This is a genomic window from Legionella bozemanae, assembly GCF_900450575.1.
Classification (GTDB): Bacteria; Pseudomonadota; Gammaproteobacteria; order Legionellales; family Legionellaceae; genus Legionella; species Legionella bozemanae.
Genome location: NZ_UGGY01000001.1, coordinates 1,501,094 through 1,616,436 on the forward strand (window position 1 = coordinate 1,501,094; position 115,343 = coordinate 1,616,436).

Genomic DNA, 115,343 nt, shown 5'->3' on the forward strand with positions numbered 1-115,343 from the left:
ATAAAATATATTGTCACCTAATACCAAACACACATTATCTTGACCTATAAACTCTTCACCAATAATAAAGGCTTGGACCAAGCCATCTGGACTGGGTTGTAACGCATAGTATAATTTTATACCAAATTGTTCTCCATTTCCTAAGATGCGTTGATATGCTGGGCAATCTTCTGGAGTAGTAATCACAAGAATTTCACGAATACCCGCTAACATGAGGACTGATAAAGGATAATAAATCATGGGCTTATCATAAATAGGAAGTAATTGTTTTGAGATACCTTGGGTTATAGGGTAAAGACGTGTCCCGGAACCTCCAGCGAGCACAATTCCTTTCATATTGCTAATTCCTTTTCAGTGACTCTTAATTGTTTATGTTGTGGCACTTTATTTAGAATATTTTGGCACCAATTTTGATGATTTAAATACCACTCCACTGTTTTCCGTATTCCTGTGTCAAAAGTTTCTTTGGGTTTCCATCCAAATTCCCGTTGAATTTTTGTTGTATCCATGGCATAACGCAGATCATGGCCTGATCGGTCTTTAACATACGTAATTAATTCTTTGTAACAAGAAACATGTGGTGGTTTTTGGGGGACTAATTCTTCTAATAGATCACATACTGTATGAACTACTTCAATATTTTGTTTCTCATTATGCCCGCCAATATTATAGGTAGAACCTATTACCCCATTTTTTAAAACCATATAAAGAGCATGGACGTGATCATTGACATACAACCAATCCCGGACTTGGGCTCCATTGCCATAGATAGGTAAATTTTTTCCGGCAAGGGCATTGAGAATTATAACTGGAATCAATTTTTCAGGATATTGGTAAGGGCCATAATTATTAGAGCAATTCGTTATTATTGTTGGTAATCCATAAGTTCGATGCCATGCCCTAACTAAATGATCCGAACTTGCTTTACTTGCTGAATATGGGGAGCTTGGTGCATAAGGGGTGGTCTCAGTAAAAAATTCGTTTTTATTTTCCAGATCACCAAAAACTTCATCTGTAGAGATATGATGAAAACGAAATGATTGGCGTTGTATTGCAGGCAATGATTGCCAATAATCGCGTGCGGCTTCAAGTAAGTTATAAGTTCCAATAATATTTGTTTGTATAAAATCCGCTGGCCCGTCAATAGATCGATCGACATGGCTTTCTGCTGCTAAATGCATAATTGCATCTGGTTGAAAGGTAGCAAATATATAATTTATTTGATCGCGGGAGCGAATGTCTACTTGTTGGAAAATATGGCGTGGATTGTTGATGAGGTGATTAAGTGAATCTAAACTTCCAGCATAAGTCAGTTTATCAACGTTGATCACGGTATCCGTAGTACTCTCAATAAGGTATCGAACCACTGCAGAACCAATAAAGCCTGCGCCACCAGTAACTAGAATTTTCATTTTACTACCTTGTAAAACGTTCCTTAAAGAGATTTATCTTATTGATTATTGCCATTATTCTAATGCAAGAGGAAACTGTCAAGAATAAAATTATTTATCGCTTTATTGCTCCACTTCTTACGCTGATATTTTATCAAATTTAGATAGAACTATATCTATAGATCTATATCTACAGCATTTCTTAATGAGATCGTTTTGTTCAAAACACTGCAGCTGCTCGTCACTCTCTGTTCCTGATGTTTACACTTTCTGGGATGAATGTTTTTAAAATGCTCCTTTACCTGATTTAAAAAATCGCCTAATCTTAAGCCAAGGAAAACTACCAACGGGTAGTTAAAGTCAAAATTTCAGCGTTTCAGGTTATCTATTTAGGAGAGTCATTCATGCGTAAATTAGTACTCTGGGGACATAGTGTTGATGAGTATCGTGAGATGTTTGATTTGTCTCAAGAGGATATGAATTCCAAGATTTTAGAATATGGATGTGGTCCCAGTGCAGTAAACGCCCAACAGTTTCAGGAAGCGCATCAAGCCGTAAGTTGTGATCCATTGTTTGTTTTGGATAAAGATACATTATCGTCCAAGGCGGTTATGATTTTTGCACAAATGGCAGATGAAGTACGCCGAGAACAAGATCAATTTGATTTCAGTCGCACTGGAGGTTTAGAGCAATTACTGGAAAACCGTCGTAATGGCATGAAAAAATTCTTTGCTGATTATGAACAGGGTAAGGCTGAAGGTCGATATTATGGTGCAGCAGATTACCATTTACCTTATTCTGATTTCTCTTTTGATTTTGCATTAAGTGCAAATTATTTATTTGCTGATTTGGAAGATCAAACGGTCGAATTTCATGTAAATGTAATTCGTGAATTAGCAAGAGTAGCTAAAGAAGTAAGAATTTTTCCCTTAAATGACATGGAAGGTAAGACCTCTGAGTTTTTAGGTCCAGTATTACTGGAATTACAAAAAGAAGGATATGGTGTGGAAATTAGAGAAGTAGATTATCATTTGCATAAGTCTGAAAACGCAATGTTACGTGTTTGGGCTCAGAAATGTGATCTTTAAATTACAACCCTGGGTGAAGCGAGCGTAATCCAGGAATTTTTAGTAAGTCTGAGTAATATGTCGCTTCATCAAGGTTAAAAGGTTTTTTTGTATGTATTCAATGTTACGTCCTTTACTTTTTAGTATGGATCCTGAACGGGCACATACTTTTAGTTTATCTGCTTTACACTATGTACCTAAGTTTTGTTTTAAAAAAGCTAAGCCTAAACCTACCGCAGCCTTGGGGTTACAATTTCCTCATGTTGTTGGTTTGGCAGCAGGCTTGGATAAAAACGGAGAACATTTGGATGCATTGGCCAAATTAGGTTTTTCCTTTATTGAATTAGGAACAGTCACACCAAGACCACAAATCGGCAATCCCAAACCACGATTATTTCGGTTATCGGAAGCTGATGCGATTATTAATCGCATGGGGTTTAATAACCAGGGTGTAGATGCTTTGGTGAACTATGTAAAAAAAGCACGATATAAAGGAATCTTGGGCATTAATATTGGTAAAAATAAAGATACTTCGTTAGAACATGCCGCAGATGATTACATTCATTGTTTAAGAAAAGTATATGAATATGCTTCTTATGTAACTATCAATATTTCTTCACCGAATACTCCCGATCTTCGTCAATTACAACAGAAAGAGTATTTTGCCAATTTATTGTCACAAATTCAGGCGGAACAAATTAAATTATCTGATAAACTCCAGCGCCATGTTCCCTTAGTGGTTAAAATATCACCAGATGAAGATCCAGAAACATTAAAACAAATGACCGAAGTGATTTTGAATTATGGTATTGAAGGTATTATTGCGACAAATACTACTTGCTCTCGAACTGGAGTGATTCAATTACCCTATGCTGAAGAAACCGGAGGACTAAGCGGAAAACCTTTATGGGAATTATCTACTCAATGTTTGCGCTTGCTAAAACAACACGTAGGTAACGATGTCACTTTAATCGGAGTAGGGGGCATCGACAATTGCAGCAGTGCACAGGCAAAGTTGGATGCAGGTGCTTCATTAATCCAAGTGTATACAGGTTTGATTTATCAGGGGCCCAGTTTGGTATATGATGTAGCAAAAGGATTAAAATAAAACAGTAGATAAAAGAATTCTGTGCTCATCTCTTCTACGTATCGCACTTTATGCGCGGTATCCAGGACGATGCGTTGAAGTATTTCTGAGTTCTTTTTTAAAGTAAGATTCTCTGGATACCGCATAAAGCGCGATACGTAGGGCAAAAAAATTCGTGAGGCTCTCTCAGGTTCGATGGAATAATATTTAAGATGAAATGTATTACTAAAGATCTGGCGACACAAATGGAGTCTTGCATCAAGCAAACTCATATCGAAGTAACTCAGCAGTATCTTCAAGGAAAGATATTGGAAATTAATGGGGGTGCTGCCTGTTTTTCAGGATTTGATTCTTACTTGTCACAGGTAGTAGGGTGGGGATTTAATACGAAATTTAAGCATTTTCAGTCTGAAATTGAATGCATAGAACAATTTTATAGGACATTAAATCATAAACGAATAGATATTGAATTATGCCCTTTTGTAGGAAATGAACTCCCCATATTTTTAAGTCAGCGTGGTTATTGTATCAGTGAATTAAATAATGTCTCAATCTTGGATTTAAAAGCATATCAGCTGCTTGATTGCGTTGCAGATTCTTTCACGATTAGAGAAATAAAGTCGAGCGAAACAAGAGAGTGGGCCAAAAGGGTAGCTCTTGGCTTTGATGCTATTGAAGCCGAAGATCAATTTTTTCGTTATGTTCGATCTAACGGAGTCAGCGCCTATGCTGTTTATGATAAAGATGTCATTGTGGCTGGGGCAACACTTGCCATCCATGGGGATTTTTGTGATTTAGGGGTTACCAGTACTTTACCTGCTTATCGAGGAAAAGGGTTACAAAAAAAATTATTAATGGCTCGATTGAATACTGCAAAACAGCAAGGAGTATCTTGGGCAACGGTTACCACAGAACCCGGGAGCGTGTCCGATTGTAATGTGCAAAAAGTAGGATTTCATTGTGCTTATACACGAATCAAAATGACCTTGGAATGAGGTTTATTGCCAATAGATACCTAGGCGTAGTCCAGGGGTAAGCTGTTTTTTTGATGTGAACGAATATTTGAGCCCCTGCTCCTCCGTGCTGTACCTGAATCTTCTACACATCGCTGAAAAACTAGTCCAGACCTATTCCCGCGTCCCGAGGCTTGGCCGCTGGATCTGGGAGATCTGCCCTAAAATACTGGACCCACGGACAAGCCGTGGGGGGTGGACAGAGATATGATCAAGAGACTGGGTGCTGCTGCGGCGTCCAGGGCTACATAGGGCGCGTTAAGGGAATATTAGCACTTCCATGTAATAACAGTTACAATAACCCATGTTTCGATTGAACTACTGAGTCATGAAAAAGAAACTTTCTGTTAAAACCAGCATTTTATACAAACGTTTGTTAGCTTATGTGAAGCCGTTTTGGCCCATACTGGCATTAGGTATTTGTGCCAATATTTTGTATTCTCTGATTGATGCTGGTTTTACCTACATGATGCGGCCTTTTTTTGATAAAAGCTTTATTAATGTTGATATGGATTTTATTAAGAAAATTCCTTATATCGTTTTAATAGGGATTACTTTGAGAGGGCTAGTTAGTTCACTGGGTAGTTATTGCATGACTTGGGTTGCCCGATCAGTAGTTAAAGTTTTAAGGGAAAAAGTTTTTAAGCATATTCTTCATTTGCCTGCTGATTTTTACGATGAAGCAACTTCAGGACAAATGCTTTCTAAAATTCTTTATGATGTGGAACAGGTAGCTCAGGTTAGTGCCGATGCCTTAACAGATATTGTCCAAAATACGTGTTTAATTATAGGTTTTCTCACCGTTATGATGGTAATTTGCTGGCAATTATCACTCATGTTTTTATTAACTATTCCCTTTGTTGGTTTGATTGTAAATTACACTAACAAGCGTGTGCGGCGGATAAGCCATAAAGTACAAAAAACAATGGGTGAGGTGACTGAAATTGCCAGTGAAGCAATTGAAGGTTATCGGGTAGTGCGTATTTTTGGCGGTGCTGCTTATGAATATGGAAAATTCGGTAAGGCTATAGAGCATTCACGCCAGAACGATATGAAAGTTGCTGCGAGTAAGGCACTCAATGTGTCTGGAGTGCAAATTGTTATTGCTATAGGCATTGCAGCAATCATCGCTGCAGCAATTCAATTGTCTACAGTAGTGATTATTTCTGCAGGTTCTTTTTTAGCAATTATTGCAGCAATGATACAGCTGATTAAACCGATGAAAACTCTAACCACCCTGAATGCTGTAATACAAAAAGGCTTGGCTGGCGCAGAAAGTGTATTCAATATGTTGGATCTGCCTATAGAGCAAGAGCAGGGTATCGTTTTGTCGCAAAGAGCACAGGGGGCTCTTGAATTTAAACACGTATCTTATGCTTACAGACAAGGGGAAAGTGTATTACATGATGTAAATTTTACTGTTGAAGCGGGTAAAACGGTTGCATTGGTAGGTCATTCTGGAAGCGGGAAAACAACTATAGCCAGTTTATTACCTCGTTTTTATGAAGTGACTCAAGGTATGATTACTTTGGATAATACCCCCATCAATCAAATAAGTTTGGCCAGTTTGCGTGAGCAAATGGCTTTGGTAAGTCAAAATGTGACCCTTTTTAATGATACTTTGGCTAATAACATAGCATATGGCCGCTCGGATGTAAGCCGACAACAAATTATACGAGCCGCTAAAATGGCTTTTGCCGATGAATTCATTAGTCGATTACCCGAAGGTTATGATACATGTGTTGGTGAGAATGGTGTGTTACTTTCCGGTGGTCAGCGGCAAAGGATAGCGATTGCTCGGGCCATTTTGAAGAATGCGCCTATTTTAATTCTTGATGAAGCAACATCTGCGTTGGATAGTGAGTCAGAACGATACATACAAATTGCTTTAGAGGAAGTTATGAAAAATCGAACGACTATAGTCATTGCGCACCGTTTATCGACGATTAAACATGCAGATAAGATTATTGTGATGCAACATGGACGCATTGTGGAACAAGGCACCCACCAAGAATTACTTGACTTACAAGGGTATTATGCACAGCTTCAGAGCATACAACATTCAGATACAATTCATGAGGATGCACTAGCCTGATGTCTTCCTTCTTAGAGCAGCTATGGTATGGTCATCATCATCCGTTACAATGGATATTGCGTCCATTGTCTTGGGTCTATTCCGCGATTGTTTCGGCCAGACGCTATTTTTTGCAACGGTTTAGTCAAATAAGTTGCCCGGTTCCTGTCATTGTTGTTGGCAATATAACGGTTGGAGGAGTGGGTAAAACCCCTTTGGTTATTGAGTTGGCTAAAAGAATACAACAAAAGGGGTTAAGGGTTGGCATTGTGAGTCGTGGCTATGGTGCAGCAATAAAGCAATTTCCCTATGAAGTTCAAGCCAATGATTCTGCCTTAAAAGTTGGCGATGAACCCTTGCTGTTAGCACAAAAAACCAAATGCCCTGTAGTGATTGCACCCAAACGAACCCAGGCTGTACGCTATCTTTTAGAAAAACATCAAAGCCAAATCATTATTAGCGATGATGGATTACAGCATTACCGCATGGGACGAGCTATTGAAATTGCTGTTATTGACGGGACCCGAGGATTAGGTAACGGTTTTTGTTTACCGGCAGGGCCACTAAGGGAATCTGCTATGCGCTTGGAACAAGTTGATTTTATTGTGGTCAATGAAGGCAAGTGGAACAATGCATATCCCATGAAATTAAAACCTGGAAAAATTAAAAAATTAAGTACGGATGAGGACATTGATGCACATACATTCCCTGGAAAATGGGAAGCGATTGCTGCAATTGGTAACCCTCAACGTTTTTATTCCACTTTGTTGCAATTAGGGATAGAATTCGATAGCTGTTCTTATCCTGATCATTATCAGTTTAAGCCAGATGATTTGAATTATTCCAAATCACCTATTATTATGACGGAAAAAGATGCAGTGAAATGCCGATCATTTAGTTCGGACACCATGCATTATTTGCCTGTAGACGCTGTATTGGATGATGCATTTTGGGACGCATTGTGGTTACATCAACAGTTAAAAGGTTATTGCTGATTATGTTTGCTTGGATTCGCTGTTTTTTATTTTTAATAATATTCCACACAAGTACAGGATTGTTTGCATCTGAAATAGAACCCATGCCGCAACCGGTACAATCCATCGAACCAACCATCGGGAGTTGGACTTTTTCCGGTATGGTGAAAAATGAGAGTGGGGATAAATACGGCTATTTTTTTGAAATGCAGCGTCAAGGCTTCGATTTCCAAACTAAAGCCGCTTTAATTGATGGACAAACAAACCAGTTGGTATTTTTTTACGAAGGCAAAGAAAAGATAGAACAATCAACGCCACTTGATTGGCATGTTGGTTATGCTTTTATTCGTTTCAATCCAATTAATGACAGTTGGATTTTTGGCGTTAAAGCGGCAGACAAAAAAGGTTTTAATTTCAAGGTGGACATGCTAAAGCAAGCAAATAAAGACAATGAAACCTTAGTCTTGCGTCCAGGAGTAAAACTTGCCGTTTTACAGACAAGCCAGCTTAATGGACATTTACAGATTGATGATAAAGAACAATTTGTTACCGGGAATAAAGCCTGGTTTGGCAAATTGGCATTAAACGATGAGCAGAAAAGCGCACATGAAATCAGTACTACTTTTTGTCGCTTAAATGATGATAATGGATTTTACTCTGCAAATCTTAAAGAAAAGGATGCAACCAGCGCGGCTGTTGCAGGTTGGCGTGATCCTTTGGGTAATAAAGTCAAAATGTCTCAATTTGTTTCATTAAAGCCTTTAAAAGATGATCAGTGCATGCTGAGTATCGGATTGCCTAAACTGCATTTAACATTGATTAATACACTGAAAGCCAATGATCCATCATCACATACAGTTGCAGGGTTTTCCAAAGACAGTCATGGAGACTTTTGTTTTGTTACTCAGCAATCATTCTTAAAAAGTACTGAATTAGCTATGGAGCATATCAAGTTAAGTGCTTGATTTATAAAAATATGTAGCCTGGATGCAGCGCAGCGGAATCCGGGTTTTATGAAACATGAATGAATTACTAAAACCCGGATTCCGCTGCGCTGCATCCAGGCTACAAGTTGAATAAATACCTCAAACAAAAGTCAAAGTATCTCTTATTACCTGATCTTGGCCATCCAAAGTTGAACCTACCTTAGCATTATCATCTCGAAGTACTTGAGTTTTTTGCATTCTCTCTAATCTTTTCTCTACTTCAGGGGGCAAAGCAAGCTCAGGAGGAATGGCTTTTTTATGAGGTGCTACCCCTAATGCGCCTACCATCATTTTAGGCGAACTAGGTTTGGATTGTTCTAGATGGGGATCTAATTGTGCTTCTAACTGCTGTGCTAATTTAGGGTTAAAAACCCACATGGCATCGGCTAGAGCAGGAATACACATATTAGGCTCATCATTGACCCACCAACCTAAATCGGTCATCGCGGCACGTACCAAGTCTGCCTGCTTGTTATGTTTATCGAGTGCATAGCGCAATATGGTGATAAGTGCTTTTTCTGGTTCACTATAGTCAATAGGAAGTTCTTTATTCCAACTCAAAAATTTAAACCAAGTATTGTCCAATTTTTCATGATATTTTTGTTGAAATATATCGCACAAATGTTTGGTGCTTTGCTCTTTTGGCGCTGATATTGTGTATTGACCCAGGATTTCTTTACTTTTGTAAAATTCAGACATCAACAAGGCATGCATGGTGGCGGTTGGATGAACATCATCCCAAAACATATGTTTGGAACCTGGAGATGTTCCATCAGGATTCATCTTATAATCTGGTGAATCTTTGTAGGCTTCTTTTAGTTTTGCGGCGTCAAAGAATTGAGCGTATTTTGATTGTTGACCATTCTTCTCGACATCGGTATAAACTTTCGTAAAGACAGCATTAATATCGAAAAGGTCGATAGAACAATTTGGGTAATCTTTTTTGAGCTCTTCGAGTTTCTTTTCTAATTTATCATTATAATCTTTTACTATTTTTTGAGCATTATTTCGTTCTGATTCAGACTTATTCTGGAAACGTGGGGTTAATGACAAGTCAGGCAAATTACATAGAACAATATTTTTATAACCTTTATCCATTAATTTCTTAATATTCTCAAGGTTACTTTTTATAGCCAGATCAGCTGCTTCTCTTGTTGGTTCTGCATTAGCTGTAATTAAATCATTGGCTCCAGAAAATACAGTAACCAAGGTTTTTTCTTTTTCGTCGGAAATTTCTTGTTTTTCAACGTCTTCTAAGAATTGATCCACCTGCTTGGTCAAGTTGGATACCATTAAGCGAGTGAAAAAAAGCTTTATTGAAGTAAACGGAGAAAGAAGAGAAAGAAAAAGACCACTCCAACTGTAATCGTGGGATGTTGCACCACCTTGGGCGTAATTGGCAAAGAAATTTTGCCCGTTATATTGAGCAGTACGGCCGTTATCGAGTGAATAATATTCTTCAATGTCTTTTCTATAACGGGGATCTGTTATTACCTGGTCAGATATATCATCAGAAGATTCTCGCAGAGCAGGAGCTTTTAAAAGTGCCCTTTTTCTCTGAATGACCTCACGTTGAGCATTCGTTTTATGTCGATGCGCGATTGCAACATCAGCTATATCCGTATTATCTACTATATGCCTATGATTTATTGGCTCCTCTGTCGTAAATAGATGTCCTTCTTCTCTAGCCTCTATTCGCTTTTTGCGTCTTACCTCTCTTATTTCTGAGGTAATTTCATCCTCAGTATATCTATCTTTTTTTTGAGGTGGTTGAAAAAGAACATCATCTCCTATATCTGCATTATCCAGGTTATATCTTCCAAAACGACGTGCAGAATCTTTTTTTATTTTATCATCATTAAGGAATTTGCTGATAAGAGTAGCTCTAAGCACATCTGCCCAAGTATAACCATTCGTGAAACGTTCTTTAGGAGACTTATCTAATCCTAATGTTTTTTTCCATAATCCGTTGATCCATGGGCCTAGAAAAGAAAACTTTTCACCCATGTTTTTACCGTCGGAAAGGCTATCACCCAATACGACAAAGTGGGTTATTTCTTTTTTAGGACGATCTCTCTTGGCTTCTGTCATATGAAAATAACTACATTCTGACCAATATTTGCTTATTTTATAGCTAAATTATTAAGGTTTTATTAATCAAAGCAAGCAGAGTGAGATTTTTGAGATAACTTCATCTATTTTTTAAGCATAAATCGCTCTCATGAGGTAATTTGCCCTTAAAAAAGCAAGAAAAGAGAAAAGCAAAACATTATCCATCACGCCTCTTTTTCAGGAAGAAATTGTGATAAAACACTGGCGATAATTAACGCAGCTGGGATGATTAAAAGAGTAGATTGATAATCACCTAAAGTATGGATATTCGTATTGCCTTTGAAATAGTCGAGTAAATAACCTACGAGCGGTTGCAGTAGGGGAGCAGTGGCCATAGCTAAGGTATTAGTGAAACCTGTGCAGGCAGAGAGTGATTCTGGCGGTGCCAGTTCATTCGCAATGGTAAAGGCAAGCATATATGCGCCACAACATAGTCCAATTGCAAACAACATAACTCCAACAAGAAGCATGTGCTGTATTGGTAAATAAAGAACGAGAATGAATAAAATAGCAGTTGATAAACATGAAATATGGATTAGCGGTTTGCGCCGAGATAGTTGAATGGAGAGCCAACCATAAATGGGACAACTTAACCCGGCTCCTAGTAAGATCATTGAGGTAAGAATACTGGCACATTCTAGAGAACACTTTAATTTTAACTGGAGAAAAGGAACGGCCCACATTGCAGCAAAAACAGTAATGACAGAAAACTCTAATCCAACAAATAATCCATTAAACCAAACCAATTTATTTTTTAACATGAGCACTAAATATTTTTTATACTGCTGATAATCATTAATTACGGGCTTGTTACTGGGAATAAAAGCTGCACATAAAACAGCAATTAAAAGACCAATGGCACCGGATCCCGCAAGAAAATAATGCCAGCTAATGCGATTTATCTGTGATCCCATTCCAATCATGCTAAATACAGTAACAGTAAATCCTAGAGTTTCGGTGAGCCCAATCATAAAAGCATATTGTTTGAGAGGGTAATGTTGGCGTAGTATTCGCGTCATACCCACAAATGCAAAAGCGGAGCCTCCACCTATAATGAGACGACCGAGAAATAACACAAATAAGTTATATCCTGTAGAAAATAAAAAACAGCCCAGGGCGCATAAGAGTGCGTTTAAGGACATTAAGGTTCGTGTATTAAATCGATCAAAAGAAGCCCTACAGGAATTTGCATTGTGGTGTAGACATAATAAAAAGCGCTACTTAATAGGCCGGCAGTGAATGCGGTAAGGTGTTTTTCATGCATTATCGCGCCAATAACAATTCCCGAAGATAATTGTAAGAAAAATTGAAATAATAGAAAAAATACGCCGACTAACCATATGGTGGTTCTTTTGGATTTGCATGAATGTGTTGAGGCTAATAAATTCATTAACTCTGTTTCGACAAAAAAGACGAAATATATAGCATCATGGAGAAAGTGTAAATTTATTTTAAAAAACGTGAGCACTTATTGTAGATTGGGTGCGCAGCGGAACCCAAGGTTGGGGGCGTGAACTCTTTGATCCCGAGTTTTGCTGCACTGCACCCAGGCTACAAAGCAGATTACAAATACAACCAGGCATTAATTTTGTCTAAGGGAAATGAGTGGTAGGCACACCAGCGCTCAATAATACTATGATCTAATGTTGATGATATTCCATGTACCCCTGGCGTTAGTTTTTCTTTCAGTAACATTAATGCAACAAGGTTATGGATATAAAATTCCGGATCGATATATTTCATTGGGGTGGGATCATTTAGTACAAAATTAACGGGCATTTTATGATTTAAAACCTCTTCATCACTAAAATGAGGGCCAAACTCATCATAGATGCCTAAATTCGCCAGAATTTTTCCACTAAACCAGAAGTGAGGATAATCACTCATAATTGCTTTTTGTCCGGTTGCGGTCACAACTACATTTGCTTCGATTAATGCACGCTCTAACTCGCTGAAATCCTGAGGATCAATCGCTTTTATACCCAAATTTTGGGCCAAATTTCGTTGTTTTTTATTTGGATCTACAACAACGACAGGAACTTTATTTTGACTGCAAAAATAGGCAAGTCCGCGGCCAATTTTTCCAAAACCAAATATAATCCATGATGTTTCTGCCGTGTTGATTCCTGTCAATTGAGCCAGAGCCATATGACTGCTTTCAGCGCATCCAAAAACTGTTTCGAGTTGTTTTGTCAATGTGCGATCAACACTAATTACAGGAAAGTTAAGCGTTTGTTGTCGATAAAACTGATCACCAGAACCAGTTAATTCGATTGCACCAATTTGGGGTTTTCCCAAAAATTGATAAAGCTGAGCGCCACAATCAAAATAAAGATCAAACGTTTCCCCGACAAGTGAGCGTGGATCTTCTACGTATCGAATTTTTGCTTCGTTTAAAGAGGATACCGCGTGCGGATGAGCATAACAAAAGTCTGTAGGATTAGTGATTGTAACATCAGCGCCTGCTTCAAGTAAGCATGCTATTTTTAATAAAGTATTCGTTACTACAGGAACATGATGGAGCACCCGTAATCCAGTCAGAGGACGTGTGACACTCCATTCAGCGAGTTGTTCATGCATAAAAGGAGCTTCTGCCTGTGGGTATTTTTGAAAAAATTTTTTTAGTGCGTCCTGCATCAGGTTATCACAAAGAGTAAATAATGTCTCATCCTAGCATAATTTATTCATGGAGAATATTTTCTAAAAAAATAAAATTAGACTGAATATGCGTCCGAGAGGCCACGCATAGCCTGCGCAAGGTGGGGGTTTATTTTTATATTGGCAATGTGCTCCATCAGGGATGGATTCCTGTCTTCGCAGGACAACATCTGCTTTTTGCTTCGCTTGACGGTTATAGCGCACAGTGTAATCATAGCTACAATAGTTTCTTTATTTGTTTATTGTCTTAAAGACAATCTATTTTCCTCGGTAATAGAACTGCCAAAACCAAGCCAGTTTGCAATCCACTGCCAAAAACCAGGGTCTGAATCTTGCTTTTTAGCATGAAAAAAAGAATGATTGCTCAAACTACTTTTGGGATTATTTATTTGTTTTAAATAGGTTAATTCATCGTGGAATAGGGTAAGAGTAGCTGTAGTATCATCTTTATTAATTTTTTGATTGATTGAATCAATCAATTCGTCAAGGTGAGGTAACTCTTCCTTAGCATAAGAATGTCGAATAACTCTTTTGAGATTTTCTTTAGCAGCATGTTCATCTTTAAATTTTAGTTGTGACACTAAATCTTTTTTTAATTGAGTTCCATCATCATTAACTAAGATTGCATATTCAATAAGGCATAATTCTTGTTCTGTTTGTGCCAATTGAATTAAGTTTCTGTAATGTTCGGCACGAGTTTGTCCACGATAATAATCAAAAAAATAAGAAAACAAGCTTAAAGTTTGATCACGATGTTGTAGATAATAATCTAATGCTGCAGTGCATCTTTTTTTCAATGTTGCTAGATGGGGTCGTGCAACTGATTTAGAGGGTAAGAGTTCTTTATTCTCTTGTAGTCTTGGTGAACTCACGGATGGAGGTGGTGGGAAATAGCCTTGAATCTCGGGCAAAACAAAATGTTCTGGTAAGTTTGCTTGTGCTAAGGCTTCACGAAGTAACTTGATTGTTGCATTGAATTCTTTTTGAGTTTCTTCACTTTGCCTTGAAAGTGGTTTTTTGAATTGTCTGAGTAAGCAGTAAAGCTTAAATTCCAATTGACAAATGTGTTTAAATCGAGGGTTTTCTATCAATTTTTCCAGAAGTTCTTCATGTTCTTCGCTCAAATAATTTGGAGAAATATCTTGTGCTGCCATAATACTTTTTATTTGCGCCAGATGGCTTACTAGCCCTGCATTTTCAATGGATTGAGCGAGATCAATTTTCTGTTCTTTAATGATTTTTTGGCATTCCTCGAATATTTTACCCAGTTCGTCAAGCGCTTGCTTAAATGGCAAACTGTTAAAAGTATAACGATAAATTTGATTGTTTAAATCGAGTTGCTTTTCTAACATATTAAACTCAATACGTTCCAGAGTTTTTTGAATTACCTCCCGATATGGAACTGCCAATCGAGTAAGAATATATGGGTTTGTGTTCGCTAGAAGTTTAAACAGCTGTGGACGGACGTCGGTTTTATCATAATGAGCTTCGAGATTTTCCAAGTATGTCATGATGATATCCATACCATGCTCTTGAACACCCTGTTGGAGATTCGCATCCAAATCAGCCAGTTCTTTATTCTCAATAAGATTGGCTAACGTCGCCCATTTTTTTTGTTTAAAGGCTTCATCTAATAATTTTTTTAGACCGTATTTTTTTTCAAATAAAGGGAACACTTTTGCAAAAAGAACTGGATCTTTTAAAAAATTTAAAATACTTTCATCGGGTTCACATGGAAGATCACTTTGCCTAAACAAGGTATTAAATATCTCCCCATTTTTTTCTTTAATCGCGCGTTTTAAAGGATTTAAATACAGCGCAGTATTTTGGAATAAAGGATCGTGTTCTCGATTTTTAATGGAGCTTAGTAATGAGGCTCTAGGGTTTTGTACATTCGTCTTTAACATTAATTGATAAAGCCTGCCATAACCTTGTGCATAGATTGTATCAAACAGAGTGGAAGCAGCTTGCTCGCCAAATAATTGTTGAATTGCACTTTGTTTTTCAGTGGGACTCAGAATAAATTCTTTGGTAAGCAGCAGATTGGCTATTTTTGCTTGCTTTTGGGCACAGCTAAAAAGAAACAATTCTTTGAAATCCAATCCGAAATTAAGGCTGGATTCAATAAATGGTTCTAAAACCGAATCATGGCCTCTTTCTATTGCTTGTTTAAGCAATTCTACAAGAGGTCGCTTGAATTGAGTATCAGGTGTTACTCTTCCTAGTTTTAAAAATCGGGCGACTAAGTTTTTATAATTATTGGCTAAAGCTGAAGCAAAAATTTGCTCGGATAATTCTTGTTCGATGGCAATTTGATCTTTAGCCAATAAAAAATCTATAGATTTAAACAAATTATTTTGTGCCAGCATGGGTACAAGTTTTGGTTTTTGCTTCAATGCTGGGAAATTTTGGAGCAAGCATATGATTCCATTTTCATTTTTGTCCAGAATTAACTCTTCAAGAAGTTTATCGAGTTCATCTTCCTCCCAAACGACTTTGTTACATAATGTTTTTGCCAGATTGAGAAGTTTATTTTTAAAACAATCCTTGATTGCTTTTTTTTGTTCCGAGGTATTAAGATTCAATGAAAGCGTATCGGGGGGAAGAGGGTGCGCATTCATTGCTCTATTGAGTTTAGTCAGTTTTCTAAGATTGGTGATTGAATCATTAAGATACGCATTAAAAAGTTGAGGTTCTTTTTGCAAGCAAAGTGTTATTACAGGCCCAATGTTCCAGTTTAAACTGTATTCCAAAAGGAGCTGCTTTATCTTAGGACTCGCTTTTGCAAAACACTTTTCGATGATTGAATAGTCATCATAATCAAAACATAACATGAATAATGCGCGTATATCCTGGGTGTTGTGCAAGACATTGAAATTTAATTGGACGAGTGTGGACAAAATCGATAAGTTTTCTTCTGCTAATCCTTTTTTATAGAGAAATTCCAATGTTTCCAGTTCAAGATGACTTTTTTTAGCTTCCAGTTTCTCCTGAAGAAATAGGCTCATTTCTTTATTGCCGTTCAATATGGCAATAGTAAGCGCCCCCTTGATCACTTCTTCAGGAAGATTATCTTTCCAGGCATTTTTGATGTGCTCATTTTTTCTCAGGAAAGTCAATATATTGAGCAAGTTAGTTGAACCTACGAGAGTGTTTAAATCAATTAACTGGTACTCATGTTTATCAATATTTTCCCAAATTGTAGACTGTTTTGTTTGCTCCGCCCAGGCGCGTGCATAAATTTCGAAAATAGTTTTATCATTACGTTCCATGCATAGCGTGAGTAAATCTGGGGCTTGAATATCTACAGTAAACCCATTTTCGAGAAGTCTTTTCAGGGTAATCACGTTAATTTCTTGGATCACTTCTTTATTAAAAATGGAAGGGAATGACGTGGGATCAATTTTGGAAGTCGTTAATTGATTGATTAACAGATTTAAAACATGATGTTGGTTGGCAATGGCAGCACATTGAATTTGTTTTATTATTTGTTCTGGAGATAACTTACTTAAAAAATGATTTATTGTAACAGTATCTATTTCGTTTTTAACAAAAGTTAGAAGTTGCAAATGGTTATAAGTTGTTTGATTTTTAGGTTCTTGAGAGAGACTTAACTGATCAAATAACTTTAATATTTTACTGTAATCTGCCTCTTTTTTCATTAATAACAAACGTTCTTTTACTGGTTCATTAAGAAGCCTCTGCAGTTCATTTTTTAATTCATCTTGTTCTTCTCTTGTAGAGTATGTTTGAAGATAATGAGCAATTAGCTTTTCTGTTTCTTTAAGATTTCCAAACAAAGTGAGCAGAATTCCTCGCAAGATGGCATTTTTTAAAATGGATGATTTAGGTTGTTGCAATAAAAAATCATTAAATTCGGGACGAAAATATTCCTTTCCTAAGTTGGTGTAGTTGATTTTATTTTGTTGAAATAAGTACTTTAGGGTGTCGATATCTCGCGCCAAAGCTGCAAAAAAACTTGAATTTGCACTTGTCTGGCCCACAAAGGCAATTTGATGTAATTCATCATGAGAAGGGTAGTGTTCAGGAGTTGCATTGGGATGCGCAAATGCACGAATTACCAAACCAAAAGAATCATCGTTATATTCAAAACAGTCTTTAATTTCCTTGATTAATTCATCAACTGTTTCAAATTCTTTTGTTTCTCTATTGTAATTAGGATCGTAAACAGTATAAATATATTTTCCATTTTCGATAGATAAAGCGATTGCATGATTTTTACTGAAAATTAAATAGGATCGATTATTGCGGGCAATTTTTTTGAAAATTTCTTTCCAGTGTTCTTCATCCGTTATAAGTCCTAAATTAAATTCATTTCTTAACGGTTTATTTCCAATGTGCAAGAGTTTTTCAATATCACTTTGCAGGATTTCATAATGACTGAACTCCTCAGTACGGAATGCTTTTTCAACTTGGATTATGAACTGATCAATAGCATTATTGCTACCAAAACTATAAGTACTGGGCAGGGTAGCCAACTTATCAAGCAAATAAAAAAATTGTGAGGTTTTATTTTCTAAAGCATATTTGATATATAAAGCAGCAAGTCCGGCACAAATTCCTTTTTTATTCAATTCAAAATCGATATTATTTTTTTGTTTCAGACAAAGATTTACTGCGCTAATAATTTTGCCTTGGCTTGGCATAGTTTACCCCTCTTTTTTGATTTTGCGATTATAAATGACATGTTAATTTAATTCAATTCACAATGATTTAAAATTGTTCAGCTAAAGGTAAGAGCTTCAGATTAGAAAAATATAAAAATTTATAATTTACGCTGTTAAAATAATTTCATGTGCGGGTGATCGTAAATTGTAATGAGAACTCATACAGTGCCCGTAGGCTCCCGTGTTAGCAATTAAAATGATGTCTCCTTCATATGTAGCAGGTAATAAACGGTCGTATCCCAAAGTATCTCCTGATTCGCAAATCGGACCTACCACATGTGAAAAGCCAGCTTTTTCTTCATGCAATCGACTTAAGTTGACAATTTCATGGTAGGCACCATATAAGGAGGGTCGAATTAGTGAATTCATACCTGTTTCAATGCCCACAAATTTTACTTTACCTTTTTCTTTACATTGAGTGACCTTTGCCAGGATGACACCGCTTTCTGCAACAAAAAAGCGACCGGGTTCCATCCAGAATTTTAAATGAGGGCAATGTAATTTTACTGCCAATAATCGTGCATCGAGTTTTTGAAGATCCAAAGATTTTTGCCCTGGTTTTTCAACAATCCCTAAACCGCCGCCTAAGTTAATGAATTGAGTATTGGGGAATTGCTCAATGAGCGATGTGAGCATTAAAGCAGTTTGTTCCCAAAGTTCAGGGGTAAGAATCCCGCTTCCTGAATGCGAGTGTAAGCCAATGATACGGATATTATTTTCCTGGGTCAGGGTTTTAAGATGTTCTATATCTTTTTGGTCAATGCCAAACTTTGATTCATTTCCCCCTGTTACGACATGTTTGTGATGACCAGCACCTGCACCTGGGTCGATACGGACAATGATATCGCGGTTTTGAAACAGTTCAGTCCAGTTTGTTAAAGGATACAAATTATCTATTGTCACATAACACCCTAAATTCATTGCAAATTCATATTCTGTTTTTGGTGCAAAATTGGGGGTAAATAATATTCTTTTTTTGTCTATATCTGGAAATAGGTCTAAGATTCGCTTTAATTCCTGAATTGAAACGCATTCAAAACCAATATTCTCTTTTTCCAATGTTTTTAAAATCGAAGGATGGGAGTTGGCTTTCATTGCATAAAACAAAGTATCGATTGATTTTAGGTTCAGTAATTGTTTGGCTTGAGTTATTTGTGTTGCGCTATGATATACATAACAAGGTGAATGCGTCTCTGCAATGGTAAGCAAGGATTCTCGCTCAATTTGCCACCATGGGGTAGGGCGACTAACTTTTTTTTCCGGTTTTTGGGGATGAAAAACTTTTTCCAATTGAATGATAAAATTATCTAAAATTGGATTATCTCCAAGTCGATAATTATCAGGTATCTTACATAATTGTTCAAATGCTTCAAAAAATTGATCCGGGTTACTCTCCAAAGCATAGTGTTCATATAAGTCAGCCAATCCAGTATAAGCTGCTGATTTATTTAATTTAAAATCCTTATTGGATTTTTGTTTGAGGCATAAAGTGAGCGCATCAATAATTCGACTTTTTGGAGACATTATGAGCTCATAGGTTGATTCCATTATATGAGAGTATAATGTGCAGGTAGGGTGAATTCAATTCACATTGTATTTGGTTTAATATTGTTCATTATGATGTATTAAATTTATGCTTGCAATTTTATTGATGCTCACATAGTCTGATTATTCAAATTAATTATCACAAGGAATTGATATGGCTCAAGATAAAATCAATATTGATGATGCAGGCAAGACAGGTGCGTTACTGGCGCTTGGAAATACAATTTTAGCCCCATTGTACTGGGTTGATGCAAAATTGGGTTTGACTACAGCAATTGTTGCGACTGGCGCATTTTTATATGGTGCACATGAGATAGGTAAAAAAAGAAGACCTGTTGGAAATGGAATAAATGGTATGAATTCTTTTTTTGGGGGCATAACTGGTGATAAAAGTACAGAGGTGCAAAATACTCTGGCAAATATCGCAGTTGGCGGTGCGGCGATATTTGACGAAATTATGCCTAGTGAAAGTAAGCGTCCATAATACGTATCTTTTTAAATACCTATCAAGGAAATAGTAGCATGCCTAGAGATCAAATAAATCCTGAAAAAGTATTAAAGACTGGTGCATTAATCAGTTTTGGAAATTTATTTATGTCCCCTTTTTATGGAAGATTAGGTCCATTTGCCTCCCTGACTCTTACTGCTGCAGCATTATTTGGACTGCATGAAGTAGGCAGAAGCAAACAATCGGGAAATGGTTTTTGGGGCTTTTTTTCAAACAAGGCTAATTCTAGATCTTCCGATGTAAACACTGCAATGAACCATGTTGTGGAGGGAGGGGCAACAGTATTTGATCAGATTTTTCCTCCAGGGAAAAAATAAACTGATAGGAACTGAGTACGCAGCTGAACTAGGGTCTTCGTGAAAAAAAACTGGGTTCCACGAATACATCTGAATCTTATATACATCTCTGAAAAACTAGTTCGATTTTACTCTGATGTCTCGCGGCTTGTTCCTGAGAGAACCACGCGAATTTAACCTCCCTACACGTACCGTGCTTTATGCGCGGTACGTAGAAAGTTGAGTATATTTCATTTGAAAACATAAAGTTACATTCAAATTTTGCGTAGAGCTCTCAGAGCTTGTTCGCGGGATCCATAAGATCTGCATTAAAACACTGGTCCCCGCGAACAAGTCGTGGGGGCGTAGGCAGAAATGTGATTAAGAGATAGCGGGGCATTTAGGCTACAAACTATTTATCCCAATTTATGAATTTTAACCAACATGCCAATCTGAGCATTATCGAGATAATAAACTACACCATCTTTTAGGCGTTGTTTTTGTGATACAGTAAATGAGGATTGTGGATTGCTAGGCGGCGATACCTGTAATTCTGCATCAAAAGAATAATAATTACTTTGTATCACATTTAATTTACCCTGTATTTGCCAGCCATTATGCTCTACTACAGGCAAAGCGACGCTACTTTGATTATTAGCAGGTTGCCTCCATGAGTAATGCCCTAAAATTTGGTAATGCGATTTTCGAGTGAGTAGGTAATATTCATCGCGTAGACTTGAGGAAGATGGAGATAACAAACGATAAGGTTTTCCCGATTTTTCTGTATCCGCTTTCAAGGATATGGCATTTGCACTTATGGGAATAAAAGGTGCATCAACGGCCATGTCCGGGTTTTGATTGGGATGGGCAAATATAATTAAATCAATTTGATAGGAAGACTTGGCTAAGGCAAGGCAGGAGTATAGGATACTTAGTGTTATTATTATTAATCGTTCCATGGCTCAATTTATTTATTGTTATTATTTTAATGGACTTTACCCTTCATTGCATTGTAGTTGAATAAGGGATGGCCTTACTCGATTATACCTGTCTCCAAAGAATTCACTCAACAACAATTTTGGGGAATTTGTCTGCATAATTAATTGGTTTTTTAGACAATTCAATAGCGCTCTTCATCGCTGTTTTAAGCAAGGTATCTGTTAACTTATCGCGAGCTTGAGTCGCAGTAGGCGAACCTTCATCACAGTTTTGTCTTATGCGTCCATCTAAGGGAAGTTGTCCGAGTAATGTGGTTTGGTGTGCGGCACAAAGCGCTTCTGCTCCACCTGCACCAAAAATTGCTTCTTGATGTCCGCATTGACTGCAAATATGCGTGGACATATTTTCTATAATACCCAGTACATCAATACCTGTTTTAGAAAACATGGTAAGGGCTTTTTGTGCATCAAGGGTTGCCACATTTTGTGGAGTAGTCACTACTATAGCAGCAGTAAGGGGGATTTTTTGTACCAAAGTCAATTGAATATCACCGGTTCCAGGCGGTAAATCGATAAACAAATAATCCAGATCCTTCCAAAGGGTAATATCCAACATTTGGATCAGTGATTTAGCAAGCATAGGACCTCGCCAGATAAGTGCTTGTTCGCCATGTGTTAGGTAGCCAATAGACATAGTTTGTATTCCATGCGCTTTTGCAGGAAGATAATGATCACCACTGATTTGTACCGGTTCAGTTTTGCCAAGCATTAAAGGCATGCTTGGACCGTAGATGTCAGCATCTAAAATACCTACTTGTGCACCCAAGCGGGCTAATGCAGTCGCTAAGTTGACGGTTACAGTAGATTTTCCCACGCCCCCTTTTCCTGAAGCTACAGCAATAGTGTTTTTAACTCCACGCAAGCCTTTGCCAACGAGTTGAGTTCTGTGTGGTTTGATTCGTTGATTGATGTGAATTACTATCTGTTGATTTGGAAATGATGATTCTAATGCAGTAAGTAATAGGGGTTTATAATTTTCTTCAAGTAAGCGACAGGGAAATCCAGTAGTTAGGTTGATGACCAACTGATTATTTGTTATTTCAAGACTACACTGTAAATTCATTTCTTTGCCTGTAAGACCAAGAAATGGATCTTTTAGGGTACTCATCAAGTGGATTACAGTATTTTCAGTGGTCATGGATTGCCCTTAAAACACAAAAGAGGAATGATAGCGCAGAGTAGTATTATTTCATAGAATTTGTTTGTGGTGCTCAAGTTGTCAGTTCAGAATGCTCATATTGCCAACTAACCCAATGATTGCTGGGGAGATAATAAATACCACAATAGATAGGAAGGGAGGTATGCTCTGATAGATAAGAACCGTATTCATGTAATTGTTGTCGGTGTTTCATCAATGAAGCTTCATCTTCTTTCCCAGTTTTGAAATCAATAATCCAGCGTTTACCTTGTTCCTCAAAGGTACGATCAATGATGCGAGTAATGGGTCTATTTTGCTGTTCCACCAATAATTCGTATTCGTTTTGCTCCCGATCATGCTTGCTAATAATCCAAAAACCCGTTTGATCCTCAAACATTCGGGCAATTTGTCCCCGCATGCTCAATAGTGCTTCATGTTGTGTTTTGTCATCGAAACCTAACTTCCTCAATTCATAATGAGCGAGGCCCCAGGGAATTTCCGTTATGGTTTTTGGATGATAATCACAGATCCATTGCAACAATTGATGAGTTACTATACCAATGAGTCGAGGAATACTTGTTGATAAAGGAGAAGGCTCTGTTTTTATATTGAGATGGAACACTTCAGACTCCTTGTTTTTGTAATAATCAAGCGGCAAACTTAAGCGTTTGGGCAGGGACGAGTTTCTTTCTTCAATAAGGAACGTGGGTTCATTTTCAGTAAATTCTAGATGCTTAAGAAGATTTTTAAATGAAGCCTTGGAGGATCGTTCTGAATGATCCATTAAATACAAACGTGACTTTGCTCGAGTCACAGCAACATACAGTAATCGTTGTGCCTCATAATGGCTTTTTACTTCATCTAATTGGCTTAAATAATCATATAAAGCACAATGTTCTTGATGTGCAGCTTGTATAGGCGACATGAGTAATAAATTGCCTTGTTTTTGCGTCGGTAAGTTCAGCCAGCGTAACATTGGATTATCGCCACGATTAGGTTGTGCGCCTAAACCGGGTAAAAATACAGTATCAAATTCAAGTCCTTTGGACTTATGAATGGTCATGACGTGTAAACAAGAAGGATTTGCTTGTTGTGAATAGAGTTTATTGAGTTCAGAGAGAAACTCTTTCATATCCGGTAAACGACCGTCTTGTTCATAGCGGTCAAGCAAGGTCCAGAATTGTTCGAGATCATTGAGTTGATTGGTGTTTAGGATAGAGTCGATGTGTAGTTCTTTTAAAGTTTGAATGACCCAACCTGAGAGTCTGCTTTCATACCTTTGAGCCAGCGCTTTGTGCATGACGTGTATAAAAAAATTAGCGCGAATTCTGCCTTCTTCGCTTAATCCCTGGATTTTGTTTAAATGCAATAAGGCAAAGTAAATCGACTTTTTCTTATTAAAGTGAGCTATGGCATGGATATCATTTAAAGCCAAACCACAGTAAGGACTATGAAGCAACGCGAGCCAAGAGAGACGGTTTGCTGGTGTCAGTAAAGCCTGGGTTAATGACCAAACATCGCGCAAGTGGCTTAGATTGGCTAATAAAGTGATATCCGTACCCTGATAGGGAACTTGATGTTGACGCAAGAGGCGAATGATTTCAGCAAGTTGAGTTCTTGAGCGTACCAGAATAGCCATAGTTTGCTCAGGATGGGTTTGCAATTCGTATTGAATGATTTCTATGAGTTTTTTGGCTTCCTGTTCCCGATTTTTAAATTGAATGGCGTGAATGGCACTATGTTTTTCATCTTGAATGACATCTACACTGGGATGAAATGAAACTGCACCAGATTCTATATCAACTTGCCTGGGGAAGATATTGGTGAATTGATTATTTACCCAATTTACAATCGCTTGTGTTGAACGAAAATTGCAGCACAACTGCAGCGATCGGAGTTTGACGGGGCCTATGCCTTGTTCTTTGGCGCGAAAGAATAATCCTACTTCTGCTTGTCTAAAACGGTAAATGGATTGCATGGGATCACCGACGATAAAAAGAGTTTTCCCATCACCTTCCTGCCATCCACTGACAAGTTTGGTTAACAATTCAAACTGGGTAATCGAGGTATCCTGAAATTCATCAACCAGAATGTGATGAAGCGTATGATCTAAATATAAAGCTAAGTCGGTAGGATTTTCTGCATCACCTAATGCACTTAATGCTTGCTGGGATATTGCAGTGAAATCAACTTCGTTTTGTTCGCTAAACAAAACGTGTAAATGACCTACAAGAAGGGGAAGTAACAAAAAGAGTGCTTGTAGAACTTCCCATTGTTCAGGATCATATTCTGGCTTGGGTAAGTTGCTGACTTGAATTAATGCTTCAAGGAAATCAGGATATTCATTGAGTTCGTTGAGCAATTTTTTGCTGGCATTTTTGAGTCTTTTATATTCATCCGGGGCACAGGAGCTACTGAGCAATCCAACGTGATGATCAAAACTTTTGCGAAAATTCGCATCGCCGGTAAGCAAGAGTTTACTTAAAGCGGTTGCAATCTCTTGATTGGTGTGTTGAAAATCATACCAATCTTTTAGCGGATAACGTGGTGAATGAGGATTATTTTCTATAATTGCCAATTCACGAGCACAGTGAGTTAACTCAAGAGCCAAATGCGAGGGCAGACTTTGTGTGAACCGCTTTAATTCATGCTGCTCTATGAGTCGCAGTGCGCGTTCAAAAGCTGATTTTTCTTGGGTGCGTGCTTGAAAGAGGGGAGCTAGCCATTGATCTCTTTGAGAAAGAAGTGCAGTAAATAATTCAAGTAATCGATCCTGACGATTATCGACATGCAACAAGAGTGTTTTTATCGCTTTTTGATATTCGGGTGTTGCTAGTGCAAACTGAATACAGCGTCGACCAGCATTTAAATAATGACTATTCGCTTTTTCAGTAATCTGTGAATAAGCAATTTGTTTTTCCAAAAGAGGAATTGCCTGATTGATGCTTTGGCATAAAGAGTCAATTGTAATAACTTTTAATCGATTTGGCTGATGGAGTAAATTCCATTGAAAGTGGTTATCGCGCTGAAGAGCTGCACGAGCAAAATCGAGCGTCATTTGTTGATGGGGTGTATTGGCTTTTATATTACTCGCTGCTTGTTGTAATGCGAACACAATACGTTCACGCATTTCACTTGCGGCTTTACGGGTGAACGTTAATGCGACAATTTGCTCGGGGGCAGTTACGGTACCTAACAATCGCAAATAACGCTGCGTAAGAATTTCAGTTTTACCTGATCCTGCTGGAGCTTGTACGATAAATGATATGGAAGGATTTGTGGCTTGGCTTCGTTGATCATTGTCGACTAGCATTGTTTTTATTCCTGTATATTTTTAAACATTTTTTTGCTATTAGGTGGGTGTTGGCAATTTATCTCATACCTACGTGCCGCGGCTTGTTCGCGGCATCCAGACGATCTTCAATGACAGATTTCTTCAGATAGAACACGCTGCCGAGGATTTAGATCTTCAATTAAATTTAACTTTCGCTTCCTACATCGTTTTTAATGATTTTCATAATCAACTAAAATAGGTACATCATACTTAACTCTAAGAATTAAGCTCATTTTTAATTTAATTATTTCCTGGATGCCGCGAACAAGCCGCGGCACGTAGGTGGGTCAACACGTCCTAATAGAAGGGACTAATAAAGATCCCCTCATCCGCCTCCTAGTCTATAACGATTTCTTGAGCAGGCGGACGTAAATTATAATGTGAGCTCATGCAACGACCGTAGGCTCCAGCATTGGCAATTAATAATACATCACCTTCTTCGGTCACAGGTAATAACCGATCATAGCCTAAGGTATCTCCCGATTCACAAATTGGACCTACTATATGAGAAAAGCCAGCTTTTTCTTCATGCAATCGACTTAAATTGACAATTTCATGGTAGGCACCATATAAGGAAGGTCGAATTAATGAATTCATACCTGTTTCAATGCCCACAAATTTTACCTTACCTTTTTCTTTACATTGAGTGACTTTGGCAAGAATAACGCCGCTTTCTGCAACAAAAAAACGACCAGGCTCAAGCCAGATTTCAATGTGTGGATAACGTGATTTTACTGCCATTAATAAAGCATCCATATTTGCAAAATCTAATGGTTGTTGCCCGGGTTTTTCTACGATACCCAAGCCGCCACCCAGATTAATGGATTTGGCATGTGGGAATTGCTCTGTTAGAGAGGCAAGCATTAAGGCCGTCTGCTGCCATAACTCCGGAGTAAGAATGCCGCTACCTGAATGTGCATGTAAACCAACTACCTGGATTTTATGTTTCTTGGTTAGTGCCACAACCTGGTCAATATCATTTTGTGTAATACCAAATTTTGACTCATTTCCCCCAGTTGAAACATGCTTGTGGTGACCCGCACCAGTTCCTGGGTCAATTCGAATAATGACCTCGCGATTTTTAAATAAATTAGGCCAATGCTCCAGGGGGTATATGCTATCTATAGTGACATAACACTCAAGATTTAATGCATATTCGTATTCCGTTTTTGGTGCAAAATTAGGGGTAAACAAAATTCGTTTCCGGTCTATGTCAGGAAAGAGCTCCAACACTCTGTCTAACTCTTGGATAGAAACACATTCAAAACCGATGCCTTCTTTTTCCATAGTTTTTAAAATCGATGAATGAGGATTGGCCTTAATCGCATAAAACAATGTATCGATAGATTTTAAAGCCAACAATTGTTTGGCTCGAGCAGCTTGAGTTGGGCTATGGTAGACATAACAAGGCGAATTCAGTGAAGCAATGGTTAATAAACGATCGCGCTCTTTTTCCCACCATGGAATATCGCGAACAGTAGGTTTACCAAACTCCTCATGCCAGCTTTTTGAATAATAGAAAATTTGGGGATTGTTTTCTATGAGTAAATGATGCAGCTTTTGACATAATTGATTTGCCTGCGATTCATCAACAACAAAAGTGAGGTTCAAGTCATTGGATGCGAGTGACATTAAATAGACTTGTTTGGCTTCAAACACCTCTAAAGCTGGGCCAAGTTGCGGCAATACAGTTCTGATATGATGACCTACGAGGCTTACAGCGCTACAGGGTTCAATAAGCTTGGCACGGCCAAATTGATTCAATTCAGCGAGTAAGGAATTAATTGCTGGCCGGTCATGTATTTTACTATTGATATCCAGAGATAATGTTACGTTAAACTCAGAAGAAGAGAGTAAGTCTACTGAGAAACCATGATGTTTGAAGGCTGTAAATACATCAGATAAAAAACCAACTTGTTGCCACATGTGCAAGGTATCTATAGAAATCAATAAAATACTGTTTTTGATTTGAATCGATTTAATTAATGGTGCAGTTTCATCAATATCTTTAGTAATGAGTGTTCCCGAGTGTTCTGGCATTTGTGTAAATTTGACCGACATTGGAATATTGGCACGTCGAACAGGGGGGATGCAATTGGGATGCAATACTTTAGCTCCCATTGTCGCAATTTCCTGGGCTTCATCATAATTTAATTTTTTTAATAAACGTGCTTGTGGCAATTGATGAGGATTCGCAGTATAAATTCCAGGAACATCAGTCCAGATTTCACAAGATGAGGCTTGGAGCTTACCAGCAAGTAAAGCAGCCGAAGTATCAGAGCCACCACGGCCTAACAAAACAGTTTCGCCTTGAGGATTTGCAGCAAAAAAACCTTGAGTAATAATGGCTTGGGCACCGCTCGAGATAAATTGTTCAACTAACTCAGGATCATGTTCACTCTCACAACGAGCAGACAGATAATTTGCAGACACCCCATCAGGAAATGGTGTACTGGTTAAAAGTTCACGTGCATCATACCATTTACAATGGATTCCTTCTTTTTCGAGAAATGCATGGCCTAGGCGAGTCATCATAAGTTCGCCCATACTTAAAATTTCTGCATGCGTTTTCGCAGGGGCTTGTTTTAATAAGGCAATGCCAGTGAGCCACTGCTCTAATTGCAACAAATCTTTGGCAACTAATTCAGAATCTACTTCCAGCTGTTCAGCAAGATTAACATGCCCATGACGAATGTCAGCAAGGATGCTCTGGTGCTCATTGATTAATGCAGCCTCAATGGCTTTTTCAAGTTTGTTAGAAATTTGCGTTAGCGCGGAGCATACGATAACGGGCTGGACCCCAGCGCTCATATGTTTTTTAGTTATGGAAGCAATATTATTCCAAGTGTTACGAGTTGAAACGCTGGTGCCGCCGAATTTAGTTACTATTTGTCGCATGATTCATTTCCGCACAAAATTAAAACACATTAGCATGGACGGGAGTAGGTGTACAAGTCTAAATGTTTTGAATTAAATATTTATCAGTTATTTTTTTATTAATTAATCATGATGGACTTAATTAGATCATTATGGGCTAATATTCATTACTTGTTGAATATAAATAAGAAAAAAGTATTTTTAAGGTGTTTTTAATGATTTGAAAACAAGGTACACTCGCTATCTAGCGGACGTATTTTATCAATTTTTTGAAGTTTGATACTTGAGGAGTAAGGAGTGAAAAATATGCACAAACCTTTAAGGACACTAGTTAGCGCGGCTGTTATTAGTGTTCTGGCTGCAAGTGGAGTTCATGCAGCAGGATTCTCTTTATACGGAGAGGGCGCTGGATATGCAGTTGGTAACTATGCTGCTGGTTCTGCAGCTGAAGCAGCTGATGCATCAACAGGTTGGTATAACCCTGCCGGTTTAGCCTTACTTCGTGAGCAGCAAGTAGTGTTTGGGGGTATTGGCATATTTCCTACTCTGAAACTGGACGGCACAAGTACTTTTACTACTCGTAGTGGTGCTACTTCCGTTAATTACGTACAAGATTTAGACGGTGTAGATGGAAGTTACAATGCGTTTGTTCCTTCATTTCATTATGCTCTTCCCATAGGTGAGCGTACTACTTTTGGTCTAAGTATTACTGCCCCATATGGTTTGTCTACTGATTGGGCTCCTGATTCTCCTGTACGTTATTCAGCGACATATACCGAAATTTTGACTATGGATGTTTCGCCAGAATTAGGTACTCGACTCACGGAGCATTTTGCATTGGGGGCCGGCCTTGATATTCAATGGTCTCGTGCTAAATTTAATCAAATGATTGGCGCTCCCACTTTATTTCAAATTCTTGGGGAAGATCCTGCGCTTGTTGACACTTTAAGTTACAACAAAGCAAAATCTTATGGAGTTGGTTTCCATGTTGGGGTGATGGGAATATTTAATGATAATCACACCCGCATAGGTCTTAATTATCAATCCAGAATAAGACATGTTTTCTACGGCCATAGCCGCTTGACTGGAATATTGGCGAATAACGATTTTAATCTGATTTTCCCGGTATTACCTCCTTCAACAACCCGTATAAATAATGACTTATTTAGTGATCCACAAGAATTCCCAGATGTACTTACATTAAGTGCTTATCAGGATATCAATGAGAGATTGGCTTTATTAGGATCTGTTGTTTATACAGGTTGGGGTGTTTTTAAAGTAATTCAATTAAATAATGTTGCAGTACCCAGTATTGGCTCCCCACCACTTTTTAATGTGACACAAGCCAATATTAATAGTGCTGTGCCTCAAAACTATCATGATTCCTGGCGTGTTGCCCTTGGGGCCAATTACCATGTAAATTCAAAACTTATGTTGCGTATAGGTGGTGGTTATGATCAGACGCCAACAAATGATACGGATAGAAACGTTCGTTTACCTGATATTGATCGTTGGGCAATTGCTGTTGGCGCCCATTATCAATGGCGTCCCACTGTTGGTATCGATGTAGGATACACTCATTTATTTGCTGGAGGTAAGCCAGATGTGGATTCTGTCCAGGCTCTTTCACAAACCGCTATATACAATGTGAATGCTAACGACGGTCATTTTGCTGCTGATCTTGTGGGCGCTCAATTGACATGGATTATTGATAAAGTTCCTGAAGTACCTACTAAATAATTATTTTAGAAATGATTCTGATGGATAAAAGCCACTTCAAGTGGCTTTTTTATTTGTAGCTGTTCATACCTGTTGCAAATAACTAAGTAGATGAATGGTTACTGATTTTTGTTAATATGGATTAACTTAGACGTTTGATGGAGGCGAAACTCGCCTCCTAACTGATATAAATGAAAATAATTAATTTTTGATAATGGTGGCTTCACCTAGGCCATTTACAAAAAGGGTATATCCGTTCTTTGATAAATATTTTGGATTGATATCACCAGTATCAAGATCCATATGAACTTCCCCAACTTCTATGGGATTAGCTGTATTAGTAGCCATTTTAATTACTGCAGAACACTGTTTACCAGTTGTATGTCCATAGCAGGCCAATTTTACGAGATTCCAATAAACTTTTTGCGTTGAATTGGCGGCAGTTGGGTATGCAGAAGGGACGCCGGCAATATATGCATTTGATTCTACAGAAGTATTGTTATGGGTGATTAAATAAACAGGACTTGCAAAAGCTGTTACAGCACTTAAACCTAAAGTTACTACTGAAAAACCTTTAAATATTAAATTCATTATATCTTTTTCTCCATTTAATTATAAGTGATTCGTTAGAAGTTAATATCTCCACTAAAGTTAGTGAAAAGTAACTGCTCTTAACCAATCGGATTTTTTACATCTTTAAAACGCACCCAAGAGTATATCGCAAAATAACTTAGTGTCTATTACATTAGTCTTAAGCAATATTTTTGGAAAGGAGTCTATTTTCCCTCAGATAATAAAAACAAGCTCAAGACTGGAGATTAACTCAGGCCGTACTTGTTTCTATTTAGAGAATAAGTGTTTTTAGCTAATATGCTTATATGTTTATGATTTCTGACTCAATAAACGTGCGATATCTTTGGCAAAGTAAGAAATAATAAAATCTGCTCCAGCACGTTTTATCGCAACCAAACTCTCTATTATGGCCTGCTCTTCATTGATAAGCTGGTTTTGAGCAGCGATCTTAATCATCGAATATTCACCGCTTACCTGATAAGCACAAAGAGGCACCTCTGGGAAATGTTGTTTTAGTTTCGCTATAATATCCAGGTAAAATCCGGCAGGTTTTACCATGATCATATCGGCACCTTCCTCAATGTCCAGAGCTGTTTCTCTTAGGGCTTCAGCACTATTTGCAGGATCCATTTGATAGGCTTTACGATCACCAAATTTTGGAGCTCCTTGAGCTGCTTCTCTAAAAGGTCCATAAAGGCAGGAGCAGTATTTGGCGCTGTAGCTTAATATAGGGATATGCTGATATCCTTTAGTATCTAGAGCCTCGCGAATCACACTCACCATTCCATCAGTCATTCCACTAGGAGCGACCCAATCTGCACCAGCTTGCGCATGACTTAGAGCTTGTTTTGCAAGAAAAGCTAAGGTCTTGTCGGTATCAATGCATTCTCCTGCGAGCACCCCACAATGACCATGATCCGTGTATTCACAAAAACAAAGATCGGTAATAATTAGGATATCCCTATTTACAGCACGAATTGCTTTTATCGCTTTTTGAATAATTCCTTCATGATTAAATGATTCACTACCATACGCATCTTTATATTTAGGGATCCCAAATAAAAGTACCGCGGGAATGCCCAAGGAAGTGAGTAATTCAATTTCATTCGGAATACAATCGAGACTTAATTGAAATTGACCGGGCATTGCGCTTATTTCTTGGGGTTCATTAAGTAATTCACTGATAAATAAAGGAGCAATGAATTGTTGCGGATGTAAGCGTGTTTCTTTAACTAAAGCACGAGACATGGCACTACTTCTTAAACGAGTTAACCTTAATGGTATGTTGTAATCGGTCATTAAATTAATCCTGTTATGTCATCACACTGTACGGTCAGAAGGGGCGAAGAGCCCAAATCGTATCCGAGATATTTTAACACAAACCCTGTAGTTTGAGTGAATACAGCGCTTTAACTGAGAGATAACTATCCAATACCAGGGCTTTATCTTCACCTTGGCGGCTTTGAACGTTTTCTTTTTTTAATTTTTTTATTTGAGGTATACAAAAAATCAATAGCGCTACTTGTATCACTATTACTTACTTGAATACTAAAAAACTTGTTGAGTAAGTATCTGAGGGTCAACATATTTGTATCCGTTTGTGATAGGCCAATGTTATAACTTAAATAAAGACGTTTTGAAAGTGATTTTCCTACCATAAAAGAAGTAGTATCACTCGTGGTATTGGTTATTTGATTGTAGTTTGTATTCGTTTGTATATTAAAATCTATGCCTGCAGTTTGTTTGAGTTGCTCTAAGAGTTGGAGACTTTTTGTGTCACTTCCTAGATTCATAGAAGATATAGCTGCGAGAAGCAATTGTCCTCCTGCTTTATCTGCTTGGTTTGCCGGACGGCCAAGGACAAGCAGGGAAAGGATATCCGCTTGAGAAAAGGTTGCAGGCTCGGAAAATAATTGAATTTTAGGGCGAGCCAATCGACCGCTGACTTCTACGCCTAAAATCAGTGTTTCTCCGTAATTAATATTTTGTAGATTTGTGCTATTAAAATCCAAAAGTTGACTTGAGGTGGCGAAAGTAGTTGAGGTAGTTCTAATTTTTTTTGCTGCACGTATGTTAATTTCAGGATTACTCATGGATCCGCCAAAGATTAATTGCCCCTGTTGTATTGCTAAGTTCTGTCCATAGGCTTTATAAGTACCATCTCGAACTGATAATTCGCCATATGCATTGATTGTGCTTTGTTGTTGTTTGATATTCAGTGTTCCCTCTAAATGCCCCTGTAATCCTTTTATATTGACTGCAACTTCTTTCCCCATCTCGAGATCAATATCCATATTGTTAATCAAAGTAAATGAAGGAGATGTTTTTTCTTTACGTTTATAAACCACATCATCAGGTAAAGAAATGCTGTTGTTGAATGAGCGAGGTTTAATTTCAGCATAAGGAACCAAAATGGTACCAGAAAGGGATTGCAGGTTTGGTGTTACATGTAGGTTGAGTTTTGGGGAAATGTGAATCTTATATTCACTGGTTTGAACCAACGGAAAATCATTCCCTTCAAGAGTGAAATCTCCTGTAAATTGAGAGCTTAAGCTTCCTTTTCCGGCGAGCGATAAATGATGGCCAGCTGATGCTGCTGAACCTGTTGCTTCCCAAGAGTGTTCATTGCCGCGTACGTTCATTTCGAGGGTATTGATATTAAGACCCAGTTTAGGTAAAGAAAGACTTGCTTTATTAAGTATCAAATGACTTTCTATTTTTCTTTTATTCAAAGTACCATTTACTTTTAATGAAGCAATCAATTGTCCCTTGAGCTTGTCAATTTCAGGGCTAATTTTTTGCAAAAAACTGAGAGAACTTAATTCCAAAGATAATTCACTATTTATTACTTGGTCGTCCTTTAAGCCAGCATCAAGAGTGAATTTAGGCAGGTTAAATTGCAGTTTTAAATTTTTATTTTCATCAATTGCCAAAATGCCGGAGCCTTTAAGCTGTTCTGGTGAAAGGATGATCTTTAAAGACCCGCCCTTGAATTGAACATTTGGAAAAGGGTCATCATTAGGGGGATGATAAAAGCCAGGACTTATGGTCAACAATAAATTGCCTTGATTTTTAGCGGTAATCTCGCCATGGGTGGATAATTTAGTATACAAACGAGCATGCTGAGCAGAAGTATTCTGAGGCTGGATTAGAGTGGCATTAAAAGTCCACTGCCAAGGCAAAGTTCCGCGAATTTTTGCATCCATTAACCACTGATCTTTGGGGAGAGTAGTTATTTGTGAGTGCATGCTGATTTGTATATTTGGTAAAATACCGGTTGCGGTGATTGTTCCTTTTTCACTGTCTATGATTTTTTTATCTTTTGCTGCATTCCATTGCAGACCTCGCCATTGAGCGGTCACTAATTGGCTTTCTCGCAACGAATGAGGTTTCCATTGTACCTCCAATTGTTCTATTTTTATTTTAAGGGATTTATCTTGGTATTCAACTCCATTCAGAGTAAAGTGATTTAATAGGCTACCTTCAAGTTGCTGAATTTTTAGCGTGCCAGGAAGGTATAGACGGCTGAATTGGATAAGAGCATGCAGTCCTGGCTTTGTATCCAGTAAAAATAAGACTATTCCTGCAAGTAAAATAAGGAATAAAGAGCTTATATAAAGTGTTTTAACGAACACGCGCAGAATTTTTATGAGAATTCGCTTCATAAATCGGGCCCCATGCTGATCACCAAACGTGGGTTATTTCCGTCACGTTGCCATCGATTATTAATTGTCTGAGCCAATCCTACTTTGATTGGACCTATAGGTGAAACCCACATTAAACCACCACCTGCATCATAATAAGCTGTTAAAGGGGCTGGATTGTAAACTGCTCCTGCGTCATAAAATGCAATCAGATACCAATTTTTTTTGGTTTCCTTTTGAATTTCAAAACCACCATAACTAAGTATTCTGCCTGGACCTATTGAATTAAAGCCAAATGCTTTTAAATTATCCATTCCTCCCAAAAGCAATGCAAGTGATACGGGTTGTTGATTAATATTATTGATTGCAGTAACACCTTGAATTGCATGCCCGTAAAGGCGTAAACGTAGCGGTTCTATTCGCATCGCAGCTTTTATATCCAAGGAAGCCTGAGCAAAATTAATAGTAGACAGAAGGGCTCTGCTTGCAGCAAGACCATTGACCGTAATGTTATATCCGGAGGGAGAAAAAAGTAAAGCCTGGGTTTTGCTAAACGTTAAACTTGCTTTGGGATAAAGTAGAAATTGCTTTGTATTTTCCTGAAGCGAATAATGAAATCCTTCATAAAGTGTATTTATAGAGAGTACACGTTGATAATTGGTTACCCGATGTTGTTGGGCCAGGGAGACAAGATATGAATTACTGTACCCTGCAGTGTAATTTAAATTCGAAAAATTTCCTGTAAGAGTATATTGATCATTGACAGGATTTTTACCGGGAACAACATATTGGGCTTGTAATGCATTTTGAACAAAAGATCCTTGAGCCATTAGGTTGAATTTATGTCCTTGGCGATTGACTGGTACAACATGCAATGCAGCTCGGCCACGAACTCCCGTATCTGTTCCATATCCGGCACCAAGAGTGTAAGAATATTTGGATGCAGGTTCAGTATAGATTTGCACTGGAACAGTTGGGTTTTCAGTAACTTGTGGTTTAACAAGTACAGAACTAAAATAACCGCTATTTGATAAATCATTATTTAACTGAAGTATTTTATCTCCGGAATAGATTTGTCCTGGATGAAAGGGTACAAAACGATGCAGTAACTTAGGATCAATGTATGTAGGATTAAATTGTATTTGCCCAAAATAATAAAGAGGTCCAGTATCAAGAATCAGTGTAATTTCTGCCGTGTAGTTTTCTTCATCAATTAAAATTTCACTTTTCTTAAATCCAGCACGCATGTAACCTTGACTTTCTGCTGAGTCGAGAAGTTTTAGTTTTGTTCGTTCATATTCTTCTGTGAAGAGAGGAGTACCTTGCATTAATGGTATATTTTTTATTGCATCACGAAGGATAAGGTTGCGTGCTCCTTCACCAATAAGTTCTATTTTAAGTTGCGAAATCATGATTTGAGGGCCAGCATGGATTATGACAGTCAACTGCCGCGCACCAGGCCTGCGTACAGTAGCCTCGGCTTTAAAATAGCCGAAAGGCTGGACTGCCTGAATAACTTGTTCTTGCAATTCCTCCTGACTGAATTGGGCAAGAGGTTTTAATTTTTGTAATTCATTCAAACGTTTTTCAACGTTGGCTTCGACTTTTCCGGAAACTCCATAAATTGTAATGGATACTGGGGCATTATCTTGAGCGAATAACGCAAAACAGGTAATGAGAAGTATCAGATAGATTAGTTTTTTCATGATAGTCTCAGTACTTTTTCCACCAAAAATGTCCCTATCTGCATCAGAAAACATTTTGAGAATATACACTTAATCGAGAGGAAGGGCTAGGTAATATAAAAGTAAATATAATCATCATTATTGTTATTTTCGATTCAATATGTAAAATAAGTTTTCATTTGACGGAGTTGATCCAGCCACTGCCCAAAATAAAATGATTTAGCTGAGAAAATGATATTGGCTCAAGGAATGTATCCTGTTCGAATGAATTATGACATTAATTTTTTACCATACTTTTGAACCGATAAATTAAATCAAGTGCTTCTCGAGCAGTCAGTCTATCCGGATCAAGCTGCGCTAGTTCATGTAAAATAGGTGATTGTTGGGTAGGCACTTGCGCTTCTGGGCGTCTTTGGGAAGCTGGTGTTGTGACTTGTATGTGATTTAAATGAGTATGAGCAATTTTTAAAACCTCCGCGGGTATACCTGCAAGCTCTGCTACTTCCAATCCATAACTTCGATTTGCATGTCCTGGTTCTACCCGATATAAAAAGATGATCCGCCCACTATCCAATGATGCTTGTAAATGGACATTTCGAATACATGGCCATTGTTCCGGAAGATGAGTTAATTCAAAATAGTGCGTAGAAAACAAAGTATACGCCTTAATGGTTGTTGCAAGATAAGTACAGCTTGCATAGGCCAGAGCCATGCCATCATAAGTGCTGGTACCACGTCCGATTTCATCAATTAAAACCAAGCTTTCATGTGTTGCCTGTCTTAGAATTTGTGCTGTTTCAGTCATTTCCACCATAAAGGTTGAACGTCCAGAGGCCAGATCGTCACTCGCACCAATACGAGTAAAAATTCTATCAATAGGTCCTAAAGTTACCGATTGAGCGGGGACAAAGCTGCCAATATGAGCTAGAAGGACAATTAAAGCAGTTTGCCGCATATACGTCGATTTACCGCCCATGTTGGGGCCGGTAATGAGCAATATATTTTGCGACGGGTTGAGCTGTAAGTCATTGGCGATAAAACGCTCCTGCAGCAAATGTTCAATTACTGGATGACGGCCTGCCTCAATGGAAATCTGTGATTCAGATACTAGGTTTGGGCAGCACCAATTGAAACTTTGAGCTCGCTCTGCAAGAGTTGTTAACACATCTAATTTCGCTAATGCTTGGGCTAATTGTGTCAATTCATTTATATTTTGCTGAATTTCTACCAGTAAATTTTCATAGAGCCATTTTTCACGTGCCAAGGCCTTTACTTGGGCTGATAATACTTTCTCTTCAAATTGTTTCAATTCTGGCGTGATATAACGTTCCACATTTTTTAAAGTTTGCTTTCTGTGGTAATGCGGAGGCGCTTTTTCTGCCTGAGTTTTAGAAAGTTCAATATAATAACCTTGTACGTTATTGAAACCGAATTTTAGAGTAGATAATCCAGTTTTTTGTTTTTCTTCTTGTTCTAAGTGGATGAGTTTATCATTGGCTCGCGTACTAAGTAGTCTTAATTCATCAAGCTCTTCATCAAAGCCAGGAGCTATGACGCCACCATCACGAATCAATACAGGGGGATTTTCTATAATTGCCGATGCAAGCAGCTGCTGCAATGCAGGTAGCGGCTTAATGTGTTTTTTTAACTTCACTAGAAGTTCGCTTTTGTTGTGAGTAAGTACGACGTTTAGCTCAGGAAGTAAAGCTAAAGTATGACTTAAAGCAACTAAATCGCGTGGGCGTGCTGATTTTAGAGCAATGCGTGACACAATTCGCTCTACATCACATACCTGTCTCAGCAGTTCATGGATGGATACATCGTGTTGTAGATGGATAATTTCCTTTATGGCCTGTTGACGCGCCATGATTTGAGCATGTTGTTTGAGTGGTCTTCCCAACCACCGTTTCAGTAAACGACTGCCCATGGAACAGGCAGTTTTATCCAGCAGAGATAATAAGCTGTTTTCATGGTTGCCGCTCATATTTTCGAATATTTCCAAGTGCTTCTGTGTTGAGGCATCCAGTTGTAAGTAATCATGGGCATGCTCAAGGGTCATTGTGGTTAAATGAGGAAGAGCTTGTTTTTGTGTCGCCTGTAAGTAGCTCAATAAAGCACCTGCTGCAACTAAAGCAGTAGGATGATCTTGCTCACCAAAAGCAGAAAGATCATTGACTGAAAATTGATCACATAGACGTTTTTTTGCATCGTCAAAACAAAACTCCCAACCAGGTCTCAGCTTGATTGGAAAATTGACGCAATATTCTTCCAAAGAAGATTCTTCTTGTAAGAGTAATTCAGCGGGCTGCAGTCTCATAAGCTCTGCACTAAGCTGATTTACTTCTGTTAATTCCAATAAATGAAAACGTCCGCTGCTCAGTTCAACCCACGCAAGACCAATTTTTTGTTTTTGGTAGTGAATAGCCAGCAATAAATTATCTTTTTTTGCATCCAAAAGTGCTTCATCAGTCACTGTTCCTGGAGTGATAATGCGAGTAACCTGACGCTCTACAGGCCCTTTGCTTGTTGCAGGGTCTCCTATTTGTTCACAAATAGCCACTGACTCGCCTTTTTTGATTAATCGAGCCAGATAATTTTCCACCGCATGATAAGGCACGCCTGCCATGGGAATAGGTTTGTCAGCAGATTGGCCGCGATGGGTCAAAGTAAGATCCAATAATTGGGCTGCACGTTTGGCATCATCAAAGAATAATTCATAAAAATCACCCATACGATAAAGCAGAAGCATATCAGGGTATTCTGATTTAATGCGTAAATACTGTTGCATCATTGGTGTATGAGAAGTGGTCATGATGTATTTTCTTGAGTTGAAATTGCGGCAATTTTAGCAAAATCACTTAAGGTAGAGTAGATAAAATTTATATTCATCAAAAATGATTTAGATGTGATATTCTTAATCGGTTAAAAATTGATGAGTTTAGTTACAATGAAGTTGCTAAAAGAGGGATTATTTATTATTTACCAATACTTGGTAAAACAAACGGAGGATGCAAGTCATCAAATTACGCTGTTTGGCATAGTGATGATGATTAATTACCCGCTCTTTGGAGTATTTTGGAAACTCGAAAGTTTTCAAATGAGTGAGGAATTTTTCTTAAGACTTGTTGCTGCTTTTCTCTGTGCCAGTTTGGCCGCGAATCGGTTTTGGCCACAAGCATTGTTAAAGTTTTTGCCTATTTTCTGGTATGCGGTTTTATTATTTTGTTTACCTTATTTTTTTTGCTATTTAACATTAATTAATCATTGCTCTACTTTATGGTTAATGAATTGTGTTTCCGCTATTTTTTTCCTTTTATTGGTAACTAGTGTTCGGGGCACTTTAGTACTGACTTTTTTGGGATGCGGCCTGGCGGTGTTCTCTTATTTTTCATCGCATCAAATGATTGAATACATTCCTGGAAATATATCCCTGTTTAGTTTATCTGTTACTTTTATTGCTGCAATAATGATTGGCGCTTTGTTTGCTCGGGATAGGGAAATTATCACTGCGGGACGACTTTCGGGAATGCGAATGTTAGCAAGTAGCATCGCCCATGATCTGCGTACACCATTAGCAAGTATTTATTTGCAGGCTGAGTTACAAGAAATTATGCTGAAAAAAATTAAAAACTCTGAGATACGAAAAGATTTACAAGAAAGCTTAAATAAAATTACTCGTGGAATAGAAACAAGTAATCGTCTCATTAGTATGCAGTTGAGCAATATCAAACATAATAAATTCAATACGAGAAACTTTACTATTTATTCCATCAAAAATTTAATTGAACGTTCCCTGGATGATTATCCTTTAAAAGAAACCCAGAAGTCACTGATACAGGTCAGTAATGAAAATAATTTTTCAATTTGGTTAGAGGAATTGGCATTTAAGAATTTACTCTGGAATTTATTAAAAAACAGTCTTGAATATATTGAAGAAATGGGAAAAGGAATCATTTCAATTTGGTTGGAAATTGGTTCCGAGAAAGACAATTTTAATTATCTGCATGTCAGAGATACTGCCAGGGGATTGTATTCCAAAAACTTTGAAAAGGTTTTTGAGAGTTTTTATTCTGAGCGTAAAGACGGTACTGGATTAGGACTGGCTTATTGTAAATTACTCATGCAAGATGCAGGGGGCGATATCTTTTGTAAGGGTAAATTAAATGAGTTTGCTCATTTTATTGTGAAATTTCCTAAAATTGATTAAATCAAGCTTGCAATTGTACTTTGGGATCCGCTGACAAGCGGGATGTAGGCAGGGGGTAGCCTTTTACAGAGCAATTGCATGTCTTGCATAAAGTACGGCAAGTAAGCAAAAAGAGTTGCTTTATATTCATAAATTAGATGTGGTCATGTGCTGTTGGAGCAGTTGCTAAAGTGAATAGTTGCTGGGACAAATTACACCACATCTGAAGTTGATGTGTATAAATGAAGTGAAAGGCTCGAATTATTTTATGTGGAGTTTTTTCCCATATAGGCTGAATTAATTCCAGGGTGGAATCAAAATGGGTTACATACGCATGTACCTTAAAAAAAGTTTTTGCAGGTGATGATAAATTAATTGAGTCCGCCATTTGAAGCAAATAGGGATAATCCAGATTATCAAGACGCTCATAAGCAGCAAAAGCGGCTATTCTTTCTTCTTCATCATGCTCTGACAGCCATTGCAAGTGAGCTTTATTGAAATTTTTTGCAAAAGGAACATAGTGTGTTTCATTAATGATTTCATCATGAATATCTACATCACACTCTTTTGCAAAACGTTCAAAGAGCATTTCATGAGAAAATCGACTTCCTATTCCCAATTCCTCATGAATATTTTCAAGAATTATTTTTTTTGTTAATTCATTACTGGCAAAATTAGCAATGAACCATACAAAATTAATGAAATGACCTCTTAAATGATAAAAAATAGATGCGAAAATCTTTTTTTGTTCACAGGTCCAGACACTTGTCTTTTGTGGATCAAATAAAGGAATGGGAGTAAGAGATTGGCGATAATTCAAATCATTTTTATGAAGAAAATCATGGAGTGATTGGGGAAGATCATCAACAAAGTAGTCTGGCATGATGTAATTTTTATTCTTGGGTAATGCGTCCATATATCATGAAAAAACCTTAGCATATAGAGAAATAGTTATGCAATTAATTTTGAAAGGATTTGTCGCTTCAACTTCAATAAATACCCCTGGATTAAAGAATAGAATCTGGGATATTATCAATGGACTTCTTTCCAAATTTTACTGGGGTGGAGATGTGCTTGTCGATGCGGTGCTCGAATCTGACGGGTACACTGCGGTCTGTGCTTCGTTTCTCCTCGCTCTCTTCTCGTCGCAGCGTGTTTGAAAAGAAATCTTGACTCATAACGAATAGGCAAAGGAAATGCTATGTTAACTCCAAAGGATGTTAAGACTGTTGAGGCAGCAAAGCAAATTATCGAGGAGCGTAATCTGGCCCATATCAAGGTTGGTTTATTTGATATGGATGGGGTGATGCTTGGAAAATATATGAGCCGTAATAAATTTTTCTCGGCTCTGGACAATGGTTTTTCTTTTTGTGATGTGATCTTGGGATGGGACTCCAAAGATAAACTGTATGATAATGGGAAATATACAGGTTGGCATACTGGTTACCCTGATACTTTAGTGCGCGTTCTTCCAGAAACGTGTCGTGATCTTGTTTTTGAAGAAAATCAACTGTTATTTATGGCTGAATTTGCTGGAGAGGCTGAAGCGTTATGTCCCAGGTCATTACTTCGTCGAGTTGTGCAAAAAGCTGATTCAATGGGATTTGATGTTTATGCCGCATTGGAATATGAGTTCTTTATGTTTGACGAGACTCCTGACAGTATACGTTCTAAAGGTTTTCGTGATTTAAAACCCATGACACCTGATTTTTTTGGTTATTCAATGATTCGCAATACAGTTCATGCGGACTTATATCATCAGATCCTCAATATGAGCGAGGTTATGGATTTTCCTATTGAAGGGTTGCATGCAGAAACAGGCCCGGGAGTAATTGAAGCAGCAATCGCTGTAGATAAAGCCATAGAAGCGGGCGATAAGGCCGCGTTATTTAAAACATTCATGAAGATCTTAGCGCAGCGCAACAAGATGATGGCAACATTTATGGCCAAATGGTCGCCGCATTATCCTGGCCAAAGTGGACATATTCATCTCTCCTTACGCTATAAAAATGATATGAGAAGCGCTTTTTATGACTCTTCAATGCAACATAATATGAGTGAAATTCAGCGGCATTTTGTGGCAGGTCAACAGAAACTCATGCCCGAGTTTTTGGCAATGGTCTCACCTACCGTGAACAGTTTCTCTCGCTTGATTCCAGGATTCTGGGCGCCAACTGATGCGACGTGGGGGGTAGAAAATCGTACTACGGCGCTACGTGTTATCCCGGGAAGTGATAAATCGCAGCGCGTTGAGTATCGTTTGGGATCCGCCGATTCGAATCCTTATTTGGCTTTGGCAGCAGCTTTAGGTTCTGGCCTTTATGGAATTGAACATAAACTGGAGCCATACCCGGAAATTAAAGGCAACTCCTACGCACAACCTCATGAAGAAGAGCTTGCATTGCCGCGTACCCTGTGGGAAGCAGCTACTCGCCTTAAGGAGTCAAAGGCTGCTCGTTCTTTATTTGGTGATCCATTTGTTGATCATTTTGCTGCTTCTCGTGAATGGGAAGAGCGAGAATTTCGCCGCCATATTACGGATTGGGAGTTGGATCGTTACTTTGAAATTATTTAACCGGATTTTCCAGATTATGAACGATACATTAAAGACCTATTCGCCTATAGATAATTCGCTTTATGTGGAGCGTGCTTTTGCCAATAACCATGAGACTCAAGGTGCATTGGATAAAGCAGTAGCTGCAAAAAAACAGTGGGCTATGACCACTATAACTGAGCGAGCGAATTATTGTACTGCAGCGGTAGATGTTCTGGTTGCCAATAAGGAGGAGATTGCCAGCGAACTTTGCTGGCAAATGGGAAGACCAATTCGTTATGCCGCCGGAGAAATTAACGGCCTTGAAGAACGGGCTCGTTATATGATTGCTGTCGCAAGTGCTGCACTTGCTCCGATCAGGCTACCTGAAAAACCGGGCTTTATTCGTTACATCAAACGTGAGCCATTAGGACTCACCTTAGTAATTGCTCCCTGGAATTATCCTTATCTCACTGCAGTGAATGCGATTATCCCAGCCCTCATGGCTGGAAATGTAGTATTGCTGAAACATTCAGCGCAAACACCACTTGTCGCGGAACGGTTCGCTCAGGCATTTAGGGAAGCAAACCTTCCACAAGGGGTTTTCCAGTATTTACATCTGACGCATTCTGATACGGAAGAAATCCTGGGTCACTCAGCAATAAATCATGTTGCTTTTACAGGTTCTGTTGCTGGTGGGGAAATGATTGAGCGAGTAACAGCTGGGCGTTTTTTGAATATAGGACTAGAGCTTGGAGGAAAAGATCCTGCTTATGTTCGTTTTGATGCAGATATTGATAACGCGGTTGATACGCTTATGGATGGAGCTTTCTTTAATTCAGGGCAATCCTGTTGCGGAATTGAGCGTATTTACGTACATAAGAATGTTTATAATCATTTTGTCAACAAGGCAGTTGCGTTTGTTAAACGCTATAAACTTGGACGTCCTGATGAACCGGAAACAACTTTAGGACCACTTGTTCGCCCATCTTCTGCTGAGTTTGTTCGTGTACAGATTCAAGAAGCCTTGGCTCAGGGTGCTGTAGCACATATCGACAGTCGAGATTTTGTCATGGATCAACCAGGGTCTGCCTATATGGCTCCCCAGATTTTAACGGAAGTAAACCATAAAATGCGGGTGATGACGGAAGAAACATTTGGGCCAGTGGTTGGTATCATGTCTGTTGACAGCGATGATGAAGCGATTGCATTAATGAATGACAGTAACTATGGATTAACTGCGGCTGTTTTTACCCAAAATATAGATCAAGGAATCGCTATTGGTGAGCAACTTCATACCGGAACATTTTTTATTAATCGTTGTGATTATCTCGATCCTGCCTTGGCTTGGACTGGCATTAAAAACTCTGGGCGTGGCTGTACACTCTCTTCTATAGGGTATGATGCACTGACCAGACCCAAATCTTTTCATGTAAAAATGATCGATTAAAAAGGAATTTACAAATGAGCACATTATCATTAACGGCCAATTGGAACTATCCCACCTCGATAAAGGTAGGGGCAGGGCGTGTTCGTGAACTTGTTGATGCCTGCCATACATTGGGAATGAAATCACCATTGTTAGTCACAGACAGTAACCTTGCAAAATTACCCATGATTGAATCTGCATTGAAGAATTGTTGTGATGCGGGTTTGCTTATTGCTTTATTTGCTGCTGTAAAAGCAAATCCAACGGGTGAAAATGTTATGGCAGGCGTAGATATTTACCGAAAAGGGCAACATGATGGAATCATTGCCATGGGCGGTGGTTCTGCTCTTGATGCAGGTAAGGCTATTGCATTGATGGTTGGACAAAATTGTTCCTTATGGGATTTTGAAGATATAGGAGATAATTGGCGGCGAGTGAATGGTGCTGGTATAGCTCCTGTTATCGCATTACCAAGTACCGCGGGTACTGGTTCAGAGGTGGGGCGCGCTTCGGTTATTACCGATATGCAACAACAGCGTAAAAAGATCATTTTTCACCCCAAAATGTTGCCTGCCATGGTTATTTTAGATCCAGAATTGACCGTTGCTTTACCTCCGAATATTACGGCAGCAACAGGTATGGATGCATTATCTCATTGTTTGGAAGCTTATTCTGCTCCCGGCTATCATCCTTTGGCGGAGGGAATTGCTCTTGAAGGGATACGTTTAATAAAAGAACATTTACCACGAGTAATGCAAAATGGAAATGATATAAACTCCAGAACACAAATGCTTGTCGCTTCTCTAATGGGAGCAACAGCTTTCCAGCGTGGTTTGGGTGCTATGCATGCACTTGCTCATCCCTTGGGAGCGATTTACGATGCCCATCATGGTCGATTAAATGCCATTTTAATGCCCTATGTATTGCAAGCCAATCGAGCTGAGATTGAACGTAAAATAATGCGATTGGCGGCCTATTTGGAGATTGACAACGGATTTGATGGATTTCTCAATTGGATACTCCAATTGCGTCGTGAATTAGGTATTGAACATCGTTTGAATGAAATTGGCATTGATGAGCAATATGTGACACGTATTGCACTAATGGCAACCGAGGATCCTTCAGCACAAAGCAATCCAATCCTTTTCAATCAGCAACAATATGGAAGTATTCTTATAGCTGCAATCCATGGGGATGATTTATATCATTCTAAGTGTGCGGGAATGAGACTGGTGGAAGCACCTTAAGGAACTCCATAGGGACCACCATGAAAATCGGAATATTACAATGTGATCAAGTAATGCCAGAATTAATTACTGTGCATGGCACTTATTCAGAGATGTATATCAAACTACTGCATCAGGTAGACCCCAATTTGATATTTACAGTCTATGATGCGTGTCATGGTGAACTGCCAGCTCATATTGATACCGAAGATGCTTATGTTATTACTGGGAGCCGCTATGGCGTTAATGATGGTTTTTCATGGATTACTGCACTTGAAGAATTGGTCCGATGTCTTCATGCAGGAAGAAAAAAAGTCGTAGGGATTTGTTTTGGTCATCAGCTTATTGCGAAGGCATTAGGAGGAACGGTGATTCAATCTCCCAAGGGTTGGGGGATAGGAATGTCGGTAAATAAAATTACTCAGCATAAATCTTGGATGGCTCCACCCCTTGGAGCGCTTAACCTAATCGTTAGCCATCAGGAGCAAGTTGTTGTTCTACCGCCAGAAGCAGAAGTGCTTGCTGCGAGTGATTTCTGTCCGTTTTATATGTTGCAAATTCGCGATAATCTGTTCACAGTACAAGGTCATCCTGAGTATAGTAAAAATTATGTCCAGGCACTGATTAAGATCCGTAAAAACAAGCTGGGTAAAGAGTTGGCCGATCAGGGATTAAAATCATTACAGCAACATTGTGATGATAGAGTATTTTCTAGCTGGATTGTTAATTTTTTGAGTTTTTAAAGTAAGAAAACATTATATGTTTCAACTTTTTTATTGAAATATCAACAGGTCATGGTTGAATTTAAATTTATTTGCTAGAATCTAAAGGGATTTAAAAAAAATATTAAACTTATAGGGAGAATAAAATGAATCGTTTCGCTTTAGTTGCAGCAACTGGTTTATTAGCATTAGCGTTAACTGCATGTGGTGAGCAAGGTAACAAACAACCAACTGCAGGAACAACGGAAACCACTACTACAACACAACCAGCACCAACTCAACCTGCTGGCGGAAATCAAACTCAAAATCAATAATATCTTTTAACCTGGGTGAAGGCTTAGGCTTGTAACCCAGGATAATCTCTACATATCCATATACTCATGAGCTCTTTTGATAAACTAATCAAAGAAATCTCCGCGATTCTAAAAAAGAAGAATTGGCAATTAGTCACGGCTGAATCATGTACTGGAGGACTCATTGCAAGTTATCTCACTGAAATTGCTGGAAGTTCAGTCTGGTTTGAGCGCGGATTTGTTACATACAGTAATCTAGCCAAAGAAGAGCAGCTCTCAGTGCCTAAACAATTAATTGAGAAATATGGTGCAGTCAGTGAATCTGTTGCACAGGCTATGGCAACTGGTGCTTTACAGCATAGCGCAGGACATGTTGCTGTATCCGTTACTGGTATTGCAGGCCCAGATGGAGGTAGCCTTGAAAAGCCAGTAGGGACTGTGTGTTTTGGTTGGGCGGCTAGAGACAGGGAGCCTAAAATACTAAGGAAACAGTTCACAGGAGACCGACAAGACATACGCTTGGCTGCATGCCAAGAAGCTTTATCAGGCATTCTTTCTTACATTAAAAATTGATGAATATTGTGTGTGATGTATAAAAAATAATTTAACAGTAACACCAAACCTGCGTATTTGAGCTATTTATTTTTGGAAAGATATCGCGTCTAAATCCTCTGCTACCGTTAACGCTCTTCGTTTAAATTCATGTTGCCCGCGATCTGTAAAGCTTATGCTCGATTCCTCTGGTGTAGGAAAAAAGAGATGCTTGGATGCATTAGAAATATTAATTACTACGCGTGCTGCATACAATGAAGTAGATAGTACATCAGAAAATGGTGATAGTTTTTCATTTTTACTTTGCATAAAATTTTCTATTTAAAATAAATTTTCCAATATTTTACCATATAGAATAAATTATAATCAATATCTGGTTGTGAAAGGGTATTTTTAGGGTGCAAAAAAACTCTTTTAAACTGGTGAATCAATTTGCTGCTTGTTCCTATCTGTGTGATAATTTTACCCTTGCATAACTCTAACTACCTGGAAAATATTATGGAAGAAAATAAACAAAAAGCATTATCAGCTGCCCTCTCGCAAATTGAACGTCAATTTGGTAAAGGATCAGTGATGCGTATGGGAGACAGCAATGTATCCCGAGATATAGAAGCCATTTCAACAGGATCTTTAGGATTGGATATCGCATTGGGAATTGGTGGTTTACCTAAAGGACGTATTGTGGAAATTTATGGTCCCGAATCTTCTGGTAAAACTACTTTGACCTTACAAGTCATTGCAGAATGTCAAAAAATGGGAGGTACTGCCGCATTTATTGATGCAGAACATGCTTTAGACCCTAGCTATGCACAAAAACTGGGTGTTAATGTGGACGAATTGTTGGTTTCTCAACCAGATACAGGGGAACAAGCTCTGGAGATTACCGATATGCTGGTTCGTTCAGCCGCTGTAGATGTAATTATTGTGGACTCTGTTGCTGCATTGACTCCTAAAGCAGAAATTGAAGGGGAAATGGGAGATTCCCATGTTGGCTTACAAGCTCGACTCATGTCACAAGCTTTACGTAAATTGACCGCCAATATTAAACGATCCAATACACTAGTCATTTTCATTAACCAAATTCGTATGAAAATTGGTGTGATGTTTGGTAGCCCTGAAACAACCACTGGTGGTAATGCATTGAAATTCTATGCTTCTGTGCGCTTGGATATCCGCCGCATTGGGTCAATTAAAAAGGGCGAAGAAATTTTAGGTAGTGAAACCCGCGTTAAAGTGGTTAAGAATAAAGTTGCTCCACCATTCAAGATGACTGAATTTGACATTCTTTATAATGAAGGTATTTCTCGTGAAAGTGAAATTATCAACTTGGGTGTCCAACTCAATTTGATTGAAAAATCTGGTGCTTGGTACAGTTATAAAGGAGAGAAAATTGGCCAAGGTAAGGATAATGTTCGTTTATACCTTAAGGAGAATCCTCAAGTTGCAACAGTTCTTGAGCAGCAAATTCGTGCTGAGCTCCTAGAGAAAAAACTACCTATGCTTGCATCAGCCAGTGCCGATGAATTCGAGACAATTGATGACTAAAGCATTTGATAGTGCTGTGCGCCTCCTATCCAGGCGCGAGCACAGCAGGGTAGAGCTTTATGATAAATTAAAACAAAAAGGATATAATCCAATAGAAATAAAAAATGCACTGGAGGAATGCCAACGTTTGGATTTACAAAATGATTATCGTTTTGTAGAAATATACAGTCGCTCACGCATTCGCCAGGGTTATGGGCCTTTGAAAATAAGTCAGGAATTGAGTAGTAAAGGAGTTGATAAGGAATTAATTCATCAGTTCTTGCAGCAGGAGGAAGATAATTGGTTGGCTTATGCTTTAGATGTTTGGCAGAAAAAAAGCAAAGGTCAATTTGATTTGTCTTTTGAGGAACTCCAAAAGCAACAGCGGTTTTTGCTGTATCGCGGATTTGGTATGGATACCATTGCCCAAGTAAAAAAAGAATTGGAAAAAATATAAATGCAATCGTAGCCTAGGTGATACGGAGTCGCACTGCCATTGAGTTTAGAAATTTGACTTTACTCCTACGTCCTGCGGCTTGTTCGCAGGATCCAGTGAATGGAGAGGGGGGCTTTGGATCCCGCGGACAAGCCGCAGGACGTAGAGCAAAGCATTCATCCCTTAACTCAATGGCAGTGCGGCTCCGCTTCGCTGCACCCAGGCTATAGTTAAAAATTAACTCAAACTGGTGTTGATTATAAATGAAAAGTTCTGAAATTAGACAAGCATTCTTTGATTATTTCACACAACGTGGTCATCAATTAGTGGAATCCAGCTCCTTAGTTCCTGCGAATGATCCTACTTTATTGTTTACTAATGCAGGTATGGTGCAGTTTAAGGATTTATTTTTAGGGCTTGAAACACGTACTTACCGACGGGCAGTTACTGCACAACGTTGTGTACGTGCAGGTGGTAAACACAATGACTTGGAGAATGTGGGTTATACAGCAAGACACCATACATTTTTTGAAATGTTGGGCAACTTTAGTTTCGGAGATTATTTCAAGCGAGAAGCAATAAAATTTGCTTGGGAATTTTTAACTCAAGTTCTGCATTTACCTGAAGAGCGTTTGTGGGTGACTGTTTATAAAGAAGATCAAGAAGCAGAAGATATCTGGTTAAAAGAAATGAAGGTTTCGGCCGCACGATTCTCGCGTTGTGGGGAAAAAGATAATTTTTGGTCCATGGGGGATACCGGTCCTTGTGGTCCTTGCACTGAAATCTTTTATGATCATGGCCCTGAAATTCCAGGTGGCCCTCCAGGAAGCCCTGATGAAGATGGGGATCGCTATATAGAAATTTGGAACCTGGTATTTATGCAATTTAATCGGGATAAAGATGGGAATTTGCATCCTTTACCTAAACCTTCTGTAGATACAGGGATGGGACTTGAGCGACTCGCTGCAGTAGTGCAGGGCGTGCACAGCAACTATGAAACAGATATTTTCCAGTATTTAATTCAATCTACAGCAAAACTTGGAAATATTGACAATTTAAATCATACTTCTTTAAAAGTAATTGCCGATCATATTCGTTCTTGTGCGTTTTTAATTGCCGATGGAGTGATTCCAGGCAATGAAGGGCGAGGATATGTATTAAGAAGAATTATAAGAAGAGCAGTACGGCATGGTAATAAGTTAGGCTTGCCCACTCCATTTTTTTCGCAATTGGTAGACCCCTTAATCAAAGTAATGGGTGATGCATATCCTGAATTGATACAATTTAAAGCGCATATAGAAAAAATTCTTAATCAAGAAGAAAATCAATTTGCTCGGACTCTTGATCAAGGTTTACGTCTCTTACAAGAACAAATGCATTCTCTTGGAGGCCATGAAATATCAGGAGAAATCGCATTTAAACTGTATGACACTTATGGCTTTCCGGTTGATTTGACTGCTGATATCGCGCGCGAGCAAGGGCTTTATGTAGATATGGATGGTTTTAATCAATTGATGCAACAGCAAAGAGAACAATCTCAAGCTGCCAGCCAGTTCAGTGTGGATTATAGTACGAGTGCTCAATTGGACTACCAATCTGATTTTCATGGCTATGAGAAAAAGGAAACAGAGGCAAAAATTATTGCCTTACTGCACGAAGGAAGTGAGGTGCAAACCTTAAGTCAAGGTACGAAAGGCGCTTTAGTTTTGGATCATACGCCTTTTTACGCAGAAAGTGGCGGTCAAGTAGGGGATAAGGGAATATTAACGAGTAGGGGCTTTCGTTTTCGTGTCGATGATACGCAAAAAAAAGGTCAAGCCATCGTGCATTATGGCGAAGTGGTGGAAGGTACTGCAACTTTAGATCAATTAGTTAAGGCACAAATAGATAATGAACGTCGAGAAGCGATTCGTTTAAATCATACGGCCACTCATTTATTACATGCTGCTTTAAAAAAGGTAGTTGGGCCACAAGTCCAGCAAAAAGGCTCGTTGGTTGATGCAGAACGTGCGCGCTTTGACTTTTCTCATTTTGAACCATTAACCGCAGAACAAATTAATGAAATTGAATCCTTGGTCAATGAGCAAATTCGCGCCAATCATGAAGTTGTAACTCGAGTTATGGATATTGATTCTGCTAAAAAAAGTGGTGCAGTAGCTCTTTTTGGAGAGAAATATACTAATAAAGTACGTGTATTATCCATGGGTGAATTTTCTAAAGAGCTTTGTGGTGGTACGCACGCGCGACGGACAGGTGATATTGGTCTATTTAAAATTATTGCTGAATACGGAATTGCCAGTGGCGTGAGACGTATCGAAATGGTAACAGGGCGTTATGCTTTAGCATGGGTGAATGAGCAACAATTTATGCTGAATGAATTAGCTTCTTTGTTAAAAACCACAACAAATAGTTTATTGGATAAAGTGGGGCAGCTTATTACTGAAAATAAAGGTTTGGAAAAGGAAATTGCCAAATTACAAAGTGAGAAAGCACAAAAATCAGGTGCTGATCTGGCCAATGAAGTGGAAAAAATTAACGGAGTCAGCTTACTTGTAAAACGATTGGAAGGTGTAGACAGCCAAACCATGCGCACTACTTTGGATCAGCTGAAATCCAGACTTGAATCAGCTGTGATTGTTTTATTTACCGTAGATCAAAATAAAATGAATGTAATTGCAGGTGTGAGTAAAAATATTTTAGGGAAAGTACCTACTGCCGCTGCTTTAGTAAGGCATCTCTGTGGAAAAGGTGGTGGTCGTGATGATATGGCCCAAGGGGGAGGCGTTGTCCCACCTGATTTGGAGAACAAGATAGAAGAAATTAGAGAAATGGTGCGTCATTCATAAAAAAGATGCAAGTAGCCTGTTTTCTCAGGCTACTTGAAAAGAACCAAACATAAGGAAATGACATGAGTTTTCTACAAGAGTTTAAGCAATTTGCTATCAAAGGAAATGTGATTGATCTGGCTGTTGCTGTAGTTATAGGCGCTGCATTTGGCAAAATTATCAGCTCCTTAGTCAGCGGCATTATCATGCCTTTAATTGGCTTGTTATTAGGTGGAATTAATATTGCCAATAGAGCGCTCACTGTAGGTGATGCGGTGGTAAAGTGGGGAGAGTTTCTCCAGGCAGTGATCGATTTTACGATTATTTCGTTTTCAATTTTTGTAGCAATTAAAGTGATTTCTTTTGTAAGAAAAGAAGAGGAAAAGAAAGAAACCCCAACAAGGGAAGAAACTTTATTAACTGAAATTCGGGATTTATTGAAGGAAAAAAAAGAGGCACAAAGCAAATAAAGTCTAAGATTTTTATACTTTCTAATTTGATGTAAAGTGGATACTCGTAGCTTAGGTGCTATGAAGCTCTGAGGCACACACTTAAAAGGTAGTTTATTGTTAAATAACGATTTTTATAACCCCCTCCTACGTACTGCGCTTTATGCGCGATACTTTGGGTACCCATGAAGTTTCTTTTTAAAGCAGATCTATGGATGGCGCCCATAAAGTGCAGTATGTAAGTCGTTGCAGCTTCACCCCGTGAAAATTTTCATCGTTTTCTGATCCAGCATCCGCAAACCCTAAGTATTTGTAAATCTGCTATAATTTTAAATAGGAACCCTCATTAATAAGGATAATTAATTATGGCTGGGCTACTGAATTTAATCGCTGTAATTGTTATTTTCGGGGTGGTGTTGTGGTTAATCGATACTTTTATTCCTATGCCACCATCAATTAAAAGTCTGTTAAATGTGCTAGTACTCATCATTCTAGTGATCTATATTTTACAATTTTTTGGTTTGATAAAAACGATTTTACCAATGATTAAGATATTAAAATAAAATCAATCAAATACTTGTGTGTATTTATGAAGTAATCAATAGGAGCTCAAATTTTGCCCATTTTTTTATAAAGAAAGAATGGCAATCGAGTAATTATTGCCATAATCATTTTCCAGAAAGAGGGAAAATAGAACATTCTTTTTCTATGTCTTAGTGCATTCCAGCAGGCTTTTGCACAGGTATCTGGGGGGGCTGCATAAAAAATACCAGGCAACCCATAAGTTTGCCTGGTGTCAATAAAACCCAAGCGGGCAATGGTAATGTGTTGATTAGAGCTGGCAACCTGTTGTAGACCCTGTAGGTAAATTTCAATGCTTGCTTTGCTGGCTCCATAAAGACTGTTTTTGGAGCGTCCTCGGCATGCAGCAACCGAACTTAGGAACAGTAAATTATATTCTTTTTGTTGGCGATTTAAGTAAGCGTGGATCAATAAAGTAGTTGTCAAAATATTCAGTTTGATAAGATGAGAGATTGTGTCATCATTCAAATGATCGTTATCGGTAAAGTCACTGTGTGCCATAAACAAATCAAGTTCGCCATCTTTTGTTTTAAGCGTTGAAACTAAAGTATCAACTTGCTCAATGAGATCCAAAACAAGTACATCACAACGGGTTTGATACCTCAGTTTGATATCATTTGCGATTAGATTGAGTTGCGTTTGCTGGCGCCCTACTAAAAGCAATTGATGTCCTGATTGGGCAGCAATATGTGCAAATTTTTCTGCGATGATGGAGGTGGCGCCGATTATGACCCATGTTCTTTGTGTCATTTTTTTAGCCCTAAGCGTTGTGCCAGATCAGAATGCATGGTGCATCCATGTTGCTTGAGAGTTTGAGAAAATTGTTCATGCTTTTCATACATCTGGTGAAATTGTTCTTCATTCAAAAGTAAATCCTTTGCCAAATAAACCCGACCATTGAGTTCAGTGATTAATTGATTCATGGCTGATATTGCCTGTTTCGCTTGTGGATTATTAATAAAATCAACTGCTAAGGTAAATCCTGGTTTACAAAAGGAGAGTAAACCTTCCCCTGATTGGGTAAATAACTTGAGTACAGCAAGAGTCGGTGTTGCTTTATGAGCTCGCATCAGCTGTACTAACTGTTCCAAAGTGTCTGGAGCATGATCTTCATTGAATACTGCCTGGAATTGAATTAATCCTTTAGGGCCATAAAGTCTATTCCAATGCATGAGTTTATCGAGAGGATTGTTGAATTGTTCCAGTGTGAGTTGTTCATATTCTTTTTTGCTATTAAAAAAATACTGATTAAATAATTTCATATTCCATGATTTGATTAAAGAAAAGGGAATATTAGGTATTGTATGGATTTTTGTTCTTTTAGTGGCGAAAGGCTCACAGTAATCCGCTACTGAAAGAATGGCACGTAAAGCAGGATTGAGCAGATCAAGCCAAGCCACTTGATAATCATGGTGAATACCCATGGTTTTCATATATTCAGTGAGTGTTTGAAATGATTCGAATTGCTGATGTTTTGCTTGTACAAAACGTGGTGCTTTTTTAAGGCGAAGTGCGACACGAGTGATAACACCAGTAAGGCCTAAACCTGCAATTGTGGCATAAAATAAATCACTGTTTTCATTAGGGCTGCAATGAAATTTTTTACTTCCAATCAGTAAATCAAATCCAACGAGGTGGTGGCCAAAACTACCTGCCTGGTGATTGTTTTTTCCATGGACATCGTGAGCAATTCCGCCAGCAACTGTAATGTGGATAGTGCCTGGGAGAACAGGGGGAATGAAATCAGGGTGCACTAAGAATAAATCTTTAAGTGATACTCCGCCCTGACAGAGTACAATACCGGTTTCATGATCAAAATTAATAAAATGATTCAGACGTTCACTGTCGATAATAAACCCATCAGTATTAAAACAACTGTCGTTATAGCATAATCCTGAACCACGCATGAGTATGTTTTGCTGAGGATTACGGGCAAGATAATCAGTAAGTTGCTCTTCATTCTCTGGACGTAGACAGGAAGACTGACTGGCTCGTGCACGGCTAAAATTAGTGAGTGTTCTTATTTTGCTGCGCATTGCAATGCCATTTAATTATTTTGAATAACTAAGACTATAATTCATTTAAGAGCATAATTAAAAGGAATTATAATGAAAAATTTTTTAATCTTTTTGGGTTTTCTTTTTTCATTTTCAGTTTTTGCAGCAGATATTCCTGAGGATGCCTTGGGCGCACAAAAATACGATAGAACTCAGTGTTTTCATAATACAACTCAAGATTGTATTAATTCACAATGTCTGAACTCAGATCAAATTGATTGCCAGGATAATTGTCGAAAAATGGCGCAAGCAAAATGTCAGCAACAAATTAATGAATAAATTGAGTTAGCATTTTTTTATTAATTTGGATGTATTGTCAAATGATTGGCATACGATTTTTTGACTGTCAAACCAGCACATCACTTTTTCCCATTTATAAATCGAGAGATATATTAGAGATTATGTAATAAGCACATTTTTATAAATGGCATATAGTTTGCATAAGCCTATTCAATAGAAAAATCATGATGCTTACTTGAATGGAATAAGTGAATAAAATTAGTATGGATTGCTTATATGGCTGATAAAAACGTTTTATCACAAGAAGAAATAGATGCGCTGCTAAAAACAGTTGATGAATCTCCTGAAGAAGGACACCAAGCAACAGCGGATCAAACAGCACCTAGAGAAAAAGCGGACCATAAAAAAGCAAAAGGCAGTAAAAAGGAAGTATCTAAAGCTGTATTTGAGCCCTTTGAACTCCAGCAAGATGGTGATGTAAAAACACTTAACTTTACTGCTCAGGAACGTATTGTCAAAGGCAAGCTGCCTGTATTAGATAGAATTTATGATCGTGCTGTGCGTTTATTTGCATCGGATATCTATAATGTAACCGCCAAGGATTTTGAGATTAAACAAGACCCGTTGCTTATTATAAAGCATCGTGATTTTATGGAGAGTTTACCTAATCCAAGTTTAATGAGTATCTTTAAATTTAAACCATTACGAGGTAAAGGCATTATTCTTTTTGATAGTACTTTTGTCTATGATCTCGTCGACTATTATTTTGGCGGCAGCTCTCAATTTTTTGCTCAAAAAGATAGAACCGATTTTACTGCGACTGAGCTGCGTGTTATGGATGTGATCACGAAAAAGCTTATTGCCAATCTTACTCAAGCGTGGAAGCCAATTATTCAGCTCGATATCAGCAAATTTAATGATGAAACGAACCCACAATTAGTCAATATAGCAGAACCTGGAGAAATGCTGCTCGTTGCGCGCTTTTCAATGGATTTTGGTAAAGAAATCGGTACTTTCTATTTTATTTTACCTTATTCCATGGTTGAACCCATCAAAGAGCAACTGGAACTTGGCGCTTCGCGTCCAGATGATGAAATTGATCCGAACTGGGTTAAATCATTAAAAGAAGAGTTAATGGAAGTTGAATTAAATGTGAGTTCTGTAATGGCTGAAACAAAAAGTACTTTGGGTGCAGTAATGTCATGGCAAGTAGGTGATTTTATACCTATGGAAATGAAAGAAATAGTTACTTTAGATATTGAAGGGACGCCAGGTTTTACAGCAACTCAAGGAACTGCAAATGACAAGCGCGCTGTAAAAATAATTAAAAATATTAGTTACTAGGAGATGAGGAATGTCTCAAGATGCAATTGAACAACCTAAACCATCAAATACTCTTCCCCAGGAAGCAGACAGTGAAAAAATGGATTTGATTTTGGATATCCCTGTTTCAGTGACTGTAGAAATTGGGCGCACCAAAATGACCATTCGTAATTTACTCCAATTAAACCAAGGAGGAATTGTTGCCCTCGATTGTTTGGCAGGCGATCCACTTGACGTTTTAGTCAATGGGACTTTAGTTGCTCATGGGGAAGTGGTTGTAGTTAATGATAAGTTTGGTGTGCGCTTGACTGATATCGTCAGCAAAGCAGAACGGATTAAGCGGTTAAGATAATGCAAAGTGTGCTCAATCATGGAGAACTCATGCGTATTGTCATGGGCTTATTGTTGGTTTTATTGCTTATCATTGCATTGTCTTGGATAGTGAAACAGTTACATGGAATGCAAATAGGTTCGGCAAAAGGATTTCAATCCATAGCGAGTATGATTTTAGGACCAAAGGAAAAAATTACTTTGTTAAAAGTGGGCGCTCGTTATTTATTAATTGGCTCAGGTTCTGGACAGATTACGCTGCTCTATGATTTTGGTGAGCAATTGCCGACTGGCTTTGACTCTATAAATAAAACTTCCTTTGCCGATCTGCTTAAATCAGTTGCGAAATCATAAGATGAAGATAATGAATTTATATGTAGGAAAATGGTTATCATCTATATGGGAGTTGTTACCCTCGCGGCGGGGATCTAACTCGAATCGGACACTGATGCCAATTCAGAAACGGATTCTCGTTTGCACGGGAATGACAAAGTTCCTTGGCTTAAAGACAGTGGAAGAGAGACGCACCAAATCATGGGTTACATTTCGTTTCACCAAGGCTACTTTGCTCCTCATTTTATTTTGTTTCGTGCCACTGGCTTTACACGCAGCACCTTTATCATTACCTGCGTTAACAGTACAACCTGGCGCGAATGGGGAACAAACTTATAGTGTTAATCTACAAATTTTGATTTTTATGACTTTGTTAACTGTTTTGCCAGGGATGTTGATGGCAATGACAGCTTTTACGCGAATAATTATTGTGCTTTCAATATTACGCCAAGCCATAGGAATGGCACAAACTCCTACGAATCAAATCCTAATTGGTATTGCTTTGTTTATGACTTATTTTGTGATGTCTCCTGTCTTTAACAAAATTAATGAAACTGCAGTGCAACCTTATCTCGCAGAGACTATAAAATTTCCTCAAGCTTTGGCAAATGCACAAGTACCTTTACGTCAATTTATGTTAAATCAAACACGTAAAAATGATTTATCCTTATTTGAAAAATTTGCTCAAACCAATCCTGCGACTCTTAATGACGTACCAATGAGTGTGGTAATTCCTGCATTTATTACCAGTGAACTAAAAACAGCTTTTCAGATAGGCTTTATTTTGTTTTTACCTTTTTTAATTATTGATATGGTGGTATCGAGTGTGCTGATGGCTATGGGGATGATGATGCTATCACCTTTGATTATTTCATTACCCTTTAAGATCATGCTCTTTGTGATGGTCGATGGCTGGACACTTGTTTTGGGATCACTTGCGTCAAGTTTTGCTATGAGTTAAAGGTCGTATTTCATCAATGCTACGAATTTATAGGGAAATAATATGACTCCAGAGTCAGTGGTTTCTATATTCAGTGAAGGAGTATATTTGATGCTGTTGCTTATCAGTGTACTCATTCTTCCTGGTTTGATTATTGGTGTGATTGTTTCCATGTTTCAAGCGGCAACCCAAATTAATGAAACGAGTCTAAGTTTTATACCCAAATTATTTATTACTTTTTTGATGCTTGTATTTGCAGGCCCCTGGTTACTTAAGATCATAGTGAATTACACAGATTCTTTAATTACCAATATTCCTTATTTAATAGGTTAGCTCAAGATGAAACTGGATTATCCAACAATAATACGTATGATAAGCCAGGTCATTTGGCCAATGGGGCGTATTGGCGGTTTATTGCTTACCCTACCTGTTTTTTCATCTGTTTTATTACCCCATCGTATTAAAATTATTTTACTTTTTGTTTTAAGTTGTGTCTGTGCCTTTATGGTTCCTAAGGAGCTTTCATTTCTGAATTTCAATGGGCTTTTTTTGGCATATATCATCCAAGAATTACTCTTTGGTTTATTAATGGGTTTTGTTTTGCAGCTTGTTTTTCAGGTTTTTGTTTTGGGGGGACAAATTATTGCGATGCAAGCCGGTCTTGGTTTTGCAGTGATGGTGGATCCTGCAAGCCGAGCCAGTGTTCCACTGGTCAGCCAACTTTATTCAATCATGATGACGCTAATATTTTTGGCACTTAATGGACATTTAACTGTTTTTGAAACGCTATTGGATAGTTTCAGAATAATGCCTGTAGGACAGCTTTCTGTGACTCAATCTATGGTCTGGAATGTTATTTTATTTTCGGGATGGATGTTCAAGCAAGCGGTATTGATTTCAATCCCGGCTTTATTGTCTTTGCTTATTGTGAGTCTTGCGTTCGGAATTATGTCCCGGGCAGCGCCACAATTAAATATTTTTTCGTTGGGATTCCCTATTACGTTAATTATGGGGATGGTTGTAATTAAGGTGGGTTTGCCTAGTGTTGCGATACAAATGGCAGAGCTTATCAAAGAGGGAATGCGTTTTATGACAGGAATGTTGCACTGATGGCTGAGCAAGAAAATTCACAAGAAAAAACGGAACAGCCCTCGGCCAAACGACTTAAAGAGGCTCGTAAAAAAGGTCAGGTTGCACGCTCAAGGGATTTCAATACTACAGTAACGCTACTTTTTACTGCATTGGGATTTCTTATTTTTGGCAAGCAATTAGCCAATCAGCTTGCAGCCATGATGCATCATGCTTTTGAATTTGATACTCGAGTTATCATTACTCCCAAAGTAAGTGTTGAGCATTTATTTTTTTTAGTGAAAATGGGGTTTTGGTCCTTAGTGCCTTTATTAGTAGTTATTTTTCTCATTACTTTGACAGCTCCTTTGCTTATGGGAGGATGGGTTTTTAGTAGTCAAGTTTTACAGCCTAAATTTTCGCGACTTAATTTGTTTCAGGGATTGAAACGAATGATTTCGTTGAAAGGTTTTGTCGAAATGTTCAAATCATTTTTTAAATTTCTTATCGTAGCAGTGGCCGCTATAGTGGTCCTTAAATCACAAATTCCCGTATTACTCAGTTTAGCCCATGCACCTATTGAAACAGCAATTGGCAGCGGTAGTCTGATTGTGGTGAAGTGCTTTGTGCTGATTTCTGCCAGTTTGATTTTGATTGCTGCTTTTGATGTTCCTTTTCAATTGTATGAGCATCAAAAAAGTATGAAAATGACGATGCAAGAACTAAGGGATGAATACAAAGAGCTAGAAGGTAAACCCGAAATAAAAAGTGCTATTCGTCGTGCTCAGCAAGAGATTTCGCGACGGCGTATGATGAATGAAATATCCAAAGCAAACGTGGTGTTAACTAATCCTACTCATTATGCTGTAGCAATCAGTTATAAGGAGAAGAGTCATAAAGCGCCCATAGTAGTTGCAAAAGGTAAGGATTTGATTGCTTTCCAAATTAGCAAAGTTGCAACATCGCATCAAATTCCTATTATCTCAGTACCCCCTTTGGCGCGCGCTCTTTATTTTTCTACCAAATTAAATGCAGAAATACCAAGAGGCCTTTATATCGCTGTAGCCCAGGTTTTAGCTTATGTGTTTCAACTGCGCGATAAAGAACGTTATGACTATAAACCCGTTGTATTACAGAATGTCCCTATCCCGGAAGAGTTAGTACGAGAAGCAGAGGAGGATACTAATGAATAAAGCATTGCATTATGTACAATATTGGATGCGTCAAGGTTTAGGAACACCTCTGGTGCTAATCCTCATGCTCGGCATGATGATGTTGCCTCTGCCTCCATTTTTATTAGATGTTCTTTTTACTTTTAATATTGCTTTATCGCTTGTAGTTTTGTTAGCAGTGATTTACAGCGAAAGGCCTTTAGATTTTGCTGTATTCCCAACAGTTATATTACTTGCAACTTTATTACGTTTGACATTAAACGTTGCTTCAACTCGTGTTGTTTTATTAAATGGTTATAAAGGTACTGATGCTGCAGGACATGTGATCCAGGCATTTGGCGAAGTAGTAATTGGTGGAAACTATGCAGTGGGTTTGGTTGTTTTTATTATTTTAGTAGTCATAAATTTTGTTGTAGTAACTAAGGGTGCTGGGCGTGTATCTGAAGTAAGCGCAAGGTTCACTTTGGATTCTCTACCTGGAAAACAAATGGCGATCGATGCCGATCTGAACGCAGGTTTAATTAATCAGGAGCAGGCGATAAAGCGTCGATTAGAGGTGGCACAGGAAGCAGATTTTTATGGTTCAATGGATGGTGCGAGTAAATTTGTTCGAGGTGATGCAATTGCTGGAATTTTGATTTTGGCGGTTAACATTATTGGTGGATTGATTATTGGGGTTTTTCAGCATGGAATGAGTTTTTCTGATGCATTACATAATTATATTTTGTTAACTATTGGTGATGGTTTGGTAGCGCAAGTGCCTTCTTTAGTTTTATCAACTGCCGCTGCTATCATTGTGACTCGAGTTTCCAGCGCGCAAAATATGGGACATGCAGTTATTTCCCAATTATTTGCTAATCCGCGTTCATTAATTATTGCGTCAGCTATCATGGGATTGATTGGTATTATTCCTGGAATGCCCCATATTGCATTTATTTTACTTTCTGCAGGTTTGGGAGGAATTGCTTATTTGTTTCTTCAACAAAATAAAGAAAAAAGTAAGGAACAACTCAATGAAGCAAACGAATCCCTTGCTATTCAAAATCCAAATATTTCTACAGAATTATCATGGGATGATGTAAATCCAGTTGATGTGATTAGCCTTGAGGTAGGGTATCGCCTGATTCCTTTAGTGGATCAGGCGCAAGGCGGTGTTTTGCTCTCTCGTATTAAAGGGGTACGCAAGAAAATATCACAAGAACTGGGCTTTTTAATTCCATCTGTACACGTGCGTGATAATTTGGATTTAAAACCTAACCATTATCGTATCAGTTTGGCAGGAGTAGTGATGGGGGAGGCAGCAATTCATCTTGATCGCTGTCTGGCAATAAATCCTGGGCAGATTTTTGGTGAAATAGAGGGAGTGAAAACACATGATCCAGCTTTTGGTATGGAGGCAGTTTGGATCAACGAAAGTCAAAGAGAGCAAGCGCATACTTTGGGATACACCGTGGTTGATGCTTCTACTGTTGTTGCCACGCATTTAAGCCAAATATTAGAACAAAACAGCCAGCAATTGTTAGGTTATGAAGAAACGCAACAGCTTTTAGACAAACTTGCATTAAGTTCACCCAAATTAGTAAAAGAATTAGTACCTGACGGTCTTTCATTAGGAATGGTTAGCAAAGTGTTACAAGGCTTATTGGCGGAGCATATTCCTTTAACGGATATTCGTACTATAGTCGAAACTTTGGCGGAGCTAGCGCCAAAATCCAAAGATACAGAATATTTAATCAGTCAGGTTCGTATCGCTTTATCTCGATTAATTACTCAAAAAATCAGTGGAGTTCATGAGGAATTGCCAATTATTACGTTAAAACCCGAATTGGAACAATTATTGCAAAACATTATTCAGAGTAGCGGGTCCGGGGGCGTAAACTTTGAGCCAGGAATGGCGGATAAAATACAACATTCTTTGACACAATTAGCAATGCAACAGCAGGCGAAACAGGAGAGTTCCGTGTTGGTAGTACAGCCGGGAATACGCGCAGTGTTGGCACGATTTGTGCGTAATATATCTCATGACTTTCATGTTTTGTCTTATCAGGAGATTCCTGATAATAAGCAGATAAGAATAGTAGGTACAGTAGGATAGAAGTAACTGAGGGTATCACAGTGGATTTAGCAAGCTAGGTGTGAATGTAGAGCCTAGAGCTAAACTTCTCAGTTTTCCTGCAAGCAAGCTACAATTTCTATAAAGAGGCATTGCGTGAATAGTGACAAATTTCTTCATAAGCAGGAGGCTTTATGAAATTAAAACGTTTTGTTGCGGCCGATACACGCAGCGCTATGAAACAAATTAAAGAGACACTTGGTGCCGATGCCGTTATTTTGTCCAGCCATCATATAGACGGTGGAGTGGAAGTCGTTGCTGCGATTGATTTTGATGAAACGATTCTGTCAACTTCAGCAGCAGTATCTTGTGCTGAGCCAACGAGTCAAGCTAATAAATTCCAAATGCAAACACCTCTTGATGACATGCGCCAGGAGATTCAAACACTAAGAAGTATGCTTGAAGCACAGTTAAGGGGAAATGTTGGTGTCCATGAGCCTCTGCACACTATTTTATTACAAAAACTTCTGTATCTGGGGGTAAGTCATACTACAGCCGCGACCTGGGCATGTTCTGTGCGCTCTGATTTAAATCAACAAAGAGGCTGGGAAGCTGTATTGAATCGCATTGCAGATCAATTAACCATTTGTGATACACGTAGAATAGAAGAAGGAGGGGTTTATGCTTTTGTTGGTCCAACTGGCGTCGGAAAAACGACAACATTGGCCAAAATTGCAGCACGGTTTACCTTGAGATTTGGCGCGGATAAGTTAGGTCTGGTTACTATGGATACCTATCGAATCGCGGCGCAAGAACAACTCATGATGTATGGAAAAATTTTAGGGGTTAAAGTGTGTGTTGCTCAGGATGAAGTTTCTTTGGCGCGGGTATTACGGCAATTAAATGACAAAAAATTAATTTTGATTGATACTGCCGGAATGAATCCTGCGGATGAGCGAGTTGTAAAACAAATGCATGTCTTGGGTACTTATTTATTGTCAATTTCCAAAGTTTTGGTTTTACCCGCAACAAGTCATTATCAAGTGCTAATTGATGCAATAAAACGTTATGACGCAAATCAAATTGATCAGTGTATTTTGACTAAGCTGGATGAATCATTGGCTGTAGGCGGTGCGTTGAGTGCTCTTATTGAGTCGGGTTTAGGTGTGAGCTATCTTACGCACGGACAACGTGTACCTGAAGACATTAAAATGGCCACGCGCCATCAGCTAATTGAGTTATTTGCAGAGCAGGAAACACAATTGTTTCAGGCGGACAATGTTAGGAAAGCACAGCAAAGTGCTGGGAGAGAATATCATGTCTAAAGTGAATAAAAATATACGCGATCAAGCTTCTGGTTTGAGAAATCTGGCGCGGGCAAAGCCGATTAAAGTAATTGCAGTTTCTGCTGGAAAGGGCGGTGTAGGCAAGAGCAACGTTTCTGTCAATTTGGCGGTTGCTTTGGCTCAGCTTAATAAAAGAGTGATGCTGCTTGATGCCGATTTAGGATTGGCAAATATTGATATCATGTTGGGATTGCATACTAAATATAATTTATCTCATGTAATGCAGGGAATCTGTCATTTAAGTGACATTATTATGTCAGGGCCTAATGGTATTCTTGTCATTCCTGCCGCCTCTGGCACAGAGTATATGACGCAACTCTCTCCTCCTGAGCTTGCTGGAATCATCGATTCATTTAATGAGCTTACTGATGATTTAGACTACATGATTATTGATACTGCTGCTGGGATTTCTGACACTGTGTTAAGTTTTACTCGTTCGTCGCAAGAGTTAATTGTTGTGGTATGTGATGAACCCACCTCATTAACTGATGCCTATGCTTTAATTAAAGTAATGAGTAAGCGTTATGAATGGACACGTTTTCATATTTTGGCAAATATGGTGCGGAATGAGAGAGAAGGACGGGAATTATTTAACAAATTATTCAAAGTTTCTGAGCAATTTCTTGAGGTTCAGCTAGACTATTTAGGAGCAGTACCTTTTGATGAACACATACACAAGGCAGTGAAAATGCAAAGGCCGGTATTAATTGCTTATCCTGATTCTGCTGCTGCTTTAGCACTTAGACAGTTAGCAGATGAAGTATCTGATTGGCCTCCCAGCGCTTTATTGGGTGGTAATACCAGTTTCTTTTTAGAGCGTTTAGTAGCAGGTGAATTTTAAGGAGATCATTGTGGATGCTTTGGCTGCCTATAGCAAAGTTAACCAGCAAATTCAGGAAACGCTGGTAAAAACTCATGCCTTGTTGGTTAAACGCATAGCACATCATTTATTAGGTCGTTTGCCGCAAAGCGTACAACTGGATGACTTAATACAAGCAGGAATGCTCGGATTACTGGAAGCAACACGACATTATGATTCTTCCAAAGGTGCTTCATTTGAAACTTATGCGGGAATCCGCATTAGAGGGTACATGCTTGATGAAGTAAGACGTAATGATTGGGTGCCTCGCTCAGTACATCGCAATGGAAGAATGATTTCAGAAGCGGTTAAAAATGTCGAAAATCGGTTAGGAAGGGAAGCTAAGGATTCTGAAATTGCAGCTGAACTTGAAATATCGATTGCTGAATACCATGAAATGTTGCAAGACTCCGTGAGTAGTCATTTGTATGGTTTTGAAGATTTGGGCGTTACTGATGATGCCTTGCAGGTTGAAGAGGGATATACCTCTACTGAACCACATGTCAATGTATTACATAGTGATTTGATGCGTCGTTTATCCGAGGTAATTCGTGGATTGCCTCAGAAAGAACGAATGGTACTTTCTTTATATTACGAACAGGATTTGAATTTAAAAGAAATCGGGGAGGTTATTGGCGTTAGCGAATCACGCGTTTCACAGATTCTTAGTCAGGCAATACATCGAATTAAATCACGCTTACCGGAATAGAAAGAATGGATGCTTTAACTTTAATAGGGATATTCACTAGTTTTTTAGCGATTACACTTGGCCAAATTTTTGAAGGTGGAAGCATACAGTCCCTAATGAATTTGTCTGCATTGTTGATTGTGCTCGGAGGAACAATTGGAGCTGTTATGGTGCAAACGCCACTAAATACCTTTAAAAGAGCATTTAAAATTTTGCCTTGGGTTATTACTCCCCCTAAACTTGATTTTGAACCTTGCCGCAACAAAATGTTTGATTTGGCACGAAAAGCACGTCAATTGGGGTTGCTTTCTCTAGAAGAACACTTAGAGGTTGAGAAAAATCCACTTATCAATAAAGGCTTGGAGTTGTTGGTTATTGGCGTAGATAAACTCACTATAAGAAAAGTTTTAGAAGACGAGATAGAGCGCGTAGAAACTCATGATATCCATGCAGCACAAGTATTTGAAAGTATGGGGGGATACAGTCCAACCATAGGGATTTTGGGTGCAGTGTTAGGATTGATTCAAGTGATGCGTCATTTATCCGAACCGAATGAATTGGGATTAGGTATTGCGGTAGCTTTCGTAGCGACGATTTACGGAGTGGGAATGGCTAATCTTATTTTTTTACCCGTGGCAAATAAATTAAAAAGCTGTATTGCTCGTCAGGTGCATTATGACGAAATGATTGTAGAAGGCATAGTCACTATTGCTTCTGGGGAAAGCCCAGGAGTTTTGATGTTAAAACTCAATAATTTTGGTCAGCAAAAGAAAGATGAAAAAAAGAAAAAAAAGAAATGAACAGAATAATGATCATCATCGTTGGGTCGTCTCATATGCAGATTTCATTACCTTGTTATTTGCATTTTTTGTAGTAATGTATGCTATTTCTTCCGTCAATATCTCAAAGTACAAATCACTGTCAGAAGGGATGAAATCAGCTTTTAATAAAAAAGATGAAGCACGGGCCCTTAAATCAACAAAAAGTATGAAGGATGGGCCACAAACCACGCCATTTCAAGGGCCTTTTCATGATGGGCTTGATGAGTTAAATCAAGCACTCATAGAATTGCAAGATGGTAACTATAAGATCAACCGACAGGAAGGTTGGGTGGAGTTGGATATTAAATCAGGAGCTTTATTTGATTCAGGTGATGCAGATTTAAAACCAGAAGCTTTTGTTAAATTAATGCAATTAGCCGCTAAACTTAAAAAATCATCTTCTATCGTCGCAGTAGAAGGGTATACAGATAATGTTCCTATAGAAACGCCACAATTTCCATCAAACTGGGAGCTTTCTGCGATGCGTGCAGCAGTTGTTGGGCGTACTTTAAATTCATTTGGGATAGCAACAGATCGTATTTTCGTAACAGGTTATGGTGAACAATATCCAGTTGCAGATAATGTTACAGAACTAGGGAGAGCTGCAAATCGTAGGGTGACTATTATCATTGCTTTGAATCGAAATGTTCCTCGACTTTTAAACCCTGCGATAAGCGAACAAGATCACAGTGTAATCATTGGGGGTAAAAATAAAAAATGATAACTTTTCTTTTAAGCGTCAATGTGGTTATTTTTTTATTTATAGTGAATTACTTATTGAATCAACGGAAAAAACTAATCAGTTTTCGAGAGGAATTGAATACACAGCAAAAATTAATTGATCAAATCACAAAAGATCATCCTGTGTTGATTCATGCTGATTTATTATTCTCCAAGCAGTTAAAGGAAATTAATAATCAACTAATTAGTATGGATAATCAAATTCAGGATTTGGAAAATAAACGAGATAATGATGGCGGATATCGTCATGCTTTGCGTATTTTGGAAATGGGTGGTAATCGCGATGAAATTGTAGAAAGTTGCCATTTATCTCTCGCAGAAGCAGATTTATTAATGAATTTGCAAGCCTATCGGACCGCAATGAAGACTTCATAGCTGTTTTTTTGCCTACTTTCACGGTAAAATCGCAAGCTTATTTTTACTATGTTATGCGAATTATCTGTAGCCTGAGTGCAGGCGAAGCCGTAACCTGGGGGTTGGGAAACCAATATTCCCGGGTCGCGCTTTGTTATACCTAGGCTACATCATGATAAGGGCATTGACACGACTACTATTTTTTAAGAGACACTTATGTTAGAAGTAAACCAAATTAATCTTAATCTGGTGGAGCTTGATAAGCGAGTAGAAGCGCTTAGGGGGTATCTTTGACTTTGATGCTAAAAGTGAGCGTTTGGAGGAGGTTGTTCGAGAGCTGGAATCATCAACAGTTTGGAATAATCCAGAAATTGCTCAGGCATTAGGACGTGAAAGAACACAGTTAGAAGCAGTTGTTTCAACTTTGACTCAATTAGGTCAGTCCATTACTGATTTAAATGAATTGTTTGAGATTGCACGCGAAGAAGGCGATGAGCAAACAATTAATGAAATTGGCGAAGAATTACGCCCCATTGAACAAAAGGTTGCTGATTTAGAGTTTCGCCGCATGTTTTCCGGAAAAATGGACGACTCGAATGCTTATTTAGATATTCAGTCGGGTTCGGGAGGTACGGAGGCACAGGATTGGGCGGAAATGTTGTTACGCATGTATTTGCGTTGGGGGGAGCAGCATGGGTTTGAGACGGAGTTAATTGAATGCTCCCCGGGCGAGGTTGCTGGCATTAAAAGTGCTACTATTTACTTTAAAGGTGAGTATGCTTTTGGATGGCTGCGTACTGAAAGCGGAGTACATCGGTTAGTACGAAAATCCCCTTTTGATTCAGGAAATAGACGACATACCTCTTTTGCAGCAGTATTTGTTTCCCCTGAAATTGATGATGATATAGATATAGAAATTAATCCGGCTGATTTGCGTATTGATACATACCGAGCGTCCGGAGCTGGAGGGCAGCATGTTAACCGAACTGATTCCGCAGTACGTATTACTCATGCACCAAGCGGGATTGTAGTACAATGCCAGAATGATCGAAGCCAGCATCGCAATAGAGATCAGGCAATGAAGCAGTTGCGTGCCAAGTTATATGAATTGGAAATGCAAAAGAAAAATGCAGAGCAGCAAGCATTGGAAGCCAGTAAATCAGATATAGGTTGGGGATCTCAAATTCGTTCATACGTATTGGATCAATCTCGTATTAAAGATCTACGCACCGGTGTTGAAACGAGCAATACACAAGCAGTATTGGACGGGGCATTGGATCAGTTTATTGAAGCCAGTTTAAAGGCAGGAGTAGGGCAGCATGAGTGAAGAACAAATTGAACATATTGATGAAAGTGAAGTTTATTCTATTCGTAAACAAAAATTGGCTGAATTACGTACAAAAGGGTTTAATTTCCCAAATCAGTTTCGTCGTGAACATTTAGCTTGGGAAATCATAAAAGAGTATGATTCATTTGATAAGGAAGCTTTAGCACAGCAGCATGTTAAGGTTAGTGTAGCCGGCCGCATCGTCTTGAGACGTATTATGGGTAAGGCCAGCTTTTTTCATATTCAAGATGTTTCTGGACGGATTCAAGTGTATATCCGAGCTAACGATCTTCCTGAGCAGTATGAAGAGTTTAAGCATTGGGATTTAGGCGATATTGTTGGGGTTAACGGCGAGCTGTTTAAAACAAATACGGGTGAGCTTACAGTAAATGCAGAATATATCGAATTATTAACTAAGTCACTGCGACCTTTACCTGATAAATTTCATGGTTTAGCGGATCAAGAAGTAAAATACCGTAAACGCTATGTGGATTTAATTGCCAATGATGAAAGCCGCCATACCTTTTTAATACGTTCGCGATTAATTCAAGCGTTTAGACAATTTATGGATCAACATTCTTTTCTAGAAGTAGAAACGCCTATGATGCATCCAATTCCAGGTGGTGCTATGGCTCGTCCTTTTGTTACGCATCATCATACTCTGGATATGACTATGTATTTGCGCATCGCACCAGAGCTTTATTTGAAACGGCTTGTTGTGGGTGGATTTGAGCGTGTTTATGAAATTAACCGTAATTTCCGTAATGAAGGGATTTCAACACGCCATAATCCAGAATTTACTATGGTCGAGTTTTATCAAGCTTATGCGGATTATAAGGATTTGATGAATTTTACCGAGGAATTACTGTGCTATCTCTGTGATACTGTTTTGAAAAAACGCCAGGTGGAATACCAAGGTCAAATCATTGACTTTGACAAACCATTTACCCGTATGACGGTGAAAGAAGCAATTTTACATTATCATCCAGAAATTAATGTCAAAGAGCTCGAAAGTGTAGTGAGTTGTCGTGCAATATTGCAGAAAAAAGGATTTCCTTTTAAAGAAACTGATGGTTTAGGCAAGTTACAAATCATATTGTTTGAAGAAACTGTTGAGCATCAATTATTCCAACCTACTTTTATTACGGGTTATCCTACTGAAATATCACCTTTGGCACGACGTAGTGATAATGACATAGAAGTAACTGATCGTTTTGAATTTTTTATTGCCGGTCGGGAAATTGCTAATGGATTTTCTGAATTAAATGATGCCGAAGATCAGGCAGAGCGTTTTCGTAAGCAAGTTGAAGAAAAAGATGCAGGAGATCTAGAGGCCATGCATTTTGATAGTGATTATATCGAAGCACTGGAATATGGATTGCCTCCCACGGCAGGAGAAGGTATAGGTATTGATCGGTTGGTCATGCTATTTACCAATTCTCAGTCAATCCGGGATGTTATTTTGTTCCCTCATTTACGACAATAAATAATCCAGTAAGTAAGAACATTTTTTATAGCCTGGTAGTTGAAGATGTTATAACTCGAGTTTTTGTGACCATCACAATCGCTCTTCTTATGACTCTCTACAACCAGGTTATGTTTATTGAACACTGCTCCTAAGCATAAAGAAAATAAACAACAAGGAAAAATAGGGAATAATAATAATTTATCAGGTGGCTTATGTTTGTTACTCACTTCCAGAGGGCAATCACATACATTAGAGAGACCCAGGAAATCGCATTATTTGTTACCCTGGCTGATGCAAGATTATCTGCAATATTTCGTACATCCCCTTTGTTTTATATTATGTTACCTTTTATTGGTTTCTTACTGACTGTAAATGCTTTAATAAATGGCTATCGCCTTGCAAAAGCCAGTAATCGCAATTTTGATCGATGGTTTCTTTTTGCTTCGTCTGCAGTTTGTGCGGTTTTAGCGAGTATATCACTCTATGGTGCAGCAATATCAATGGCCTTAGGTTATAGTTTTGCTGCAGGTCCTTGGTTTTTTACCAGCAGCTTAATTGGGGCATTGGGCCATCAGTTGGTCATGTTTGGGCTCAATTTATATAGAGTCTTTGCATCTCCTCCAAATAGTATTCAACGCATGCATTACATCCAGGCAGTATTGGGTAATTTGTTTGCTATGACTCTTTTAGCCTCTGCCTTAGGGGCGGTTGTTCTTACTCTGCTTTTTCCTATTGCTCCTGCAGTGGGTACTCTATTTGCACTGACTGCGGTTTTATTTACTGGGCTTGACATATTGTGGCGTGTGGCTCCTCATACTTTAAAACGAACAATTAAAGGATGGCTTCATTTGAGTAAACCCAATGTTACTCAGGATGCAATTGCACATCAGGAAGCGATTTTAAAATTTAAAAATTTGAAGGAAAAAGAACCAAAATATCATACGTATCATAAGATATTTACATGCTGTGATTACAGTGCAGTAATTCGAACGATGGCTACAGATACGATCAAGCCGTATTTAGTAGGGCTTATTCAGTACAAATTACACATATTAGGGCAAAAAGCCGACCTGCAAGATGAGAAAATAAAAGATAAAATTTCTTTATTAACCACATTATTAAGCGTAATAGAAAACTCTCAAAAAATTTCTAAAAAAGAAATATTGGTAAAATATCCTTTAGCATTTCAAAGTTTTTGGTCTGAAAAAGGCGATGTGGAACAAATATTTGATGCAGTAATTGTTGCTCAGAGTAGGAGTTTACCTACAGAGGCAAATATTCCATTACCTGGAATTTCTGTATAAAAATATATCAATCTTGTGTTAAATATTATACAATGTTATAACTATTTATCTTTTTGAATAAAAAAATTATTAATTGAAAATAGATTTTTCAAATTTGCTTTGCTTAACTGGCTATGGTCTATATTAATATATATGATCGAGCAATAAAGAAGAGTTTTATATGTCTTTTAACTATCGATCCATTACAGCAAATTGTGGCAATGACACACTTGGTGAAGATGCCTCTAGCACAATTATTCAGTTGTTTCGTGAAGACGATGCAGATTTTTTCGTCATTAATTGCCAAGAAGCTCACTTTGAAAAGACGCAAAAGCAGTTAAAAGACATGCTTCCAGAAGGCTATAGTGTAAAATGCTTGAGCCAGATGGCAACCCATACTAAATTGGATACGCAGATCCTCCCTACGACAGGCATGGCAACCTTTGTTATTCATAAGGCGGGTTTGGATGTAAACGTTAAGGGTGAGCCAGTAGAGGCACGACGGGCGAGCAGTAGACTAAGTGGCGCAGGATATAATAAAGGAGGCTTGGTTACTAATTTTACTGTAACACGAAGTGCAGACCCGGAAAATGGTATTAGCGAAGAAAGTATTAAAGTACAAGCAGTTACAGGACATTTAGATGCAGGGGATGTACTCAAACGCAACCAAGACTGGCTGAATCTCTACAGAGCAACCGTAAAAGATGTTACAGATTGGGATGAGCTTGTTGATGCTTGTCCTGATTTATTGCTTTCGGGTTATGATGCAAACACCCGAAATAAATTTAATAAGAAGGATAAAGTCGAAACTAAGATTTGGGATAAACCAGAACAATATCCTGAACTGCATGCACTTCATCTTCTTTCCATGGCAGCAGCCAAGTACAGCAAAGATGAAACTTATAGCCATATAAAAAGAGATCAAGAAACTGGTGAAGAAATAATCGCTGATCCAAAACGTGAAGGTGATGCAGCACGTGGCACCCTTGATTTTGTGACGATCTATGATGGTACTCTTGATCCTAATCAATCCAGGAAAAAAATCGATAAGGATGCTACGGAGGAAGTTGGAATAGATACTGATTCTAAGCGTGACCACCATGTGATTATCAGTCCTCGTCAAACACCGATACTTCTTCATGAGTTTGACCGTGTTAAAAATCTAATGGTCGCTCGTTTATCCGGTGTTGCTCCAGACATAGCCGCTAAAATTTTAACAATAACTGAAGGCGATAATGAGGAGGATAAAGAAGAAGCTAGGAGACAATTGGTAACATACTATAAACAATATTTGGGCCCTAATGGGTTCTTAGATAAGGCAGTTGACTTACACATTCGTAAATTGGAATGTTTTCAACGGATAATGAATGATCCACAAAATAATTATTTAGAAAAAGGACTTAAAAAAAACCTGTTTAGCGAACTCCAATGGTGTGCTGGTGAACCAGAACAATTAAAAGCAAAACAAGAGTTAATGGATCAGTTTCTGGATTCATTAGCTGAATGTGAGCATGCGTCAGGGATCGAAGCGCGTTTGGTTTGTTATCTTGATCTGAAACAAAAGATTATTGAAGGTAAAAAAATAGAAGAAATAAATCCAGCTGAAGCGTTTAGGAATTCAGCAGTTGAAGCGTATCAAAATCTTTATATGGCCTTTGCAGAATCATTAAATAAACAAACGGATGCGAACTCAGACCTTCAAAATGCAATGGGTAAAATATTAATACGACTTAATGCAATTGTTAATCATAGTGATGAAGCTGCATTGAAAAATATGGAACCAAAAAAATTGGATCTGCTGACTCATATTGTTGCACAGTGTCATAACAGTGTTACTCTGTTGCAAGCAGGTGAAGTTCAAGAAATGGAAAAAATTAATGCAGAATTAATTAGCCTTTCAGATAAGGCAATGGGAAGTTCTTCTTCAGTCTGGCGCGCTTTGGCTGATACTGTGAAATTCTTTGTGTCTTTAATTTCTAAGAAGTTGGTTGATCAAGTAGAAATTGTTCAGGATAAAAAATTATCCGATTCTATAATAAAATATAATTCTGCTCTTTATAAATCTGCTCTTAAGGAAATAATTCTTCAAGAAGAGGAAGATAGAGAGCATCAGCCTGGTAATAACTTTACTGGGAACGGTTGAGGGAATGAAATAAGATTTAAGAGGTATCAAAAAATCACCATGGGTACGGTCATCGAACCAAGAGCTCAGTGTTAAATTATCTCATATACTATTTACACTATTTCAATTTTAATAAAGATTAATGACAATACAATCGATCCAAATTGTGGAGGGGCAACCGTTTGGCTTGCTCAGAAGAATTAACTTATAGATGAACGCTTAGGGTGGAAAAAATGCCTGGAGTTCATTGATACATATAAATTTCAGAGCCCCGCTCCGCCGCATCCAGGGTGATATCCTAATTGAATTGCATGCTATCTGTATTCTGGGATGAAGAGAAATTATTATTTGCTTTAAGACCAAAAAAAGCTTGGTTTGTTTCTGTAAGCAGTGCTTGCGATTTCGCGAGTCTCAGCTTCTCCGATTCCTCATCGATGCTCGTGTCATGAGGAGCTAACTTCCTCGCCTCACCGAGAGATTGCTCTGCTTGGTCCCAATTTTTTTCAAATCGATAACAACAAGCTATATTTAACCAAGCATCTGCTTGCTCTTGTGTCTCATTCGTTCGTTCAAGAATCGTAGTAAACTTTTTTCTTGCCTCCATGTACCTCCCTTGTTTGAATGAACACATACCTATTTGATTGAGTGCTGGTATATGATTTTGATCCGCCTCAAGAACTAAACCATATAGTTCCTGTGCTTTTTTATACTCTTCATTTTGGTACAGATGATGTCCAAATTGGGCATAACACTCAGTAAGATTTTCTATAATTATATTTTTCAATGCAATATCTTCTTTCTGACAGTGTGCTAATGCTTCACGGTAATAGTGAATAGCACGCATAAAGTTTACGCTTATGTCTTCTTGATCCTTTTTCTCTTTGGATAATTTTTTAAGTAGATCAATATATTGTTCATACCAGCTGGCAGCTGTTTGTAGAAGCATTGGATTATCAGCGCATATTTTTAAAGCTGAAGTGAGTGCAATATGTGCATTTTTGAGTAAAGTAAAACAATTTTCTAAATGAGATTCGAGATAATCGCGAGCAAGATTCATATAACTTAACCCCAAATTGTGTCGCGCTGAAACATAATTAAGGTTATTTTCTATTGCAGTAAAGTAATATGTGATTGCTACTTCATTTTTATTGTCAGCAGCATAGCATTGTCCTAAAAGATCAAAAGCATGAGATCTGTTTTCTTGTTCTTTCACATTCTTAGTTAATTCAATAAACTGATTTAAATAAAAAATAGCTTCCTTTTTTTCATCAGATAAAAAACAGGTCTTTCCTAAAAAAAGTAGGTTTCTGGAACTTCAGGATTTTGGGCAATCGCTTGGAGAAATAGCTTTTTAGCTTGTGCATATTCACTTCTATTAAATGCAGCTACGCCTTGTAAGTGGAACGAGTTAAACATATTTGCCATCCTCTATAGAGTAGTTAAATGTTTTTACGTCCTGTATGCTAAACCAACCTAAAATTTAGAATATAATAAGTGAGTCCATTTTAATAGTCATTCGAAGCTAATGGAGTATCTTATGGCAACAATACTAGGCATTAGCGGGGTATCAGGTGCTGGAAAGTCAACGCTTGCTGCAACTCTTGCAAAGGAGTTAAGTGCTGTGCTAATTAGTTGGGATGAATTTGATGAAATATCCATCGCTCCAGAAGACTACGTAGCTTGGTATCAATGTGGACAAGATTATCGTGAGTGGAATTACAGTGAGCTTGCTAAAATACTGCAGGTGTTTAAGTCAGGACATTCAATAGTACATCCGATAACACAGGATGTTTTAATACCAACTGAGTTTATTATTTTTGACGCACCTTTAGGGCGGTTGCATCAGCAGACAGGGCAATATATTGATTTATGTATCCATATTAAAGTTCCCTTAGATATTTCCCTATGTAGGAGGATATTACGTGATTTTAAAGAGGAAAAAGGAGAAAAAAAAGAGCTTTTGGAAGAGTTGAAGTTTTACTTAGACGAATCGAGGCCTTTATTTTTTGATGAGCAGCTGAAGAAAAACGCAGATTTTATTCTCAATGGTGAGTACGCAACGGAACTTCAGGTACAATTAATTCTTCAATTTTTAAATCAAGGAAAAGGGAATGCAAAAAAATCCTATTATTGAACTAAGTCTTTGGTTGGAACGTGAGCAGAAGAGTGGGGCACCTAACCCGAATCACGCAGTTTTATCATCCATTTCATTAGATGGTGCGCCGCATGGCCGTGTTGTCGCTATTCGTGAAATTTCAGATGAGGGGGTTTTATTTTTTACTCAAAAAGGTACTCGCAAAGTAAGTGAATTAACAAATAATTCCCAGGTAAGTCTTGTATTTTGGCTGGAACTGTTACAACGAGAAGTAATTATTGAAGGTAACGCTTTATTTTTAAATCATGCTGAGAATCAAAACTATTGGGACAGCTATCCTCAATGGGCGCAAATTCGGTTTTTAAGTTATGCGCCTACGTCAATGCAAGTGATTGAGAGTAAAGAAATTCTTGAGGAAAAACGCCAAAAAATTGAAGATTCATTTGTAAATAAACCAATTCCTATAAGCCCTGAATATTGTGGTTTCCGTATCCAACCTGAGCACATGATATTCTATTCATACCGACAGGATGAGCTATCCGATGTGTGGGAATATGTTAGACAGAATAATGAATGGCATTTGCAACGATTGTCACCTTAAAGAGAGATTCCTGCTAATTCAATTTAATCTACATTCTTAGGTGGAAAATGCTCATTAAGTTGGGTGAAACAGAGCATACATTAATTCATTCAGAGGTGCTCCGTTTCATTCATGAATGTTATGAGTTTTATACTTGCTCCAGCTTACATTCCAGAATAATTTGGTCCACCACCTCCCTCTGGTGCATGCCACACTATATTTTGTCGAGGATCTTTGATGTCGCAGGTTTTACAGTGGATGCAGTTTTGGGCATTAATTTGCAATCTAGGTCCTCTTTCTTCTTCAATTATTTCATATACGCCTGCAGGACAATATCGACCCTCTGGGAATGCATAAGTTTTTAAATTGACATCTATTGCCAGTTGAGGTTTTTTCAATACGAGATGACAGGGTTGATTTTCCTCATGATAGGTATTTGATAAAAAAACAGATGAAAGTCTATCAAAAGTAAGAACTCCATCGGGTTTAGGATAATCTATTTTCTTTGCTTTATTTGCTGGAATTAAAGTATCGTGGTCAGCATGATTGGTTAATGTCCATGGAGAGTGTCCGCGTGTAATGTATGTTTCAAAAGCTGCATTGATTAAGCCTGGAAGTAGGCCGTATTTAAATCCTGGCCTGATATTGCGTACCGTATAGAGCTCTTTTTCCAGGCAGGAATTTTTGATTTTTTCTGGATATCCCGTTAATTCAAATGGAGCCGGGTTTTCTTGTTGCAACGCGTCAAAACATGCTTCTGCTGCAAGCATACCTGACTGCATTGCCATGTGTATTCCTTTGATTTTAGGCACGTTAAGAAAACCTGCTGCATCACCAATCAGTGCACCACCTGGAAAAGTGAGTTTTGGTAAGGATTGCCATCCCCCTTCATTAAGGGCTCGAGCACCATAACTGATTCGTTCGCCTCCGGTTAAAACAGGTTGAACTAGTGGGTGTGTTTTAAAGCGCTGGAATTCTGCAAAAGGATTTAACCATGGATTTTTATAATCTAGACCGACTACAAAACCAATAGCAACGCGTTGTTTTGACAGATGATATATAAATGAACCACCATAGGTTATGTGATCCATTGGCCAGCCTACGGTATGGATAACTAGCCCAGGCTTATGTTGTTCTTCCTTGACTTGCCATATTTCTTTTATTCCTAGCCCATAAGTTTGTGGATTCGCTTTATCCCTTAAGTGGTAATGTGCCATCAGACTCTGACTAAGTTGGCCGCGACATCCTTCGGCAAATAAAGTCTGTTTGGCAAGAAGATGCATACCAGGTTGATAATTATTTGTTTTTTCTTTATTTTTGTCGAGGCCTACACTCCCAGTTGCAACACCGATGACTTGATTGTGATCGTTATAAAGGACTTGAGCTGCAGCAAAACCAGGATAGATTTCACAGCCTAGGGACTCAGCCTGTTGTGCAAGAAACATGCAAAGCTCACCCAAGCTAATAATATAATTTCCTTCATTATGCATGGGCTTTGGAGTAGGGAGCTTATAGACGTTTTTTGAGGTTAGAAAATAGAAACGATCTTCGGTTACTGCTGTATCAAGAGGCGCCTCTTGCCAGGTATCAGGAAGTAACTCTTTAAGGCTTCTAGGCTCTAGAACAGCTCCAGAGAGAATATGAGCTCCTACTTGAGCTCCTTTTTCCAAAATACAAACGGATAATTCTTTTTGCGCAGCTAAAGCAAGCTGTTTCAATTTAATCGCGGCAGATAACCCCGCCGGACCTGCACCGACGATGATTACATCAAATTCCATGGTTTCGTGTTCCACACGCGCTCCTAACTGTGATTATAAAAAGATAAAATAATCGCTTTTCTATGCTTTAAGATCAAGATTTATATTGAAAATTAATATGCGTTGCGGGCCTCGCGAGCTTAGCAGAATCCAGAAACAGTAATTCCGCATTTTAGAAGAGATTATTAGGCTGTATCAATCTAACAATTAAATTGAATAGTGATAATCATTTTCACAACAATCTGTTGTTGCCGAAACAACTGTGGCCGCTGAACGAGTAAATAGCGAAGCAATGCTGTGTGGAAAACTAAAAACGGTTAGCAAGGCTCCTGCAGCAGTTCCAAGAAGTGTTAAACCCACTAGTGCAAGGCTATTGGCGACTCCTTCCAATGCTGTATTACGATATTCAGCACTCATCATTACAATTGACAAAAGTCCAAGTAATGTATACCCAACAAAGTAACATGCTGCAATAAGTGCAGTAAATGCCATAAATGCTGTTCCGACTGCAGATGCTACAGGATACCAAATCGGTGCCAGTAACCCGCCTGCAAATTCCTGACCATCTTGGTAAGGAGTGAAAAAACCGGAACGTCCTCGATATGTGCTTACTGCTCGTTCAATGATTCCTGAAAGATAACTTTCATCCTGAGCCTCATCGTTTAAATCCAATATTTCACTTATTTCAGTCCAGCCAATTAAGTTTAACATAAAATCCTCTTGATGATTCAGCTTGGTGCAGAGTATCTAATTTAATTAATAGAGTCAAATAGTTAACTTTATTCAAAATCAGATACCAATTATGATTTTTTATTGAACTATATTTTTGATTTTCTGAATATGGGTAAGATAAAAAAAGTAACAGAATTTAACAAAGTAAGCTAAACTGATTGTAGATATTTAAAAGGAGTTTGTTAATGAAAACAGTATTGGGTTTATTGCTTTTTAGTTTTTCAATGATGGGCTATGCAGATGATAATTTAACCATGAATGTTAATGTGAATGAGCCAAGTTTTGTAGTGACCTTACCCGCAAATCCAACTACAGGATTTCAATGGTCAATTGTGCGCTTTGATAAAAATTTATTAACGCTCCGAAGTAGTACTTATGAACGACCGAAGACTGATCTTATCGGTGCCGGCGGGCAAATGCATTTCACCTTTGGGTTAGAGAAAAGAAAAAGCTATCCAGACAATACGGTAATTGTATTTAAATATGCCCGCTCTTGGGAACCCGATACAGCAACCTTGAAAAGTATTAAAGTAAATTTTGTAAAAGCGGATAACAATTAAAATGAGCGCTAGGTGCTCAACCAGGGAACAGCTGGTATTTGGTGCATCTTGCGAGAAGATTTTCCTAATCAATGCTCTTTCATACTGATGTATGTTGCGCTTGCTTAGAAAAATTTTGCTCACAACCTGCGCTCAAATCCAGCCGTTCACGCAGAGACTATACATTCATCATGATCTTTTAAATTTAAATGGTAAATATCTAGGTTCCCAAAACATATCTTCTACCAGTTTCTCCAAATCCGCATCATGATTTTTTTGCGCAAGTCCTGAATCAATAGCACAGCATGCTACGGCGACTGCAATTTCCTTAGCAACAGTTTGCGCATCATCCAAAGAGGGTAATAAAGGCAAGTAACTTTCTTTTTTGCTGGGTGCGAACTGACATAAAGCATGTGCTGCAGCCAGGATCATCTCTTCAGTTAATTTTGTTGCGTTAACTGCAAGGACTCCAAGTCCTATTCCAGGAAAGACCAACGCATTATTACATTGGGCAATTTGTACCATACGATTATGATATTCAACCGCCGGAAAGGCTGTACCTGTAGCAATTAAAGCTCTTCCCTGACTCCAAGTTAGGATATCAGCTGGTTTGGCTTCGCATTTTTCATCTGGATTAGATAATGGGAAAATAATAGGGCGTTCACAATTAACAGCCATGGTTTCGATGATGTCTTGGGAGAAAGCTCCTGGTTGAGCTGAGCACCCTATAAGAACAGTAGGTTTAACATGCCTTACAGTATCAGTAAGTGAAGGATGTTGTTTTTCATTGATGGTCCATTTTTCTATTTCTTTGGGATCGCGTGCATAAGGTTTTTGTGCTTCAGTAAGTTCTGGGTCAGTATTAAGTAACAAACCTTGACGGTCAATTAACCAAAAACGTTGATACGCTTCGGTGGGACTAATCCCTTCACGCACCATTGCATCAATAATTTGATCGCTTATACCAGTTCCTGCAGAACCAGCGCCAAAAACAACAATTCGCTGTTCATGCACTTTTGAACCGGTTACATCACAGGCTGCTAATAAAGCTGACAAGGTCACAGCGCCAGTACCTTGAATGTCATCATTAAAGGTGCATAATTGATCCTGGAATTTTTCCAGGATACGTCGCGCATTGCCACGACCAAAATCCTCCCAATGTAAAAATGCATTGGGAAATTGTTTGTGAATTTCATGAACGAAAGTAGAGATAAAATCGTCATATGCAGCTGGACTAATGCGTGGATGACGACAACCTAAGTACATAGGATCATTGAGTAATTCTTGATTGTTTGTACCTACATCAAGAAATATTGGCAAGGTACGAGTCGGTTCAATACCTCCGCATAAACAATAAACCATTAATTTGGCAACAGGAATGTCCATTCCTCCAATTCCTTGGTCACCTATACCCAAGACGCCTTCTCCATCAGTAACGACAATCACATCGATTTCTGGGTTAGAACGATTTTTTAATATTTCTTCTATTTGATTTTTATCTGTATGGGAAATATATAAACCGCGGGGTTGTCTATACTCATGACTGAAGCGTTTTACTGCGGTTCCTACTATAGGGGTATATATTGTAGGTAACATTTCACCTAAGTGGCGGTTGATTAATTTATAAAATAAAATTTGATTTTTATCGTGCAAATTATTTAAATAAATATTTTGTTGTAAACGAGTTGTATAACTGGAATATTGTAGATAAGCGCGTTTGACTTGTTCATCCAGTGTTTCAACGCGATGGGGCAGTTTTCCCAACAAACCAAACTCTTTTCTTTCTTCGTTTGTGAATGCTGTGCCTTTGTTCAATTGGGGAGTAGTTAGGAGTGGTTTACCGCAAAGAGAAGTTTCAATGTATTGTTCTCCTGTTTGAGGATCACGTAGCAATTTAAAATCAAGCATAGTTATCTCATATGATGGCGTTAGCGTTTGTCTAATGATAATATCGGTTTTTTGTAGTTTAGAATAGGTTGAGTATGAATAAATCTTTGGCAGTATTATTTATAATTTTAGGGTTAACGTCTTGCTCAGCAAAGAATGAACATTATTACAAAGCGCATCCGAATGAATTACAACAAGCGCTAAAGGCCTGTCCAAACAAACAACCAGTGGGTTTGACCTGTGAACAATTGGAATCTCTTGCCAGCCGCATGAATAAATTGGCATATCAATTACAACTCAGTCCTCAAGGTTTCGGAAAAAAAATTATGGCGTTACAAGAGACAATTGTTAAAGAACAAGCACAATTAAAAATTGATAATAATAATACAAACTTACAAGCCAATTTAACTCAAAACAGACATGATTTAGCTGATCATTTAGCAGTGGTTAGATGGTTTGAATCACCTATGAGTTAAAAGATGAGAGTACTGATAAGTAATGATGATGGAGTTTTTGCACCTGGCATTAATCGATTAGCCAAGGAGTTATCAACTTTTGTAGATATCGAAGTCGTTGCTCCTGACAGAAACAGAAGTGGCTCAAGCAATTCTTTGACTTTGTCACGACCGCTAAAAGCTAAAAAATTGGATAATGGTTATTATAGTGTTGAAGGTACCCCAACGGATTGTGTGCATTTGGCAGTCACAGGGTTTTTAGATACTGAATTTGACATGGTTGTTTCTGGAATTAATGATGGTGCCAATTTAGGTGATGATATTCTTTATTCAGGTACTGTAGCTGCCGCAATGGAGGGCCGTTATTTAGGGTTGCCTGCCCTTGCCGTTTCTATGGTAGGGGATAACATCCAGCATTATGATACAGCGGCAATTATTGCCAAGTATTTGGTAATGAAATTAAGTACGCACCGTCTTCCTTCTCAAACTATTTTAAATATTAATGTCCCTGATATGCCCTTGGATAAAATAAAGGGATTACAAGTTACTCGCTTAGGGACTCGACATGGTGCTGAGCCTGTTGTAAAAGAGAAAGATCCCAGGGGGCGGCCTATTTACTGGATTGGTTTGCCTGGAGCAGAGGCTGACGCGGGTCCCGGAACAGATTTTTATGCGATAAGCGAAGGGTATGTTTCAATCACACCTCTTCATTTGGATATGACAAATTACAAAATGTTCGATCAATTAGCTAATTGGCTCGATGGGATCTGCATTCAATAAAACAATTTGTTTGAGGTTTAATAAAATGATAGCCACATTTTGCAAAAGATTTTTATGTCTTTTCCTCATGATAACCTTAGTTGGTTGTGGAAATAATTTAGCTCCTGTTACTGAGTTAAAATGGAATCCTTATTCGCGTTATCAGAAAGTATATGTGGTAAAACGTGGAGACACGCTTTTTTCTATTGCATTTCGCTATGATACCAATTACAGAACTTTAGCTCGGTTAAATCATATTAATCCACCTTATTCTTTGAGAGTGGGACAAGTAATCAATTTGCGAGGAATTACCCCAAGACATACACAAAAAGTACGCCCAGCCATTGTAAGACATTATTCTGTTACTCCCCAAGCAAGACCTTCTGTAATTTATTCTCCCGCAAATAGATATGCTCGCTCTGCTTCGGGATGGTTATGGCCTGTGAGTGGACGGGTAACTACATCGTTTATTCCGGAACAAGGCAAAAAAGGAATAAACATTGCATGTAAAAAGGGCGAGAGGGTCATTGCGGCGGCAGATGGTGTGGTTGCCTATGCTGGAAGTGGATTAGCTGGTTATGGTAACTTGATTATTATTAAGCATAATCATGAATATTTAACTGCTTACGGCAATAATGCACGGATTATGGTTTCCGAAGGACATCATGTAAAAGCAGGACAAATTATTGCAATAGCAGGTGTTATCGATCGCAAATATACGGGTGTTCATTTTGAAATCAGAAAATCGGGCGTCCCAGTCAATCCTTTGAATTATCTACAAAAAGGTTGACAGATGACTTGTAGTTATAGCAACAATAATCTTTTTTATGAAGTATAATGTAGTTATGGAATAAATTTCGCAACATGACTAGAGCTGTTTACATTTCGCTAGTTTGAGTCAAAATGACCTGATTTTCGAGCACCAATGTGTGCATTGAAACGCAGAAAATCAGGACAGTTTGGCCAAGATAATAGGAATGTAGATAGACCTAATACTATAGGTGAAGAACAATGCACGACGATGAGTCAAGTAAAGAACCAGAACTTAAGGATGAAGATTGGTCTGAACCAGACGATGAATCACTCTTAATGGAAGAAGACATTGATTCTCTTCTTGAAAAAGATGAAGATGAAGATTCCGATCTCCCTGATTTTTCGGATGATAATGCATTTCCCTCATTTCGTGGTAAAAATGCTTTAAAAATGATGGATGCGACACAGCTCTATTTGAGTGAAATTGGATTTTCTCCTTTGCTCAGTGCTGAAGAAGAAGTGCATTATGCAACCCTTGCTTTGAAAGGGGATGTTGCTGCCCGTAAAAAGATGATTGAATCTAATTTACGTTTGGTAGTTAAAATTTCACGTCGTTATCTTAATCGTGGTTTACCTCTTCTCGATTTAATCGAAGAAGGAAATTTAGGTTTAATGAAATCAGTTGAGAAATTTGATCCTAAACGTGGTTTTCGCTTTTCAACCTATGCCACATGGTGGATCAGACAAACAATTGAACGTGCTATTATGAATCAAACACGGACTATTCGTTTACCTATTCATGTAGTTAAAGAGCTGAATGTGTATCTTAGAGCTGCAAGGCAACTGACCCAAAAATTAGATCATGAGCCTTCACCCGAAGAAATTGCAGAAATGGTTGATAAACCTTTAGAAGATGTACAAAAGTTATTAGGATTGAATGACAAAGTAGCCTCTGTTGATACGCCCATAGGCTTTGATGAAAATAAATCATTATTAGACACTATTGCTGATGAAAACAGTGTAAATCCTGCAGAGCTCTTAACTAATGAAAACTTGCGTTTACATATAGAGTCTCTATTGGATAAATTGACTGAAAATCAACAGCAGGTTATTGCAAGAAGATTTGGCTTAAGGGGGTTTGAAAAAGCAACACTTGAGGATGTGGGTAAAGAAATTGATTTGACACGAGAACGTGTTCGTCAAATCCAAGTTGAAGCATTAAAAACATTGCGTGGTTTGTTGGAAAAAATGGGATTAACACAGGAAGATTTGTTTTAGGGATCGAACCGTAAAAAAGATTTTATGAACTGTACTGTAGCCTGGGCCAATGAAGGAATTTGCGACTTTTCAAAGTCCTTCGTTTCGCCCAGGCTATTTTTTTATTGTTAATATCAAAGATAAGGAGTAGTTTTAATGAAGAAAATGATTTTATCTGCTTTACTTGCTTTATCATCAGGGGTTCAAGCAGAACAATTAACAACATTTATGGAAATAGCTGACGCAGTTTCTCAAGGGAAAAAAATTACTTTAGTCCTGAATGTTCAAGAGTGCAACCCACAAAAAATGCCTTCCACTTCCCTTATTGGAGCAGTGCAACCAGATGCTTTTCTTGTTATTGATAACAGCCGAATTACTGCTTCAATAAACCATTTTACTTTGGATAATCCGATTGCTCGCGGCAATCCTATTTTTGAATTTGTTAAATATACTATTAATGCAGATGGAAGTGTTTCTATAAAAAGTACTCTGATGAATGCTGTCACTTATCATCAATTAGCAAGTCAGTATATTGACTGTACTTTAAATAAAGGATTTAAGATTTTTGCTTGAGTTCTGTAGATAGGGTGAAGCGAAGCAGAATTCGGGATTTATCAGAGCAAACGCATCTTATCGCATAAAACAAAATGCTTATGTTCCGCACTTTATACATGGAATCCGGATCCTGTGTCTTCCTACAGGTCGAGTGGATGCCGTGCATAAAGCACGGCGAGTAGGCAAAAAAGAGTGTTTTGTTCAAAGACTAATTTGCCTACAGATTTATGGTATTAATTTTTCTCGCTATGGCTACACCTCCACCAATATCATACTATGGGCATGTAAAATTTGCTTTCAGTCCTTGCCAGCAATCTGCATAATCTTTTTGCATCTGTGGAATACGCATAGCCTGCTCGGTAACTTTCCATACATCTTTAGTTTCGAACATGAAGGCTAAAGTATTCAAATAAAGTTCAGGTTCTAATTTTTGCGCCACTGCTTTTTCATAACTTATTTGATCAGGTCCATGCGGCGTCATGCAATTATGAATGCTTACCCCACCAGGTGAGAATCCTTCTTTTTTTGCATCATATTCGCCACGGACAAGCCCCATGAGTTCGTTCATATAATTACGATGATAATAGGGTGGCCTAAATGTATGTTCGGCAACCATCCATCGAGGAGGAAAAATGACAAAATCCAAATTGGCAACTCCGGGTGTATCACTTTCTGAAGTTAATACGGTAAAAATACATGGATCTGGGTGATCAAAACTTACTGTATTAATGGTATTAAACAAACTTAAATCATAACAATAAGGAGCATAATTGCCATGCCAGGCTACTACATTCAGCGGAGAGTGATTGCATTTTGCTGTCCATAATTTATTTTGATACTTACATATAAGGGTCGCTTGCGTAATGCCTTGCTCAAATGCAGCAGTGGGATATTGAAAATGTCGTGGATTAGCCAAACCATTAGCTCCGATCAATCCTAATGGAGGTAGCGTGAGCGGGCTGCCGCTGTTTTCACATAAATATCCTTTTGTTTCAGAATCAATGAGCTCCATTTTGAATTTAACGCCGCGGGGAATAACAGCTATCATGCCTGGGCATATATTTAATTTTCCAAACTCAGTATGTAAGTTCACCTCTCCCAAGTAAGGAACAAAAAGCATTTCCCCATCATTATTGGCGAAATATTTATTTTGCATGGACCGGGTGCAATGATAAATATATGCATTTACATGGTGGTTTCCTGCAAGATGAAACATGCCTTCGACAAAATCAAAGTCTTCCTCTTTAAACAGGTCCAGCGGAGACCAGCGCATGGGATTTGGAGATTGTTCTGCATGATAGGGTTTAAATAACTCCATTTCATAAGCTTGGTATGTGCCTTGAACTACAGAAGGTAGAATGCGGTAAAGCCAGCTTCGTAAATTATTCTGTCTTGGACGAGTAAAGGCTGTCCCACTTAATTGTTCGGCATAAAGACCTAAATTACAGTGTTGTGGTGAATTCTGGCTACTTGGCAAAGCGCCTGGAACTGCTTCAGTTTGATGATGATTACCAAATCCCTGCAAATACACTGTTGATCTCCTTTAGTGTTATGGATTCATTGAGTCACTTTGGGTGGAGAGCGGAATCCAAATTAACTGTATCTATTTCCAAGCTCACCCAGGTAATATTATTTGCAATAAATTAAAAACTGCATGCTGGGGCTACTATAGTCTAAAAAAGTTAAAAATGTCGAGCCCAAATATAAGCTAAGTTATTCTTTTTAACAAAAGAGCATGTATAATTTATACAAAATTAATAAGGTTTAGAGGTAGTAAGATGGCTGGTCATAGTAAGTGGGCAAATATTAAATTTCGTAAAGGCGTTCAAGATGCAAAACGTGGAAAAATATTTACTAAATTAATTCGAGAAATTACCGTAGCTGCTCGTATGGGAGGAGGAGAGGAATCCTCCAATCCTAGATTAAGGGATGCAGTTAAAAAAGCGCTTAGTGCGAATATGAAACGCGATACAATTGAGAATGCGATTAAGCGTGGTGTGGGTGGACTTGACGGTGAAGCGATGGTTGCAATGCGTTATGAGGGTTATGGGCCTGGCGGCATTGCAGTTCTTGTAGATTGTTTATCAGATAATAAAAATCGAACTGTATCCGAAGTGCGTCATGCGTTCACGAAAAATGGTGGTAATTTGGGAACAGACGGCTCGGTATCTTATCTCTTTACTAATCAGGGTGAGATTCTTATGGCACCAGGACAATCTGAAGAGCGGGTTATGGAGATTGCCATAGATGCAGGGGCAAATGATGTTTCGGTAGATGAAGGTCAAATTGAAGTGATTACTCCTGTCGAGGCGTATCATAGCGTATTAAATGCACTTACAGCAGCGGGTCTAGAAATTGAACAATCTCATTTAACCATGCGTGCGCAAACTTTGGTCTCTATCGATGATGATTCAGCAGAAAGTCTCCTGAAGTTAATTGATATGCTGGAGGACCTAGATGATGTACAAGAAGTATACAGCAATGCAGAGTTTTCAGAAAAACAATTAGAATCAATAGATTAATGGCCATAATTTTAGGGATAGATCCTGGTTCAAGGATTACTGGATACGGTTTGATAAAAGAGTCAGATCGTAAAATTGAATACATTGATAGTGGTTGCATTCGTACTGCTCCAGAGGGTGAGTTAAGCCAAAAGTTATTACAAATATATGATGGTATTTGTCAATTAATGGACCATTATTCACCTACAGAAGTAGCTATTGAACAAGTATTTATGCATGAAAATCCAAACTCAGCTTTAAAATTAGGGCATGCACGCGGTGTTGCTATGGTGGCAGCAGCATCGCATCGTGTTAAAGTAAGTGAGTATTCTGCACGAGAAATTAAGCAAATGGTAGTTGGGTATGGTGCTGCAGAAAAGGCTCAGGTAAGTCACATGGTTGTACATCTTCTTGCCCTGAATAAGGCGCCACAAAAAGATGCTGCGGATGCCTTGGCAATAGCAATTTGTCATAGTCATATGCGCCATAATCTATCATCAGTGATTGGCAGACGAGGATTAAGGAGAAGAAAAAGATGATTGGTTGGTTGGATGGACAAATAATTGATAAACATCAACCAGGAAAATTGGTCCTTAATGTCCAAGGGGTTGGATATGATGTGGAAACCTCATTAAATACCTTTTTTCAGCTTGATAACCATAGTGGTTCAGTAGGGTTACATATACATACTATAGTACGTGAAGATGCTTTGTTGCTTTATGGTTTTCTGGAGAGACAGGAAAGGGAATTATTTAGAGCTTTGATTAAAGTAAATGGTATTGGTCCAAAACTTGCTATGTCGATTCTTTCCAGTATTACTCCAAATGAGTTTATTCAATGTATTCAACAAGAAAACGCTTCTTTTTTAATGAAATTACCTGGGATAGGTAAAAAGACAGCCGAGCGTTTAGTCGTTGAAATGCGTGATAGTATGAAGCAATTCTCTGTATCTGCTTCTGTCTCCCTCAATGACAAATCAGCTCTCATGATGAGTGGTCAGGATGAGGCAGTTAGTGCTTTGGAAGCACTGGGCTATAAGCCCCAGGAAGCATTAAAAGCAGTCAATAAAGTGAATGATAGTTCCAAAAGTTGCGAGCAGTTAATTCGTGATGCACTGCAAGTTTTAGCGGCTCGATAATTGTAGTGGATGATTGTAGCCTGGGTGCAGCGCAGCGGAACCCCGGGTTTTCTAAATATGAATGAACATTTGATCCTGGGTTCCGCTGCTACAAAACGTCCAGATTACTTTTCTTGGATAGGTAAAAAGAATCTTACAATTAAACCTGTGCCTTCTTTGGGGGTATCCAGCATTAGTCTTCCACCATGTAACTCGGCAATTTGCTGAACTATTGCTAAGCCAAGACCGCTTCCCGGACTTTTGTTCCCAAGAACACGGAAAAAACGCTCGAAAACACGCAATTGTAATTCAGCCGGAATACCGGGTCCATTGTCACTCACTTCAAGCATTATTTCGTCTTGCAGTTTGGCCAGACGAACGATAATTCTTCCATGTTCATTACAGTATCGTATTGAGTTATCTACAAGATTACGAATTAATATTCCCAAAGCAGTTGAATTACCATAAATTGTGAGATTTTCTACATCGCTTTCAAATTCTAGATCAATTTGTTTTTCCACAGCAGCGGGCGCAAGCATAGCAAGTATCTCCCGAGTTAATCGACTGAGATTGACCTCATCTTTTTCCTCCATGTGAGCAGCTTCTGGTACAAGTCGGCTCATAGTAAGTAGCTGCTGCACTATATGAGTACTGCGATTAACACTTGCAATAAGTTTTTGTAATGCCTGATTTTTTTCTTCTATATCATTAGAATGCAATGCAACTTGTGCCTGTGTTTTTAGCGCAGCAAGCGGAGTGCGTAATTCATGTGCTGCATCAGCAGCAAAACGTTTTTCTCGTTCAAATCCTTCTTTTAGTCTGAAAAACAATTTATTCAATTCATCGATTACAGGTTTAATTTCTTCTGGAACTTCGTGTAAATCAACCGGTTCAAGATGGGTGGGCGCGCGGTTAGCCACCTCTTCAGCGACTTTATCTAGACTATCTAGGCCACGCCCAATAATAATCCATATGAGCAGACCTGATAACGGGAAAGTCAAAAGCATAATATAGAGATCATCTTGAGCAATTCTATGACCCAACTCATTCCGTGTGTCGTAACGCTCAGCTAAAACGGTGCGAATTCCGGCTTTATCATTATAGGTAGTAAAGACTCGCCAATCTTGGGTAGACACTTTCTTATCACTAAATCCATCAACCTCCGAGGTTAAAGGAATTTTTGGCGCTGAGGAGGAGTGTAACAATAATTTGCCCCCATTGGTCCAAACCTGAAAGTTAAACTTATTCAGATAGTTTTCTGGAGGCTCTTCATTCAAAAATCTTTTTTGATAGTATGTATCAATCTTTTTAGGAATTGTTTCGAGTGCCTCTTGAATTTTCGCTAAAGGGCGTTGATGAAGATCGTCGCCTAGTAATGCTTGGTAGGAAAGCGCAGAAACGGCCATTAAACTATCTAAGTGATCTTGAATGTCCTTTTGATCAAGATAGTAGTTACCTATAGCTGTTAATGTGGTCGTTATAGTAATGGCCAGCAATAAATTTATGAGAAGAAACTTTCTTATAGAAGATTTCACGATACAGGAATACCATCATTTTTTTCTGCCATATATCCAACACCTCTAATCGTGCGAATAAAATTGGCATTAAGTTTTTTACGTAGATTATGTATATGAACTTCCAGCGCGTTACTATCCACGTCTTCTTCCCATCCATAAATACTTTGCATGAGCTGTTCGCGAGATAAAACCTGACCACTGTTTTCTAGAAGCTTTTGCAATAGCGCAAACTCTCTACGTGGAACATTCACTAAAACATCGTCAACAAATACAGAGTGAGCAGCTGGATCTAGAGTAATATTTCTATATTGTAGAACAGAATCAGCACGGCCTTGTGAGCGTCTGACTAGAGCTCTGATTCGGGCACTAAGCTCATTAAGATCGAAAGGTTTAATCAAATAATCATCTGCCCCACTATCTAAACCTTTTACGCGATCTTCAACCGATTCCCGAGCTGTTAAAATAATAACGGGAGTTGGATTGCCATCATGGCGTATACTTTGCAACAATGCGAGTCCAGAGAGTTTAGGTAAACCTAAATCCAGAATAATTAGCTCAAATGATTCAGATTTTAACGCGGCGCGAGCAGCTTCACCGTCTCTAAGCCAATCTACGATATAACCAAATTGAGTTAAGCCGGTTTTGACCGCATCACCAAGTAATTCGTCGTCTTCAACTAGCAATAGTCTCATTCTTGCTCCTATTGTTTTTCAAGGCCAGTTTCATCCATGTGTTTGGTGAGATAAAAAGCTTGAATTAATACAAAAAGCAGAGTAAAACCAACCCCACCAAATAACTTAAAGTTAACCCAAGCATCAGTATTGAAATTATAGGCAACATAGATATTTACTGCGCCCATTAAAATAAAAAACAATACCCAGGCCAAATTCAATCTATGCCAGATTCTTCCAGGAAGAGTCACATTAGCTTCCATCATTTTCTGGATCAACGGTTTGCTACCAATATAACCTGAGCTAAAAAAGACCAAAGCAGAGAGCCAATAAATACCGGTTGGTTTCCATTTAATAAACCATGGATTATGGAAAAAGAGGGTGGCTCCTCCTAAAACCATAATTATTGCAAAGCTAATTAAATGCATTTTTTCATAATGCTGAAATTTTAATCGGTAAAAAGCTACCTGGCCTAAAGAGGCAATCATAGCAATAGCCGTTGCAGTATAGATACCAAAAAATTTGTATACTATAAAAAATAAAACTATAGGAAAAAAATCAAATAGTAATTTCATATATATTAATACAATAAAATAAGTTACTTTGATTATAACACAAGTTTTTGTGCTCTCCTCCTTGCTTTATACCAGAAATGAAAAATAATTGTTAATAATAAGCCACTATGGGCTTATTAAATCGATTTAGTTTGGTTCTTGGGCAGAATAATGAGAACACTAAAACCCCAGGCTATTCATAATGATTTGACGTTTTCAACAGTAGACTAATTAACCAACAAATATTTTTTGTCCACTATATAACGGATCATTTCGTTTAAGGCCAGGATTTAATGCAATAATACGCTCTATTTGCGTATTATGCTGTTGGGCTATTGTACTGAGGCTATCGCCTTTTTTTACAATATATTGAATGGGTTGGTGTACTTTTTTCCAGATCACGAGTTGCTGACCGTTTTGTAACGGTTGATTGCTTGCTAATTTATTCCATATTTGGATGTCTGTAGCACTGACACCATAAGTTCTTGTCAGCGTCTGATATGTCTCATTTTCTTGCACAATATGAATAACACGATGAAATTGTGGTACAGCTATTTGATGTTCTAATGGTAGGATAGGAACAACGGGTTCCTTTTTGACAACAGCAGGAGCATTTCTGGTGCTCGGAATTAAAAGAAATTGGTTCGGTTCAACACGATTTGTTGTGAGCTGATTTAACTGTTTTATTAAATTCACCGTAGTGTGATATCTAACAGCAATATTATCCAGGTTATCACCGGGTTGTACGATGTGCTTTTCCCAGCTAACACGTTTTTCTGCGGGAAGGTTAGCCAGGTTTAAATTAAATTGATGTACTTTTTCAGCAGGAATAAGCAATTTAATGGGCTTATCTGGGGCAGTAGTCCAACGATTAAAACCAGGATTTAATTTAATTAACTCTTTATAACTGATTCCTGCCATTTTGGCGGCATGGTTTAAATCAATTGGGCTTCCTATATTTACTTCCACAAAATAAGGGAGATAGGCTATTTCAGGGAGTGTTAATTTATATTGTGATGGACTTTTAATGATTTCTGCTAAGGCAAGCAGGCGAGGAACATAAGTTTGAGTTTCTCTTGGCACAGTTAAATCCCAAAAGCTTAGGGCGCGCCCACCTGTTGCCTTGATTGCTCGATCTATAGTTCCTTCCCCTGCATCATAAGCTGCTATGGCCAGAACCCAATTGCCATTAAAAAATTTATTGAGGTAAAGAAGATAGTTGAGCGCAGCATCAGTTGAGGAGCTGATGCTGCGTCGTGCATCAAACCACCAATCTTGTTTTAATCCTAAACCTGCGCCTGTTTGTGGCATTAATTGCCATAAACCAGCGGCACCAGCTACAGAATAAGCAAAGGGATCATAAGCACTTTCAATCATAGGCAACAGAGCCAACTCACCGGGAAGATTTCTTTTTTTTACCTCTGCAATAATATGATAAAGATAAGGTTCGGACTGACGGCATACTTTATTAAGGAAACCTGGATGAGCTATAAACCAGCGGATTTGCTCCTGTACTTCTGCGCGCGATGTTTCATGATTTAAGGAGAATTGGGCACGTAATACTTCCCATGCATCAGCAGCCGCATATGCTAAAGTCTCATTAGTAATGCCAAAAAAAATGAGTAAACAGAATAAAAAAACTTTTATTTTGAAAAACTTAAATTTCAATGGTAATTACCTATGAATATAATTAACTATCGAGTTTACTAAAATTACTTATAGGATTAAACCCTCATTGCGCTTAATCAATTCATAAAGATTTAAATTGAATCTCTCTGGGTAATTATTTGAATGAATTTTTTTCTTCTCTTAAAATCCTAAATATTTCTAACGAATTATTTGATGCTGCACCATGTTTTAAGGCATATTTTTGCACCTCGGGTTGATCAGTGCGTAAGAAAGGATTAATTGATAATTCTAATTCCAAAGTCGATGGAAGTGTGCAGGAATTTTTTGAGTGATGTATTTTTTGTAAGTATTGCTGAATCGCAGTGTTATTGGGTTCTACTGTTTGTGCAAAGCGTAAGTTTTGCTGTGTGTATTCATGAGCGCAAAATATTTTTGTAGTAGGAGGTAATGTTTTGAAAAGATGTAACGATTGATGTAGCTGATCCATTGTTCCGTCAAAAACACGTCCGCAACCTGCAGAAAAAAGCGTATCGCCGCAAAACAATAATTCGTGCTGGGGCTCATAATAACTAATATGACTTGAGGTATGTCCTGGGTTAAATAAAATTTTGAATGCACATTTTCCAACTTGAATGGTTTGATGTTCTTTTAATGTATTATTTACATAGGGGATGCGTGGATCATTTGGACCATAAACAGTACATGAATGATAGAATTTGAGTAATTGACTTACGCCGCCAATATGATCCTGATGGTGGTGGGTTAATAAAATAGAGCGCAATTTTAGCTGGTTTGCCTGTGCAAATTGTACTACGGGCTCTGCGTCGCCTGGATCGACGCAATCAAATGCTCCTGCAGTTTTATCAATAATTGCCCAAATGTAATTATCTGAAAAAGCAGGAATTGGAAAAATAGTCATGCATAGGCCTCAATGGTATAAGAAGAAACTCCCGGATTAAAATAAGCTTTAAGGGCATTTAATACAGTTTTCATTTCCTCAGCTAAAGTAAATGGTGGATTAATTATCCATAAACCACAACCTGACATACCCTCCATTGGCGCTACAGTCAGATTAAATTCAATATGCAAAGCATTTTTTGCCTGGATTTCTTTCATGCCTCTATTAAGTTTATCAGTTAATCTTTTATTGACCAGGGGATACCAAAGACAGAATACTCCTGTAGCAAAACGGGAATAGGCATGTTTGATTGAGAGTGGGATTTCTTTATATTCTTCTTTTACTTCAAACGAAGGATCAATAAAAATGAGGCCTCTTTTTTCTGGTGGCGGAAGTAATGCATTCATCGCAGCAATACCATCAGTATTACTGAAATGTACTTTTTTATTCAAGCGAGGAAGCAGGCTTATCGCTTCAAATTCTCTTGGGTGAAGTTCACAAAAATACATTCTATCTTGCATTCGTAGCATATTGATCGCTAAAAACGGTGAACCAGGATAATGTCTTAATGCACCAGTAGGATTGAGTAATGCAATCAATTGAAGATAGTTTTGAAAAACAGCGGGTAGGGAGTTTCTGTTAAGCCAAATTGGTTGGATGCCTTGTTTGTATTCTTGTGTTTTTTCAGCTTGTTTATTTTTTAAGTCATATAGGCCTTTTCCGGAATGAGTCTCAAGATAAAATATGGGTTTATCTTTCAGTTTTAAATAATTCAAAAGACGGGTTAACGCAATATGTTTGATGACATCAGCAAAATTACCCGCATGATATCCGTGTTGATAACTGAGCATGTTATTCCTAAAGCATTTTTCTAAATGTCTACTATACTCTTTTTAAGAGAGTATAAAAGGGGAAATCTATGGATCTTCACGAAGATTATGATGACCAATCGTTCTCTGATTATAATTATGATGATGATATTGAGTCTACTGCCCATCGAAAAAACGTTAGACGTTTGCTGGAGGAAAAATTGGAGCGTAAACGTTTAAAAGAAGAATTCAAAGATGATTTTGATGAGTTGAGCGGAGATTTTGATTGGGATGTTTTAGATAAGTAATTTTTATATAGCTTGGCTGCTTACGGCCGGGAGCTATTGAAGCATATCCTGGTTGCAAGCAACCAGCCCATATGGTTGTATTCCGTGTTTTGTATTCTATTTTGCTAAAGTTGCGGCTTTTAGTGTATTTTCAAGCAACGTAACGATAGTCATTGGACCAACTCCTCCGGGTACAGGTGTAATCCATGAGACTTTGTTTACCGCTTTTTTAAAATCTATATCGCCTCTAATACTACCATCGGCCAAACGATGGATACCCACATCTATAATTATCTGTTCTTTATTAAGCCACTCGCTATCAACAACATCCATTTTACCTGTTGCAATGATGACAAGGTCAGCTATATGTACTAATTTTTCTAATTGTTGCGTGAATTTATGTGCTATGGTGACCGTTGCTCCAGCAAGAAGTAACTCTAAACTCATAGGACGACCTACAATATTCGATGCACCAATGACAAGAGCATGTTTTCTTTTAACTTCGAGTTGATAGTGTTCTAGTAAATTGATTATGCCAAGAGGCGTACATGGGCGTAATAATGGATTGCGCTGAGCGAGTCGTCCTAAATTATAAGGGTGAAAACCATCAACATCTTTTTCCGGTTTGATGTGTTCAATAATGACACGTTCATTAATATGTTGGGGTAATGGCAATTGAATGAGAATTCCATCTATTTGATCGGAGCAATTTAACTTATCAATAAGCCTGATTAATTCATCCTGGGTCGTTTCTTCGGGTAAGTCATAAGAGTGAGAGATAATACCCACTTCGGCACATGCTTTACGCTTATTGGCTACATACACTGTAGAAGCAGGATCATTGCCTATGAGAACAACAGCAAGGCCTGGGGCACGATGTTTTATTTGTACGTAATCATGCACACGGTGTTTTAATTCTTCTCTACGAAGAGAGGCGACCGCCTTTCCATCAATTAATGATGCTGACATAATTAACCAGAAGAAATCAAAGGTTGTAATTATGAATTAGAGGTGGAGGTAATGCAATAGGATTAATGGCGGTCTAGAGTAATTATCCAAAATTCTTAGTACTCCAGAAATTGCTTTTAATTTCTATAGAATAATTAGATGAGATATTAAATTTTGTTATAAATTGCATCAATCAACGAGCACTTTGTTGTTAAGCTGTTTATTCAAAAAATTGTAGACCCAAGCAACAAGATAACTACTTATAAAGGTACTAATAAATGCGCCCATTCCGCCGAGTAAGCATTGGATAAAGGTAAGATCATAGTTAAAATATATTGTTCCCATAATACCATTAAAAGGTTTCCCTTTATTAAAAAGTAATACCATCAATCCCATAAAAAAAGTAGATATTCCTGATAAAGCACCAAGAGACACTCCTAAAGCAACTGGGTCTATTTTGCCAAATTTCATGATAGTTATCCTATTGTTCTTCTAATGATTCATTCCATTATTCATCATTATGATGAGCATGGGAAGTAGGCGAGTTGCTAAGATAAATTAGGGTCTGAATCAAATCCTAAAAATACGAGTAACCTGCCGCTTAATGAAGAAGCAGAATTAAATGAGTAAATAGTTTTGCTATAAAGTATGATTGACTCATACGCTAGCTATGTCTATACTGAAAAACCGTTGATTTTATGGTAAATATCGTGGATGAACTTACTGAATTACTTAGACCATCTTGGGGTGCGGAAAAATGGATTTTAGAAGGGTGGAACAAGATTACTGCAGATGAGAAACAACTCATAAAAAATAGATTAAATGAGTTATTTTGCGATGGTTTACCTTTTGAACTTAAATCCGATAAACTTTTTTATATTTACACTTTTTCTCTTTTAGCACAGCTTGAAGTATTGGCAGTTCAAATTCCTCTTAAGTTTGAATCAAAAATGTCAACTGTTGAATACAGAGAGCGCATGCGTCAACAGTTACTTGACGAAATATTTCATGGTTTAGTTTTCACTAAAATTGTTTATATGCTCTGTGCTCCTTATGCTTCTCCGCCTCCATACAGTCCTCATATTGAAATCATTTGTAACTTTATTCGTAATGAAAGTTGTCCCAAAGTAGCAATTATGTTGCTTAATCTTATTGGTGAAGGCTGGATTGAGGAGATTTTTGAGAGCTTACATCGTTATGGAGTTGCGCCGAGAGTGTTCACAACAATTCTTGAGGATGAACATCGACATGTATGTGAAGCGGATTTATATCGTGATATTGGTTTGCCAAATGTTGAGGAAATCAAACCAAAAATTGCCTATCTGGAAGAGCAGTTGATAACCAATATTTTTATGCAATATAAATATATGTCCTCAGTTTGCGCTTTATTGGGGGTTGAAGGGGTTATTCATTTTAAAGAATCACTAAATAATAAGCATGTGCAGCAACTGAGTAAAGTAAATCTCGAACCCAGTGAGAATTGGAAAAACTTCATAGAATTTGCGGACGAGGTACTACCCAGAGTGAAGAATTATACCGAGTCAAATCGGCAAGTTGAAATGACTCCAATTCGAAAAGTATTCATGACTCAGTGGGATGGTCCAAGTGATCCCACTATGACAGGGCAGTTTAGTATTGATATCTCTTGCCTTGATTTTTTTAATAAAAAATTCGCTTCAGAGACCTTGACTACTTTGATGTTGCAGGCTGTTAGCTCCTGGATGACAATATCCGATCATCATAGAAATTACTTAAGTTTTAGAACAATCTTTCAAACGAAAGAAGCATATGTTGGCCTCGTAGTTATGTTACCTGGATGTGGTGATCATTTAGGCACGATTGTTTTTGAAAATTGTCATAATCTTAGTTTTTATGAGTTGTCCACAAAAATTCGGAACATTGTGAACATGATGGTTTATTGTTACAAAAAACGCGAGCAACTAGAAAAAACAAATCCACGTGTCCAACAACTTATGAAGGATATGGTTTATGAATATGCTTATAACACCTATCCTTATCCTCTCGCAGGAACTCCTTATATCACACTAAGTAATATTGGTGTTTTTGGCTATACCCAATCCATGGCCCCTCTTCGTAAAACTGAGGCCATGAGATTCACTATAATGGAAGTTGAGCGAAAACCTGTTTGGCAAAAAGAAACAGACTCATTTGAACCTAAAGATATGTTGCCCGTCTCCATCAGTGCGGATCATCGTATTTTTGATGGTAATTCGACAGTACCTAAAATGGTGGAAGAACGGTTTCAAACCATGTTTTCCAAAATGTGTAAGGAGAAACCGAAATCAAAACCAGTATTGCATCAACATGAACATTTAGAATTAATCATAGAACAGTTGCTCGCGACTAATGTTGAAATGGGATACAAGACTTTAATGTTACTGCAGACTTGTTGGTTTGACTTTATTTCTATTGAAGAATGTTATGCTGCCTCCAGTTATCATGGTGTTGCAAACTACGATACTCGGGAGCCGACACTTATCTAATGTAATCAAGCAGAAAGTTATATATCCAAGCAGCAATATAACTACCAATAAAAGTATTCATAAGTACCATAGCTGCACCAAGACCTGCATTAGCCATAGAAGGATTATACGAAAGATATATACTTCCAACCATGGCTGCTATGGGTTTTCCTGTATAAAGAACAAAAGCTGCTACACCCATAAAAAATGAAGCGATTGCTGATAAAAGACTAATAGATATTGCTATAGCAAGCGGATTAATTTTGGTAAATTCCATGATTTTTATCCTATTTTTCAATAAATAATTAATTTCTATTATTAAACATTCTTCTTGCGATGGGAAGCTCATTTTTGCTTGAAATTTTAAGTATACGAGTGCGGAATTTTCAGTTGGAGCAAGGAGGTTGGGATTGCTCTTGTAAGATTAATTTGAACTACTTGGTATAAAAGGGGAATCAAAATTACTCAATGTATTTAACATAGAACTCATATGTTCAGCATGATTTTATACCTCCTGGGTAAAATGCTTATAAACGCTCTAATTGCTTGAATAGATTAGTAAATAATGTTAACTTTTTTCGTTGTCTTCAACCTCTAAAGGATATGGTGGAACTCTGATTGAAAAAAACTGTTTTGTTTTCATTTTTATTTTCACTTGCTTTGCCACTAGGTGCATATGCACTTGGCTTAGGTGAAATGAAAGTGGAATCAGCCCTGAATCAACCTTTTCTTGCTGAAATTGAATTAATTGATGGGCACGAAGTTTCTTTATCCACTATTAAAGTTGAACTTGCTGATCCAAAAAGTTATCAAAGTTTGGGTGTTGAACGCTCTAAAGCAATAAGTATTCTTTTTTTGGATGTTAAGAAAAATAAACAAGGAAAATTCGTTGTGGAAGTTCATTCCAAAAAACGAATGATTGAGCCTTATATGCAGCTTATTGTTGATTTAACATGGCCTAAAGGACAAATTTTTAAAATTTATACGGTACTTTTGGATCCACCTGGTTATAAATTAGCGAATACAACTGCACAAAGAAGCCTAATTTATCAGAGAAAATTTACTAATTATCATCACACAACAACAGCTTCTACCAAAAAACATGCTGAAGCAGGGAATTTGGCACAAAAGAAAAAAGCAGCTTATAGACCTACGTCATCCAAGGAAAATGTATGGCAAATTGCGCAGCGATATAAAACGTCCGAAGCAATTTTACCGCAAATTGTCCTTGCAATTGTGGGAGCAAATCCTGATGTATTTACTGATGGAAATTTGAATGGATTAAAAGCGGGTGCTCGTCTTAAAATTCCTTCTGATACAAAGTTTTTAGAGGTGCCAGCCGATTTAGCTACCGTTGAGGTAATGGCTCATGATAAGGCCTGGAATGAAAAAACATCGATTAACCATGTATTGGCTCCACCTTATATAACAGGACAAGTATCCCCTGCAACTCCCGTTGCCTATTCACAAATACCTCCAGCCCCAAAGTTTCCTGGCGCTACAGCCTCTATGCTGAACCAAAATCTGCCAAAATTTATTATGCCCAGTTCAATACCTTCATTAGAAAAGCAAGTAAGTCCAGAACAAAGTAGAACGCTCAAGGCTGAAATATCTGTTACAACTGCTGCTGTAGATTCTTTACGGGAATCTAATGCGTTATTAACAGAGCAATTGAGTTTGTTGCAGGCACAAAATAAAAAGTTACAAAAACAATTGGATGTACGTGATAAAGAGCTTCAATTGACGCGTAAGCAAATTCAAACTTTAATGAAAGAGCGCATAGCAATTGCAGGGCAACGCAGCGCAACGAACATATCTAATAAAACGGATGATTTTTGGATTTTATTGATACTATTGTTCGTTGCTGGAGGAGATTGTATTGCTGTGTTTTATTATTTTAAACAACGCGATCCAAGAAAAAAGCAGTCACCTACAACAACGGGATCTTCTACTCCGACAGCATTTCATCCTGCTTCAACCCAACCCATTATGAGTTCAAAAGAAGAATTAGTTAGGAAAGAACCATTAGAAGAAGTTAAATCTGAATTAAAACCTGAGCCAGAATTAAAAGCCAGGACAGAATTAGAACCCGACTCCACATTAGTTATTTCTTCTCCAATAGAAAAGATGAATATAGAATCTGATGTTTCTTTTGAATCCACAGCAACAGATGAAGAACCATTGTTGGAAATAATGCCAGCTGAAGAGGAAAATGAACCATCTTTTCAGACTAATGAAGAGCAAAAATCTTTAAGAGATAAATCTGAGGAAGATAATTTATTGGAATTTGAATCAGGTCTACATTATTTACTTACAGAAAAGCCAGCCACAAAAGAAAATAATGCTCAAGAACAAATAAGTGATGAGGGGAATGGTTTGGATTTTACTCTTTCTGTGCCCGCTGATATAGAGCAAACCCAGAAGGATGATGAAAGTAAAAAACTTATTAACCTAAAGAACCAAAAAGCATTAGATACCCTTTTGGCCCTTGCTAAAACCTATATAGGAATGGAAGATACAGAATCCGCATTAAATTCTTTAAATGAAGTTATGGAACATGGTAGCAAGTCTCAAAAAGAAGAGACGCAACGTCTCATCGATGAGATTCACGGAAAGCTTTAATATTTGTTTTAATGTCTTTCTTTACCGAAAAGATAAGTTGCAGTGACTAAAACTTCATTTGAGCGATAGGAGCCAGGATTTAATAATTGTTCAGCCCATGTAGCAATTCCATGACCTGAGGAAATTGGGCCTAAATCTTGGTAAAGATAACCCACTGAGAGAATCAATTGAGGAAGAATTTGCATATCAATACCAGCACCCACATTGTAAGCAAATTCACTTGTATTGGAGCCCCTAAATCCAGGACTAACTCGAGGTGTAACTCCTGAAAATGCTTCTTCACTATAATTAGATACATGATTGAAAGAACTTCCTATCCCGCCATTAATGTAAGGAGAAACTATTCCATATTGAAATAAATTAATTTTTCCAGAGGCTAATAAAAGATTAGAAACAAAGTCGAGATTGTAATTATAGTTGGTAAATTCAGGTAGGGAGTATAGTGTTATTTCACCATTGATATGCATTTTGAAAAAGTGCTGCCAGAATAGACTCAAGGAATAGGATGGAAGCCAGAAATTATTATTTTGCCAACGTCGGCCTACAGATGCTGCAATGAGTCCTCCATTGTCGTTTGTGATTGAATAACGATCACGATTAAATGGTTCTGGAAATCCTGAGTCATTATTTACTTTCATATGGGAATTTAAAGCGGGAAATTGAGCGCCTCCTCCTAGAGATATAAACCAATTACCTTGACTGTTGAAAATAGAGGGTGTTAATCCATTTTGGATATTTTTAATATTCTTAGAGAACGATGGATTACCGATGACGAGTAATAAGGTGAGGGTAGTAGAGTAAAATAAATTCCATTTCATAAATAAGTCTCAAAATTTAATAATCACTATAGGGTTTATTTCCATTTCTATTATCTTGATTCAAATGACCTGATTTTCTGTGCTCTAATGCGTATATACTTCATGTAGGCCTGCATGTTGGTGATCGAAAATCAGATCATTTGGGCTCAATCTAGCGAAGTGAAACGAACCCCTAAAAAGATTTTGCCCAATTATTGACAATGATTTCATTGTGGCATGGGAAAGTATCATAATTAAATGAGTTAAATCAATAAGATGATTTTGTAAAAGAAATTGCATTCTCTGAGCTACAAGAAAGCTTAATAATTCTTAATTACAGTGCTTAGAATAAGAGAAATGACTATAATATTTAATAAACTTGAAAATCAATTATATTAGGGTATAGACAAAACATATACTGTATTATAAATTGACCCTTTTATCAGGAATAATCAATGCGTATTGCCTTGGTGCTTGAGTACGATGGTAGCCAGTATCATGGCTGGCAAGCACAAACAGGCTTGCATACTGTGCAACAAGCCGTAGAACATGCCTTATCAAAAGTAGCAGATTCTCCCATTTCCGTGGTTTGTGCAGGGAGAACAGATACTGGTGTACATGCTACAAATCAAGTAATTCATTTTGACTGCAATAAAGTACGTAGCATTCGTGCATGGATTCATGGGGTGAACTCTTTCCTACCTAAAGATATTTGTGTTAAATGGGGACGGGATTTACCAGAAGAGTTCCATGCAAGATACTCTGCTACTGCAAGAAGATATCGTTATATCATTTATAATAATGCCATTCGGCCTGCTTTACTGCGAAGCAATGTAACTTGGCAATACAGGCAATTAGATCATCGTCTGATGCATCAAGCTGCACAGCTTTTACTAGGGGAGAATGATTTTACTTCATTTCGTTCTGTAGAGTGTCAGTCGAACACGCCTATGCGCAATATCCATAATTTACAGGTGAGTCGTATGGGTGATTTGGTGATGATTGATATTACTGCTAATGCGTTTTTGCATCATATGGTACGGAATATTGCTGGCGTGTTAATTGCAGTAGGATCAGGAAAACACCCTGTATCTTGGGTAGATGAAGTACTGAAAGCGAAAGATAGGAGATTAGGTGCTGAGACTGCACCTGCTTATGGATTGTATTTAGTACAAGTGACTTATCCGCAAGAATTTTCTATATTGCAGAGTAGCCTGGGGCCTTTTTTTCTTCCGGAGAAATAATGAAAACGGCACGTGTACGAGTCAAAATGTGCGGTATGACGCGTAGTGAGGATATCGCATATGCCATAAAACTGGGTGTTGATGCTATAGGTTTGATCTTTTATCCAAAAAGTGCACGTTGTGTCTCAATAGAACAGGCACAAGTTTTATTAAAAGATCTGCCTGCCTTTATAAACTCGGTTGCTGTTTTGGTTAATCCTGAACAAGATTTTGTCCATAGAATAATAGAGAACTTGCCAATTCAATTATTGCAATTTCATGGTGATGAATCTGCTGAGTTTTGCCAACAATTTAATAAACCTTTTATTAAAGCCATACATTGTGATTCAGCAGAGTATATTCATCAGGCTGCACAAGACTTTGTGACAGCACAGGCGTTATTGCTGGACTCACCTTCTGAGACGGCTAGAGGTGGAACTGGGAGTGTTTTTGATTGGAAGATTATTCCAAAAAAAATAGACAAACCTTTTATATTGGCTGGTGGGCTGAATGAATATAATGTGCGCGAGGCAATTAAATTATGCCGCCCGTATGCTGTAGACTTATGCAGTGGCATCGAGGCATCGCCCGGAATTAAAGATCATGACAAAATGAGCCGTTTTATGCAGAAATTATTAAATTGATAATATAGTATAGTAGCCTGGGTGAAGCGCAGCGTAACCCGGGATCTGAGATCCAATATTCCCGGGTTACGCTGCGCTTCACCCAGGCTACGTTTATAAGAAGTTAATTAAGGTAAATTAATGAACAAAAAAGAACTTCCTGATGAGCGCGGACATTTCGGTCCTTATGGTGGCATTTTTGTAGCAGATACTTTGATGCATGCATTGAAGCAATTGGCAGAAGCTTATGCGACTTATCGAAAAGATCCTGATTTTTTGGCTGAGCTGAATGCTGAATTAAAAGATTATGTAGGTCGTCCTAACCCTCTTTATCATGCGCGACGTTTAAGTAAGGAAATTGGTGGAGCGCAAATCTACTTAAAACGAGAGGATTTGAATCATACTGGGGCGCACAAAATTAATAATACCGTAGGCCAGGCACTACTTGCCAAGCGTATGGGGAAAACGAGGGTAATTGCCGAAACAGGTGCAGGTCAGCATGGAGTGGCTTCAGCAACGGTAGCTGCTAAATTAGGCCTGGAATGTGTCGTGTACATGGGGGCTGAAGATATAAAACGACAATCATCCAATGTTTATCGCATGAAATTGTTGGGTGCAGAAGTTGTTCCTGTCACATCAGGATCACGAACATTAAAAGATGCGTTAAATGAAGCCATGCGAGATTGGGTAAGTAATGTGGACAATACTTTTTATATTATTGGTACCGTTGCAGGTCCTCATCCTTACCCGCAGATGGTGCGGGATTTTCAATCCATCATTGGCGTTGAAGCAAGGGCGCAATTTTTAGAAAAGACAGGACATCTTCCTGATGCATTGGTTGCTTGCGTAGGTGGCGGCTCTAACGCAATTGGTTTATTTTATCCTTTTCTGAATGATTCCACAGTTGCTATCTACGGCGTAGAGGCGGGAGGAAAAGGCTTGGAAAGTGGTGAGCATTCTGCTTCGTTGATTGCTGGAACCCCAGGGGTTTTACATGGTAATCGAACTTATTTACTCTGTGATGAATACGGTCAAATTAAAGATACTCATTCAGTCTCAGCAGGTCTTGATTACCCTGGAGTAGGACCTGAGCATGCCTATTTAAAAGATACCGGACGTGTGGTTTATGAAGCAATTAATGATGATGAAGCATTAGATGCATTTCGTACCTTAACACGAATAGAAGGAATTATTCCAGCACTTGAATCAAGCCATGCAGTTGCCTATGCAATGAAACTCGCTAAAAAAATGTCAGTGAAGCAAAATATTATTGTGAATTTATCAGGTCGTGGTGATAAAGACATGCATACTGTGGCACAAATTGATGGGATTACTGTATGAACCGAATTGACAAAACTTTAATGCGTCTGAAAGCTAATGGCAAAAAAATGCTAAGTCCCTATATTACTGCGGGAGATCCTTCTCCAGAAATTACAGTCAAACTCATGCATGAATTGGTTAAAGCTGGAGCAGACATTTTAGAATTAGGTATCCCATTCTCTGATCCTATGGCGGAAGGTCCGGTGATTCAAAGGGCGATGGAGCGTGCACTTGCTCATGATGTGCATTGTCAAACTGTATTAGATATGGTGAAGGATTTTCGTTTGCAAGATAAAGAAACTCCAGTTGTTATAATGGGCTACTTAAATCCCATTGAACATTTTGGTTATGAACTTTTTGCGCAACATGCAGTAGAAGCCGGTGTAGATGGAACTATTCTGGTGGATTTGCCACCGGAAGAAAGTGAAGAGGTAGCTAAAGTCTGGCATAAACATGGTTTATACAGTATCTTTTTGTGTTCGCCTACGACCTCAGATGAGCGAATGGCATTAATTAACCAATATGCCAAGGGATATTTGTACTATGTGTCTTTAAAAGGCGTTACTGGCTCTAATGCACTGGATATTTCGTCTTTAAAATCACAATATCAACTTCGAAAAGCGCAAACTACGCTTCCTTTAATGGTCGGTTTTGGTATAAAAACATCGGAAATGGCTGCGAAGGTTGCTCGTTTTGCAGATGGTGTGATTGTGGGGGCTGCTCTGATCACGCGGATTCTGGAGGCGTACAATGCAAATAGTGATATGTTGCAGGCCGGAGCGGACTTAATGTACTCCATGCGACATGCTATGGATAATAATTTAAAATAATAAGCAATAGGTCATGTCAATCTTCTTCCTTCCAATTTACGGAAATTTAGAATAAAAAGGGCCTAATGCAAATTAAATATAAAAGTTTTTGGATAAAGCTCAAGGTGGATCCTGGTAATTTGGTACGTAAAAATGGATGAATCCAGGTCATCTTTACCTTTATCCAGATTAGTAATAAATAGTGACGGAAAGATCGAATGATAGAATTAACTGAAAAACGAGCACATTTTATAAGACAACTGATTACTGAGGAACTGGCAAGTGGCAAACATAAGTCTGTAGTGACTCGTTTTCCTCCAGAACCTAATGGATATTTACATGTAGGACATGCCAAGTCTATATGCCTGAACTTTGGTTTGGCGCAAGAGTTTGGCGGTATTTGTTATTTACGTTTTGATGATACAAATCCTATAAAAGAAGAGGAAGAATACGTTAACGCTATTATTGAAGATGTGCGCTGGCTGGGTTTTGAATGGTATGAAATGACTCATTCTTCGGATTATTATCATGAGCTTTATGAGTTTGCAGTATTGTTAATTAAAAAAGATCTGGCTTATGTGGATAGTTTGAGTATGGAGGAGATTCGTGCTTATCGAGGAACTTTGCAAGAACCTGGAAAGGAGAGCCCTTACAGAAATAGGCCAATAGAAGAAAGTTTGGATTTATTTACTCGCATGAAAGCAGGAGAGTTTCCTGATGGCGCTCATGTGTTGCGAGCAAAAATTGACATGCAATCAGGTAATTTGAATATGCGAGATCCTGTAATCTATCGTATTCGACACGCATCTCACCAACGTACAGGTGATGAATGGTGTATTTATCCTATGTATGACTATGCACATCCTATTTCTGATGCTTTGGAAAAAATTACTCATTCTTTATGTACATTGGAATTTCAAGATCACCGACCTTTATATGATTGGTGTATTGACAATTTGCCTTTACCTGCAAAACCAATACAAACTGAGTTTGCACGTTTGAATTTATCGCATACAGTTACTTCAAAACGCAAACTGCGAACATTAGTGGAAAAAAAGGCAGTATCTGGATGGGACGATCCACGAATGCCTACTTTACGTGGTATGCGTAAACGCGGTTATCCTCCTGCAGCGATTCGTCAATTTTGTGAAGTAATAGGAATATCACGTAGTGATTCCGTGATTGATATGTCTATATTAGAAGAATGTGTCCGTGCTGAACTAAATAAAACAGCGAAACGCGCTTTATGTGTTATGGATCCATTGAAAGTAGTCATAGAAAATTACCCTGAAGATAAAGTAGAAATATTAAAGCCTGCTTATAACCCACAAGATCCAGATTCAGGCACACGAGATTTACCATTTACACGAGAAATATTTATCGAGCGCTCTGATTTTATGGAAGAACCACCCAAAAAATATTTTCGTTTATCGCCTGGTGCTGAAGTACGTTTACGCCATTCTTATGTGATTAAATGTCATGATGTGGTACATGATGAACAAGGCAATATCATTGAGTTGCGTTGTACCTATGATGAAAAAACTTTGGGTAAGAATCCGGAGGACAGGAAGGTTAAAGGGGTCATTCATTGGGTATCTTGTGAACAAGCCTATCCGGTGACCGTGTTGGAGTATGATCGTCTATTTAATGATCCTAATCCGGGCAGTGAAGATGATTTCTTCCAGTTTTTAAACCATAATTCATTGCAAATAAAGCAAGGATATTGTGAGCCTGCTCTAGTAAATCAACAATTAGACGACGTGTTTCAGTTTGAACGGTTGGGATATTATTGTGTTAATGAGTTAAAAGATGGGCGTGTTAACGCATTTCATCGTGTAGTGGACTTGAAAGACACTTGGGGAAAACTGGAGTCTGTTGACAAGTCACCAAAAGAGTAGAATTGTCAATGTACTAAGGTCTGTTTACAATGCGCTAGATTAAACAGGCCTAAGCTAAGGGGCAGATATGTTGCATTTATATAATTCTTTAACTAGAACAAAAGAACCATTTGTTTCCATTGTGCCTGGAAAAATTGGTATCTATGTTTGTGGTATCACTGTATATGATCATTGTCATATAGGTCATGCTCGCTCTATGGTATCTTTTGACGTTATTGTTCGTTACTTGCGCTCACAAGGTTATGATGTGAAATATGTACGTAATATTACCGATATTGACGATAAAATAATTGCACGTGCACATGAGCGTGCAATACCCATAGATGAATTGACTGCCCAGTATATTGCAGCAATGAATGAGGATACAAAAGCGTTAAATATTTTATCTCCTGATGTAGAACCACGTGCTACAGAACATATAAGCAGCATTATTCGGTTAATTGAGCGATTGCTCGAAAAGGGAAATGCCTATCTTAGTGAAAATGGGGATGTATGTTATCAAGTTGATTCTTTTGCCGACTATGGCAAATTATCGCATAAAGATCTGGAAGGTCTTGTCGCTGGTGCTCGCGTTGAAATTGTTAAAGAAAAACGTTCCCCATTGGATTTTGTTTTATGGAAAAAGGCAAAACCAGGTGAGCCCAGTTGGCCCTCTCCTTGGGGTGAAGGACGTCCAGGCTGGCATATTGAATGCTCTGCAATGGCAATGAGTGAATTAGGTGAGCAATTCGATATTCATGGGGGAGGATTGGATTTACAATTTCCGCATCATGAGAATGAGATCGCTCAAAGTGAGGCGGCTACGGAAAAACCTTTTGCAAATTACTGGTTGCATGTAGGAATGCTGCAAGTTAATAATGAAAAAATGTCAAAATCATTAGGTAATTTTTTCACTATTGCCGATGTTTTAGCCAAACATCATCCGGAAGTTGTGCGTTATTTTCTTTTAAGTAGTCATTATCGTAGTTCATTAAATTATTCTGAAGAAAATTTAGCTAATGCTAAAAAAGCGTTGACTCGTTTATATCAGACCATAAAAGACAGCCATATCATTACGAATAATGAATTAGATAATCATTGGATTAATGAATTTAACCAAGCAATGAATGATGATTTTAATACTCCAATTGCGTTATCTGTTCTATTTCAGCTTAGTCATGAAGTAAATAAAAAGAATTCACCCGTTTTAGTGAATACATTAAAGTACTTAGCCAGCACCATGGGCCTTTTGCAAGAAGATCCTGCATCATTTTTACAAGCAGGGTTTGCAGAAGAAGACAGAGTAGCAATTGATCAATTAATCGCCGAGCGACTTCAAGCACGCGCTGATCGGGATTGGGAACGCGCGGACCAAATAAGAGCAGACTTATTAAGTCGTGGAATCGAGTTAGAAGATGGAGTGAACGGTACCACTTGGCGTAGGGTAGAATAGGGCATTTATTTATTCTTCTCGGTTATAACCCGGGTTCAACGCAGCAAAACCCGGGAATTTTTTTGCTTGGATATTTAAGTCCAAAGATTTACGATCTTATGTCAACCAGTAGCTATGCTTTCTTTTTTCTATACAAGCTCTCGATCTCATCTATTATAACTTCAGTGTCAATTGGGAACTAAATAATTTTCCAAAAAGACTTTGCTGTCTAAGTATCTTATTATCTCTATGTTCTGCTCTTTCCCTGCACGAATTGCAGTAAGGGCAAGAAGTACTATTTAACCCAACATTTTTGGTGTATCTCAACGTTTACTATCCTGTGAACAGTATGGGGCAAGGAAGTGTAATATTGTTTTCAATTCCCGCATGATTACTTTATAATCATGCCGATTATTTTTAATAACCAGTTCAAGATCCACTTTTATATAATGTAGTTGTGAAACGTTTAATTTTTTTAATATTATTTTTTTCTGCTGTGGGTTATGCAGAAATAGCTGATTCGGTCTTAGATAACTATAAAGCAAATCTTTATAAGTTGCCTATAGTGAAACAAGAGCACTTTTCAATAAGAATGTACCGAATCACAGGCGATAAAGAGCATCTGCATTCGGTTATTGATTATGTGTATTTTTTAAGTAATAAATATCAATATCTTTTTTCAAGTTTTGATCAGCCAGAGCTCATCCTTAAAAAGTCGAATAATTTATTATTAGATGCTAACCAAAATCCCTCACAAAAATACAAGTTACGTATCAAAAAAATATCACAATATGGTGATTTATTTTTTTATCTTTATTTATTAGAGATAACCAATAAAATTTTTTCCTATCATTTGGAAAATACTTCTCTGTTTCCGCAAACTAATACAGCTATTGATGTATTAAAGACTCAAATTGCTCGGCTGGAGGAGTTTATCTTAGATGAGGAAAACATTAAGATTTATGGCGCTCAATTAGTTAATTACGTTTATTATTTACATGATTTACACATTATTGATTTAAGAAAATCCTATACCAAACTATTTCAGCAAACTTTTCCGGATTATATGGATAGTCAACTATCCGAGTTGGAATATGAAGCAAAAATTTATGGTATGACCCATTTTATTACTGCAGCGAGTCATTATTATCAAAACTCAGTTAGTGACGAAGCTTTTCTCTGGATAAGCGAATATTTTGAGCGCAATATGCAACAAATAATAGAGCGGGCCGAAAATGATGTTATTGCTGAAGTAGGGGTTTGTTTATTGTTATTAAATAAAAAAGATTCTCCAGCAATTAAAAAAATAAGGGAGCATCTAGAAACAGTGTATAACGCGCAACATCAGATGATTCCTACTCGCACGAGTTCAGTAGATTTTATATTTGGTGAGCATCGTAATATTCTTACAGTAATGCTTTTTAAATGGCCAGAAAAACTTATGGATGGTCCTTTCTTTACAGAAGAATTAAGTTTAATGCGTTGATGTTCCTTTTTTGCCTAGTGAAGATGGGCAAAAATGTGGGTAAGTAAATATAGAATGTATATGAAAGAATTTTGAATACGCTTATGGCGAGTAATGGTTATACTTAGGCTCCAGTTTTAAGATCTTTGTTCGGAAATACCTTTATCTACTAATAGTGGACTCTTATCTTTCTTTGTTAGAACCGAATTTTTTTTACTACGAAATAGAAAAATAATGATTAAAAAAAACAGTAATAAGAGAGCCATCCAACCCATAAGATAAAAGCAATCATCAAGGGCTAAAGCAGTAGCCTGTCGCGTAAGATAGAAATTTAATTGAGCCGAAGCGTGTTTTCCCTGAATATGTAATAATTTTGCTTTTTCTAGAAATTGCTGTGTTTCCTGGGAAAATGCAGTTAATTTGCTTCCTAAGCGATGATGATAAAATACTTCTCGTCTATGCCATAAAATAAGAAATAGAGCCACTCCTAATCCACTGCCAAGCAAGCGTGAAACATGAAAGAAGCCTATGCATTCGGCAAGTTTCGTTTCAGGATGAGTTTGTACTGATAATTGAAAGAGGGGAGATAAAAACAGCGCAAGCCCAATACCGGCTAATCCACGCGAAAATGCAATTCGATTAAAATTGATATCTACATTAAAGTATGTGGTATAGAAACAGGAAATGGCAAAAAAGAGCAAAGCAATGATTAAGGGAAAGAATGGTTCATATTGTCTCTTATTGATGAATACGGGTATCCATCCACAGAATGCCATTGTTCCTATGATGAGGGCAATCCAATCAGGAGTGTAATTAACATAAAGCTTTAGCCACAAAGACAACAAGATTACCATGCCAAAATAGAGGGCAAAAAATAATGCGATGTAGATCATTGCGAGTGAAAAATAAAAATTTTTAAGTAATTTCAAATCAATGACGGGATGTGGGGCTGACCAACTGCGTAAAACAAAAAAAATAAGACTGATTACACCAAAAACAAGCAAAAAAGTAATTAAAGAAGAACGAAACCAATCTAACTCCTGGCCAGTAGTTAAAGCAGGTCCAATAAAAATCATGCTGATGCAATAGTAAAAATATCCAAGTTTATCAAAATATGTTTTTTTTACGGGTTCATGATATTTTCTGTAACCATAGCCAACATACAGAATTAAAAAGATACATAAAGGGATGTTAGAGAAAAAAAGGAATCGCCAATGGTAGCTGTAAGCAATCCAAGCACCATATGATGCACCGATTACGGGAATGATGGAAAGACAAATCAATACTAAAGATACAATATAGACTTTATCTTTATTGGAAGAGAGTAAGGGAATAAGCGTACATGTAATAAGAAGAAACATTGGTCCTGAAGCAAAACCTTCTAAAAACCTGAATAATATAAATGTAAAGAAATCACTCGCAGTAGCACATCCCAATGAACATAATGCGGTCAGGCTGAGACAGACTACAAAAAGTTGAATAGGACTTAATCGTGTTACTCCGGGTTTTCCTAAAGGTACTCCTAAGAGATTGCCAATACAAAAAAAACTGACCGTATACGAAGTCATATAGGGACTTCCGCCCAGATCACTTACAATATACAGACCTGCCATAATTGGTAAGGTAAGATTGAAGATTACTGCAGCAAGTGATAAGAGTAAAATATAGAGAATCATTGTTTGTTCATCTCATTTAAGTCGATCTTATTTAAAACTAGAGGTGAATTGGCATACTTCTTAAGATTAGGATCCAAATTACTCTTAATAATCTCTGCTATAAGCTTTTCATCGCCTGTTTCTTCTTTTTGGAAAATATCAGTAACATAATGTGGTGAGCCAGAAGTTGAGGTGGGCACTAAGGGGCCATTTTGATCGGAAAGATCTGTAGTTACTTCTAAAGAAAGGCCAATTCGCAGAGGATGTTTTATTAGTTCATCCTGTACTAGAGCAATCCGCACTGGTAATCTTTGAACGATTTTAATCCAGTTTCCTGAGAGGTTTTCAGGCGGTAATAATGAAAAAACATTCCCTGCACCTCCTGGCAAGCCGACAATTTTTCCGTGAAATACAACATCAGAACCATAAAGATCAGAAGTTAACTTAACGCTTTGTCCAATGCGCACTTTTTTCAGCTGGGTTTCTTTATAATTGGCATTTACCCATATTTGATCCAGGGGAATAATAGACATAAGTGGTTCTTTAGGAGAAATCCACATACCTACTTGAATTGTTCTTTGTGCTACCAATCCGTCTACGGGCGCATAAATTTTAGTTCGATATAATTGTACCCACGCATCGCGTACTTCTTGCGCAGCTGCCTGTACCCAGGGATGCTCAGTAATGGACGTGCCTTGTACAAAAGCGAGCATTTTTTGATATTTATTCTTAGTACTTTTTAATGAGGCAATGGATGCTTTTAGATCATCTTGCGCATTTTGATAATCTTCTAAAGAAACTCCTTTAGCGCCAATGACATCATGACGATGTTTAAGGTTTTGTTGTGCTTTTAAAAGTTGCGCTTTTTTCATTTCAATGTCTGCAGCCAATATAAACACATCATGAAATGCCTGGGATACATCACGCACTGTACTGGCAAGTTTCTTCTTAGCTTTTTCCAAAGCTATGTGTGAATCTGTTTCATTTAATGTAACAAGGAGTTGTCCTTTTTTTACTAAAAAACTATCGTCAGTATAGATACCTGTAACGAATCCTGGGCGCAAGGATTTGATGTAGACCTGATTCCCTTGTACATAGGCATCATTGGTATAAACTTGCTGGCTCCATACAAAAAGCCAATACAAAAAAAAGAAAATAAATAAAACGATAAGAATGACGGCAAAATAAAAAGAGGCAGATCTTTGTTTCATGAGTGTTTCACCAAGGGTATCGTATTTTGATAGTAACCTCCTCCCAATGCTTTGTTTAATTTTATAGAGGCTAAATATTGGTTATAGAGTAGAGTAACATCTACAAGCTCTTTTTGAATGACTTCTTCTTGTAAAAAATAAAGATCAAATAAACTGTCTAAGCCTTTTTGTTGGCGCAAGTAACTTAATTGGTAACGCTGTTTCGCATATTCCACCACTTTTTTTTGTTCTATTTTTTGCTGATAGATATCCCCAGCAAAAGCTAAGACATCAAGAACTTCTTGAGTACTGTATAAGAGCAAATTATTGTATGCGTCAATCGCTGCATCAAATTGTGCCTTGGTTGCTTTGATATTAGCACGGATCGCTCCTGCAGTGAAAATAGGTAATTGCAATGCAGGTCTAATTGCCGCAGTACCACTCGATAAATCAAAAAACTTTCGCCAACTTGTGCTTTCCAAACCAATCAGACCAATGAGATTGATATCAGGATAATATTCTGCCATTGCTGCTCCTGTTTTATAGGCTAAAGCTTTAGCACGCCAAATTTGCGCCATAAGATCAGGTCTGCGGGCTAAGAAATCCAATGGCAGTATTTGGGGAATGTTCAGCGTTTTGGGCAGCGGGGAGAGGGTGGAATGAGTCAATAGAGAATCATCTGGTCCACGTCCTGCTAAAGTATTAATCAAGTGTTTATTGGTAGTCAATTCATCTGTAATGCTTGATAATAATTTTTGGGATTCAAGTAATTTTTCTGAAGTTTCTAATGCAGGTAATTTTGAAGAAAGTCCTTTGTGTACCAATAAATTTTGTAATTTTGCAATTTTTTGTCGTACTTCAATTAACTGTGTATATAATTTTTTTCTTATAAGATTTGTTTTATAAGCAAAATAAGCTTGTGCAATTGCGGTACTTGTAATCAGCTCTACTTCAGCAGCTTCCGCCTCTTGAACTTTTGCTTCTCCTAACGCGGCATAAAAAAGATTACGGTTTTTTCCCCAAAAATCAAATTCATAAGTAAAAGAAAGAGAAAGATCCAAGAGTCTGGCACTTAAAGGAAAATTAGGATTGAATGCGCGATATAAACCGTTTTTACTTACATATTGCCGATTTTCATGTGCATTAAAAAAAACTAAAGGGGCTAATAGCGAGCGTGTAACAACTGCCCGCTGTTTAGCAATTTCAATACGTTTTTTGATTTCGTGAATTGAAGGATTGTTAGCTAAAGCTTCTGTAACTAAAGTGTTGAGCTCAGGGCTGTTATAAGATAACCACCATTGTCTGTTTGGCCATTTTCCTTTAGAAAAAATCTCTTTTTTTTGTAAGCTCTTTTTAATGGAATGCTCCATGCTTGGAACAGTTTTTATATTTTTAACCTGGCTTTGCTGAGGTAGAGAAACAGTACAGGAGACTAATGTATATATGCTGAAACAAATAAATCCTTTGATCCAAAGCTGCATAACACTTCCTTTTATTTGCCAACACTTCTTAATCATTAAAAGCAACTTTATTCCATATTATCATAAGATGTTTTTTAGGGCATTGAAGCTATTTTATATAGTAACCATTAACATTTGATTTTCATAGGAATTTTCTATCTATTAATAAGAAAACAAATTTTTAGCAAAAACTGAAACTTTCCAGTTTACATCGCTATCTTTAGGAAAGAAATTCTACTTATGAGAAAACTCCTTCCAACCATGCTAACGGTGATAAATTTTCATGCAGTGCAAGAGGAATGGATTGCAGATTTAGTAGTTGGGGAATTTCTCAAGTTTTTGAGTTTTCTTCAAGCGCTGTTTTACATCAATCGCTCGAAATAAAAATCATGCACGTTTTAGATGGGTTGCATTTCTATGTCATTTCCAAAATGCGTATCATTTTTAGATATTAAATTT

Annotated in this window: 100 protein-coding genes and 1 pseudogene (1 of these 101 cut by a window edge); 61 read left to right on the forward strand and 40 right to left on the reverse strand. The window is 38.0% G+C overall.

The window, feature by feature from the left end; all coding sequences use genetic code 11:
- Both rfbA and rfbB read right to left on the reverse strand, forming a co-directional pair.
- Positions 1 to 336: the start of a glucose-1-phosphate thymidylyltransferase RfbA gene (gene rfbA, locus DY223_RS06445; protein WP_058459150.1), read on the reverse strand. The gene continues 534 nt to the left of window position 1, outside the view; only the first 336 of its 870 coding nucleotides appear in the window; it begins with the start codon at positions 334 to 336; its stop codon lies off the left edge, out of view.
- Positions 333 to 1,412: a dTDP-glucose 4,6-dehydratase gene (gene rfbB, locus DY223_RS06450; RefSeq protein WP_058459151.1), complete on the reverse strand. Its 1,080-nt coding sequence runs from the start codon at positions 1,410 to 1,412 to the stop codon at positions 333 to 335. Before rfbB ends, rfbA begins: the two co-directional genes overlap by 4 nt.
- A gap of 383 nt (positions 1,413 to 1,795) precedes the next feature.
- On the opposite strand from rfbB, the gene DY223_RS06455 reads away from it, so the two are divergent.
- From DY223_RS06455 to DY223_RS06480, 6 genes are all read left to right on the forward strand, one after another.
- Complete coding sequence (locus DY223_RS06455) at positions 1,796 to 2,479, forward strand: hypothetical protein (RefSeq protein ID WP_058459152.1); 684 nt, start codon at positions 1,796 to 1,798, stop codon at positions 2,477 to 2,479.
- Positions 2,480 to 2,570: 91 nt separating this feature from the next.
- On the forward strand, positions 2,571 to 3,566 hold the full coding sequence (locus DY223_RS06460) for a quinone-dependent dihydroorotate dehydrogenase (RefSeq protein WP_058459153.1): 996 nt from the start codon (positions 2,571 to 2,573) through the stop codon (positions 3,564 to 3,566).
- A gap of 191 nt (positions 3,567 to 3,757) precedes the next feature.
- Positions 3,758 to 4,540 (forward strand): GNAT family N-acetyltransferase, encoded by a 783-nt coding sequence (locus DY223_RS06465; RefSeq protein ID WP_058459154.1) that lies wholly within the window; start codon positions 3,758 to 3,760, stop codon positions 4,538 to 4,540.
- A gap of 346 nt (positions 4,541 to 4,886) precedes the next feature.
- On the forward strand, positions 4,887 to 6,653 hold the full coding sequence (gene msbA / locus DY223_RS06470; RefSeq protein WP_058459155.1) for a lipid A export permease/ATP-binding protein MsbA: 1,767 nt from the start codon (positions 4,887 to 4,889) through the stop codon (positions 6,651 to 6,653).
- Positions 6,653 to 7,627 (forward strand): tetraacyldisaccharide 4'-kinase, encoded by a 975-nt coding sequence (gene lpxK / locus DY223_RS06475; RefSeq protein WP_058459156.1) that lies wholly within the window; start codon positions 6,653 to 6,655, stop codon positions 7,625 to 7,627. The genes msbA and lpxK overlap by 1 nt, the downstream gene beginning before the upstream one ends.
- 2 nt (positions 7,628 to 7,629) lie before the next feature.
- A complete protein-coding gene (locus tag DY223_RS06480; RefSeq protein WP_058459157.1) occupies positions 7,630 to 8,571 on the forward strand; it encodes a hypothetical protein in 942 nt (313 codons plus the stop codon).
- 120 nt (positions 8,572 to 8,691) lie between these two features.
- On the opposite strand, the gene DY223_RS06485 is transcribed toward DY223_RS06480, so the two are convergent.
- The 6 genes and pseudogenes from DY223_RS06485 to lysA all read right to left on the reverse strand — a co-directional run.
- Positions 8,692 to 10,683: an SGNH/GDSL hydrolase family protein gene (locus DY223_RS06485; protein WP_058459158.1), complete on the reverse strand. Its 1,992-nt coding sequence runs from the start codon at positions 10,681 to 10,683 to the stop codon at positions 8,692 to 8,694.
- Positions 10,684 to 10,868: 185 nt separating this feature from the next.
- Positions 10,869 to 11,846 carry an MFS transporter gene (locus tag DY223_RS06490; RefSeq protein ID WP_338067148.1) on the reverse strand — a complete coding sequence of 326 codons (978 nt, stop codon included), beginning with the start codon at positions 11,844 to 11,846 and terminating at the stop codon, positions 10,869 to 10,871.
- On the reverse strand, positions 11,846 to 12,094 hold the full coding sequence (locus DY223_RS19700; protein WP_338067149.1) for a hypothetical protein: 249 nt from the start codon (positions 12,092 to 12,094) through the stop codon (positions 11,846 to 11,848). Before DY223_RS19700 ends, DY223_RS06490 begins: the two co-directional genes overlap by 1 nt.
- Positions 12,095 to 12,267: 173 nt before the next feature.
- Positions 12,268 to 13,341 carry a saccharopine dehydrogenase NADP-binding domain-containing protein gene (locus DY223_RS06495; protein ID WP_058459159.1) on the reverse strand — a complete coding sequence of 358 codons (1,074 nt, stop codon included), beginning with the start codon at positions 13,339 to 13,341 and terminating at the stop codon, positions 12,268 to 12,270.
- Positions 13,342 to 13,601: 260 nt separating this feature from the next.
- A complete protein-coding gene (locus DY223_RS06500) occupies positions 13,602 to 18,029 on the reverse strand; it encodes a YopT-type cysteine protease domain-containing protein (protein ID WP_058459160.1) in 4,428 nt (1,475 codons plus the stop codon).
- Between the two features lie 126 nt (positions 18,030 to 18,155).
- A pseudogene (gene lysA / locus DY223_RS06505) lies at positions 18,156 to 19,295 on the reverse strand (diaminopimelate decarboxylase); the annotation flags it as partial.
- Between the two features lie 454 nt (positions 19,296 to 19,749).
- On the opposite strand from lysA, the gene DY223_RS06510 reads away from it, so the two are divergent.
- Entirely contained in the window at positions 19,750 to 20,079 is a 330-nt protein-coding gene (locus tag DY223_RS06510) for a hypothetical protein (RefSeq protein WP_058459161.1), read from the forward strand.
- Between the two features lie 38 nt (positions 20,080 to 20,117).
- A complete protein-coding gene (locus tag DY223_RS06515) occupies positions 20,118 to 20,420 on the forward strand; it encodes a hypothetical protein (RefSeq protein ID WP_058459162.1) in 303 nt (100 codons plus the stop codon).
- Between the two features lie 374 nt (positions 20,421 to 20,794).
- Here DY223_RS06515 and DY223_RS06520 read toward each other — a convergent pair whose 3' ends face one another.
- From DY223_RS06520 to DY223_RS06535, 4 genes are all read right to left on the reverse strand, one after another.
- The gene (locus tag DY223_RS06520) at positions 20,795 to 21,337 is read right to left on the reverse strand and encodes a CsiV family protein (RefSeq protein ID WP_058459163.1); all 543 of its coding nucleotides are present in this window, start codon (positions 21,335 to 21,337) and stop codon (positions 20,795 to 20,797) included.
- Positions 21,338 to 21,440: 103 nt separating this feature from the next.
- The gene (gene apbC, locus DY223_RS06525) at positions 21,441 to 22,514 is read right to left on the reverse strand and encodes an iron-sulfur cluster carrier protein ApbC (RefSeq protein ID WP_058459164.1); all 1,074 of its coding nucleotides are present in this window, start codon (positions 22,512 to 22,514) and stop codon (positions 21,441 to 21,443) included.
- 73 nt (positions 22,515 to 22,587) lie between these two features.
- A complete protein-coding gene (locus DY223_RS06530) occupies positions 22,588 to 25,827 on the reverse strand; it encodes a UvrD-helicase domain-containing protein (protein ID WP_058459165.1) in 3,240 nt (1,079 codons plus the stop codon).
- Between the two features lie 357 nt (positions 25,828 to 26,184).
- Positions 26,185 to 28,746 (reverse strand): bifunctional aspartate kinase/diaminopimelate decarboxylase, encoded by a 2,562-nt coding sequence (locus DY223_RS06535; RefSeq protein ID WP_058459166.1) that lies wholly within the window; start codon positions 28,744 to 28,746, stop codon positions 26,185 to 26,187.
- A gap of 276 nt (positions 28,747 to 29,022) precedes the next feature.
- On the opposite strand from DY223_RS06535, the gene DY223_RS06540 reads away from it, so the two are divergent.
- Complete coding sequence (locus tag DY223_RS06540; protein WP_058459167.1) at positions 29,023 to 30,465, forward strand: OmpP1/FadL family transporter; 1,443 nt, start codon at positions 29,023 to 29,025, stop codon at positions 30,463 to 30,465.
- A gap of 180 nt (positions 30,466 to 30,645) precedes the next feature.
- Here DY223_RS06540 and DY223_RS06545 read toward each other — a convergent pair whose 3' ends face one another.
- From DY223_RS06545 to mutS, 5 genes are all read right to left on the reverse strand, one after another.
- Complete coding sequence (locus DY223_RS06545) at positions 30,646 to 31,035, reverse strand: hypothetical protein (RefSeq protein WP_058459168.1); 390 nt, start codon at positions 31,033 to 31,035, stop codon at positions 30,646 to 30,648.
- Between the two features lie 291 nt (positions 31,036 to 31,326).
- Positions 31,327 to 32,316: a porphobilinogen synthase gene (gene hemB, locus DY223_RS06550; RefSeq protein ID WP_058459169.1), complete on the reverse strand. Its 990-nt coding sequence runs from the start codon at positions 32,314 to 32,316 to the stop codon at positions 31,327 to 31,329.
- A 149-nt stretch (positions 32,317 to 32,465) separates the two neighbouring features.
- Entirely contained in the window at positions 32,466 to 34,682 is a 2,217-nt protein-coding gene (locus tag DY223_RS06555; RefSeq protein ID WP_058459170.1) for a translocation/assembly module TamB domain-containing protein, read from the reverse strand.
- Positions 34,679 to 36,367 (reverse strand): autotransporter assembly complex protein TamA, encoded by a 1,689-nt coding sequence (locus DY223_RS06560; protein WP_058459362.1) that lies wholly within the window; start codon positions 36,365 to 36,367, stop codon positions 34,679 to 34,681. The genes DY223_RS06555 and DY223_RS06560 overlap by 4 nt, the downstream gene beginning before the upstream one ends.
- Before the next feature lie 256 nt (positions 36,368 to 36,623).
- The gene (gene mutS / locus DY223_RS06565; RefSeq protein WP_058459171.1) at positions 36,624 to 39,158 is read right to left on the reverse strand and encodes a DNA mismatch repair protein MutS; all 2,535 of its coding nucleotides are present in this window, start codon (positions 39,156 to 39,158) and stop codon (positions 36,624 to 36,626) included.
- Between the two features lie 135 nt (positions 39,159 to 39,293).
- On the opposite strand from mutS, the gene DY223_RS06570 reads away from it, so the two are divergent.
- A complete protein-coding gene (locus tag DY223_RS06570; protein ID WP_058459172.1) occupies positions 39,294 to 40,553 on the forward strand; it encodes a sensor histidine kinase in 1,260 nt (419 codons plus the stop codon).
- A gap of 133 nt (positions 40,554 to 40,686) precedes the next feature.
- Here the strand turns inward: DY223_RS06570 and DY223_RS06575 are convergent, their stop codons facing one another.
- Positions 40,687 to 41,415, reverse strand: a complete 729-nt coding sequence (locus tag DY223_RS06575) for an iron-containing redox enzyme family protein (protein ID WP_058459363.1) — start codon at positions 41,413 to 41,415, stop codon at positions 40,687 to 40,689.
- A gap of 318 nt (positions 41,416 to 41,733) precedes the next feature.
- On the opposite strand from DY223_RS06575, the gene DY223_RS06585 reads away from it, so the two are divergent.
- The 6 genes from DY223_RS06585 to DY223_RS06605 all read left to right on the forward strand — a co-directional run bounded on the left by DY223_RS06585 (position 41,734) and on the right by DY223_RS06605 (position 47,308).
- A complete protein-coding gene (locus DY223_RS06585; RefSeq protein WP_058459174.1) occupies positions 41,734 to 43,107 on the forward strand; it encodes a glutamine synthetase family protein in 1,374 nt (457 codons plus the stop codon).
- Between the two features lie 16 nt (positions 43,108 to 43,123).
- A complete protein-coding gene (locus DY223_RS06590; protein ID WP_058459364.1) occupies positions 43,124 to 44,515 on the forward strand; it encodes an aldehyde dehydrogenase family protein in 1,392 nt (463 codons plus the stop codon).
- A gap of 14 nt (positions 44,516 to 44,529) precedes the next feature.
- Positions 44,530 to 45,741, forward strand: coding sequence for an iron-containing alcohol dehydrogenase (locus tag DY223_RS06595; protein WP_058459175.1), 1,212 nt, complete (start codon positions 44,530 to 44,532; stop codon positions 45,739 to 45,741).
- Positions 45,742 to 45,761: 20 nt separating this feature from the next.
- On the forward strand, positions 45,762 to 46,463 hold the full coding sequence (locus DY223_RS06600; protein WP_058459176.1) for a glutamine amidotransferase-related protein: 702 nt from the start codon (positions 45,762 to 45,764) through the stop codon (positions 46,461 to 46,463).
- 125 nt (positions 46,464 to 46,588) lie between these two features.
- A complete protein-coding gene (locus DY223_RS19230; RefSeq protein WP_165482527.1) occupies positions 46,589 to 46,756 on the forward strand; it encodes a hypothetical protein in 168 nt (55 codons plus the stop codon).
- 66 nt (positions 46,757 to 46,822) lie between these two features.
- Complete coding sequence (locus DY223_RS06605) at positions 46,823 to 47,308, forward strand: CinA family protein (protein WP_058459177.1); 486 nt, start codon at positions 46,823 to 46,825, stop codon at positions 47,306 to 47,308.
- Positions 47,309 to 47,374: 66 nt separating this feature from the next.
- Here the strand turns inward: DY223_RS06605 and DY223_RS06610 are convergent, their stop codons facing one another.
- Positions 47,375 to 47,596 (reverse strand): hypothetical protein, encoded by a 222-nt coding sequence (locus DY223_RS06610; protein ID WP_058459178.1) that lies wholly within the window; start codon positions 47,594 to 47,596, stop codon positions 47,375 to 47,377.
- A 189-nt stretch (positions 47,597 to 47,785) separates the two neighbouring features.
- On the opposite strand from DY223_RS06610, the gene recA reads away from it, so the two are divergent.
- The 5 genes from recA (at position 47,786) to DY223_RS06635 (ending at position 53,084) form a co-directional block, all read left to right on the forward strand.
- The gene (gene recA, locus DY223_RS06615; RefSeq protein WP_058459179.1) at positions 47,786 to 48,832 is read left to right on the forward strand and encodes a recombinase RecA; all 1,047 of its coding nucleotides are present in this window, start codon (positions 47,786 to 47,788) and stop codon (positions 48,830 to 48,832) included.
- Complete coding sequence (gene recX / locus DY223_RS06620) at positions 48,825 to 49,268, forward strand: recombination regulator RecX (protein ID WP_058459180.1); 444 nt, start codon at positions 48,825 to 48,827, stop codon at positions 49,266 to 49,268. Before recA ends, recX begins: the two co-directional genes overlap by 8 nt.
- A gap of 242 nt (positions 49,269 to 49,510) precedes the next feature.
- Positions 49,511 to 52,093: an alanine--tRNA ligase gene (gene alaS / locus DY223_RS06625; protein WP_058459181.1), complete on the forward strand. Its 2,583-nt coding sequence runs from the start codon at positions 49,511 to 49,513 to the stop codon at positions 52,091 to 52,093.
- A gap of 62 nt (positions 52,094 to 52,155) precedes the next feature.
- Positions 52,156 to 52,542: a large-conductance mechanosensitive channel protein MscL gene (mscL, locus tag DY223_RS06630; protein ID WP_058459182.1), complete on the forward strand. Its 387-nt coding sequence runs from the start codon at positions 52,156 to 52,158 to the stop codon at positions 52,540 to 52,542.
- Positions 52,543 to 52,886: 344 nt separating this feature from the next.
- Positions 52,887 to 53,084, forward strand: coding sequence for a Thivi_2564 family membrane protein (locus DY223_RS06635; protein WP_058459183.1), 198 nt, complete (start codon positions 52,887 to 52,889; stop codon positions 53,082 to 53,084).
- Positions 53,085 to 53,130: 46 nt separating this feature from the next.
- On the opposite strand, the gene DY223_RS06640 is transcribed toward DY223_RS06635, so the two are convergent.
- Positions 53,131 to 53,853, reverse strand: a complete 723-nt coding sequence (locus DY223_RS06640; RefSeq protein ID WP_058459184.1) for an SDR family NAD(P)-dependent oxidoreductase — start codon at positions 53,851 to 53,853, stop codon at positions 53,131 to 53,133.
- Positions 53,850 to 55,139 carry an FAD-binding oxidoreductase gene (locus DY223_RS06645; protein WP_058459185.1) on the reverse strand — a complete coding sequence of 430 codons (1,290 nt, stop codon included), beginning with the start codon at positions 55,137 to 55,139 and terminating at the stop codon, positions 53,850 to 53,852. Before DY223_RS06645 ends, DY223_RS06640 begins: the two co-directional genes overlap by 4 nt.
- Positions 55,140 to 55,211: 72 nt before the next feature.
- Between DY223_RS06645 and DY223_RS06650 the strand changes: the two genes are divergently transcribed.
- The 19 genes from DY223_RS06650 (at position 55,212) to DY223_RS06740 (ending at position 73,649) form a co-directional block, all read left to right on the forward strand.
- Entirely contained in the window at positions 55,212 to 55,439 is a 228-nt protein-coding gene (locus DY223_RS06650; protein ID WP_058459186.1) for a hypothetical protein, read from the forward strand.
- 237 nt (positions 55,440 to 55,676) lie between these two features.
- The gene (gene fliM / locus DY223_RS06655; protein WP_058459187.1) at positions 55,677 to 56,744 is read left to right on the forward strand and encodes a flagellar motor switch protein FliM; all 1,068 of its coding nucleotides are present in this window, start codon (positions 55,677 to 55,679) and stop codon (positions 56,742 to 56,744) included.
- Positions 56,745 to 56,754: 10 nt separating this feature from the next.
- Complete coding sequence (gene fliN, locus DY223_RS06660) at positions 56,755 to 57,075, forward strand: flagellar motor switch protein FliN (protein WP_082642436.1); 321 nt, start codon at positions 56,755 to 56,757, stop codon at positions 57,073 to 57,075.
- Positions 57,075 to 57,407, forward strand: coding sequence for a flagellar biosynthetic protein FliO (fliO, locus tag DY223_RS06665; RefSeq protein WP_058459188.1), 333 nt, complete (start codon positions 57,075 to 57,077; stop codon positions 57,405 to 57,407). The genes fliN and fliO overlap by 1 nt, the downstream gene beginning before the upstream one ends.
- A gap of 130 nt (positions 57,408 to 57,537) precedes the next feature.
- Positions 57,538 to 58,347 carry a flagellar type III secretion system pore protein FliP gene (fliP, locus tag DY223_RS06670; RefSeq protein WP_235810501.1) on the forward strand — a complete coding sequence of 270 codons (810 nt, stop codon included), beginning with the start codon at positions 57,538 to 57,540 and terminating at the stop codon, positions 58,345 to 58,347.
- Between the two features lie 42 nt (positions 58,348 to 58,389).
- Positions 58,390 to 58,659, forward strand: coding sequence for a flagellar biosynthesis protein FliQ (fliQ, locus tag DY223_RS06675; protein WP_058459189.1), 270 nt, complete (start codon positions 58,390 to 58,392; stop codon positions 58,657 to 58,659).
- 6 nt (positions 58,660 to 58,665) lie between these two features.
- Positions 58,666 to 59,436, forward strand: a complete 771-nt coding sequence (fliR, locus tag DY223_RS06680) for a flagellar biosynthetic protein FliR (RefSeq protein ID WP_058459190.1) — start codon at positions 58,666 to 58,668, stop codon at positions 59,434 to 59,436.
- Positions 59,436 to 60,587, forward strand: a complete 1,152-nt coding sequence (flhB, locus tag DY223_RS06685; protein WP_058459191.1) for a flagellar biosynthesis protein FlhB — start codon at positions 59,436 to 59,438, stop codon at positions 60,585 to 60,587. The genes fliR and flhB overlap by 1 nt, the downstream gene beginning before the upstream one ends.
- Entirely contained in the window at positions 60,580 to 62,661 is a 2,082-nt protein-coding gene (gene flhA, locus DY223_RS06690; RefSeq protein ID WP_058459192.1) for a flagellar biosynthesis protein FlhA, read from the forward strand. The genes flhB and flhA overlap by 8 nt, the downstream gene beginning before the upstream one ends.
- Before the next feature lie 152 nt (positions 62,662 to 62,813).
- On the forward strand, positions 62,814 to 63,944 hold the full coding sequence (gene flhF, locus DY223_RS06695) for a flagellar biosynthesis GTPase FlhF (protein ID WP_058459193.1): 1,131 nt from the start codon (positions 62,814 to 62,816) through the stop codon (positions 63,942 to 63,944).
- Positions 63,937 to 64,806 (forward strand): MinD/ParA family protein, encoded by an 870-nt coding sequence (locus DY223_RS06700; RefSeq protein WP_058459194.1) that lies wholly within the window; start codon positions 63,937 to 63,939, stop codon positions 64,804 to 64,806. Before flhF ends, DY223_RS06700 begins: the two co-directional genes overlap by 8 nt.
- 10 nt (positions 64,807 to 64,816) lie before the next feature.
- Positions 64,817 to 65,533 (forward strand): RNA polymerase sigma factor FliA, encoded by a 717-nt coding sequence (locus tag DY223_RS06705; RefSeq protein ID WP_058459195.1) that lies wholly within the window; start codon positions 64,817 to 64,819, stop codon positions 65,531 to 65,533.
- A gap of 5 nt (positions 65,534 to 65,538) precedes the next feature.
- Positions 65,539 to 66,312, forward strand: a complete 774-nt coding sequence (locus DY223_RS06710; RefSeq protein WP_058459196.1) for a flagellar motor protein — start codon at positions 65,539 to 65,541, stop codon at positions 66,310 to 66,312.
- Entirely contained in the window at positions 66,287 to 67,054 is a 768-nt protein-coding gene (locus DY223_RS06715; protein ID WP_058459197.1) for a flagellar motor protein MotB, read from the forward strand. The genes DY223_RS06710 and DY223_RS06715 overlap by 26 nt, the downstream gene beginning before the upstream one ends.
- Positions 67,051 to 67,449, forward strand: coding sequence for a DUF2802 domain-containing protein (locus DY223_RS06720; RefSeq protein WP_058459198.1), 399 nt, complete (start codon positions 67,051 to 67,053; stop codon positions 67,447 to 67,449). The genes DY223_RS06715 and DY223_RS06720 overlap by 4 nt, the downstream gene beginning before the upstream one ends.
- Before the next feature lie 195 nt (positions 67,450 to 67,644).
- Positions 67,645 to 68,755 (forward strand): peptide chain release factor 2 gene (gene prfB / locus DY223_RS06725; protein WP_115684292.1). Its coding sequence is split into 2 segments (ribosomal slippage): positions 67,645 to 67,719 and positions 67,721 to 68,755, totalling 1,110 coding nucleotides; the frame shifts between segments, so codons are not numbered across the junction.
- Entirely contained in the window at positions 68,748 to 70,241 is a 1,494-nt protein-coding gene (gene lysS / locus DY223_RS06730; RefSeq protein WP_058459199.1) for a lysine--tRNA ligase, read from the forward strand. The genes prfB and lysS overlap by 8 nt, the downstream gene beginning before the upstream one ends.
- 194 nt (positions 70,242 to 70,435) lie before the next feature.
- On the forward strand, positions 70,436 to 71,527 hold the full coding sequence (locus DY223_RS06735; protein ID WP_058459200.1) for a hypothetical protein: 1,092 nt from the start codon (positions 70,436 to 70,438) through the stop codon (positions 71,525 to 71,527).
- 160 nt (positions 71,528 to 71,687) lie between these two features.
- Positions 71,688 to 73,649: an exonuclease/endonuclease/phosphatase family protein gene (locus DY223_RS06740; protein WP_058459201.1), complete on the forward strand. Its 1,962-nt coding sequence runs from the start codon at positions 71,688 to 71,690 to the stop codon at positions 73,647 to 73,649.
- 277 nt (positions 73,650 to 73,926) lie between these two features.
- Here the strand turns inward: DY223_RS06740 and DY223_RS06745 are convergent, their stop codons facing one another.
- Both DY223_RS06745 and DY223_RS19450 read right to left on the reverse strand, forming a co-directional pair.
- Positions 73,927 to 74,841: a tetratricopeptide repeat protein gene (locus tag DY223_RS06745; RefSeq protein ID WP_058459202.1), complete on the reverse strand. Its 915-nt coding sequence runs from the start codon at positions 74,839 to 74,841 to the stop codon at positions 73,927 to 73,929.
- A 77-nt stretch (positions 74,842 to 74,918) separates the two neighbouring features.
- Entirely contained in the window at positions 74,919 to 75,044 is a 126-nt protein-coding gene (locus DY223_RS19450) for a hypothetical protein (RefSeq protein WP_259293084.1), read from the reverse strand.
- Positions 75,045 to 75,165: 121 nt separating this feature from the next.
- Here DY223_RS19450 and DY223_RS06750 point away from each other — a divergent pair, with 121 nt between their 5' ends.
- The gene (locus DY223_RS06750) at positions 75,166 to 75,762 is read left to right on the forward strand and encodes a nucleoside/nucleotide kinase family protein (protein ID WP_058459203.1); all 597 of its coding nucleotides are present in this window, start codon (positions 75,166 to 75,168) and stop codon (positions 75,760 to 75,762) included.
- On the forward strand, positions 75,740 to 76,324 hold the full coding sequence (locus DY223_RS06755) for a pyridoxine/pyridoxamine 5'-phosphate oxidase (protein ID WP_058459204.1): 585 nt from the start codon (positions 75,740 to 75,742) through the stop codon (positions 76,322 to 76,324). Before DY223_RS06750 ends, DY223_RS06755 begins: the two co-directional genes overlap by 23 nt.
- A 143-nt stretch (positions 76,325 to 76,467) precedes the next feature.
- Here DY223_RS06755 and DY223_RS06760 read toward each other — a convergent pair whose 3' ends face one another.
- Positions 76,468 to 78,096, reverse strand: a complete 1,629-nt coding sequence (locus tag DY223_RS06760; protein WP_058459205.1) for an electron transfer flavoprotein-ubiquinone oxidoreductase — start codon at positions 78,094 to 78,096, stop codon at positions 76,468 to 76,470.
- Between the two features lie 171 nt (positions 78,097 to 78,267).
- The gene (locus DY223_RS06765) at positions 78,268 to 78,771 is read right to left on the reverse strand and encodes a hypothetical protein (protein WP_058459206.1); all 504 of its coding nucleotides are present in this window, start codon (positions 78,769 to 78,771) and stop codon (positions 78,268 to 78,270) included.
- A gap of 206 nt (positions 78,772 to 78,977) precedes the next feature.
- Here DY223_RS06765 and DY223_RS06770 point away from each other — a divergent pair, with 206 nt between their 5' ends.
- Entirely contained in the window at positions 78,978 to 79,352 is a 375-nt protein-coding gene (locus DY223_RS06770) for a protease inhibitor I42 family protein (protein WP_058459207.1), read from the forward strand.
- Positions 79,353 to 79,520: 168 nt separating this feature from the next.
- On the opposite strand, the gene DY223_RS06775 is transcribed toward DY223_RS06770, so the two are convergent.
- Positions 79,521 to 81,239 (reverse strand): NAD-dependent malic enzyme, encoded by a 1,719-nt coding sequence (locus tag DY223_RS06775; protein WP_058459208.1) that lies wholly within the window; start codon positions 81,237 to 81,239, stop codon positions 79,521 to 79,523.
- A 74-nt stretch (positions 81,240 to 81,313) separates the two neighbouring features.
- Here DY223_RS06775 and DY223_RS06780 point away from each other — a divergent pair, with 74 nt between their 5' ends.
- The 5 genes from DY223_RS06780 (at position 81,314) to DY223_RS06800 (ending at position 85,015) form a co-directional block, all read left to right on the forward strand.
- Positions 81,314 to 81,694, forward strand: coding sequence for an EexN family lipoprotein (locus DY223_RS06780; RefSeq protein WP_058459209.1), 381 nt, complete (start codon positions 81,314 to 81,316; stop codon positions 81,692 to 81,694).
- A gap of 3 nt (positions 81,695 to 81,697) precedes the next feature.
- Entirely contained in the window at positions 81,698 to 82,453 is a 756-nt protein-coding gene (gene surE, locus DY223_RS06785) for a 5'/3'-nucleotidase SurE (RefSeq protein WP_058459210.1), read from the forward strand.
- Between the two features lie 25 nt (positions 82,454 to 82,478).
- Positions 82,479 to 83,222, forward strand: coding sequence for a peptidoglycan DD-metalloendopeptidase family protein (locus tag DY223_RS06790; RefSeq protein ID WP_058459211.1), 744 nt, complete (start codon positions 82,479 to 82,481; stop codon positions 83,220 to 83,222).
- A 221-nt stretch (positions 83,223 to 83,443) separates the two neighbouring features.
- On the forward strand, positions 83,444 to 84,463 hold the full coding sequence (gene rpoS, locus DY223_RS06795) for an RNA polymerase sigma factor RpoS (protein ID WP_058459212.1): 1,020 nt from the start codon (positions 83,444 to 83,446) through the stop codon (positions 84,461 to 84,463).
- Between the two features lie 135 nt (positions 84,464 to 84,598).
- Complete coding sequence (locus DY223_RS06800) at positions 84,599 to 85,015, forward strand: VirK family protein (RefSeq protein WP_058459213.1); 417 nt, start codon at positions 84,599 to 84,601, stop codon at positions 85,013 to 85,015.
- A gap of 256 nt (positions 85,016 to 85,271) precedes the next feature.
- Here the strand turns inward: DY223_RS06800 and hmgA are convergent, their stop codons facing one another.
- A complete protein-coding gene (gene hmgA / locus DY223_RS06805) occupies positions 85,272 to 86,528 on the reverse strand; it encodes a homogentisate 1,2-dioxygenase (RefSeq protein ID WP_058459214.1) in 1,257 nt (418 codons plus the stop codon).
- Between the two features lie 247 nt (positions 86,529 to 86,775).
- Between hmgA and DY223_RS06810 the strand changes: the two genes are divergently transcribed.
- Genes DY223_RS06810 through ruvA form a run of 3 tightly spaced genes read left to right on the forward strand, consistent with a single transcriptional unit; the run spans position 86,776 to position 88,636 of the window.
- Complete coding sequence (locus DY223_RS06810; protein WP_058459215.1) at positions 86,776 to 87,519, forward strand: YebC/PmpR family DNA-binding transcriptional regulator; 744 nt, start codon at positions 86,776 to 86,778, stop codon at positions 87,517 to 87,519.
- A complete protein-coding gene (gene ruvC / locus DY223_RS06815; RefSeq protein ID WP_058459216.1) occupies positions 87,519 to 88,037 on the forward strand; it encodes a crossover junction endodeoxyribonuclease RuvC in 519 nt (172 codons plus the stop codon). The genes DY223_RS06810 and ruvC overlap by 1 nt, the downstream gene beginning before the upstream one ends.
- Entirely contained in the window at positions 88,034 to 88,636 is a 603-nt protein-coding gene (gene ruvA / locus DY223_RS06820) for a Holliday junction branch migration protein RuvA (RefSeq protein ID WP_058459217.1), read from the forward strand. Before ruvC ends, ruvA begins: the two co-directional genes overlap by 4 nt.
- Before the next feature lie 104 nt (positions 88,637 to 88,740).
- Here ruvA and DY223_RS06825 read toward each other — a convergent pair whose 3' ends face one another.
- From DY223_RS06825 to DY223_RS06850, 6 genes are all read right to left on the reverse strand, one after another.
- A complete protein-coding gene (locus DY223_RS06825; protein WP_058459218.1) occupies positions 88,741 to 90,150 on the reverse strand; it encodes an ATP-binding protein in 1,410 nt (469 codons plus the stop codon).
- Positions 90,147 to 90,824 (reverse strand): response regulator, encoded by a 678-nt coding sequence (locus DY223_RS06830; RefSeq protein WP_058459219.1) that lies wholly within the window; start codon positions 90,822 to 90,824, stop codon positions 90,147 to 90,149. The genes DY223_RS06825 and DY223_RS06830 overlap by 4 nt, the downstream gene beginning before the upstream one ends.
- Before the next feature lie 8 nt (positions 90,825 to 90,832).
- Positions 90,833 to 91,378: a septation protein A gene (locus tag DY223_RS06835; protein ID WP_058459220.1), complete on the reverse strand. Its 546-nt coding sequence runs from the start codon at positions 91,376 to 91,378 to the stop codon at positions 90,833 to 90,835.
- A 210-nt stretch (positions 91,379 to 91,588) separates the two neighbouring features.
- Entirely contained in the window at positions 91,589 to 93,025 is a 1,437-nt protein-coding gene (locus DY223_RS06840) for a lytic transglycosylase (protein ID WP_058459221.1), read from the reverse strand.
- Between the two features lie 115 nt (positions 93,026 to 93,140).
- Positions 93,141 to 93,905, reverse strand: coding sequence for a hydroxyacylglutathione hydrolase (gloB, locus tag DY223_RS06845; RefSeq protein WP_058459222.1), 765 nt, complete (start codon positions 93,903 to 93,905; stop codon positions 93,141 to 93,143).
- Positions 93,902 to 94,735 (reverse strand): 23S rRNA (adenine(2030)-N(6))-methyltransferase RlmJ, encoded by an 834-nt coding sequence (locus tag DY223_RS06850; protein ID WP_058459223.1) that lies wholly within the window; start codon positions 94,733 to 94,735, stop codon positions 93,902 to 93,904. Before DY223_RS06850 ends, gloB begins: the two co-directional genes overlap by 4 nt.
- A gap of 68 nt (positions 94,736 to 94,803) precedes the next feature.
- On the opposite strand from DY223_RS06850, the gene DY223_RS06855 reads away from it, so the two are divergent.
- The gene (locus tag DY223_RS06855; RefSeq protein ID WP_058459224.1) at positions 94,804 to 95,001 is read left to right on the forward strand and encodes a PA3496 family putative envelope integrity protein; all 198 of its coding nucleotides are present in this window, start codon (positions 94,804 to 94,806) and stop codon (positions 94,999 to 95,001) included.
- 96 nt (positions 95,002 to 95,097) lie between these two features.
- Here the strand turns inward: DY223_RS06855 and folD are convergent, their stop codons facing one another.
- Positions 95,098 to 95,949 (reverse strand): bifunctional methylenetetrahydrofolate dehydrogenase/methenyltetrahydrofolate cyclohydrolase FolD, encoded by an 852-nt coding sequence (gene folD, locus DY223_RS06860; RefSeq protein WP_058459225.1) that lies wholly within the window; start codon positions 95,947 to 95,949, stop codon positions 95,098 to 95,100.
- Positions 95,950 to 96,117: 168 nt separating this feature from the next.
- On the reverse strand, positions 96,118 to 96,399 hold the full coding sequence (locus DY223_RS06865; RefSeq protein ID WP_058459226.1) for a hypothetical protein: 282 nt from the start codon (positions 96,397 to 96,399) through the stop codon (positions 96,118 to 96,120).
- 239 nt (positions 96,400 to 96,638) lie between these two features.
- Here DY223_RS06865 and DY223_RS06870 point away from each other — a divergent pair, with 239 nt between their 5' ends.
- A complete protein-coding gene (locus DY223_RS06870) occupies positions 96,639 to 98,432 on the forward strand; it encodes a 2-oxo acid dehydrogenase subunit E2 (protein WP_058459227.1) in 1,794 nt (597 codons plus the stop codon).
- Here DY223_RS06870 and DY223_RS06875 read toward each other — a convergent pair.
- Entirely contained in the window at positions 98,425 to 98,688 is a 264-nt protein-coding gene (locus DY223_RS06875) for a hypothetical protein (RefSeq protein WP_058459228.1), read from the reverse strand. The genes DY223_RS06870 and DY223_RS06875 overlap by 8 nt on opposite strands.
- A gap of 341 nt (positions 98,689 to 99,029) precedes the next feature.
- On the opposite strand from DY223_RS06875, the gene DY223_RS06880 reads away from it, so the two are divergent.
- Positions 99,030 to 101,033, forward strand: coding sequence for a FimV/HubP family polar landmark protein (locus DY223_RS06880; RefSeq protein WP_058459229.1), 2,004 nt, complete (start codon positions 99,030 to 99,032; stop codon positions 101,031 to 101,033).
- An 8-nt stretch (positions 101,034 to 101,041) separates the two neighbouring features.
- Here the strand turns inward: DY223_RS06880 and DY223_RS06885 are convergent, their stop codons facing one another.
- Positions 101,042 to 101,851, reverse strand: a complete 810-nt coding sequence (locus tag DY223_RS06885; RefSeq protein ID WP_058459230.1) for an outer membrane protein — start codon at positions 101,849 to 101,851, stop codon at positions 101,042 to 101,044.
- Between the two features lie 434 nt (positions 101,852 to 102,285).
- On the opposite strand from DY223_RS06885, the gene truA reads away from it, so the two are divergent.
- From truA to DY223_RS06920, 7 genes are all read left to right on the forward strand, one after another.
- Positions 102,286 to 103,074 carry a tRNA pseudouridine(38-40) synthase TruA gene (truA, locus tag DY223_RS06890; RefSeq protein ID WP_058459231.1) on the forward strand — a complete coding sequence of 263 codons (789 nt, stop codon included), beginning with the start codon at positions 102,286 to 102,288 and terminating at the stop codon, positions 103,072 to 103,074.
- Positions 103,074 to 103,697 carry a phosphoribosylanthranilate isomerase gene (locus DY223_RS06895; RefSeq protein ID WP_058459232.1) on the forward strand — a complete coding sequence of 208 codons (624 nt, stop codon included), beginning with the start codon at positions 103,074 to 103,076 and terminating at the stop codon, positions 103,695 to 103,697. The genes truA and DY223_RS06895 overlap by 1 nt, the downstream gene beginning before the upstream one ends.
- 120 nt (positions 103,698 to 103,817) lie before the next feature.
- Positions 103,818 to 105,017, forward strand: coding sequence for a tryptophan synthase subunit beta (gene trpB / locus DY223_RS06900; RefSeq protein WP_058459233.1), 1,200 nt, complete (start codon positions 103,818 to 103,820; stop codon positions 105,015 to 105,017).
- Positions 105,014 to 105,826 (forward strand): tryptophan synthase subunit alpha, encoded by an 813-nt coding sequence (gene trpA / locus DY223_RS06905; protein WP_058459234.1) that lies wholly within the window; start codon positions 105,014 to 105,016, stop codon positions 105,824 to 105,826. The genes trpB and trpA overlap by 4 nt, the downstream gene beginning before the upstream one ends.
- 197 nt (positions 105,827 to 106,023) lie before the next feature.
- A complete protein-coding gene (locus tag DY223_RS06910) occupies positions 106,024 to 107,703 on the forward strand; it encodes a glutamine--tRNA ligase/YqeY domain fusion protein (RefSeq protein ID WP_058459235.1) in 1,680 nt (559 codons plus the stop codon).
- A 67-nt stretch (positions 107,704 to 107,770) separates the two neighbouring features.
- A complete protein-coding gene (gene cysS / locus DY223_RS06915) occupies positions 107,771 to 109,135 on the forward strand; it encodes a cysteine--tRNA ligase (RefSeq protein WP_058459236.1) in 1,365 nt (454 codons plus the stop codon).
- 436 nt (positions 109,136 to 109,571) lie between these two features.
- A complete protein-coding gene (locus tag DY223_RS06920) occupies positions 109,572 to 110,600 on the forward strand; it encodes a DUF3541 domain-containing protein (protein ID WP_058459237.1) in 1,029 nt (342 codons plus the stop codon).
- 116 nt (positions 110,601 to 110,716) lie between these two features.
- On the opposite strand, the gene DY223_RS06925 is transcribed toward DY223_RS06920, so the two are convergent.
- The 3 genes from DY223_RS06925 to DY223_RS06935 are packed head-to-tail and all read right to left on the reverse strand — an operon-like array spanning position 110,717 to position 114,905.
- The gene (locus tag DY223_RS06925) at positions 110,717 to 112,255 is read right to left on the reverse strand and encodes an MFS transporter (protein WP_058459238.1); all 1,539 of its coding nucleotides are present in this window, start codon (positions 112,253 to 112,255) and stop codon (positions 110,717 to 110,719) included.
- Positions 112,252 to 113,445, reverse strand: a complete 1,194-nt coding sequence (locus DY223_RS06930) for an HlyD/EmrA/EmrK family protein (protein WP_058459239.1) — start codon at positions 113,443 to 113,445, stop codon at positions 112,252 to 112,254. The genes DY223_RS06925 and DY223_RS06930 overlap by 4 nt, the downstream gene beginning before the upstream one ends.
- Positions 113,442 to 114,905 carry an efflux transporter outer membrane subunit gene (locus DY223_RS06935; protein WP_058459240.1) on the reverse strand — a complete coding sequence of 488 codons (1,464 nt, stop codon included), beginning with the start codon at positions 114,903 to 114,905 and terminating at the stop codon, positions 113,442 to 113,444. The genes DY223_RS06930 and DY223_RS06935 overlap by 4 nt, the downstream gene beginning before the upstream one ends.
- Positions 114,906 to 115,343 lie beyond the last annotated feature (438 nt).

Coding starts and splice junctions, on each gene's coding strand:
- DY223_RS06570 (WP_058459172.1), top strand. CDS start 39,294: ATGAAGTTGCTAAAAGAGGGATTATTTATTATTTACCAATACTTGGTA.
- DY223_RS06765 (WP_058459206.1), bottom strand. CDS start 78,771: ATGTTAAACTTAATTGGCTGGACTGAAATAAGTGAAATATTGGATTTA.
- DY223_RS06455 (WP_058459152.1), top strand. CDS start 1,796: ATGCGTAAATTAGTACTCTGGGGACATAGTGTTGATGAGTATCGTGAG.
- fliM (WP_058459187.1), top strand. CDS start 55,677: ATGGCTGATAAAAACGTTTTATCACAAGAAGAAATAGATGCGCTGCTA.
- folD (WP_058459225.1), bottom strand. CDS start 95,949: ATGTCAGCATCATTAATTGATGGAAAGGCGGTCGCCTCTCTTCGTAGA.
- DY223_RS06750 (WP_058459203.1), top strand. CDS start 75,166: ATGGCAACAATACTAGGCATTAGCGGGGTATCAGGTGCTGGAAAGTCA.
- DY223_RS19450 (WP_259293084.1), bottom strand. CDS start 75,044: ATGTTTAACTCGTTCCACTTACAAGGCGTAGCTGCATTTAATAGAAGT.
- fliR (WP_058459190.1), top strand. CDS start 58,666: ATGAAACTGGATTATCCAACAATAATACGTATGATAAGCCAGGTCATT.
- DY223_RS19700 (WP_338067149.1), bottom strand. CDS start 12,094: ATGAATTTATTAGCCTCAACACATTCATGCAAATCCAAAAGAACCACC.
- mscL (WP_058459182.1), top strand. CDS start 52,156: ATGAGTTTTCTACAAGAGTTTAAGCAATTTGCTATCAAAGGAAATGTG.
- DY223_RS06575 (WP_058459363.1), bottom strand. CDS start 41,415: ATGCCAGACTACTTTGTTGATGATCTTCCCCAATCACTCCATGATTTT.
- DY223_RS06720 (WP_058459198.1), top strand. CDS start 67,051: ATGATAACTTTTCTTTTAAGCGTCAATGTGGTTATTTTTTTATTTATA.
- DY223_RS06515 (WP_058459162.1), top strand. CDS start 20,118: ATGCCTAGAGATCAAATAAATCCTGAAAAAGTATTAAAGACTGGTGCA.
- DY223_RS06910 (WP_058459235.1), top strand. CDS start 106,024: ATGATAGAATTAACTGAAAAACGAGCACATTTTATAAGACAACTGATT.
- DY223_RS06600 (WP_058459176.1), top strand. CDS start 45,762: ATGAAAATCGGAATATTACAATGTGATCAAGTAATGCCAGAATTAATT.
- DY223_RS06645 (WP_058459185.1), bottom strand. CDS start 55,139: ATGCGCAGCAAAATAAGAACACTCACTAATTTTAGCCGTGCACGAGCC.
- DY223_RS06590 (WP_058459364.1), top strand. CDS start 43,124: ATGAACGATACATTAAAGACCTATTCGCCTATAGATAATTCGCTTTAT.
- DY223_RS06710 (WP_058459196.1), top strand. CDS start 65,539: ATGGATGCTTTAACTTTAATAGGGATATTCACTAGTTTTTTAGCGATT.
- DY223_RS06850 (WP_058459223.1), bottom strand. CDS start 94,735: ATGCTCAGTTATCAACACGGATATCATGCGGGTAATTTTGCTGATGTC.
- DY223_RS06605 (WP_058459177.1), top strand. CDS start 46,823: ATGAGCTCTTTTGATAAACTAATCAAAGAAATCTCCGCGATTCTAAAA.
- DY223_RS06780 (WP_058459209.1), top strand. CDS start 81,314: ATGAATAAATCTTTGGCAGTATTATTTATAATTTTAGGGTTAACGTCT.
- DY223_RS06865 (WP_058459226.1), bottom strand. CDS start 96,399: ATGAAATTTGGCAAAATAGACCCAGTTGCTTTAGGAGTGTCTCTTGGT.
- rpoS (WP_058459212.1), top strand. CDS start 83,444: ATGCACGACGATGAGTCAAGTAAAGAACCAGAACTTAAGGATGAAGAT.
- DY223_RS06930 (WP_058459239.1), bottom strand. CDS start 113,445: ATGAAACAAAGATCTGCCTCTTTTTATTTTGCCGTCATTCTTATCGTT.
- lpxK (WP_058459156.1), top strand. CDS start 6,653: ATGTCTTCCTTCTTAGAGCAGCTATGGTATGGTCATCATCATCCGTTA.
- fliN (WP_082642436.1), top strand. CDS start 56,755: ATGTCTCAAGATGCAATTGAACAACCTAAACCATCAAATACTCTTCCC.
- DY223_RS06460 (WP_058459153.1), top strand. CDS start 2,571: ATGTATTCAATGTTACGTCCTTTACTTTTTAGTATGGATCCTGAACGG.
- DY223_RS06560 (WP_058459362.1), bottom strand. CDS start 36,367: ATGAAAAAACTAATCTATCTGATACTTCTCATTACCTGTTTTGCGTTA.
- DY223_RS06485 (WP_058459158.1), bottom strand. CDS start 10,683: ATGACAGAAGCCAAGAGAGATCGTCCTAAAAAAGAAATAACCCACTTT.
- DY223_RS06935 (WP_058459240.1), bottom strand. CDS start 114,905: ATGCAGCTTTGGATCAAAGGATTTATTTGTTTCAGCATATATACATTA.
- DY223_RS06650 (WP_058459186.1), top strand. CDS start 55,212: ATGAAAAATTTTTTAATCTTTTTGGGTTTTCTTTTTTCATTTTCAGTT.
- DY223_RS06530 (WP_058459165.1), bottom strand. CDS start 25,827: ATGCTAGTCGACAATGATCAACGAAGCCAAGCCACAAATCCTTCCATA.
- DY223_RS06800 (WP_058459213.1), top strand. CDS start 84,599: ATGAAGAAAATGATTTTATCTGCTTTACTTGCTTTATCATCAGGGGTT.
- recX (WP_058459180.1), top strand. CDS start 48,825: ATGACTAAAGCATTTGATAGTGCTGTGCGCCTCCTATCCAGGCGCGAG.
- DY223_RS06500 (WP_058459160.1), bottom strand. CDS start 18,029: ATGCCAAGCCAAGGCAAAATTATTAGCGCAGTAAATCTTTGTCTGAAA.
- flhB (WP_058459191.1), top strand. CDS start 59,436: ATGGCTGAGCAAGAAAATTCACAAGAAAAAACGGAACAGCCCTCGGCC.
- recA (WP_058459179.1), top strand. CDS start 47,786: ATGGAAGAAAATAAACAAAAAGCATTATCAGCTGCCCTCTCGCAAATT.
- DY223_RS06775 (WP_058459208.1), bottom strand. CDS start 81,239: ATGCTTGATTTTAAATTGCTACGTGATCCTCAAACAGGAGAACAATAC.
- lysS (WP_058459199.1), top strand. CDS start 68,748: ATGAGTGAAGAACAAATTGAACATATTGATGAAAGTGAAGTTTATTCT.
- DY223_RS06610 (WP_058459178.1), bottom strand. CDS start 47,596: ATGCAAAGTAAAAATGAAAAACTATCACCATTTTCTGATGTACTATCT.
- DY223_RS06830 (WP_058459219.1), bottom strand. CDS start 90,824: ATGAGACTATTGCTAGTTGAAGACGACGAATTACTTGGTGATGCGGTC.
- DY223_RS06740 (WP_058459201.1), top strand. CDS start 71,688: ATGTCTTTTAACTATCGATCCATTACAGCAAATTGTGGCAATGACACA.
- DY223_RS06835 (WP_058459220.1), bottom strand. CDS start 91,378: ATGAAATTACTATTTGATTTTTTTCCTATAGTTTTATTTTTTATAGTA.
- DY223_RS06495 (WP_058459159.1), bottom strand. CDS start 13,341: ATGCAGGACGCACTAAAAAAATTTTTTCAAAAATACCCACAGGCAGAA.
- cysS (WP_058459236.1), top strand. CDS start 107,771: ATGTTGCATTTATATAATTCTTTAACTAGAACAAAAGAACCATTTGTT.
- flhF (WP_058459193.1), top strand. CDS start 62,814: ATGAAATTAAAACGTTTTGTTGCGGCCGATACACGCAGCGCTATGAAA.
- DY223_RS06635 (WP_058459183.1), top strand. CDS start 52,887: ATGGCTGGGCTACTGAATTTAATCGCTGTAATTGTTATTTTCGGGGTG.
- DY223_RS06535 (WP_058459166.1), bottom strand. CDS start 28,746: ATGCGACAAATAGTAACTAAATTCGGCGGCACCAGCGTTTCAACTCGT.
- msbA (WP_058459155.1), top strand. CDS start 4,887: ATGAAAAAGAAACTTTCTGTTAAAACCAGCATTTTATACAAACGTTTG.
- DY223_RS06465 (WP_058459154.1), top strand. CDS start 3,758: ATGAAATGTATTACTAAAGATCTGGCGACACAAATGGAGTCTTGCATC.
- alaS (WP_058459181.1), top strand. CDS start 49,511: ATGAAAAGTTCTGAAATTAGACAAGCATTCTTTGATTATTTCACACAA.
- DY223_RS06595 (WP_058459175.1), top strand. CDS start 44,530: ATGAGCACATTATCATTAACGGCCAATTGGAACTATCCCACCTCGATA.
- hemB (WP_058459169.1), bottom strand. CDS start 32,316: ATGACCGATTACAACATACCATTAAGGTTAACTCGTTTAAGAAGTAGT.
- DY223_RS06480 (WP_058459157.1), top strand. CDS start 7,630: ATGTTTGCTTGGATTCGCTGTTTTTTATTTTTAATAATATTCCACACA.
- DY223_RS06790 (WP_058459211.1), top strand. CDS start 82,479: ATGATAGCCACATTTTGCAAAAGATTTTTATGTCTTTTCCTCATGATA.
- fliO (WP_058459188.1), top strand. CDS start 57,075: ATGCAAAGTGTGCTCAATCATGGAGAACTCATGCGTATTGTCATGGGC.
- DY223_RS06735 (WP_058459200.1), top strand. CDS start 70,436: ATGTTTGTTACTCACTTCCAGAGGGCAATCACATACATTAGAGAGACC.
- DY223_RS06585 (WP_058459174.1), top strand. CDS start 41,734: ATGTTAACTCCAAAGGATGTTAAGACTGTTGAGGCAGCAAAGCAAATT.
- DY223_RS06810 (WP_058459215.1), top strand. CDS start 86,776: ATGGCTGGTCATAGTAAGTGGGCAAATATTAAATTTCGTAAAGGCGTT.
- DY223_RS06770 (WP_058459207.1), top strand. CDS start 78,978: ATGAAAACAGTATTGGGTTTATTGCTTTTTAGTTTTTCAATGATGGGC.
- fliP (WP_235810501.1), top strand. CDS start 57,538: ATGACAAAGTTCCTTGGCTTAAAGACAGTGGAAGAGAGACGCACCAAA.
- surE (WP_058459210.1), top strand. CDS start 81,698: ATGAGAGTACTGATAAGTAATGATGATGGAGTTTTTGCACCTGGCATT.
- fliQ (WP_058459189.1), top strand. CDS start 58,390: ATGACTCCAGAGTCAGTGGTTTCTATATTCAGTGAAGGAGTATATTTG.
- DY223_RS19230 (WP_165482527.1), top strand. CDS start 46,589: ATGAATCGTTTCGCTTTAGTTGCAGCAACTGGTTTATTAGCATTAGCG.
- DY223_RS06490 (WP_338067148.1), bottom strand. CDS start 11,846: ATGTCCTTAAACGCACTCTTATGCGCCCTGGGCTGTTTTTTATTTTCT.
- DY223_RS06545 (WP_058459168.1), bottom strand. CDS start 31,035: ATGAATTTAATATTTAAAGGTTTTTCAGTAGTAACTTTAGGTTTAAGT.
- DY223_RS06700 (WP_058459194.1), top strand. CDS start 63,937: ATGTCTAAAGTGAATAAAAATATACGCGATCAAGCTTCTGGTTTGAGA.
- DY223_RS06895 (WP_058459232.1), top strand. CDS start 103,074: ATGAAAACGGCACGTGTACGAGTCAAAATGTGCGGTATGACGCGTAGT.
- apbC (WP_058459164.1), bottom strand. CDS start 22,514: ATGACCACTGAAAATACTGTAATCCACTTGATGAGTACCCTAAAAGAT.
- ruvC (WP_058459216.1), top strand. CDS start 87,519: ATGGCCATAATTTTAGGGATAGATCCTGGTTCAAGGATTACTGGATAC.
- DY223_RS06640 (WP_058459184.1), bottom strand. CDS start 53,853: ATGACACAAAGAACATGGGTCATAATCGGCGCCACCTCCATCATCGCA.
- mutS (WP_058459171.1), bottom strand. CDS start 39,158: ATGACCACTTCTCATACACCAATGATGCAACAGTATTTACGCATTAAA.
- rfbB (WP_058459151.1), bottom strand. CDS start 1,412: ATGAAAATTCTAGTTACTGGTGGCGCAGGCTTTATTGGTTCTGCAGTG.
- ruvA (WP_058459217.1), top strand. CDS start 88,034: ATGATTGGTTGGTTGGATGGACAAATAATTGATAAACATCAACCAGGA.
- DY223_RS06520 (WP_058459163.1), bottom strand. CDS start 21,337: ATGGAACGATTAATAATAATAACACTAAGTATCCTATACTCCTGCCTT.
- DY223_RS06925 (WP_058459238.1), bottom strand. CDS start 112,255: ATGATTCTCTATATTTTACTCTTATCACTTGCTGCAGTAATCTTCAAT.
- DY223_RS06855 (WP_058459224.1), top strand. CDS start 94,804: ATGGATCTTCACGAAGATTATGATGACCAATCGTTCTCTGATTATAAT.
- trpA (WP_058459234.1), top strand. CDS start 105,014: ATGAACCGAATTGACAAAACTTTAATGCGTCTGAAAGCTAATGGCAAA.
- flhA (WP_058459192.1), top strand. CDS start 60,580: ATGAATAAAGCATTGCATTATGTACAATATTGGATGCGTCAAGGTTTA.
- DY223_RS06755 (WP_058459204.1), top strand. CDS start 75,740: ATGCAAAAAAATCCTATTATTGAACTAAGTCTTTGGTTGGAACGTGAG.
- truA (WP_058459231.1), top strand. CDS start 102,286: ATGCGTATTGCCTTGGTGCTTGAGTACGATGGTAGCCAGTATCATGGC.
- DY223_RS06555 (WP_058459170.1), bottom strand. CDS start 34,682: ATGAAGCGAATTCTCATAAAAATTCTGCGCGTGTTCGTTAAAACACTT.
- DY223_RS06875 (WP_058459228.1), bottom strand. CDS start 98,688: ATGGAATTTACCAAAATTAATCCGCTTGCTATAGCAATATCTATTAGT.
- trpB (WP_058459233.1), top strand. CDS start 103,818: ATGAACAAAAAAGAACTTCCTGATGAGCGCGGACATTTCGGTCCTTAT.
- gloB (WP_058459222.1), bottom strand. CDS start 93,905: ATGACTATTTTTCCAATTCCTGCTTTTTCAGATAATTACATTTGGGCA.
- DY223_RS06885 (WP_058459230.1), bottom strand. CDS start 101,851: ATGAAATGGAATTTATTTTACTCTACTACCCTCACCTTATTACTCGTC.
- DY223_RS06510 (WP_058459161.1), top strand. CDS start 19,750: ATGGCTCAAGATAAAATCAATATTGATGATGCAGGCAAGACAGGTGCG.
- DY223_RS06715 (WP_058459197.1), top strand. CDS start 66,287: ATGAAAAAAAGAAAAAAAAGAAATGAACAGAATAATGATCATCATCGT.